Below are 111,146 nucleotides of genomic sequence, written 5' to 3'. Positions count from 1 at the left end.
ACTCTGAGGCAGCCATGAAGGCTGTCCTGCTCATCATCCGATTCCCCCGCATGGCGGGCCGATGATCGGTCACGCCGCGCCACAACCTTTTCCCATCCAGAACAACTGAATGAAAGGCGCTGAATGCCACAGTGCTACCAGCAACGTTCAAAGAACATGAAAATATGCTGAATGACTGTCAGACGTTCATTCCATATGGCGGCAGCTCCCCAGGCCGGCAGGCGCGCCGGTCTTCCTGTGCGGCCCGAGGAGGGCAGAGGACGCAGCAGAGCCATGGTGCGGCGCGGCGGCGGGGATATAACTATCTGTAAAAATTTGATTTTCTGGACAAGTTCGGTGTGGGGCAGCGGCCGTGATTCCTGCCGTTTCCGATCGGCCCGGAGATCAGCGCGCCTCGACCGCGATGATGTTGTCTCCGCCACACCGACCGGTATGCTCGCCATTCGCGACATAGATATAAAATTCTGCAATTTATAAGATTGAGAAATTGGAGATCGAGCTGCGGGAAAGAGGCGCAGCTTGCGTCTTTCTGACCTTTCCGGACGGGGTTTTCCCGGATGTGCCAACGGAGCATGCACATGGGCGCAATATCGTCCCTCTGGGCATGACGGCACGAAGCAGTTCGTAGCATGATGCAAGTCACCGGATTTCCCGGCATCGCTGAACCCCGGTCCCAGAGGGGGGAGGGGCCCTACCTGGAAACCCGGCCGGGAAAGGAGGAAACGATCCGTGGCGACGGGCTGGTTCTGTCGCCTTCTCAATCCCGGCCATCCGGTCGCGGTTCACCCGCTCCCGAGCTTGCGACACGTCACAAACCCGGCTTCAGGCCTTTCCGGACGGGCTCCGCGCGATCGCGGCCCAGCGGAAGCCAAGCGTGTGAACGACGGCCTGCTGACATAAAACCGTCGCAGCATCGGTGGTATCGGAGGCCCGACGCGGCAGATATGAGGCGTGGCGGGTGTCCAGGCACAAGGGTGAAGGCTCGGCCCATCGACGACAGGAGAGTCCGGGCGACACTGTCGAGGCGGCGGAGCATCGGGCCCTGCTGCGTCGGTTCTTCCAGCGACGGCTACGGGCCTCCGACGATATCGAAGACCATATCCAGGAGGTCTACTGTCGCGTCCTCGCTGCGGCGGCGCAGCAGAAAAAAATCCAAAGCTGGCGTGGGATTCTGCTGCGGACTGCGTCTACGGTATGGATTGACCAGTTCCGGCGTGACCGCGCCCGGCTGCGGGACCAGCATGTCGACCTGCCTTCCGAGAATGATACCCACGCCGATCCGTCCGCATCGCCCGAGGATTTGGCCGCGGCCCGCCGCACGCTTCGCGACGTGGAGGCAGCCCTGATGGAGTTGGAGCCCATCTGCCGGCAAGCCTTCATGCTCGCGCGTTATGAAGGCTTCGCCCACCGCGACATTGCAGAGCGGCTCGGCATCCCCACCGTATCCGTCGGCCGGCACGTCGAGCGCGCGCTGGCGCACCTGGCCCGCCGGTTGGCGGAGTGCGACGGGGAACCATGATGACCGAGTCACAGCCTGGCACTTCCTCCGACGAGACGGCGCTGCGTGACGCGGCCGCCTGGATGGTCCGCATCGCCGCACCGGGCTCCGGAGCGGCGGACCGCGAGGCACTGCGGCGCTGGCTGGCGGAGCATCCGCGCAACCTGGCGGCCATGGACCTCGTCGAGCGTAGCTGGCGGGTGGCGGGGGATCTGGAAAGGACGCCCGGCATCCAGGCCGAAAGGGCCCGGGCGCGTCGGCTGCGCCTGGCGACGGCTGCCGATGCCCCACGCCGCCAACGGCTCTGGCTCGCGCCGGCGGCCGGTGCGGGGGCGCTCGCGCTCGCCGCTGCGCTTGCCCTGGCACTGTTTCCGCCCGTGAACTACGGCCTGGGTGCGACCCACCGCACGGCCATGGGCCAGAGCCTGGAAACCAGCCTTCCCGACGGCAGCCGTGTGCGGCTCAACACGGATACGGAACTGCACATCGACTACGGCTGGCTCGGCCGCCACGTTGCGCTCACCCGCGGCGAGGCGGAGTTCGTCGTGGCTCACGGTGACCCGCGGGCCTTCACGGTGTCCGTCAACGGGATCGAGGTGCGTGCCACGGGCACGGTCTTCACCGTGCGCGACATGGGCGAGGGAACCCGGGTCTTCCTGCTGGAGGGGGGCGTCCGGATCCTCAATGACGGCGATGACATAACCCTCGCCGTGCTCAGGCCCGGGGAGCGGGCCGAGCTGGACCGGAGCGGCATCGTCGCCCTCGCTCCCGCGGACGCGGCGGCGGAACGGGCATGGCTCGCCGGGCAGCTCCTCTTCAGGGACACGCCGCTGCCCGATGCCCTGGCCGAGTTTGCCCGCTACACGCACGTCGATGTCCAGGTCGCGCCGCCGCTGCGCGGGCTGTCCGTCAGCGGGGTCTACCGCGCGACCGACCTCCAGGCCTTTCTTGACGCGGTTTCCCGCATTCACCCGGTCGGCTGGCGCCAGATCGGTCCGGGACGGGTCATGCTGGAGCCTGGCCCCGCAGACAAGGGTCCATGAATTTTTTACGTCATCCCGGAATCCGTCGATCCGCTGCGTCTGGAGCGGGTGCGGGCCAGCGTGGCCCGATCCGAATGAAGCCGGGGTCGATTATGCTCTCCAGTGCCTTGAAGTCCGTCCTGCTGGCAGGGACCATCCTCGCCACCCTTCCGGTTGCCGCCGCCCAGCCTGGACCGGCGCCTGCGGCAGCCGCCTACTCCATCCCCTCCCAGGACCTGTCCGCGGCCCTGCTGTCGCTGGCCAGCCAGTCCGGGCGCAACATCCTCTTCAACCCCGCCGCCGTGGCCGACAAGCGATCCGCTCCCGTGACCCGCGCGGATTCATTCGAGGCGGCTCTGGATGCCTTGCTGGTCGGCACGGGCCTCGTCGCCCAGGTGGCGCCCGATGGATCGGGCACGGTGACGCCCCTGCCGACGGGCTCCGCGCCATCCCGGCCGGCTCCGAAGGCACCGCCCCCCGCAGCCATGGGTCCGGCAGCCGTCGGCCTGAATGAACCGCTGGAAGAGATCGTCGTCACGGCGCAGAAGCGGGAGAGCCTGCTGGAGACTGTGCCGACCGCCATTGCCGTCCTTGACGGGGCCGAGGCCGCCAGGCGCGGAATCACCGACTTCGGGGGCCTGGTCGACGAGGTGCCCGGGGTTTCCATCAACTACGCCTTCGGCGGTCCCGGCTACGGGCTCTTGAGCATCCGCGGCGTCGGCGGTGCCGACGACTACAAGCCCAACGGCAACCCGTCGGTCGCCCTGCATGTCGATGGCATCTACCAGACCTCCAATGCCTATCTGGGGATCCCGCTCTTCGATCTTGAAAGGATCGAGATCCTGAAGGGACCGCAGGGGACGCTCTACGGCCGCAACACTACCGCCGGCGTTGTCAACGCCATCACCCGTGGGGTGACCGACGAGACCGAGGGCTATGTCGACGTCGAGTACGGGAGTTACGACTATGCATCCGTAGAGGCCGCTGTCGGCGGCAGGCTGTCCGACAGGGTCGGGGTCCGCCTCGCCGTGCTGACGGAGCAGGGGGGCGGCTTCATGACGGGTCGTGGCGCCGGGACCCTGGCGGGCTTTCAGCCCGTGATCGGCGGCGTCCGCCAGACACAGGTTCCGCCGATCACCGACCCCGGCCCGCGCGAGGGATTTGGCGACAAGGATATCTTCGCCGCACGCGGCACCATCGGCCTGGACCTGGACGACGACACCACTCTCACCCTCAAGCTGTTCGGCAGCCGGGATCGTGGTGACACCCGGCAGTATGACCGCCTTCCCCGCCGGCTGGACAACACCATCCTGAACCCGGGGGAGGACGAGGATCCCTACACGTTCTTCTCCAACCAGTACTTCCGGCAGCGGATCAACGTGGCGGGGCTGTCGGGCGAACTGGAGCACCGGTTGGCAGACGGGCTGAACCTCACCATCCTCGGCGGCTCGCAGTGGAGCGACCGCCGCGTCGGCGGCAACGGTGACGGCACGCCCTACCCGCAGTACGAGTTCCTGTTCGATGAGGACCTGAGTCAGGCCTCCATCGAGGCCCGGCTGGCCGACGATGTCGGCGGCGCGATCGACTGGATTGCGGGTGTCTTCTATGTGAGCGACGACATCGACTTCAACAGCACCTGGACCAGCTTCGCGGTCCGCTCGGTCTATGACTCGCCCTATGCGCAGAACCGTGACAGCGCTGCCGTCTTCGGGCAACTCGACTGGAACGTGACGGACAGCCTGCGCCTGGGCGCGGGCGCCCGGTACACACGGGACACGGCCGACTATCGGGGCAGCAACATCGACCGCAATCCCTGGGGCATCTCTACCTTCGAGACCACCTTCGCTACCCGGAGCCCCTTCACCTGGGACCGGTCCTTCGAGGACGACAACGCCTCGGGCCGGCTGACCGCGCAGTATTTCGTCAACGATGCGCTCAACATCTTCGTTTCCGGCGGGACCGGGTACCGGTCGGGCGGGTTCGATGGAACGTCCATCTTCACGGTCGAGGAAACCTATCCCTTCAAAAGCGAGACGGTCCGATCGTTGGAGGCCGGCCTCCGCTGGACGGGCGACCGCTTCCGGCTGTCGTTGGACGGTTTCATCAACAGATTCCGGAATCTCCAGGCGACGACCCGCCTGTCGAACGACACCAACGGCCGGACCAACGTCGGCCGTGCGGAGACGCAGGGGGTCGAGGCCTCGGCGTTCCTCCGGGTGCTTCAGACCGACCGGCAGACCCTGGACGCCTCGGCCTCCGTCGCCCTTCTGGACAGCGAGATCACGGAGTTCACCTCGAACCGGATCGCGGAGGTGCGGGCGACCGTGGGCGATCCGTTGCCGGGCGCCCCAGACGTCACGGCCTATGCGTCACTCACCCATTCCATCCTGTTCGCTGGTGGCTGGACGCTCACCTCGACGCTCAGCGTCAGCCATCACGGCGAGGAATCGAACCGGCTGAACGCGTTGCCGAACAACACGACGGAGGCCTACACCCTGGTCGACGCGCGCGTCGAGCTTGAGGCCTTGGCCGGCTGGTCGGTCTACGGCTACGGCCGGAACATCACCGACGAGGTCTATTTCCCTGAACTGAACGGGGCTTCACGCCTTGTCGGGGCGCCGGCGACCTACGGCGTCGGCTTCCGATACGCGTTCTGAGGCTGCCCGGACGGGCTGCGGGCGGGATCCTGACATCCCGCCCGCCCACACCGGCATCCTGAAAAGGAGGGGGATGCCCAACGGCGGCGTTCGGAAAGCCATACCAGGCAGCAGGTCACGCGACCGGCGGGACGACTGTCCGTGGGGAAAGGGGGAGGCAATCCCGCGCACAGGTCTCCGGGGACGGGGAACTCCGTTGCGCGAAGTACTGGGCGGGCGTGCTCCCCAGCGCCTTCTTGAACATTGTGATGAAGGCGTTGACCGATTCGTACCCCAGTCCGGCCGCAACATTCTGCACCGACCCGCCACTCGCCAGTTCCCGCAGGGCGACGATGAGATGGAGTTGCTGTCGCCAGCGGCCGAACGTCAGTCCCGTCTCACGGATCAACAGGCGCGCCAAAGACCGCTCGCTCATCGCCACCCGCTTCGCCCAGTCGCTCAAGGTGCTGCGGTCCGAAGGATCGGCCGTCAGGGCATCGGCGATCGCCCGGATCTTCGGATGACCGGAGATCGGCAGATTGAACCGCTCATGCGGCATTTCCGCGAGTTCGTCCAGCAACACACGGGCCATCCGGGCGGCATGGCTGTCGGCAGCGTAATCCGCACGCTCGCGCGCCAGGCGCTCGACCATTTCCCGGATCATTGATGAGATCGAAAGCGTGCAGCTGGTCTCAGGCAGGTCCGCCGCGTCCGGTTCCACGAACAGATAGGTCAGCCGCGCATTTGCGGTCGCGCGGGCGCTGTGGGGCATGCCGCCCGGAATCCACACCCCGCACTGGGGGGGCACGATCCAGACCTCGTTGCCCGCCGTGCAGGTGACGGCGCCGTGCAGAGCCAGGATCAACTGGCCCTTCCGATGCACATGCAAAGGCACCTCCGCCTCATGATCCGCGAAATCGAGCTTGTGGGCGACCGCGGGCAGAGGCGTGAGGTCGGGATCGAAAACGGAAATGGCGGAGGGCAACACGGGCATGCGATTGACCGTTTTCAGGGATTTCATGTCAGAATACTGAATTTCACTGATCATGAAAATCAATCACAATCGGCCGCATGAACACGCCGCCGCCCGTATGCCTCCGCCTGACCAGGACCTGCACAGCCGTGCGACAGGCGGGGCTGAATTTCCTGCGCACGCCCGCCATGAAGACCGATGCGGATGCGATTCTGTTTTCGGCAAAGAGCTTCGCCGCCGCGATGCTGGCCTACTATGTTTCGCTGCGGATAGGGCTGCCCAAGCCGTTCTGGGCCATCGTCACGGTCTATATCGTCTCGCAGACATCGGCCGGGGCGTCCCTCAGCCGTGGTGTGTATCGCTTCGCCGGGACGCTCATCGGTGCGATCGCGACGGTGGCGATCGTTCCGAATTTCGTGAACGACCCGATCCTGTGCAGCGTCATCCTCGCTGGCTGGATCGGCCTGTGCCTGTTCTTCTCGCTGCTTGACCGCACGCCACGCGCCTATGCCTTCGTTCTTGCAGGCTACACGGCAAGCCTGATCGGCTTTCCCAGCGTGCTTGATCCCGGTGCGGTCTTCGATACGGCGTCCCTGCGCGTCCAGGAGATCTGTATCGGGATTCTCTGTGCCGCCCTGATCCATCGCTACGTTCTGCCGAAGCCGATGACGGGCCAGTTCACCGGCAAGCTGTCGGCGACCCTGCGGGACGCACGCCGGCTTGCAGGCGACGCGCTGACGGAAACGCCGGAAGAGAACCGCAGAGATCGCCATCAGCTTTCCCTCGACCTTCTGACGCTACAGGGGCTTGCGACGCATCTGCCCTATGATCCCGCTGCGGTGACACCGCGGCGCAGGACGTTGCAGCTTATCCATGACCGGCTCGCCCGGCTTCTTCCCCTCACGGCTGAAATCGAAGACCGGGTGCATTTTCTCGGCATCGGCGACGGTGATGATGACCTGACGGCACTGGTCGGCGATGTCCGGGCCTGGATTGCCACGACGGACACGGATGAGGGGGAGACGGCAGCCCGGCTGATGGGGCGGGCACGATCGGTCCAGAAGCAGTCGGGCGCAGATGCGGCAGCGCCGGGCGATCGTGTCGGCGCCAATCTTGCGGGCCATCTGGCCGAGATGATCGGGCTGCTTCATGACTGCGACCGGCTCAGGCAGAGCCTGACCGCCCGTTGGCGCTCACGACAAGCAGCACCGCTGCACGGGCCGAAGCATGCGAGGGGGTACGTCTATCACCGTGATCCGTGGATGGCGGCCCGTGCCGCGCTGGGCTGCATCGTCGGTATCCTCAGCGGCTGTGCCTTCTGGATAGGATCGGCCTGGCCGGAGGGCGGAACGGCCGTCTCCATTCTCGGCGTCTGCTGCACCCTGTTCGGCAACTTCGACGCACCGGTGCCTTTTGTCGTCAAATATATCGTCGGCTCGATCTACGGGGTGCTGATCAGCCTCGTCTACAGCTTCGCCATCCTGCCCCAGGTCACCAGCTTCCCGGTTCTTGTGGCGGTCCTTGCCCCGGCCTTCCTGTTCGCCGGCTCGCTCCAGGCCCGACTGCCGACGACGTTCATGGCGATGGGCATCACCCTCACCATCCCGATCCTCTCGGGACTGGACGCCAGCTACACAGGTGACTTCGCGACCGCCCTCAACACCGTGATCGCGCTGTTCGCGGCGGTCGGGTTCGGGGCGGTCAGCATGTCCCTGTTCCAGACCGTTCCGGTGGATGTGGCGATCAATCGGCTGCTTGACGCCAGTCGTCGGGATGTCGGCCGCCGCGCCCTGGGCGGCGCGCCCAACGAAGCCCACTGGGCGAGCCTGATGATAGACCGGACGGCGTTGCTGCTGCCGCGGCTGCGGGCGTCCGGGAAAGCCGGTGCAGACGTCCTTGACGATACGCTGCGCCATCTTCGCATCGGGCATGCCGCCGGCCAGCTTCGCAAGACGATCCCCCGGACAAAGGGCGGGGCCGGCGCGGCGACCGGCGAGCTTCTTTCCGCGATCGCCGTATCCTTTCGCGTCAGGAAACCGATAACGCCGGCCGATCTCATCGACCTTGATCAGCGCATTGAGACCGTGATGGCGTTGATGGGGGACGGCGCAGACAGACGCCGGTCGCGTGCAGTCGATCTGCTCATCGACCTCCGCTTCGCCCTCGGGACCGGTGGAAAGTCAAAGGAAGGGGAACCCTCCTCATGATCGTTGATCTGAATATCGCAGGAGTCTTCATCCCCGGTCTGGTGGTCCTCGGGTTCATCGCGCTGATCACCACCCTGGCAACGATGCGCTTCTGCACCACCACCGGCCTCTCCCGACTGTTCGCGCATCGGACAGTCGTCGAAATCGCCACCTTTCTCCTCCTCTACGGTCTGCTCGTGCAGTCCCTGCCACTGATCGGACTACTGCCGTGAAACCTCTTCTGTTCCTGCTCGGCCGCTATGCCCTGACCCTTGGCGTGGTCGTTGTCTCCGCCGTTGTCGCCATGCAGGCGTGGAACCAGTACGAGCGAACGCCCTGGACCCGGGACGGGCGGGTCGGCGTGGATGTCATACAGATCGCGCCGGAAGTCTCCGGTACGGTCCGCTCCGTGGCTGTCGCCGATAATCAGTATGTTGAACGGGGCGACATTCTCTACGAGATCGATCCCGAGCGACTTCGGCTGGCCGTGGCGCTGGCCGAGGCCGACGTCGAAGCGAAGCGTCAGGACATGATCGTCCGTCAGGCGACGGCGCGGCGACACGGCCAGCTCAGGAATGTCGTTTCACAGGAAGCGGCCCAGCAATCCAGTGGGGCGGCAGCGGTGGCCAGTGCTGCCTATCAGGCAGCGGTTGCTGCCCTCGATCTGGCCAGACTCGATCTCGCCCGTTCAACCATCCGGTCGCCGGTCGCCGGTTATGTCACCAATCTGAAGCTTCGGCCCGGCGACTATGCGACGGCGGGCACGACCAAGGTCGCTATTCTCGACGCATCCAGCTTCTGGATCACCGGCTATTTCGAGGAGACGAAGATCCATAAGATCCGCGTCGGAAGCCCGGCGCGGATCATGCTGATGGGCTTTGACCGGCCGGTGACCGGTCATGTCGAAAGTATCGGCCGCGGGATCGAGAACAGCAACGACGCGCCGGGTCATCTCGGCCTGCCCAATGTGGCCGCGACATTCTCCTGGGTGCGTCTTGCGCAGCGCATTCCGGTGCGCATTGACATTGATGAGATGCCGTCCGGCATGGAACTGGCGGCAGGGATGACAGCGACGGTCGAGATCATCCCGGCAAATGCCGAAACGACCAGCATGACAGGCGGCTTTCAGGGGCTCGGGTCCGGCGCAGCCAGTGGGGGCGCATCCAGTGGGAACACCGGGCGCGCTGCTGGTGGCGTCGTCTCCAGCGTGACCAGTCGATAACGGCGGTGGGCTCGGGAAGCGACTGGATGATGAGCCGGTGATGGAGGGAGGCTGCGGCCCTGGTTCGATGGCCAGCCGTTCCTGCGCTCCGCCGGCGCCAGCAGAGCGACCAAGGACTGGCGCGTCCGCCGGCGCGCATCCAGCCGGTGGAACCGCGGCGCTATCCGTGCTGTAGTCTAATGCTTCACCACCTTCAGCCGGCGGGTCGGCGACGGCACGGCCTCCCGCAGCAGACGCTCGACCCGTCGCGCCTGGGCGGCGGCGACCTCGAAATCATGGGCCAGTCTGGCGCAGATCGCCGGCGCGTCCAGCCCGTCGCGGCGCTGTGCCGGCTCCCAGTTGGGATCGTGCAGGCGATGGCGCAGGGTCTGTGCCTTGCGCGCCGCCAGCGCCGCCAGCGGGCCGAACGGTGCGGGCAGCTTCTCCAGCCGCCGGACGTCGCCGCGGTAGCGGACCGGCATGTCGAAATCCAGCCGTGCCAGATCAAGCGGAGCGTCGGGCTGCGCCGCCGCTTCGTCGCCCAGGGTGCGGGCCGAGACGGCCGCCGCCTCCAGCGACAGGGCCAGGGCGCGGGTATCCGCCAGCAGCGCCGTGGCATCGGCGTCCGGCAGCTTGGCGGACTTGCCGCGCCCGAAGCGGAAACGGACGCCGATGAACAGCCGGGCCACCAGATAGACGGCGGCCAGACCCAGCACGACGTAGACGGTTGCGGGATCGCTGAAGAAGTCCAACATGGCGGCACCATGCCCCAGAGCGGTGGCGCCGGGCAACCGTCCCGACGGCCGCATTTCCGCGTCCGAAGGGGGAGACGGGGTCAGGCGTTGCGGAGATACCAGCCGTATTCCAGGGGTGTGACCTCCGCCGCGAACTTGCGCTGCTCCGCCCGCTTGGTGATCACGTAGGTGTCCACGAAGGCGTCGCCCAGCCCCCGGCGCAGCACCGCGGACCCGTCCAGCAGGTCCAGGGCCGCGTCCCAGCCGGTCGGCAGCCGCGGCGCATCGGCGCCGTAGGCGTTGCCCTCGGCCGGCGGGCCGGGGTCGATACGGCCGTCCAGCCCGTGCAGGAGGCCGGCCAGCAGGCCCGCGACCACCAGATAGGGATTCGCGTCGGCCCCGGCGATGCGGTACTCGACCCGGCGCGAGGCCGGCGGACCCGCAGGGATGCGCAGGGCGGCGGTGCGGTTGTTCACGCCCCAGGCGGCAACGGTGGGCGCGTAGCTGCCCGGTTGCAGGCGGCGCCAGGAGTTGGCGCCGGGAGCGGCCAGCGCCATCGCCGCCGGCAGGGTCTGCGCCAGCCCGCCGATGGCCCAGCGGAGCTGTTCGCTGCCGGCCGGGTCCTCGGCGGCGAAGATGTTGCGGCCGTCGCGGTCCAGCACGCTCATATGGACATGCATGCCGCTGGAGGCCTGGTCGCGGTAGGGCTTCGCCATGAAGGTGGCGTCGAAGCCGTGGCGCTGGGCCACGCCCTTCACCGCCCGCTTGAACAGCACGGCGTCGTCCGCCGCGCGCAGGGCGTCGGGCCGGTGCGCCAGGGTGATCTCGTACTGGCCGGGCCCGTATTCGGCGATGGCGGTGCCGGCGGGGATCTCCTGGGCGCGGCAGGCGGCGGTGATGTCGTCCAGCACCGCCTCGAAATCCTCAAGCTCGGCCAGTCCGTAGACCTGGGTGCGGTCCTGCGGCAGCCCGTTCTTGGGCGAGACGGGCGGGCTGGGCGGCTCGAAGGCGCCGCGCCCGCCGGCGATCAGGTAGAATTCCAGCTCGACCGCGATGACGGGTGTCAGCCCCCGCGCGGCGAGCGTGCCCACCAGCGTCTCGACCAGGGAACGGGGGGCGTAGGGGAACGGTTCGCCCTGCGGCCCGCGCATGGAGGTCAGCACCTGCCCCAGCGGGCGGGCTGCCCAGGGCACCGGGGCCAGCGTGCCGGCGACCGGCAGGCAGAGACGGTCGGGCACGCCCAGCGCCTGGCTCATGCCCGTCTCCTCGATCGTCTCGCCCGTGATGTCCACGGCGAAGGTGCAGCCGGGGATGGCGACGCCGTCGGTCCAGACCTTGCCCAGCTCGTCGATCGGCACCCGCTTGCCCCGGAACACGCCGCAGAGGTCCGGAAGCAGCACGTCCACCGCCTGAACGTCGGGGTGGCGACTGCGGAATTCCTGGATTTCGCTGGCGATGCGGTAGCTGGACATGGGGGCCGTCGGGCACGATGGGGAAGGGGGCGCAGGATGCTGCGGGCGCGCATGCTCGACCCCGCCGGCCCTGCGAGTCAAGGACGGCCCGAGCAGGAGACCCGTGGCCGGCAGGGGCGGCCGAGTCGAACCTTCGTCGTGGGACTGCGGCGGCCCCTTGCCGCACCCCCGGGGGCTTTGCCTATACTGTCCCCGGATGCAACAGCGCGGAGGGCTGCGGGACGCAGCGGCATCCTGCGGCGGTTTCATGAATCCATTGGAAGAATTCATCCGGTCCCGGCAGATCACCGAAGTGGAGTGCCTGGTCCCCGACATGTCCGGCATCGCCCGTGGCAAGATCCTGCCGGCCGAGAAGTTCCTGCGCATCCTGCGCGACCGGGGCCTGCGGCTGCCGGAGAGCATCTTCATCCAGACCGTCACGGGCGAGTATCCCGACGACGAGGACGTCACCAGTCCGGAGAATTTCGACGTCTACATGATCCCCGATGCCACCACCATCCGCACGGTGCCCTGGTATCAGGAACCGACGGCCCAGGTGGTCTGCGACTGTCTCTACGCCGACGGGTCGCCGGTGGACATCTCCCCGCGCTACGTGCTCAAGCGCGTGCTGGATCTCTACGACGCGCGCGGCTGGAAGCCGATCGTGGCGCCGGAGCTGGAGTTCTTCCTGGTCGCCATCAACAAGGACCCCGACTACCCGCTGGTTCCGCCCATCGGCCGCTCCGGCCGACAGGAGAGCGGCCGGCAGGCCTACGGCATCGACGCCGTCAACGAGTTCGATCCGATCTTCGAGGATGTCTACGATTTCTGCGAGAAGCAGGAGATCGACGTCGACACCATGTCCCATGAGGCCGGGGCGGCGCAGATCGAGATCAACTTCAACCATGGCGACCCGCTCGATCTTGCCGACCAGGTGCTGCTGTTCAAGCGTACCGTGCGCGAAGCGGCGATCCGGCACAACGTCTACGCCACCTTCATGGCGAAGCCGATGCAGAACGAGCCGGGCAGCGCCATGCACGTCCACCAGTCGGTGGTGGACAAGGTCACCGGGCAGAACCTGTTCGGGGCGGCGGACGGTGGCGACACCGATCTGTTCATGAGCCACATCGCCGGGCTCCAGAAGTACCTGCCCTATGCCATGCCGATGCTGGCGCCGAACGTGAACAGCTACCGGCGTCTGGTCCAGGGCTCCGACGCGCCGATCAATGTCCACTGGGGGCGCGACAACCGCACCACCGGCTTCCGTGTCCCGGTCAGCCCGCCGGAAGCCCGTCGGGTGGAGAACCGTGTCGCCGGCGCCGACGCCAACCCCTACCTCGCCATCGCCGCCAGCCTCGCCTGCGGCTACATCGGCATGGTGCAGGCGTTGGAGCCGACCGACCCGGTGAAGGGCTCGGCCCACCGGCTGGCCTTCACCCTGCCGCGGCACCAGACCGACGCGCTGGCGAAGTTCAACGCCTGCAAGCCGTTGAAGGAGACGCTGGGCGACCGCTTCGTGGCCGCCGTCAGCTATGTCAAGCAGGCGGAGTACGAGGCGTATCAGCGGGTCATCAGCTCCTGGGAGCGGGAGAACCTGCTGCTGAACGTGTGAGGTCCGGCAGGGCGGCGGCCTCGGCCATCCGCGGGTCCGCTGCCGCCGCCCCTGTCATCGCTCCGGCGGTCCCCTCTGCCGGGGCATCGCCGTGCCGGACCCGCATCGCCGTCAGCATGGCCGCCAGCCCGTCCATCAGGTCGCGCAGCCGGTCGAACTGGATCGGCTTGGGGATGACGGCCGTCATCCCTGCTTGCCGATAGGCGGCCTCGTCCTCCGGGAAGACATTGGCGGTCACGGCCACGACGGGCAGGGTGGCCAGCCGTTCGTCAGGCAGGCTGCGCAGGCGGCGCGTCGTCTCGGCCCCGTCGATGCCCTGGAGTCGGATGTCCATCAGGATCACGTCCACCGGCTCGTGCCGGATGATCTCCAGCGCCGCTTCGCCGCTGTCGGCGTAGAGCGAGCGGTGCCCCAGCCGGTCCAGCATCTGCTCCAGGATCAGCCGGTTCACCTCGACGTCCTCGACGATCAGGGCGCGCAGCGCAAGCGCGGGACCCGGCGCCGGGGGCGGCGGGGCGGGCGCTGTCTCGTGCGCCACCGTCACCGGCACCTGGACGCGGATGCAGGTGCCGCGGCCGGGCGTGCTTTCGATCTCCAGGTGTCCCTCCATGGCGGACAGGACGCCCCGGGTGATGGCAAGCCCCAGGCCGGCCCCGCCGCGCCGCGGGTCCGGCCGCACCGTGCCGCCTTCGATCTGGGCCAGCCGTTCCGGGGCAATGCCGATGCCGCTGTCCTCCACCCGGAGCAGCAGGGTCCCCTGGCCGGCCCCTGGGACGGCCTCGAACCCGACCGTCAGCGCGACGCGTCCGCGGTCGGTGAATTTGAGCGCATTGCCCATGAGGTTGAGCAGAACCTGCCGCAGCCGCGCCTCGTCGCCGACCAGCCGTCGGGGCAGGCCGGACGCCACGTCGCAGGTGATGCTGACGCCCTTCGCCGTTCCGCTGGGCAGCAGCATGTCGGCCACCGTCTCCGCCAGGACACGGGGGCAGAAGGGCCGGCGCTGGATGCGGAACCGTCCCCCCTCAATGTTGGACAGGTCCAGCAGGTCGTTGACGATCGCCAGCAGGCCGTGGCCGGCATCGTGCAGCACATCGACCAGATGCAGGTCGCGCTGCGGCAGGGTCCGCGTGCGCAGGAGCTGCACCACGCCCAGCATGCCGTTCAGCGGCGTGCGCAGCTCGTGGCTCATGTTGGCGAGGAACTCGGTCTTCGCCGCACTGGCCGCCTGGGCGGTGTCGCGGGCGGCCGCCAGCTCTGTGATCAGGGCGTCCTTCTCATGCCGGAGCCGGATCAGCTTCGTCATGTTCCTGTAGGTGGCGATGGCCGGAAAGAACAGGTACGTGACGAAGGCGATGCAGAGGGCCGAAAGCGTCAGTCCGAATCCGTTCGGGTCCAGCAGCGGTGCCGCCACGAAGGATGCCGCCACCGGCAGCGTGTCGATCAGGTAGAGGCGTCCGTCCGCCGTGCTCATGGCCGAGGTGGCCCCCATCGACCCCGCCAGCAGCAGCATGATGATGCCGTTGTTGAGCAGGTCGCCCGGAATCCAGCACCAGAACGGGATCGACGCCCACAGCAACGTCAGGACCGCGCGCAGGGCGGCGATCTCGCGGAAGCTCGTGGTGATCGCCTCGGTCCGGCAGCGGCTGGACAGGAAGCTCCGGAGCCGGAGCTGCGTCACGACCAGCATCGGCACATAGAGCGCGGTCCACAGGGCCGGCCGCTCCCACGGCACCCAGGTCGCCATGGCAACCGCGACCAGACCGACGATCACGCTTTCCAGATAGGCGTCGGACCGGTGCGTCTCGGCATAGAGCCGGAGCTGGTCCAGCCGGACCGAGGCGGTGACGATCGGCGCAGGGGACATGGTTACTCGGGCGTCTGACGTGCGGCCGTTATACCCGCCCGTCCGCTTGAAGTCATTCCAAGCCTCCGCCCCGTCCGGAGCCGGCGGCGAAGCGGGCCGCCCCGCGGACGGCCTCGCCGGTCCTGAGAGTGGCGAGGCCGTGGGCGAACTCGTTGGCCATGGCCCGGTCATGGGGCAGGTCCCATTGCTCGCAGGCGCTCATCCGGTCCGAACGGAGGCAGGCCTGCGGGAAGGACGCGATCTGCCGGGCCAGGGCCTCGGCTTCGGACCGGGCTGTGCCGGCGGGCACGACGCGGTCGGCCAGCCCGATCGCCAGCGCCTCGGGCGCCGCAACCGGCCGGCCGGTGAGGATCAGGTCCAGGGCCCGCCCGTGCCCGACCAGCCGGGGCAGACGGACCGTGCCACCGTCGATCAGCGGCACGCCCCAGCGCCGGCAGAACACGCCGAACACCGCATCCTCGGCCGCCACCCGCAGGTCGCACCAGCAGGCCAGTTCCAGCCCCCCGGCGACGGCGTGCCCCTCCACCGCGGCGATGACCGGCTTGGACAGGCGCATGCGGGTCGGCCCCATGGGAGCGTCGGTGCGCAGCGGGGCGTGGCCCTCGTCGGCGCGCGGTGCGACCAGCGGGTTGCTGTCGCCGGCCGCGAACGCCTTCAGGTCCGCCCCGGCGCAGAAGCTGCCCCCCGCGCCCCAGAGAACGGCGACGTCCGCGCTTCCCTCTTTCTCGAAGGCAAGGAAGGCTGCCGCCAGCGCTGCGGCGGTGGCGCCGTCCACGGCATTCCGCACCGCCGGCCGGTCCAGGATGACCGTCATGACCGGCCCGCAGCGTTCCACCCTGACCGTGTCGTCCATGGGAGTTCCCCCGTCTCTGGTCCGCCGCGGAGCATAGGGCCGGCACGGGCGTCGGAGAACCGGAGCGACCGCCTTTGCCCAGGGCCGGCCGCTCTGCGGTCGCCCCTGAACGCCGGGGGAGCGCGCGGGGGTGGAAGCGTCCGCGCTCCTGACGTAGAACGGGAATGACGTCCGCCGGTCCCGGCCGGCATGCGGAAAGAGAGGGGAGGTCCGGTGCGCTATCTGGCCCGCACCCGCAAGGAAGAGCTGCTGCGGCTCTGCGCCCGGATCGGGTTCAATCCGCCGGTGCGCCCGGCCGCCCGCGCCCCCGCGATGCCGCCTTCCGCCTTTCCCAGCGATGGACGACTGCCATGGACACCCACAGCCCGCTCGGGCCCGATGCCCTGAAGGCCCTCGACGGCCGCCACCACCTGCATCCCTTCACCGACACCAAGGCTCTGGCCGCCGAAGGCGGCGCGCGCCTGATCGTCCGGGGCGAGGGGGTGTGGCTCACCGATGCCGCGGGCGAGCGCATCCTCGACGGCATGGCCGGGCTCTGGTGCGTGAATGTCGGCTACGGCCGCGCCGAACTGGCCGAGGCCGCGCACCGGCAGCTCCTGGACCTCAGCTTCTATCACGGCTTCTTCAAGACGACGACGGAGCCGGTGGCACGGCTGGCCGGCAAGCTGGCGGAACTGGCGCCGCCGGGCCTCTCCCGTGCCTTCTTCGCCAATTCGGGGTCGGAGGCGAACGACACCATCGTCCGCATGGTGCGCCACTACTGGAACCTGAAGGGTCGGCCCGGCAAGAAGGCCTTCATCAGCCGGACGCACGGCTATCACGGCACCACCATGGCCTCAACCTCGCTGGGCGGCATCGGGGTGATGCACGGGCAGGGCGACCTGCCGCTGCCGGGCTTCCACCATGTCATGCCGCCCTATGCCTTCGAGCTTGCCCAGGGCATGGACCCGGAGGCGTTCGGCCGGCTGGCGGCGCGCGCCGTGGAAGAGAAGATCCTGGAGCTGGGGCCGGAGAACGTGGCCGCCTTCATCGGCGAGCCGATCCAGGGGGCGGGCGGCGTCATCATCCCGCCCGACAGCTACTGGCCGGAGATCAACCGCATCTGCCGCGAGCACGACGTGCTGCTGATCGCCGACGAGGTGATCTGCGGCTTCGGTCGGCTGGGTCACTGGTTCGGCAGCCAGCGCTACGGCATCGAGCCCGACTTCATGACCCTGGCGAAGGGAATCACCTCGGGTTACCTGCCGCTCTCCGCCGTCATGGTCGGTGACCGCGTGGCGGAGACGCTGATCGAGGAGGGCGGGGAGTTCTACCACGGCTTCACCTATTCGGGTCATCCGGTCCCCTGTGCCGTGGCGCTGGCGAACATCGACCTGATCGAGCGGGAGAACCTTGTCGAGCGGGTCCGGACCGACATCGGCCCCTATCTGCGCCGCCGCTTCGAGGAGGCGCTGGAGGGCCACCCGCTGGTCGGGGAGATCCGCAGCCAGGGGCTGATCGGCGCCATCGAGATCGTCAAGGACCGGCGCACCCGCGAGCGCTGGCCGGGTGACGGCAAGGTGGGGCTGATGGCGCGCGACCACTGCTTCCGCAACAACGTCATCATGCGCGGCATCCGCGACAGTCTGGTGTTCGCGCCGCCGCTGACGCTCAGCCATGCGGAGGCGGACGAGATGGTGGCCCGCGCCAGGCTCTCGCTCGACCAGACGGCGCGCGACCTCGGCGCGCTCTGAGAGGACCTGTGCGCTCAGCCGCGCCGGGCAGGTGATTCGGGACGGGGGACCCGTCCGGGGCGGTCCGTCGGCGCGGGGCGGGCGTCCGTCCCCGGCCATGCCCGCCCGGGGCGGCCCGGCTCCGGGCGGATGGCGGCGGGGGCGGGGCAGCCACCCCGTCCCGTCCGGCGGGACGGCCGTCTTTCGTTGACATCGGAGAGGCCAATGGGTGCAATGCGATACAATCCGGGCAGAACCCGGACATCGGCGCGCCACAAAGACCGCGTAGCGTCGGCCTTCTCCCATCCCACAGGGGGTCTTCGATGAAGCTGAACAGGATTCTTGGCACCATGGGCGCCACTGTGGCGCTCCTCCTGGCCGGGACGGCCGTGGCCCAGAACAAGACGGTCAACATCTACAACTGGGCCGACTACATCGGCGAGACGACGCTTGAGGACTTCCAGAAGGAAACCGGCGTTGCGCCGAAGTACGACGTCTTCACCGACCTGGAGACGCTGGAAGCCAAGCTGCTGACGGGCAATTCCGGCTACGACGTGATCGTGCCGACGGCCGAGCCCACCCTGTCCAAGCTGATCCAGGCCGGCGCCGTTCAGAAGCTCGACAAGTCCAAGATCCCCAATCTCCAGAACCTGGACCCTGCGCTGATGGCGCTGGTCCAGCGCACCGACCCCGGCAACGAGTACGGCGTCATCTACCAGTGGGGCACCATCGGGATCGGCTTCGACGCGAAGAAGATCAAGGAAGTGGCACCCGATGTCCCGACCGACAGCTGGGACATGATCTTCAAGCCGGAGAACGCGGCGAAGCTGGCGAAGTGCGGCATCGTCGTGCTGGACAGCGCCACCGACGTGCTGCCGACTGTGTTCCACTATCTCGGCCTCGACCCGAACTCGGACAATTCCGCCGACCTCAAGAAGGTCGAGGCGACGATGCTGGCCATCCGCCCGCACCTCAAGGCGTTCGTTCCGTCGGTGATCGACCCGCTGGCCTCGGGTGATGCCTGCGTCGCCTTCGGCTATTCCGGCGACGTGTTCCAGTCCGCGGCCCGCGCCGAGGAGGCCGGTGCCGGCGTGACGATCGACTATGTCATCCCGAAGGAAGGCGCGCAGGTCTGGTTCGACATGATGGCGATCCCGGCGAACGCACCGAATCTGGAGGCGGCCCACAGCTGGATCAACTTCGTGTTGCAGCCCAAGATCATGGCCGGCATCAGCGACTTCGTCGCCTATGCCAACGCCGTTCCGGCCTCCTGGCCGTTGATGGACGAGTCCGTGGCGAAGAACCCCAAGGTGTTCCCGCCGGCCGACCTGATGGCGAAGATGTTCACGGCGAAGCAGGTGGGGGCGCGGGCGGACCGCGAGCGCACCCGGACCTGGACACGGATCAAGACCGGCCGCTGACAGACCAGCGGCAGACAGGTTGAGGGAGCGCCCTGGCAAAGCTCTGCCGGGGCGTTTCCGTTTGGCGTAACCTCGGTCGGGCAGCGGGAAGGGCACACCCGATGGCGATAGTGCAGGCGCAGAGCCGGACGCAGACGCAGTTGCAGCAGGAACCTTGGCGTGATCCCAAGGAGAAGCCCTATGTCCGCGTCGAGAAGGTGACCAAGAAGTTCGGCGACTTCGTCGCCGTGGACGATGTCTCTCTGTCCATCTACCGGGGCGAGTTCTTCTCGCTGCTGGGCGGATCGGGATCGGGCAAGACGACGCTGCTGCGCATGCTCGCCGGCTTCGAAACCCCGACCGAGGGCAAGATCTTCATCGACGGTGTGGACATGACCGGGGTGCCGCCCTACGAGCGCCCCGTGAACATGATGTTCCAGTCCTACGCCCTGTTCCCCCACATGACGGTGGAAGGCAACATCGCCTTCGGCCTGCATCAGGACCGGCTGCCGAAACCGGAGATCCGCGAGCGCGTGGCGGAGGCGCTGAACCTCGTGCAGCTCGGGCCGTTCGCCAAGCGCAAGCCGCACCAGCTCTCGGGCGGCCAGCGCCAGCGCGTGGCCCTGGCCCGCGCCCTGGTGAAGCGGCCCAAGCTGCTGCTGCTGGACGAGCCGCTGGGCGCGCTCGACAAGAAGCTGCGCGAGCAGACCCAGTTCGAGCTGGTGAACATCCAGGAGAAGGTCGGCATCACCTTCGTGGTCGTCACCCACGACCAGGAGGAGGCGATGACCATGTCCACCCGCATCGCCGTGATGAACCGGGGCTACATCGCCCAGGTCGGCACCCCGACCGAGATCTACGAGTATCCGCACACCCGCTTCGTCGCCGGCTTCATCGGATCGGTGAACATGTTCGAGGGCCGGGTGGTGGAGAACGAGCCCGACCACTGCCTCGTCCGGTCCGAGCAGTCGGGCTGCGATCTCTACATCAACCACCCCGCCTCCATCGGCGCCGGGACGGCCTGCTGGGTGGCGATCCGTCCGGAGAAGGTGGCCATCGCCAAGGAGCCGCCGCCCGACATGCTGCCGGGCCGCAACCAGACCACCGGCGTGGTGCGTGAGATCGCCTATCTGGGTGACGTCTCCATCTACGACGTGGAGCTGGACACCGGCGTGCGCGTGCGGGTGACGGCGCCGAACCTGACCCGACGCACCGAGATGCCCATCACCTGGGGTGACCGGGTGTATCTGAGCTGGCGGCCCTTCGCCGGCAGCGTCCTGACCGAATAGGGGGGGCGGCGATGGCGGACATGGCCGGATATACCGGCGCCACCGGCGGAGCGGCGGTGGCGCCGCCGCGGCGCGTGCATGTGAGCGACCTGCTGCGGCGCGTCGGCATCACGGGGAAGGGGGTGGTGACCGCCATCCCCTTCTTCTGGTTGCTGCTGTTCTTCCTCGTCCCGTTCCTGATCGTCTTCAAGATCGCCCTGTCGCAGACGACGGTCGGCATCCCGCCCTACACCCCGATGTTCGAGACGCTGGCGGAGGAGGGGCGGACGACGATCACCCTGATCTGGGACAATTTCCGGTTCCTGGTGTCCGACGACCTCTACGTCATCTCCTACCTGAACTCGCTCCGGATCGCCTTCGTCTCCACCCTGTTCTGCCTGCTGATCGGCTATCCCGTGGCCTATGCCCTGGCGAAGTCCGAGCCGCGCTGGCGCACGCCGCTGCTGATGATGGTGATCCTGCCGTTCTGGACCAGCTTCCTGATCCGGGTCTATGCCTGGATCATGCTGCTGCGCGACGACGGGCTGGTGACGGCGAACCTGAACGCCGTGCTGATGGCGCTGGGCATCATCGACCAGCCCTTGCAGATCCTCTATACGCCGACGGCGGCCTATATCGGCATCGTCTATTCCTACCTGCCCTTCATGATCCTGCCGCTCTACGCGACGCTGGAGAAGCTGGACAACACCCTGCTGGAGGCGGCGGCCGACCTGGGCTGCCCGCCCTGGAAGGCGTTCCTCACCATCACCCTGCCGCTGTCGGTGCCGGGCATCCTGGCGGGGTCGCTGCTGGTCTTCATTCCGGCGACGGGCGAGTTCGTGATCCCGGCCCTGCTGGGCGGGCCCGACACGCTGATGATCGGCAAGGTCCTGTGGGACGAGTTCTTCAACAGCCGTGACTGGCCGGTCGCCTCCGCGGTGGCGATCGCGCTGCTGGTTTTCCTCGTGGTGCCGATCATGTGGTTCCAGAGCATCCAGGGGCGCCAGCAGGAGCAGGAGGGGGCCTGAGCCATGCCGAAATCCTGGTTTCTGCGCGGTGCGCTGGCGGTCGGCCTGATCTTCCTCTACGGGCCGATCCTGCTGCTGATCGCCTATTCCTTCAACGACAACCGCCTGGTCACGGTCTGGAGCGGCTTCTCCTTCCGCTGGTACGGGGAGCTGATGCAGAACGCCCAGCTCCTGGAGGCGGCATGGCTGTCGCTCCGGATCGCCTTCATCACCGCCTGCGGGGCGGTGGTGCTGGGCACCATGGCGGGGCTGCTGATGGCCCGCTTCGGTCCGTTCCGCGGCCGCGCCCTGTTCGGCGGCATGATCTCCGCGCCCCTGGTGATGCCGGAGGTGATCATGGGCCTGTCGCTGCTGTTGCTGTTCGTCAGCCTGGAACAGTTGATCGGCTGGCCCGCGGGGCGTGGCACGACAACCATCGTGATCGCCCACATCACCTTCACCATGTCCTTCGTGGCCGTGGTCATCCAGTCGCGTCTGGTCAGCCTGGACGCCAGCCTGGAGGAGGCGGCGATGGACCTGGGCGCGCGTCCGGCCAAGGTGTTCTTCGTCATCACCCTGCCGATCATCGCGCCCTCGGTCGTGGCGGGCTGGCTGCTGGCCTTCACCCTCTCGCTCGACGATCTGGTGATCGCCAGCTTCGCCTCCGGCCCCGGCTCGACGACCCTGCCGATGGTGGTGTTCTCCAGCGTGCGTCTGGGCGTCAGCCCGCAGATCAACGCGCTTGCGACCATCGTGGTGGCGGTCGTGGCGGTGGGCATCGTCATCGCCGGCGTGATGAACGCCCGGGCCGAGCGGACCCGGCGGCGCGACGAGCAGATGGCGCAACAGGGCTGACCTTTTTCCTAGAACTGTCACATTGGCCGCCATCCGGGCTGCGACGGACCGTCGGGGGACGATCCGTCGCAGCCCCCAGCCATCGCGTCAGCGCATGGCTCGAACAGCAGATGCAAGCCAATCCGCCGTGTTATGCGACATTTTCGGCTGTCGTCATGCGTCTCGCGCATGACGGGGGCGGGCGTCGCCGGCTGGCATAAAATCCGCTGGGCAATTATATTACTGGCATCGTCAACTGCCATGGAGCGGTGCCATGAGGTACTTCCTGATGCTTCCCCTCTTCCGTCTCGGCAATTTGCTGCCGTATGCGGACACGCCTGCTGTGAAGGCCCAGCGCCGGGATTAGGGCGACACGGGTCAGATTCGTTTCGCAGTCACCATAACGACCATTGGCCGGTTGCCATTTCCGCGGGCCGGCAGGTTGTCATCAGAGCGCCCCGGCGATTACCTTCGCCGGGGCGTTCCGTTTTCCGGGCGTCGTGCCTTTATGATATGCGGTGGGCGTCAGCGCCCCGTTCCTAAGCCAAGGACATGACCATGCCCGTTCCTGCTTCGCTGGGCTTCCGCATGCCGGCCGAATGGTCACCGCACTCCCGCTGCTGGATGGCCTGGCCCGTGCGGGCGGAGACCTTTCCGAACGGCCTTGCCGCCGCCCGTCTGGCCTATGCGGAGGTGGCCAAGGCGATCGCGCAGTTCGAACCCGTGACCATGCTCTGTCCCGAGAGCGAGGTGGCGGAGGTCAGCCTGTCCTGCGGCAAGGGGGTGGAGGTGATGCCCCTGACCCTCTCCGACAGCTGGCTGCGCGACAACGGCCCCACCTTCCTGGTGAACGATGCCGGGCAGCAGGCCGGTGTCCACTGGGGCTTCAACGCCTGGGGCCGGAACTACGAGGAGTTCCAGCCCGACACCGAGGTCGCGGCCCGCATCCTGGACCGGCTGGGTCTGCCGCGCTTCGTGGCACCGCTGGTCATGGAGGGCGGCTCCTTCCATGTGGACGGGGAAGGCACCCTGCTGACGACGGAGGAGTGCCTGCTGAACCCCAACCGCAATCCCGGCCTCTCCAAGGCCGAGATCGAGGGACACCTGCGCGACTTCCTGGGCGTGCGGGAGATCCTCTGGCTGGAGCGGGGTTACGAGCAGGACGAAACCGACGGCCATATCGACGAGATCGCCTGCTTCGTCCGCCCCGGCGTCGTGCTGGCGCTGACGACGGACGACACGGCCGATCCGAACTACCCGATCTTCCGGGAGAACATCGAGCGCCTGAAGGCGTCGAAGGACGCCGCCGGCCGCACGCTGGAGGTGGTGACGATCCGCACGCCCGCGCGGAAGGAGCAGAACGGCGTGCGCCTGACCCTCTCCTACATCAATTTCTACCTGGCCAACGGCGGGGTGGTGATGCCGGCCTTCGAGGACCCGGAGGATGTCGAGGCGTTCCGCCTGTTCCGCCGGTTGTTCCCGGACCGGGAGGTGGTGCAGGTCCCGGCGCTGGACATCGTCCGCGGTGGCGGCGGCATCCACTGCATCACCCAGCAGCAGCCGGCCTGACGGGCCGGCCGGACCGGACAGCGCCACACCGGACAGCGCCGGGCCGGACAGCGAAGGAAGCAGGACATGGAATTCCATACGGGTCGGCTGATCGACCATGTGCATATCAAGGCGGGCGATCTCGAAGCCTCGCGGCGCTTCTACCGCGCCGTGGCGGAGGCGCTGGGGCTGCCGGTGACGCTGGAAGGCGAGGGCTATATCGGCCTGGACGAACTCTATGTCTCCGGCACGGCCGATGGGCCGCTGACGCAGGGCCTGCATCTGGCCTTCCAGGCCAGCGACCGGGAGACGGTGGAGCGCTTCCATGCCGCAGCCATCGCCGCCGGCGGACGGGACAACGGCGGCCCCGGCGAGCGCTCCTACCATCCCGGCTATTACGCCGCCTTCGTGCTCGATCCCGATGGCAACAACATCGAGGCGGTGTATCACGGGCCGTCGAACCGCTCCGCCGACAGCGTGGTGATCACCCCGGCCTGAGCGGGTCCGCTGCCGCGGCGGCTCCCCGACGGGGCGTCGCCACGGCGCGGCGCAGCGCCGCCTTCCAGCGCTCCGCCAGTCCGGGCAGCGCCAGCGCCGCCGTGACGTCCGCTGCGTCGGGCGGTTTCGCCGCGATCAGCCGGTTCAGGCGGCGGACGGTCCAGCCCTCGGGGCCGCGGTCCAGCAGGTCCAGCCGGTCGCCGGCGGCGACATGGCCGGGCTCCAGCACCTCCAGGAACCAGCCGGTCAGTCCCTCCCGCGTGGCCCAGCGGGTCAGGCGCGGCTCGCCCGACAGCACCGCCGGCCAGCGGCAGCGCACTACCGGCTGGGTCACCCGCAGCAGGGCCGTGCCGGCGCGCAGCACGTCGCCGATGCGGGCCTCGTCCTCGCCGTAGCCCTCGATGGTCAGGTTCTCGCCGAAGCAGGGGACGGGCAGGGGCGCGCCCCGCAGCTCGGCGAAGCGGGCGTAGCTTTCCAGGCAGAAGGCATGGACGGCGGTGTCGCCCAGATCGCGTGGGCGGTAGGCGCTGGCATCCCCCTCCAGCCCGTGGCGGTGGACGGCGACGGGGCCGGCGACGGGTCCCTTGGCGATGCCGGTCCGGGAGGGCCGGCCACGGGCGGACAGCCGCGGCACGACGGGGCCGACATTGACGCCGAGGATCAGCATGGGGCCTGGCCGGGGGCCGGAGGCGTGGTCGCGCCCGGCCCCCCGGTCATGCTCAGTCGAACTCCGCCTGGGTGGCGACGATGTGCGTCACGAGGCCGTACTCCTTGGCCTCCTCGGCGCTCATCCAGTAGTTCCGGTCGGTGTCCTGCTCCACCCGCTCCAGCGGCTGGCCGGTTTCCCGCGCGATGATGGCGTTGATCCGACGGCGCATCTTGATGATCTCCTGCGCCTCGATGGCGATGTCGCTGGCGCGGCCGCCGGCACCGCCCATCGGCTGGTGGATCAGGAAGCGCGTGTTGGGCAGGCAGTAGCGGTTCTCCCGGTGGGCGCCCAGGAAGATGTGTGCGCCGGCCGAGGCGACCCAGCCGGTGCCCAGGATCTTCACCCGCGGTTTGATGAAGCGGATGGTGTCGTGGATGCTGTCGCCGCTCTCCACATGCCCGCCGGGGGAGTTGATGACGATGTTGATGGGATCGTCGCTGATGGAGGCGTAGGCCAGGAGCTGGGCGACCGTATCCTGGGCCACCTTCTGGTTGATCTCGCCGAAGATCAGGACGGTGCGGCTCTTGAACAGGGCCTGCTGGATCGCCTGGAACGGACCGGGCAGGGTTTCGGCCTTCTTGTCCTTGTCGTTCTCCGGCTTTTCAGGCTGTTCTTCGTCGTCGAGGCGGAACGGGTTGACGAGCACGGTTCGCTCCCTGGCGTTACGGTGTTCCATGCAGTGACCTAGCGGGAATCGGGGGCGGGTTCAACCCGCAGTCCCTCACAGCTCGATCCAGACGCTCTTCAGGTCGGTGTACTTCTCCAGCGCGTGCAGGCTCTTGTCGCGGCCGAAGCCGGACTGCTTGAAGCCGCCGAAGGGGGTGGTGATGTCACCGGCGTCGAAGCAGTTGATCCAGACGCTGCCCGCCCGGATCGCCTTGGCGGCGCGCATGGCGGTGGAAAGGTCCTTCGTCCACACCGCCGCGGCCAGCCCGTAGATGGTGTCGTTGGCGATGCGGATGGCCTCCTCCGCGTCCTTGAAGGTGAGGGTGGAGAGCACGGGCCCGAAGATCTCCTCCCGCGCGATGGTCATGGCGCTGGAGACGCCGTCGAACACGGTGGGCTCGATGTAGAATCCGCCCGTCTCCGTCCGCGCGGCCCCGCCGCCCGTCTTCAGCACGGCGCCTTCGGCCTTGCCCTTCTCGATGTAGCCCAGCACGCGGCCGTGCTGGCGCTGGTCCACCATGGCGCCGGTGCGGCTGTTCCAGTCCAGCGGGTCGCCCGGCGCCCAGTCGCGGGCGTAAGCGACGACCTTCTCCAGGAACGCGTCCTTGATGCTCTCCTGCACCAGCAGGCGGGAGCCGGCGTTGCAGACCTCGCCCTGGTTGAAGAAGATGCCGCCGGCGGCGTTCTGCGCGGCGAGGTCCAGGTCGGCGGCGTCGGCCATGACGATGTGCGGGGTCTTGCCGCCGCACTCCAGGCTGACGCGCTTCATGTTCGACTGGCCGGAGTAGGTGAGGAAGTACTTCCCCACCTCGGTGGAGCCGGTGAAGGTCACCATGTCCACGTCCATGTGCAGGCCCAGCGCCCGCCCGGCCGTCTCTCCCAAGCCCGGCACGACGTTCAGCACGCCCGGCGGCAGCCCGGCCTCGATCGCCAGTTCGGCCAGCCGCAGCGCACTCATCGGCGACTGCTCGGCCGGTTTCAGCACCACGGAGTTGCCGGTCGCCAGCGCCGGCGCCAGCTTCCACACCGCCATCATCAGGGGGAAGTTCCACGGCACCACCGCCGCGATCACGCCCAGCGGCTCGCGCAGGATCAGCGACATGGACTCCGGCCCGCTGGGGCCGACCTGGTCGTACAGCTTGTCGATCGCCTCGCCGTAATAGGCGGCGCAGCGCGCGGACAGCGGCACGTCGATGGTCCGGCTGTCCCGGATCGGCTTGCCCATGTCCAGGGTCTCCAGGAGCGCCAGCTCGTCGGCGTTCTCCAGGATCAGCTCGGCCAGCTTCAGCAGCACCTTCTTGCGCTCGCGCGGGTGCCGGTCGCGCCAGACGCCGCTCTCGAACGCCTTGCGCGCGCTGGCGACGGCGCGGTCCACATCCTCCGTGTCGCCGGCCGCGACCCGGGCCAGCACCCGCCCGTCGCGCGGGGACAGGCACTCGAAGGTCTGCCCCGAGGCGGCGGGCACGAAGCGACCGTCGATGAAGATCTGGGTGCGGAAGCTCAGCCGTGCGGCGCGGTCCTGCCAGTCGATGGGGGTTGCGGCGTCCAACGTGTCCTCCCTGGGGTTCCGTGGCGTCTTGTTCACCGGTGTCGCGTCCCGCGGCGAGAGTGCGACGACCCGTCGCCGGCGGCAACCCCCTACCGTGGGGCAGCCGGGAAGCTCCTACCCGGGAAAGCGCGTCGGCGGGAAATCACCGATGAAACTCAGATGGGTGCGCAGGCCGTGCGCGTCGTCCCACAGGTGCAGGGCGACCGCCGGAGGCTCCCGTGTCCAGCGGGCCGGAGACTCCGGCTCCAGGTCCAGGGCGACCAGATGCGCCGTGGCGGGGCCGCAGAAACAGGGGATGCCACGCCAGTGGGCGGCGATCGGCCGGTGGATGTGGCCGCAGAGAAGGCCGGCCACGGTGCGGCCGCGCAGCAGGCCGGCCAGCGCGTCGGCGCCGACGCAGTTCATGCGGTCCATGTGGCCGATGCCGCTCACGAAGGGCGGGTGGTGCATCAGCACCAGCAGCGGCCGTTCATGGGGGGCCTCGGCCAGCCGGTCCGCGATCCAGGCCAGCCGCGGTGCGTCCAGCATGCCTTCCGGCCGGCCGGGAACGACGGTGTCCAGCGCCAGGATGCGCAGCGGCCCGGTGTCCACCATCCGATGCAGGTACGGCCCTTCGGGCAGCCCCGGGTCCAGCGGGCGCAGGGCCGTGCGCAGGTCGTCGCGGTCGTCGTGGTTGCCGGGAATGATCAGGAGCGGCAGGCCCAGCCCGGCCAGCAGCTCCGCCGCCATCGCATACTCTCCCGGCTGCGGCCCGTTGACGACATCGCCGGTCACCACGACCAGATCCGGCCGGCGGGGCAGGGCGGCGACATGGGCCACGGCGCGGGCCAGGGCATCGTTCGTATCCACCTGCCCGAACGCCTGGGCGCCGCGGGCGGTGACGTGCAGGTCCGTCAACTGGGCGATCAGCATGGCCGCGGCCCTCCCTGTGCGACTATCCTCGTCCTGGGCAGAGAGATGGGGCCTGCGGAGAAGGATGGGGAGTGTGATGGTTCTGCGCACCCGCTTCTGGGACGAACTGACGACGGAGGAGTTCCGCGCCCTGCCGCCCGGTACGGTCGCCATCCTGCCCGTGGCGGCGACGGAGCAGCACGGGCCGCACCTGCCGCTCGCCACCGATGCCGTGATCAACCGCGGCATCCTGGAGCGGGCGCTCACCCTGCTGCCGCCGGCCCTGCCGGCCCTGGCCCTGCCGGCCCAGGCGGTCGGCCACTCGCCGGAGCATACGGGCTTCCCCGGCACCCTCACCCTGCGGGCGGAGACGGCGCGGACCGCCTGGACGGAGCTGGCGGAAGGCGTGCAGGCCGCCGGGGTGCGCCGGCTGGTGCTGTTCAACAGCCATGGCGGCAACCCGCCGCTGCTGGACCTGATGGCGGTGGACCTGCGGGTGCGGCTGGGGCTGCTGGTGGTGCCCGCCTCCTGGACGCGCTTCGGTTACCCACCCGGCCTGTTCCCGCCGGAGGAGCTGGAGTTCGGCATCCATGGCGGGGCGGTGGAGACGAGCCTGATGCTGCATCTCCGCCCGGACCTCGTGCGGCGCGACCGCATCGCCGACTTCCCCAGCGCGGCCCGCGCCGTGGCGGCGGGGAACCGCGTCCTGCGCAGCCATGGCCGCATCGGCACGGGCTGGATGACCGCCGACCTGAACCCCGCGGGTGCCGTCGGCGACGCCCGGCTGGCGACGGCGGAGGCCGGACGGGCCCTGCTGGAGCACGCGGCCGCCGCCCTGGCGACCCTGGTCGGGGAGGTCCACCGCCTGCCGCTGCCCTGGGACGGGGCGGGGCCAGGCGGCTGATCCGTCCCGGCCGGAATCCCTCAGTCGAACCCGACATCGCGGGTGCGCTGCTGGAAGCGCATCCCGGCGTCCACATAGACCGTCTGCCCGGTGACGGAGGGCGTGCGCAGCAGGAAGACCGCCGCCGCCGCGATCTCCGCCGGGTCGGGCCCGTGCCCCAGCGGCGTGCGGCCGTGCAGGCGCTCGAATTCCGCCTGGCTCTGCCCCGGTGCGGGCAGGGTGTAGCCCGGCGCCACGGCGTTGACCCGCAGCCGCGGCGCCTCCGACCGGGCCAGCGTCTCCGTCGCCCCCATCAGGGCGTACTTGCTCAGCGTGTAGGAGAAATGGTCGCCGTAGGGGGCCGCCAGCTTCTGGTCCAGCAGGTTGACCACGGCCCCCTGCACGCCCGCGGGCAACTGGCGCAGCAGGCCCTGGATCAGCAGGCAGGGCGCCAGCGCGTTCGGCAGCAGGTGGTGCAGGAAGCTCTCCGCCGTCAGGGTGCCGATCCCGTCCCACTCGAAGACGGAAGCGCTGTTGACGACCGCGGTCAGCGGCCGGCCGGCCGCCCTGGCCGCCGCCTCCACCAGCCCGGCCGCGGCGTCCGGGTCCGCCAGGTCGCCGGTCACGGTGGCGGCCTCCACGCCGCGGGTCCGCAGGTCGCCGGCGAGGTCTGTCGCCTCCCCGGCGGACGCGCGATGGTGGATCACCACGCCCCAGCCTTCCGCGGCGCAGGCCTCCACGATGGCGCGGCCCAACCGCTTCGCCCCGCCGGTGACAAGGACCAGGGGCTGCGGCGCGGGGGACAGGGACTCAGGCATGGTCGCGCTCCAGGCTCAGTTCGACGGTCGCGGCGGGGCCGCCGCCCTCCCGCCCGGAGAGGGCGACGCGCACGTTGCGGATGCGCTCGTCCTCGGCGAAGACGAAGCGGGCGACCGCCCGCGCCGCCGCCTCCGGGCTCGGGAACGGCCCCTGTTCGTCCAGTCGCTCCAGGATGAAGCGGACGATCCGGCTGTAGTCCACGGTGCGGTCGATGTCGGCCGTGTCGCCGGCGAACGGGCCGGGAATCGCCGCCTCCAGCCAGACGCTGACCAGGACGGGGACGGCGGTCTCCGCCGGGGCGAGGCGCAGGCGGGTGGCGACGCCGTTGACGAGGATGCGCAGGTGCGACATGGACGGAAACCTATGACGGCCGGGATCGGGACAGGGTGCCGCGCGGCAGCATAGCGGCGCCCGCGGCGGGCGGATATCCTCCACCCCGCTTGGCAACCGCCGTCGGCGCCCTATCCTTCCGGCCGGGTTCCAGGCGGGCCGGCGGGGCAGGCGGACGGGATGGCCGCACGACAGGCGGGGGAGGATGGCATGCGTTTCGGGCCGGGTCTGCGGCTGTTCCGACCGGGGCGGTTCCTTGCCTGCATCCTTGCTCTGGTCGCGCTCTGCGGGCCGGTGCGGGCGGCGGAGACGCTGACCTTCATGACCGACTGGGTGGCGCAGGCCGAACATGGCGGCTTCTACCAGGCGCTCGCCACCGGGATCTATGCCCGCCACGGGCTGGAGGTGAAGCTCCGCCCCGGCGGGCCGGGCATGGATTCGCAGCGGCTGCTGGCTGCCGGGGCGATCGACGCGGCCATGGGCTCCTCGGGCTTCTTCCCGCTGAACATGGTTCAGGCGGGGGCGCCGGTCGTCGCCGTGGCAGCCCTGTTCCAGAAGGACCCGACGATCCTGATGACGCATCCGCGCGACGACGTGCGGACGCTGGCGGACATGAAGGGCAAGCCGATCCATATCGGCGATCCCTCGGTCAACACGATCTGGCGCTGGCTGAAGTCCCGTTACGGGTTCGAGGACCGGCAGATCCGCAAATACACCTTCAACATCGCCCCCTTCCTGGTCGATCCGACGGCGATCCAGCAGGGCTACCTGACCAGCGAGCCGTTTACCGCCGCCAAGGCGGGGGTGACGCCCCGGGTCTTCCTGCTGGCGGACAACGGCTTCCTCAGCTACTCGGCCATGATCATGGTCCGCCGCGAGCTTCTGGAGCGGAAGCCGGAGGTGGTGCAGGCCTTCGTCGATGCCAGCATCGAGGGCTGGTACAGCTATCTCAACGGCGACCCGGCACCGGCCAACGCCCTGATCAAGAGGGACAATCCGGAGATGGACGACGACACCATCGCCTATGCCCGTGCCCGCATGCTGGACTACGGCATCGTGGACAGCGGCGACGCGGCGACCCTCGGCGTCGGCGCCATGACGGAGGCCCGGTGGGAGGCATTCACGGCGGAGATGAAGCGGCTGGGCCTCTATCCCGCGGACCTGGACTGGCGGCAGGGCGTGGACCTGCGCTTCGTGAACAAGGGGCACGGCCGGGGGGAACGGCCCTGAGCCCGGAACCGCTGCTCCGGATCGAGGGGCTGGGCCTCCGTTATGCCCCTGGCGGCAGCGCCGGGACGCAGGCCCTGGCCGGTGTCGGTCTCACCGTCGGACGGGGTGAGTTCGTCAGCCTGCTCGGCCCGTCCGGCTGCGGCAAGAGCACCCTGCTGCGCCTGATCGCCGGCCTGCTGACGCCCACCGCGGGAGGTGTCCACTGGTCCGCGACGCCGGGGCCCGGCGACATCGGCTTCGTCTTCCAGGAGCCGACGCTGATGCCCTGGGCGACGGTCGCCGACAATGTGCGCCTGCCGCTGGACCTTGCCGGCGTGGCGAAGGCGGAAGCGCGGGAGCGCGCGGCGGAACAGCTTGCCCGCGTCGGGCTCGCGGACGTCGCCGCGGCCTTCCCGCGGGAGCTGTCGGGCGGCATGCGGATGCGGGCGGCGCTGGCGCGGGCGCTGGTGACGGGGCCGCGCGTGCTGCTGCTGGACGAGCCCTTCGCGGCGCTCGACGAGATCACGCGCTTCCGCCTGAACGACGAGCTGCTGGCACTCTGGCAGGAAACCGGCGTCACCGCGCTGTTCGTGACGCACAGCGTCTTCGAGGCGGTCTACCTCTCCACCCGGATCGCCGTGATGTCGCCCCGGCCCGGCCGCATCGTGGCGGAGATGCCGGTGGCGCTTCCCCGGCCGCGCCGGCCGGCGCTGCGGACGGAGGCCGGATTCGGCACCCTGTGCCGGGAGGCGTCGGCCCTGCTGGCGGCAGCCATGGGCGAGGACGCCGGCGGGGGAGGGATGCCGTGACCGGACCCCTGCGCCGCCTGCTGCCGGCCCTGCTGGGGCTGGCCGTGCTCGCCGTCTGGGAAGGGGCGGTGCGCGCCGCCGCGGTGCCGGTCTTCGTGCTGCCGCCGCCGTCGCTGATCCTCCAGGCGCTGGTGGCCGATGCCGGTGTCCTGCTGCCGTCGCTCCGGGTGACCTTCCTGATCACCGTCCAGGCCTTCGCGCTGGCTGTCGTCAGCGGCGTGGCGCTGGCCGTGCTGTTCAGCCGGTCGCGGCTGCTGGCGGCGGCGCTCTATCCCTATGCCGTCATCCTCCAGGTCACGCCGGTCGTCGCCATCGCTCCGCTGGTGGTGATCTGGGTCGGCTATGAGCGGGTGGACCTCGCCCTGCTGATCCTGGCCTGGATCGTGGCCTTCTTCCCGATCCTCTCGAACGCCACGCTCGGCCTGTCGTCGGTGGACCCGAACCTGCGCGACCTGTTCCGCCTGCATGGGGCCAGCCGCTGGCAGGCGCTGTGGCGGCTCCAGTTCCCCTCGGCGCTGCCCTACATCCTGGCGGGGATGAAGGTGTCGGGCGGGCTGGCTCTGATCGGGGCCGTGGTGGCGGAATTCGTGGCCGGTTCCGGCACCGCCTCGGGGCTCGCCTGGCGGATCGTCGAGTCGGGCAACCGGCTCGCCATCCCGCGACTGTTCGCCGCGCTGCTGCTGCTGTCGCTGCTGGGGATCGCGATCTTCGCCGCGCTGTCGTGGCTCCAGCGCCGGTTGCTCCGGCGCTGGCACGAGAGCGAGCTGGGGCCGGCCCGGGACGGGTAGACCCCGGTCCGCCGGTCAGGATTCGTAGCTGACCAGGACCTCGGCCGGCACGTCCAGCCGGTCCCGGCCGTTCAGGAAAGCCAGTTCCAGGATGAAGGCCGCGGCCGTCACGTCGGCGCCGACGCTGCGCAGCAGGTGGATCGCCGCCGCCATGGTGCCGCCGGTCGCCAGCAGGTCGTCCAGCACGACGACGCGCTGGCCGGGGGTGATGGCATCGGCCTGAATCTCGACCGTGTCGGTGCCGTATTCCAGGTCGTAGGTGTAGCGGATCGTCTGGCCGGGCAGCTTGCCCTTCTTGCGCACCATGGCGAAGCCGCAGCCCAGCGCCAGCGCCAGCGGCGCCGCGACCAGGAAGCCGCGCGACTCGATGCCCACCAGCAGGTCCGGCTTGTGCGGGGCGACCGCCTCGGCCAGCGTCTCCACGGTCGCCTTCCAGGCCTCGGCATGGGCGAGCAGGGTCGAAATATCGTAGAAGAGGATACCGGGCTTGGGGAAGTCCGGCACGGTGCGGATGTGGGAACGGATGTCCATGGCTGACCCTTTCGCGGACCGGGGCCGCCGGCTGTTCCGGCCGTCCCGTCGGGTCCGGCCGCCCGGAACCCGTTGACCGGCCGGTGTTGACCGGCCGGGGCGGTTCCTGTCAAGTGGGCAGGCCGCCTCGGAAGGGCGCACCCCGGCGCGGAGTGAGGCATGCGGGCAGGAGCTGAAGCGACGACGGACCCCGGCTGGATCAGTACGGCCTGGGAGGAGGACCAGTGGGTCCTGGCGGCGGGTGGCCGCTGGGACCTGTCGGCCGTGCCGCGCCTGGACCAGCGGCTGCGCACGGCGGGACCGGACCGGCCCGCGTCCCCCGTCTGCATCGACCTGAGCGGTCTGGTCGCGCTGGACACCGCCGGCGCGCTGCTGATCGACCGGCTGGCGGAGCGGCTGCGCGCCGAGGGCCATACCGTCGCCATCGTCGGCGCCCGGCCCGATCTCTGCGCCCTGCTGCGCGAGGTGCGCCGCGCCTCCCGGACGGACGCGCCCGCGCTCCCGCGCCACCAGCCGATGCACGACCTGCTGGAGCGGGTCGGCCGGGCGACCGTGGAGGCGGGGCAGGATGCCGCGCAGCTCCTCGGCTTCCTGGGCATGGTCACCATCACGGCCCTGCGGCTGGTGCGCCAGCCGCGCCGGTTCCGGCTGACCCCCTTCGTCTTCCATCTGGAGCAGGTCGGCCTGAACGCCCTGCCCATCGTCGGCCTGCTGTCCTTCCTGATCGGCATCGTCCTGGCCTACCAGGGCGCCGACCAGCTCCGTCTGTTCGGGGCGGAGATCTTCGTCGTCAACCTGCTGGGCATCGGCGTCCTGCGCGAGATCGGCATCCTGATGACGTCGATCATCGTCGCCGGCCGCTCCGGGTCCGCCTTCACGGCGCAGATCGGCACCATGAAGGTGAACCAGGAGGTGGACGCCATGCGCACGCTGGGCCTGGACCCGGTGGAGCTGCTGGTCCTGCCACGGCTGCTGGCGCTGATGGTCGCACTGCCGCTGCTGGGCTTCTACGCCAACGTGGTGGCGCTGTTCGGCGGCGCCGTGATGGCCTACAGCTATCTCGACATCACCTTCGGGCAGTTCCTCAAGCAGCTCCAGCTCGCGGTCAACGAAACCACCCTGTTCGTCGGTCTGGTCAAGGCGCCGGTGTTCGCCATCGTCATCGCCCTGGTCGGCTGCTACGAGGGGCTGCGCGTGACCGGCAGCGCCCAGAGTGTGGGCCAGCTCACCACCCGCTCGGTCGTCGTCTCCATCTTCCTCGTGATCGTCCTCGATGCACTCTTCTCCATCCTCTTCTCCTACCTCGGCATCTGAGCCGGGCGGCGGCCGCGAGGCGGTGATCCGCGTGCGCGGCCTGCGCACGCAGTTCGGCGCCCAGGTGGTGCATGCCGGGGTGGATCTGGACGTCTACCGGGGTGAGGTGCTGGGGCTGGTCGGCGGTTCCGGCACGGGCAAGTCCGTGCTGCTGCGGGAGATCATCGGGCTGATCCGACCGAGCGGCGGTCGCATCGAGGTGTTCGGGCAGGACACCGCCGGCCTGGACGCGGACTCGGTGCGCCGGATGCAGTCCCGCTGGGGCGTGCTGTTCCAGGACGGGGCGCTGTTCAGCTCCCTGACGGTGCTGGAGAACATCATGGTCCCGCTGAAGGAGCATGCCGCCCTTCCGCCGGGTATGATGGAGCAGATCGCGCGGGTGAAGGTGTCCATGGTCGGGCTGCCGGCCGATGCCGGCGCCAAGTACCCCTCGCAGCTCTCCGGCGGCATGCGTAAGCGCGCGGGTCTCGCCCGCGCCCTGGCGCTAGACCCGGAGATCCTGTTCCTGGACGAGCCCACCGCGGGGCTGGACCCGATCGGTGCCGCCGCGTTCGACGAACTGATCGGCAACCTGAAGCGCAGCCTGGGGCTGACCGTCTTCATGGTGACCCACGACCTCGACAGCCTCTACGCGATCTGCGACCGTATCGCCGTCCTGATCGACAAGCGCCTGATTGTCGGCACCACAGAAACCCTGGTGCAGGAAGAGCATCCCTGGATCCGCGACTATTTCCATGGTCCGCGGGGCCGCGCTGCGCGTGCGGCGAAGGAGTGAGCGGATGGAGAACAAGGCCAGCTACACCATCGTCGGTGCCTTCGTGCTCGCGCTTGTCGCGGGGTTGTTCGTCTTCGTCGTCTGGCTGGCGAAGGTCCAGCTCGAAGGAGCGACGACGCCGTACCGCATCTACTTCACCGGCACGGTGACGGGACTGGTCGAAGGCAGCCCGGTCCGTTACCGCGGCGTCGCCGTCGGCACGGTGACGGACATCCGCATCGATCCCGACAACGTGGAGCGGGTGCAGGTGATGGTGGAGGTGCCGGAGGACACGCCGATCAAGACCGACGCCCTCGCCTCGCTGGAGCCGGTCGGCGTCACCGGCGGGGTCTATGTCGAGATCGCCGGCGGGTCCCGCGACGCACCGCTGCTGGAGTCGCCGGACGGGGACATCCCGGTCATCCCGTCGCGCCCCAGCTCCATCGCGGAGGTGCTGGCGCAGGCGCCGCAGCTCCTGGGCAACCTGATCGCCATTTCGGAGAAGGTCTCCACCCTGCTGAACGACGAGAACCAGAAGGCCTTCGCCGCCATCCTGGGCAATCTCGCGGCGGCAAGCGACGGCGCCAACACGACCATGCGGAACGCCGACCAGCTCGTCGGTGAGCTGCGCACCGAGGTGAAGGCCGTCAGCCGGCAGGCGAACCAGCTCCTGGGCAACGCCAACAAGGTGGTCGCCGGGGTCGGGGCGGACGTGCAGACGGTCGCGGCCGAGCTTGCCAAGACCTCCCGTGACCTGACCCGGCTGACCTCGTCGCTGGCGACGACGGCGGAGGAGATCCGGCATATGGTGCATGAGAACCGTGAGCCGATCCGCGATTTCACGAACTCGACGCTCTATGAGTTCGGCGCCCTGACGATCCAGCTCCAGGATCTGGCGGCGAACCTGTCTCGGGTGACCGGCCGGCTGGAGCGTGATCCGTCGCAACTGATCTTCGGGACCGGCCGCACAGGCGTGGAGGTGAAATGACGTTCGATCCCAACCGTCGGCGGCTGCTGGGACTGACCGCGACCCTGCCGCTGCTGGGGGGCTGCACCGTGGCGGACGTTCTGACGCCGCCGCCGCCGCCGCGGCTCTACGTGCTGTCCCCGGCGAAGGAGTTCACGGCCGGCCTGCCGCGGGTGGACTGGCAGCTCCTGGTGGAGACGCCGCTGGCGAACACCGGCATCGATACCGCCCGCATCGCGCTCGGCGAGACGCAGAGCCGTCTCACCTACTTCGCCGGTGCCAACTGGGTCGATCGGGCACCGTCGATGGCGCAGCTCCTGCTGATCGAATCCTTCGAGAACAGCAACCGGATCGTCGCCGTCGGCCGCGAGGCCACCGGCCTGCGTGCCGACTTCATCCTGAAGACGGATCTGCGCGACTTTCAGGCCGAATACAATGGCGGCACCCCTGGGGAGAGCCGTCCCGTCGGTCGTGTGCGCATGACGGCGAAGCTGGTGCGGATGCCGCGCCGGATCATCATCGCCAGCGAATCCTTCGCGGCCCAGGTGCCCGCCAAGGGCGCTGCCTTCACGGACATGATCGAGGCCATGGACGGGGCGCTGGAGGCTGTCATGCGCCGGATGGTCGAATGGACGATCCGCCAGGGCCACGCGAACGTCGAGGCCGATCCGATCCCGGCCGCCCTCGATCGCTGATTCCTCTCCGCAACGACCGGTTCATCCCGTGACGATCCCCCGACGCTCGCTGCTCGGCGCCGCGCTTGCGGTTCCCGCCCTCCTGGCCCCGTCGGTCGCTGCCGCCGCCCGGAACACGGCAGCACAGACCGCCGCCACCCAGCCGGCCATGGCGCCGCCGGCGGCCAAGCCAGCCCCCCGGGATCTGGTGCTGGGCACGGGAGCCGTCACCGGCCTCTACCTGCCGGTGGGGGCTGCGCTGTGCAGCCTCGCCAACCGCGACGGCCGGGTGCGCTGCCTCGTGGAGGCGACGGAGGGATCGGTCTTCAACCTCAACGCCCTGCGGGCGGGGGAGATCGACCTCGCCATCGCCCAGTCGGACTGGGTGCGGCAGGCCTTCACGGGGGAGGGGCGGTTCGCCGCCGCCGGTCCCTTCGCCGACCTGCGGACCGTGCTGACGCTGCATGCCGAGACGCTGGCGATCCTGGCCACGCCGGATTCGGGCATCGCCGGTTTCGCCGACCTCAAGGGGCGGACGGTCAATGCCGGCCCGGCCGGATCGGCCGTCCGCACCCTGTTCGAGACGGTGGCCCGGCGCTTCGGCTGGACCGACGCCGACCTCGCCGGCCTGTCCGATCTGCCGCCCGACCGGCAGGGAGAATCTCTGTGCGACGGCCGGGCCGAGGCTGTCGTCTTCGCCGCGGGCCATCCCAACGGTGCCGTCATGCAGGCGGTGACAGGATGCAGCGGCGTCTTCGTGCCCATCGAGGGCGCGCCCGTCGAGGCGCTCGTCGCCGAGCGCTCGGACCTCGTGAAGGCGGTGATCCCGGGCGGGCTCTATCCCGGTGCCGACGAGGACGTGCCCTCCGTCGGCGTGGCGGCGATGCTGGTGACCGCGGCCGCGGCGGACGAGGGGGTCATCCACGACCTGACCCGCAGCATTCTGGACCGGGCGGAGGATCTGGGGGGCCTGCATCCGGCGCTGCGCGCGGTCGGCCGCGACACCCTGGCCGGACCCGTGGCGGTGGCGCCGCGCCACCCCGGGGCGGAGCGTGCCCTGACGGAGGCCGGGCTGGCCTCGCCCTGATGCCCGCAAGCACCACACACCAGCCCCCCTGGGATGCGGCCATTGCGGCGCCCATCTGACCGATCGGTGCCCGAAGGGTGCTTCCCACGGGTCTTGACCACAACTAGAGTAGGGGTGGCGGCGTTTTGCTGCGGCCGTCCTGCGTGGCTGCCACGGGGGCGGTGACCTCTCCGCGAAGGGTGTCATGGGCGATCTGGACCTGCTGACCCAGGATGAGCTGGAGGCCCTGACCGAGGCCGCGCGGGAGGTCGCACTCTGCGCCCGTGTCCTGGCGAAGACGGGCGACAACGTCATCTCCGAGGTGCTGCGCGGGGCCGGTCCGTTCTACGAGTGGCGCCACTACCCGCCCAGCGACGTCTATGACAGCGAGTACCACGCCCAGTTCTACTATCACGCCCATCCCCCGGAGGAGCGGGTGGAGGGTGAGCACGGCCATTTCCACACCTTCCTGCGCCCGTTGGGCATGCCCGAGGGGATCAGGCCCGTCGTCCTGCCGGACCTGGAACCGGACGAGGACGGCAACGATGCCCTGGCCCATCTGGTCGGCATCTCCATGGACAGGTCGGGCCGGCCGATCCGCCTGTTCACGACGAACCGCTGGGTGACGGGGGAGACCTGGTACCGGGCAGAAGACGTGGTCCGCATGCTCGACGGCTTCGTCGTGGACCATGCCCGGCCGAGCTGGCCGCTGAACCGCTGGATCACGGCCCTGGTGCGTTTCTACCGGCCACGGATCGCCACGCTGCTGATACAGCGCGACGCGGCGGTCGCGCTCTGGCAGGCGGAGCACCCCGACAGCTATGTCTACGACGACCGGGGGCTGGAGGTCCCGTCGGAGACGGCGGTCGATCTCGACGCCGACATGGCGGCGGTGGAAGCGGCCATGCGCCGGATGCGGCGTGGCCTGCGTCAGGCGGGCGGCAGGCGCTGAGTCCCTGCTGTAAATTGCCTTCGCAAACCGGCCCGTCCTGCTTTAAAACTATCCGATGGTCCGCCTCCTTTGCGGGCAGGGCTTCCCCGTGTCACGGCAGGATGACAGCGCCCCCATGTCCGATACCCTGAGCCAACAGGACGTTCTGCGGCTGTTGCAGGACCCGTCCCCGCAGACCCGGGCGGACATGGCCGGGAAAGTCGCGGGCCAGTTCTCCGGCAAGCACCTCTCGGCCTCCGAGCGCGTGCTGGCGGAGGACATCGTCCGCATCATGGCCAAGGACGTGGCCGTGCGGGTCCGCTCCGCCCTGGCGGACAGCCTCAAGACCAGCACCTCGATCCCGCGCGACGTGGCCCTGAGCCTTGCCCGCGACGTGGAGGAGGTGGCGCTGCCCTTCATCGAGGTGTCGGCGCTGTTGAGCGAAGCCGACCTGATGGAGATCGTCCTTACCGGGTCGGAGCAGAAGCAGACGGCCGTCGCCAAGCGTCCCGACGTGACCGAGAAGGTCGCCGACGTTCTGGTGGACAAAGGCGCGGAACAGGCGGTCGCGGCGCTGATGGCGAACGAAGAGGCGGCGGTGACGCCGACCGCCATGGATCGCGTGCTCGACCGTTTCCCCGGCAGCGAGACCGTGCAGGGCCCGCTGATCAACCGCAGCAAACTGCCGGTGACCGTGGCCGAGCGGCTGGTCACCATGGTTTCCGAGCAGCTCCGCCAGCAGCTCGCTGCCCGCCATGACCTGCCGGCCGATTTCGCCGCCGACATCATCCTGCAAAGCCGCGAGCGTGCGACCTACGCCCTGGTGGGCGAGGCGGGGGAGGATGAGCTGGAGCGGCTGGTGGACCAGCTCGCCCGTGGCGGCCGGCTGACCCCGTCGCTGCTGCTGCGCGCCCTCTGCGTGGGCGATCTGCCGTTCTTCGAGGTCGCCATGGGCCGGCTGGCTGGAGTTCCGGCCGCCAACGCCCGGCTGCTGATCCACGATGCCGGCCGCCTGGGTCTCCGCTCGCTGTGCGAGAAGGCCTCCCTTCCGGGCAATCTCTATCCGGCCGTCCGCGTCGCCGTGGACGTGGCGCGGGAGACCGAGTTCGACGGCGGCGAGCAGGATCTGGAGCGGCACCGCCGCCGCATGCTGGAGCGCATCCTCACCCAGTTCGAGGAGATGGCCAGCGAGGACCTGAACTACCTGCTGCGCAAGCTGTCCGACCTCAACGTCGCCGCCTGACGCCGCGCAAGCGATCCGCATGGCCCCGGGGGGAACCTGGGGAAGGGTCTGATGTTCACCTTCGGCCAAGCCGAAGGGGGACAGCCGACGATGGCCGGTGCCGACCATACCCGGGACACGATGCGCGGCGGTGCCGCGCAGGATGACAGGAACAGCCGCGCGCACGCCAGCCGCGACCCGGCTGACATCGAACGCGAGATCGACGCCATCCGCGGCCGGATGGAGGAGACACTACGGGCGCTGGAGGGCAGGCTCAGCCCGGACCGACTCGTCGAGTCCGCGACCAGCGCCTTTCGGAACGCCGGTCAGGTCGGCCCGATCCTGGACGACCTTGTCGATGCCGTCCGGCGCAACCCGCTTCCGCTCCTGCTGATCGGCGCCGGCGTCGCCTGGATCGCCTACGACCTGCTGCGGCGCGACGGTTCCCGCCCGGCTGCGATGCCGCGCGCCCCCCTCCCGGAGGAGCACGCCGCGGCCGCGCTGGTCGCCGATCTGGTCGGGGTCGCCCGTCAGGCGACGCGGGCCCTGCGCCGCGCCGGGATGCATCTGCCGGAGGGACCGACCCGTCTCCTGCTGCGCGAGGCCGCGGAGGAGCGGGGCCTTACGGCGGCGCTCTTGCAGTCCGAACTGCACCGGCTGGTCGGCTGGACCGTGCATGGCGATGCGCCGGGGGGTGTGCAACTGGCCGGCTGGCGGCGGGTCGAGGCGCTGCTTGCCGACGGAACCGGGGCGGATCTGCCCGACGCCGTCGCCGCGGCCGAGGCGGAGACGGAGGAGTGCTTCCGGGCGGCGCTGGCGCATGACCTGCCGGGTGAGCTGCACCTGATCGTCGCCGCCCGTCTGATGGAGGTACGACGAACCCGGGAGCGGCTGGCACAGTGCCTGGCGCGCGGCGCCACGGGCTCCGAAGACGGGGCGGCGGAGAGGGCCGCATGACCGGGGGCGCCCGGCACACCGATCGGGAGGCGGACCCGGCGGCGGATCAGCAGGGCCGCCATGCCGACAGTCCCGGACAGATTCCGGCCCGCGGCTGGTGGTCGATCCTGAAACGCACGCTGGCGGAATCGTCCCGCGACAATGTCTGGGTCGTGGCCGCCGGTGTCGCCTTCCTGGCCCTGCTGGCGATCTTCCCGGCGCTGACGGCGACCTTCTCCCTCTACGGGCTGGTCGCCGACCCGCAGCATGTCGAAGAACAGGTGGCTGCCCTGGCCTCCGTCCTGCCGGCGCAGGGCCGGGAGGTTCTGGTGGGGCAGCTCCATGCCCTGGCGAGCCAGTCCGGCGGTGCTCTCGGCACCGGCCTGATCCTCAGCCTGGGGATCGCGCTCTGGTCGGCTTCCAGCGGCGTCAAGGCGCTCATGAGCGCGCTCAACATCGTCTACGAGGAGGCGGAGAAGCGCAGCTTCCTCCACTTCACCGGGACGGCGCTGGCCCTGACGCTGGGCTTCATCCTGCTGCTGATCTTCCTGATCGCCGTCGTCATCGCCACCCCGGTGGTGCTGGGCTTCCTCGGCCTCGGCGGAACGGCGGACATTCTCGTTCGTCTGCTGCGCTGGCCGCTGCTGGCCCTGGCGCTGGCCTTCGCCCTGGCGGTGCTGTACCGCTACGGTCCCAGTCGGGCCAGGGCGCGGTGGCGCTGGGTGAGCTGGGGGTCGGCCGCGGCGACCCTGCTCTGGATCGTCGGGTCCGTCATCTTCTCCGTCTACATCACCAACTTCGCGGACTACAACGCCACCTACGGCTCGCTGGGGGCCGGCATCATCCTGCTGCTCTGGCTCTATCTGGGCGCCTATGCGGTGCTTCTCGGGGCGGAGCTGGATGCGGAGATGGAGCACCAGACGGCGCGCGATACGACCACCGGACCGGAACGGCCGATGGGCAGCCGCAACGCCCGCATGGCCGACACCGTGGCGAAGTGACGGCCGGGGTCATTCCGGCGCCATGGTGGGTTCCGCTCAGGAGGAGGGCGGCCGGCGCTTCGCCCGTGCCGTCGGTTCCGCCTGCAAGGGATCGTCCGGCCAGTAGTGCCGGGGATAGCGGCCGGCGAGGTCCTTCTTCACCTCGCGGTAGGCGTTCGCCCAGAAGGAGGCGAGGTCGCGCGTCACCTGCACCGGGCGGTGCGCCGGCGAGAGCAGGTGCAGCAGCAGCGGCACCCGTCCGCCGGCGATGCGTGGCGTCTCCGCCTCGCCGAACAGCTCCTGGAGCCGCACCGCCAGCACCGGCTCCGCCGCCGCATAGTCGATCGGGATGCGGGAGCCGGTGGGCACGGTGACATGGGTCGGCGCCAGCCGGTTCAGCTCCTGCTTCGCCTGCCAGTCGAGCATCCCGGTCACGGCGCCGTGCAGGTCGATCCGGTCCAGATGACCGCGGCGGGTGACCCCGGACAGCCACGGGGCCAGCCAGTCCTCCAGCCCGTCCAGCAGGGCCGCGTCGCCCATGTCGGGCCATGGATCGCCCAGGGTCCGGCGCAGGAAGCCGACGCGCAGCCGCCACGCCTCAAGCTCCTTCGTCCAGGGCAGGCAGGACAGGCCCATCTCCCGGATGCCCTCCAGCAGGGCGGGCAGCACCCGGTCCGCGGGCGGCGGCACCAGGGGCTCGTCCTTCAGCACCAGCCCGAACAGCCGGCGGCGACGGCGGGCCAGCACGGCCTGCTCCCGGCTGTCCCAGGCCACCACCTCCTCGCGGCGCAGCTCGCCGGCGAAGTCCTCCTCCAGCTCGGCCTGGGTCAGCGGGGCGGCCAGGAAGATGCGGGCGTCGCGCCCCTGGCCGTCCAGGTCGGCGACCGCCAGGAAGTCGGCTGTCGCCAGCGGGTCCGTCGGGTCCAGCGCCGCGCCGCGCCCGCCGGACAGCCGGAACTGTCCCGGCGCGCCGGGCCGGCGTTGCGCGATCCGGTCGGGATAGGCCAGGGCCAGCAGGGCGCCGGCCGCATCGCTGCCGGTGTCCCCGGCCGGGCCGTCGATCTGGCGTTCGAGCTGCCGGGCCGATTCCCGGACCTGGTGCAGGCTGCCCCGGTCCACGCGCGGATCGCTCCGGCGCTCCTCCAGCAGGTCAAGGCGCAGCCGCAGGTCGGCATCGCGCCCCCCGCCGCCGCGCAGCAGGTCGCGCTCCCCCAGCAGCGCGGCGATGCGGCAGGCCAGCCGCTTGTGGCCCCGGTCGGCGCCGGCGATGACCATGTGGGCGAGGCGCGGGTGCAGCCCCAGCTCCGCCATCCGGCGGCCGTGCGGGGTGATGCGCAGCCCGTCGTCCAGGGCGCCGAGCTGGCGCAGCAGGTCGCGGGCATGCGCAAGGGCGGCCTCCGGCGGCCGGTCCAGCCAGGGCAGCTCCGTCGCGTCGGCGATGCCCCACTGCGCCAGTTCCAGGGCCAGCGGGGCCAGATCGGCGCGCAGGATCTCCGCCGGGGTGAAGGGGATCAGGGCGCGGTCGCCCGCTTCGCTCCACAGCCTATAGCAGACGCCGGGCTCCAGGCGGCCGGCGCGGCCGCGCCGCTGGTCGGCCGAGGCGCGGGAGACGCGCACCGTCTCCAGCCGTCCCATGCCGCTGCGCGGGTCGAACCGGCCGATGCGTGAGAGGCCGGCATCCACCACGACCCGGATGCCCTCGATGGTCAGGCTGGTCTCGGCGATGGAGGTCGCCAGAACCACCTTGCGCCGGCCGGCCGGGGCGGGACGGATGGCGGCGTCCTGGGCATCCAGCGAGAGGTCGCCGTAGAGCGGCGTCAGCAGGATGCCCTCGCGCAGGGGCGGATCGGACAGCAGCCGCTCCACCCGGCGGATCTCGCCGCCGCCGGGCAGGAAGACCAGCACGCTGCCGCTCTCCTCCGCCAGCGCCCGCCGGACGTCGCGGGCCGCGGCCTCCTCCGCCCGGTCGCCGGGGGCGGGCTCGATCCAGCGGGTTTCCACCGGATAGGCGCGGCCTTCGCTGGTCAGCACCGGCGCGCCGCCCAGCAGCTCCGCCACCGGTCCGCCGTCCAGGGTGGCGGACATCACCAGCAGGCGCAGGTCCGGCCGCAGCAGGGCCTGCGACTGGAGGCAGAAGGTCAGCGCCAGATCGGCGTCCAGGCTGCGTTCGTGGAACTCGTCGAACAGGACGGCGGCGACGCCCTCCAGTGCCGGATCGGCCTGGAGCCGGCGCAGGAACAGTCCCTCCGTCACCACCTCGATGCGGGTGCGGGCGGAAACGCGCGAGTCCAGGCGGACCCGGTAGCCGACCGTCTCGCCCACGGCCTCGCCCAGCATCTCCGCCATGCGGCGGGCGGCGGTGCGGGCGGCCAGCCGGCGCGGCTCCAGCATCACGATGCGGCCGTCCGCCGTCCAGGGCCGGTCCAGCAGGGCCAGCGGTACCCGCGTCGTCTTGCCGGCCCCCGGCGGGGCCTGGAGCACGGCGGCGGCCGTGCGGTCCAGGGTCGCAGTCAGGTCCGGCAGGATGCCGTCGATGGGAAGCGGGGGAAAGGAAGGCTGGGAAATCATGGCTCCGCCCGGCAGCAGACGGTGCCCCTCATAGCGCATCGGGGCGGGGCCAGGGAACAGTCGGGCAATGGCAAGGGGGGAGGCTGGTCAGGCGCCGACCCTGACGCGGGCGGCCTGTTCCAGCCGGGACAGCAGGTCCTCGCAGCGGTAGGGCTTGGTGAGGAACCCCAGCGGATACGCGGCCGCGGCCCGGTCGTGCAGGCTTGTCGCGTCGAGCGCGCTCATGAACAGGCTGCGGATGCGGTAGCTCGCCCAGATGGTGCAGGCCGCGTCCACACCGTCGCCGTCGCGCAGCATGATGTCCATCAGCACCAGGTCGGGGTGCATCCGGCCGGCCGCCTCCACCGCGTCCCGGGCGGTGGCGACGATGGCGCAGACCTCGTACCCCGCGCTGAGCAGGACCTGCTTCAGGCCCAGGGCGATGACGGCTTCGTCCTCGGCCACCAGAAGCCGGAGGGGGCGCGATACCGCGCGGGTCTGGACCAGGACGGGCATGGTGGGTTGCCTTGGTGAGGGAACCGCATGATGCCGCAGGAGGCAAGGAACGGTTAATCCCAACTTGCGTACGATTTCGAAATATGTCGATGGAGGTAGGGCGCAGCGGCGCCACGTCATCCCTGCATGACGGCGGAAGGGCTTAATTTCCGGCGCTCATGTCTTTAGGATGCGCTTTTCCTCAACCCGGGTGTTCCAACCGCATGTCCGCGCTCAAGACCGTCATCGTCCCGATCCACCGTGCCGGCTGGCCCTTCATCGCCGCCTTCGCGGTCGTCGCGGCGCTTCTCTTCTCCCTGTCCCCGGCCCTGGGCTGGATCGGCCTCGGCCTGACCGGCTGGTGCGCCTACTTCTTCCGCGACCCTGACCGGGTGACCCCGGTCGGCCACGGACTGGTGGTGAGCCCCGCCGACGGCGTCGTCTCCATGATCACCGAGGCCGCCCCGCCGCCGGAGCTGGGCATGGGGCCCGAGCCGCTGCCCCGCGTCAGCGTGTTCCTGAACGTCTTCGACGTGCATGTGAACCGCATGCCGGTGGACGGCGTGGTCCGCGCCGTGGAGTACCATCCGGGCGCCTTCCTGAACGCCTCGCTGGACAAGGCGAGCGAGCTGAACGAGCGCAACTCCGTCCGCGTCGTCCTGCCGGACGAGCGGGAGGTCGCGGTCGTGCAGATCGCAGGCCTGGTCGCCCGCCGCATCATCTGCCACATCGAGCCGGGCCAGACCGTCCGCTCGGGTGAGCGCTACGGGCTGATCCGCTTCGGCAGCCGCTGCGACGTCTACCTGCCCAAGGGCACGCCGCCGCTCGTCTGCGTCGGGCAGCGCATGGTGGCGGGTGAGACGATCCTGGCCGACCTCTACGGCGTCGAGCCGGCACGGCAGGGGGAGATCCGCTGATGGTCCGTCCGCCCCGGGTGTTCGGGCGGCGGGGCCGCCGGGTCCGACCGCCGCGCCTGCGCGGCCTGACGGTCAACAAGCTGCTGCCCAACGTCCTGACGCTCCTGGCCCTGGCCTCGGGCATGACGGCGATGCGCTTCGGCCTGGAAGGCCGGTTCGAGCCGGCGGTGATCGCCATCGTCGTCGCCGCCGTCTTCGATGCGCTGGACGGCCGCATCGCCCGGCTGCTGAACGCGCAGAGCAAGTTCGGCGAGGAACTGGACAGCCTCTCGGACGTGGTGAGCTTCGGCGTCGCCCCGGCCATGATCCTCTATGTCTGGGTGCTCAAGGATGCCGGGACCTTCGGCTGGATCGCGGCGGTCCTGCTGGGCATCTGCGCGGCGCTGCGGCTGGCCCGGTTCAACACGGCGCTGGGCATGGCGGTGGAGAAGCCGGCCTGGGCCTACAACTACTTCACCGGCGTGCCCGCCCCGGCCGGGGCCGGGCTCGCCATTCTGCCGCTGATCGCCACCCTGGAGCTGGGCACCGGCATCTTCGATCATTCCTGGCTGGTGGTGCCGTGGGTGGTGGTGATCGCGGCCCTGATGGTCAGCGCCCTGCCGACCTTCTCGCTCAAGGGGCTGCGCATCCCGCCCCGCTACGTCGTCTTCGTGCTGATCGGCGTGGCCGCCATCGCTGCGGGGCTGGTCAGTGCGCCCTGGGCCACGTTGACGGTCATCGGCATCGCCTATCTCGGCAGCCTGCCCCTCAGCGTGAAGCACTATGAGCGTCTGAAGGATGAGGCGGAGCGGCTGTCGGCCACGCAGGCGGATGCTGTCTCCGGCTCGGCCCCGGTCGGATCGCCCGCCGTGGCTGAGGCAGCAGCAGAGGACGGCGCGGCGCGGTCCTGACCGCCCGCGCATCCGGCCGGCGGGGGGGCCATGAGCCCCCCGCCGTCTTTGCCGTGTCGCTTACTCCGCCGCCTTGGCCAGCGGCGGTCGGCGGTCGCCGGGGCGGTCACCGTCGCCGGGGCGCTGCCTGCGCCCGAACGGCCAGAGCCGCCGCAGCGCGGCGATCATGTTCTCCCGCAGCATCAGGGCGCAGGGCGTCACCACCAGCGTCAGCACCGTGGCGAAGCTCAGCCCGAAGGCGATGGCGGTGGAGAAGCCGCCCCACCACTGGGTGGAGGGCGCGCCGACGGAGATCTCCCGGCTGACGAAGTCCAGGTTGACCTGGAACACCATCGGCATCAGCCCCAGCACCGTCGTCACCGTGGTCAGGAACACCGGTCGCAGGCGCTGCGCGCCCGTGCGCAGCAGGGCTTCCCGGGCGCTGGGCGTCGTCCTGTGCAGGCGGTCGTAGGTATCGATCAGGACGATGTTGTTGTTCACCACGATGCCGGCGAGCGAGATCACGCCGATGCCGGTCATGACGATGCCGAACGGCTGGCCGGTCAGCAGCAGCCCGATCAGCACCCCGACCGTGGACATGATGACGGCGGAGAGGATCAGGGCGGTGCTGTAGAAGCTGTTGAACTGCGCGATCAGGATGACCGCGATCAGGAACAGCGCCACGGCGAAGGCCTGCGTGAGGAAAGCCCCGCTCTCCCGCTGCTCCTCGTCCTCGCCCTTGAAGGTCAGGGTGACCGTCGGGTCCGGCGGGTTGGCTTCCAGCCAGGCCTGCAACTCCAGCAGCTTGTCGGAGGCGAGCACGCCGGGGGGAACGTCCGCCTTCACCTCCATCACCCGCTTGCTGTCGGTGCGGTTGATGACGCCGACCGTGGGGTGCGGTTCGCGGGTGACGAAGTTGCTGATGGGCACCAGTCCCTGCGCCGTCGGCAGCCGGATCAGGTCGAGCTGGTCGAGCGACCGGTAGTCAACCGGATAGCGGGCGACGATGTCGATCTCGTCCTCGCTGTCGTCGGGCCGGTAGGTCTCCAGGATCAGCCCGTTGGTGACGAGGCGCACGGCGTCGCCCACCGCCGAGACGTCCAGGCCGAACTTCGCGGCCTGCCCGCGGTCCACCGCGATCTGCCAGTCGATGCCGGGCAGGGGGCGGCTGTCCTCGATGCCGACGAAGCCGCCGACCTCCTCCAGCCCCCGGCGCAGATGCTCGACCGCGGCCGGGAGGCGTTCGGAGTAGATCGATGACAGCTCGACCTGGATGGGCTTGCCGACGGGCGGGCCGTCCTCCTGCTTGCGCGTCTCCACGATGATACCCGGCAGGTCCGCCGTCCGCGCCTGGATGTCGGCCAGGATCCGGTCGGCCGGGCGGCGCTCGTCCCAGTCCAGGAACTGGATGTCGACACGGCCGATCACGTCCTCGGCCTGGTCGCCCATGATGCCGCCCCCGCCGCCGGTGCTCTGCCCGATGGTGCGGGTGTAAACGCTCTTGAACTCGGCGCTGAACTCCAGGACCCGTTCCTCGACCTCGCGGACAAGCTGGTCCTTCTCATAGACCGACATGTTGCCACGGGCATGGACCATCACGGTCGCCACCTGCGGCTCGGATTCCGGGAAGAACTCCACGCCGTTGCCATGGGTGGCGTAGTAGACCCAGACGGCGACCAGCCCGGCGAATCCGGCGCCGACCACCTTGCCGGGATGGTCGAGGGCGCGGTCCAGCAGGCGGACATAGAAGCCGGTGAAGCCGCGCAGGGTGCGCAGATCGCCCGTTTCACTCGCCGCCAGCGCCTTCATCAGGGCCGGGTCCGTCTGCCCGGCATGGCCGAACACCGATCCCAGCGTCGGGATGAAGATCAGCGCCATCAGGATCGAGGCGGAGAGCGTTGCGATCAGGGTGATCGGCAGGAACTTCATGAACTCGCCGACCATGCCCGGCCAGAACAGCAGCGGGGCGAAGGCAGCCAGGGTCGTGGCCGTCGAGGTGATGATCGGCCAGGCCATGCGCTGCGCGGCAAGGCTGTAGGACTCGCGGGGGCTCAGCCCCTCCGTCATCTTCCGGTCAGCGTACTCGTTGGTGATGATGGCGCCATCGACCAGCATGCCGACGACCATGATCAGGCTGAACAGCACGATGTTGTTGATGGACAGTCCCATCACCATCAGCACCAGCAGCCCGGTCAGGAACGAGCCCGGAATGGCCACGCCCACCAGCAGCCCGGCCTGCACGCCCAGGGCGGCGATGCAGACGATCATCACCAGCAGGATGGCGCTGATGAGATTGTTGGTGAGATCGGACAGCATCATCCGGATCTCGTTCGACTGGTCCTGGGAGAAGCTGACCGCCACCGCGACGGGCCAGGTGCGCTGTGCCTCGGCCACGACGGTGCGGACCTTCTCGATCGTGTCGATCACGTTCTCGCCGGTGCGCTTCACCACCTCCAGCGCGATGGCGCGCTCGCCGTTCACACGGGCAAAGCTGGTCGGGTCGCGGAAGGTCCGACGCACCTCCGCCACGTCGCGGAAGCGCACGGCGCTGTCGCCGCTGACCTTGATCGGCATGTCCAGGACATCGTCCACCGTCTCGAACAGGCCGGGCACCTTGACCGCGAAGCGGCCGGCGCCGGTATCCAGATTGCCCGCCGCGACCAGCCGGTTGGAGCGCCCGAACAGGGTGATGATGTCGTTGGGGTTCAGCCCGTAGCTCTCCAGCAGCATCGGGTCGATGACGACCTCGACCAGCTCCTCGCGGTCGCCGCTGACATCGACGGACAGCACCTCGCTCAATCCTTCGATCCGGTCCTCCAGATCGCGGGCGAGCCGCAGCAGCGTGCGCTCCGGCACGTCGCCCGACAGGGTGACGACGATCACCGGAAAGAGGGAGAAGTTGACCTCGCTGACCCGCGGCTCGTCCACCCCGTCGGGCAGCTCCGGCCGGGCCAGATCGACCTTCTGGCGCACATCGTCCAGCGCCCTGTCGGCGTCGAATCCCGCCTCGAACTCCAGCACCACGTTGGCCCCGCCCTGATAGGCGCTGGCGGTCATCTCCTTGACGCCTTCGATGGTGCGCACCTCCTGCTCGATCGGGCGGACCAGCAGGCGTTCGGCGTCCTCGGGCGAGATGCCCTCGTAGGTGACGGAGACGTAGATGATCGGGATGTTGATGTCCGGTGCGGCCTCCTTCGGCATGGTCGCATAGGCGCCGACGCCGCCGACCAGCAGCAGCACGAACAGCGCGATGACCATGCGGGAGCGGCCGATGGCCCAGCCGATCAGCGCGCTCACGAGACGCCCCCTGGCTGGCTGACGGGCTTCACCTTCTGGCCGTCCACCACGAACTCCTGCCCGACGATCACCACGGTCGCCGTGTCGGGCAGGCCACCCACCCAGATCCCGGCCGGATCGCTGGACAGGATCCTGACAGGAACGAAGCGCACGATGTCGTCGGCATCGACGGTCTTCACCCCGATGGTGCCGGCATCGTCCAGTGTCAGCACGGCCGGGCTCAGCCGGTGTGCCGTCCGTTGGGCGACCGGCAGGCGCAGCGAGGAGGTCAGCCCGTCCACGATGGCGCGTCCGGGGTTCGGCGCCTCGACCTCCACGCGGAAGGTGCGGGCGTCGGGATCGGCCGCAGCGGCGATGAAGGTGATGCGGCCCTCCACCTCGTCGCCGGACAGGGTACGGGCATGGGCCATGCCGCCCAGGGAGAGGTCGCGGACATGACGCTCGCCGACATAGGCGACGAACTTGATCGGGTCCAGATCCACGATGGTGGCGATCGGGTCGCCGACATCGACGAAATCACCCAGTTCAACCGGGCGGCTGTCCACGATCCCCTCGAACGGGGCCTTGATCTCCGTCTTCTCAAGGGCGAGTTCCGCCGCCTTGACGGCGGCGAGGGCTGCCTCGTAGGCGGCCTTCGTTTCGGCCCGGCGGATTTCGGAACTGAAGCCCTGGTCGGCCAGCCGGCGGGCGGCATCCCACTCGGTCTTGCGCAGGGCCACTCTGGCGCGGGCCTCCTCCAGGTCGGCGCGGCGGGCATCCACCGCGATCCGGACCAGGGGAGCCGCGGCCGCGACGGCGGCGCCGCGCTCGGCCAGGATCGCTTCCACCCGGCCGCGGACCTCGGCCTTGATGCTGACGCTGCGGAAGGCCTGGCTGCGGCCGTTGACCACGACCTCGCTGGTCAACGGCTCCGCCCCCAGCACGGCGACACGCACGGAGACAAGCTCGCGCACCTGCTGCGGAGCCTCGGTGGGCGCCGCATCCTGGGCGACTACCCCGCCGAACTGGCCGGAAGCCATCCAGACCACGGCGACAAGCGTGATCGTCAGGGCAACGACATAGGACCGCTTCATTCCCTCCCGCCCCGCGGCGGGTGGACTCCGCCGTCTTCTCAGTCAGGTCCTGGCGCGTTCATTCGGCAACCTTCGTCTGGACACGGATGCCTTCCAGCAACTGGTGCCGGTGCTCCTCCAGGTAGGCCGCCGCAGCGCGATGCATCGCCAAACCTAGGCCATGTACGAACTTCTCGCCAGGAGGGCTGTGCGCTGCATCACAACTTTCCCGCCGCTCCATGTCTTCGATCAGCCGCTCATAATCTTCGATGCGGTCCGTCAGAATCCGTTCCAGATGGCGCGCCGGCATCAGATGGCTGAACAGGATCATGAACATGAAGTCCGAGCGAAGCCGGTCCGGAGCCGGATGCCGGAGCACGGCCTGGCACAGCACCTGGCGGCCGGCCGCGGTGATCCGGTAGACCTTCTTGTCAGGTCTTGCGTCGGTTCCATGCTGAGCGATGGAAATCATTCCATCTTCGAGCAGTTTTCGTAATGCTGGGTAGATCGAACCAAAGCCAGCATCGCTGAAATTGCTGAAAGGTCCTTCCTCGAACTCCTTCCGGATTTCGTAACCGGAGGCGTCGCCGCGGCTCAGCACGCCCAGGCAAAGTGTCTTAACATCGATCATTTCTGCACGACCAGCGTCGGGATTTGACCTGACCATACAAAGCATACTGATATGGTCAAGTTGCCTATCGACATGGCACAAGCTGCCTATTGGCATGGCATATGACGGGGCGGGGGCGGGTCTGCAAGGGCCACTCCCGCCCCGATCCGGCTGGACAGCTTTGCCCTGAGGGGCGGCTGCGCTTCCGTCGTTCAGGCCTTCCGGCCGATGCAGAGGCGGGCGTGCAGGCGCACCGGGACCATGCCGTCGGGACCGGCAAGGTCGCGGAAACGCTGGTCCGCCGTCTCTCTGACGGCTGCCAGGCGCTCCGCCGGCTCCCCCGTCAGCCGGGGGGCGAACCCCATGTCCAGCGTCGGCGCCCAGAAGGGACGGCCGGCGGGTACGCTGTGGTCCAGCCGCAGCGGCTGCTCGTCCGTCACCTCCAGCCCGCCCTCCGCCAGGGCGGCCGCGAGGCTGCCCTCGGCCGCGAAGCGGAACAGGATCGGCATGCCCGCCTCCGGGTCCGGTCCCAGGACGCTATCCACGGCGGCAGCCAGTTCCCGGAACAGGGTGTTCTCCTCCGCCGGTCCCCAGACGACGAACCCGGCGACGCCGCCGGGCCGCAGCACCCGCGCGACCTCCGCGGCAGCCCGCACGGCATCGGGGGCGAACATCAGCCCGAAGCGGCAGGTGACCCGGTCGAAGCTCGCGGCGGCGAAGGGCAGATGCTCCATGTCCGCCAGGGAGAAGTGCAGGGCGTCCGTGCGGCGCTGCGCCGCCCGGCGGCGGGTGCCCTCCAGCATGGACGCGACCAGATCGGTGGCGACCACCAGCCCGTCAGCGCCGACGAGGGCCGCCGCCGACAGGGCCGGCTCTCCGGTCCCGGAGGCGAGGTCGAGCAGGCGATGCCCCGGCGCGAGTCCGACGGCACGCAGCAGCGGCTGGTTCATGCGGTCGGCGGGCTCGGCCATCCGGTCGGCCCAGCGGTCCCAGGCGTCAGCGCTCCGGGTCCAGCGGGTGCGTTCGGTCTGCCTGTCGGGACGGGCGGGGGAGTGCGGCATGGGCGTCAGTGCAGGGTGCGGTCGCGTGCGGAAGGCGCCGGCGGTCCGCCGACATCGCCCACGCGCTCGCCGAGTGTCCTGATCTGTTCGGCAAGATGCCGGTTGGCCTGGGTCAGGGCCTGGATCTGGAGACGCGCCTCCTGAAGCTGGCGCTGCTGCTGCGCCTGCGCCTCGGAAAGCTGCCGGATGGACTGGATCTGGCGCGAGGAAACCTCTTCCAGGCTCCGGCGCACCGTTGCGCTCATGCCCAGGCAGAAGACGGCGAGCAGGGCTCCGAAGCCCAGTCCGCCGACCAGTGTTGCGACAGCGACGACCGCTACCCAGTCCATGAGCCCTCCCGCGGGGCACGCTGATGCGGCACCGACGGGCGCCGCCTGGAGCAGAGGTGGGAGGGGGAGGGGCGGATCGGAAGACCGGCCGCGGCAATTTTATGCATTCCGCCGCCGTGCGGACCGTCCGGAAGGCGCAGGCGGGAACGCCGGTCAGGGGCGCCGGAGGCTCAGCGGGCAGGTTCCAGGTTGCGGGTGCGGGCGGTCGGCTCCAGCTTCGCCAGATGTTCGCCGAAGGCGTTCAGCACCGGCAGGAACTGGTCGAGCTGTTCCCGCACGACATGGGCGTCCGTCTTCAGGATGATGGACGGGGACGAGGCCATCAGCCGTTCGGCCCGGAACGGCCCGATGCGGTCGTCCAGGTACATCGTCAGGCCCATCAGCATGCCCAGATTGACGTCGTCGGGCTTGCCGGAGTCGGCCAGGACCTCGTGCAACTGCTCCAGCAGGGCGTACATGACGACGGCGGTACGTTCCAGCGTGTCGTCGTAGGCGTTGTCGTTCGGGGGAGCAGACTTCGTGGCCATCGTCCGATTCCGTCAGCGCCAGTCCGGCAGATGTCGAAATCTAGCCGGCGGGCGGTAAGCAAACCGTTAAGAAGCGGAGGGTTCCCGGATGCCGATCGCGGCCATGATCTTTCGGTCGGGGCAGCCCGTGGCCATCCGGGACTGATGCCGGCGCGTGGAACGACCGTCTGTACGGCACGGTGCGGCGGTGCATGCCCGCCCCGCAGGAGCGGCTGCGCCCAAACCTCCGGTGGTCGCGCCACTCCGGTCGGGCTAGTATCATCCTCCGATCCCGCGTACCTCCGACGACGCCCATGACCCCGAAGCGGACCAGTGGCAAGTACTACAGGTTCGACGACCTTTCGATCCTGGTTGCCGACGACAACCGCTTCGTCCGCTCCATCCTTGTCACCATCCTGAAGGCGCTCGGGGTGGGCAAGGTGATCCAGGCCGACAACGGGGAGGAGGCGATGGCAGTCCTTGAAGTGTCGGCCCAGATGCAGCTCGACGTGAAGGAGGTGGACGTCGTCTTCGCCGACCATCTGATGGCGCCGGGCGACGGGCTGGAACTGTTGCGCTGGATCAGGACCCACGAAAGCGACAAGGTGAAATTCCTGCCCTTCATCATGATGAGCGGCGAGGCCGATTACCGCTCGGTGACCGCGGCGCGCGATGTCGGGGTGACGGAGTACCTGGCCAAGCCGATGTCGGTTCTGAACGTCGCCTCGCGGCTGCTGGCGGTCATCGACCGGCCGCGGCCCTTCGTCCGTGCCCCTGGCTATTTCGGCCCGGACCGGCGGCGTCAGACCCTGCCCTTCGACGGGGCGGACCGGCGCGTCATGACGGAGGAGGGTGTCCGGCTCGTGGACGAGGGCGAGCATGTCGTCGTGGAACCCCAGGCGGAGAGAGAACCGGGCGATGCCCCGCAACAGGAGACCGAGGCATGAGCACCGACAAGAAGCCGCATGTCGAGATCATCCGGCGGCCGAACAGGCTGCGCGAGAAGGTCGGGGGATCGGCTGACGGCAAGCCCGGCCGGATCGACCCGGCGGCGCTGGAACGCGCCCATATCCATGTCTCCCGGATGGCCGATGCCCACAAGGCGCAGACGCGCATCGACCTGACGGATCTGCACGATGCCTTCAACACGGCGATGGCGGACGCGGAGAACCGGCCGGCCCATCTGCGCCGTGTCTTCAAGATTTCCGAAGGCATTCTGGCCCTGGGCAAGACCTTCGGCTACGACCTGCTGTCGGAGTTCGCCCACAATCTCAACAGCTTCCTGGTCGAGCTTGAGCATCCGTCGCAGGCCCAGCTCACGGTGATCGCGCTGCACATCGACGCGATGCACGCGATCGTGCGCGACGATATCCGCGGCGACGGCGGCGAACTCGGGCGGGCCCTGTCGCAGTCGCTGGCCATCGCCCGCGCCAAGCTGGTCGCCCGGAAAGGCTGACTCTCCGTCCGAAAGGGCTTGAGGCAGGCCGGGGGGCGTGATCCAAGCTGGACGGGTGCCGGCGATCCATCCCCGACCGGGAGCCTCCGGATCGTCGCCGGCTGCTGTCAGGCCCCTGCGGAGACCGTCATGCCCCCCGATATCCTGCCCCCTGCCGATGCGACACGGCGGGGTCCCCGCCGCTTCTGCGCCCTGCTTCTTCTGGCGCTGTCGCTGTCCGCCTGCGCCGCCACGCCGTCCGGGCAGCAGGCCCCCGCCGCCCCGGTGGAGCGGCCGGCCTGGACCCTTGTCGTGCATGGCGGGGCCGGCACCATGGACCGTGAGCGGATGGGGCCGGAGACGGAGGCAGCGTACCGCGCGGCGCTCTCGGCCGCGCTGGAGCGGGGCGGGGCGGTGCTGGAGGCGGGCGGGTCCGCGCTGGATGCGGTGGAGGCCGTCATCCGCGGGCTGGAGGACGACCCGCAGTTCAATGCCGGCCGCGGTGCCGTCTTCACGGCGGACGGCCGGATCGAGCTGGACGCCGCCGTGATGGACGGGGCGACGCTGAAGGCGGGGGCCGTGGCCGGCGTCACCGGCGTCCGGCATCCGGTCACCCTGGCCCGCGCCGTGATGGAGCGCTCGCCACACGTCATGCTGATCGGCGCCGGGGCGGAGCAGTTCGGCCGCGAGGCCGGGGTGGAGCAGGCCCCGCCTGCCTGGTTCTTCACCGAATGGCGCTGGCAGTCGCTGCTGCGCACCCTGCGCCAGCGGGGTCTGCCGCTGCCGCCGCGCCCGGCGGATGCGCCGCCGGAACCGGCCGCCGACGCCGCCGCGGCCTACCGGCCGGAGGACCGCAAGTTCGGCACCGTCGGCGCCGTCGCCCTGGACAGGCAGGGGCATGTGGCGGCCGCCACCTCCACCGGTGGCACCACCGCCAAGATCTGGGGCCGGGTCGGGGACGTGCCGGTCATCGGCGCCGGCACCTACGCCTCCGACCGCTCCTGCGCCGTCTCCGCCACCGGAACGGGGGAGTACTTCATCCGCCTGGGCGTCGCCCGCTCGATCTGCACCCTGGTGGAGCTGCGCGGCATGGGACTCCAGGCTGCGGCCGACGAGGTGATCGGCCGCAACCTGACGGAGCTGGGCGGCGACGGTGGTGTCATCGCCGTGACGCCCGACGGGCAGGTCGCCTGGAGCTTCAACACCTCGGGCATGTACCGGGCGCGTCAGGTCGCGGGCGGTGCGCCCGTCGTCGCCATCTTCCGCGGCGAACCCTGACCGGAAAACGGCGCCTCGCGGGCCGGACCCGGTCGGACCTCTCCGACCGGGTTTCCCTCCGGGGCCGGGCTAACTCAGCCCTTCTTCGCGCGGGCCATCGCTTCGGCCAGGGCGGCGCCGAGCGCGCCGACCTGCGGCTGTGCCGCCGGGGCCTTGGCGGGAGCCTTGGCCGGACGCTCCTCCCGTGCCGGGGCGGGGCGGGGGCGGTTGTCCCCGGACCGCGGCGCGTCCGGACGGCGTGGACCGCCCGGCTGCCGCTCTGCCCGCGGCGCCTGCGGTTCGGCCCGGCGCGGCGCGGGCTGCTCGTCCAGCTTCATGGTGAGGGCGACGCGGCGCCGCTTCAGGTCCACCTCCAGCACCTTCACCTTCACGATGTCGCCCGCCTTCACCACGGCGCGCGGGTCCTTCACGAAGGTGTGGGAAAGCTGCGAGATGTGGACCAGCCCGTCCTGGTGGACGCCGACATCGACGAAGGCGCCGAAGTTGGTGACGTTCGTCACCACGCCTTCCAGCACCATGCCGGGTTGCAGGTCCTTCAGCTCCTCGACACCCTCCTTGAAGGCGGCTGTCTTGAACTCCGGCCGCGGATCGCGGCCCGGCTTCTCCAGCTCACGCAGGATGTCCGTGACGGTGGGAACGCCGAACCGCTCGTCCGTGAAGTCGGCCGGGTCGAGCGAGCGCAGGAAGGCCACGTCGCCGATGATCTGCTTCAGGTCGCGGCCGGTGCGGGCCAGGATGCGCTCCACCACCGGATAGGCTTCCGGGTGGACCGCACTGCCGTCCAGCGGGTTGTCGCCGTCGCGGATGCGCAGGAAGCCGGCGGCCTGCTCGAACGCCTTGGGGCCGAGGCGGGAAACCTCCAGAAGCTGCCGGCGCAGGCGGAAGGCGCCGTTGCTGTTGCGGAACTCCACGACGTTCTTCGCCACGCTCTCCGACAGGCCGGAGACGCGGGTCAGCAGCGGCACCGAGGCGGTGTTGAGATCGACGCCGACGCCGTTCACGCAGTCCTCGACCACGGCATCCAGGGTGCGGGCCAGCTTGGCCGGGCTGACATCGTGCTGGTACTGGCCGACGCCGATCGACTTCGGGTCGATCTTCACCAGCTCGGCCAGCGGGTCCTGGAGCCGGCGGGCGATGGACACCGCCCCGCGCAGGCTGACGTCCAGGCCGGGGAACTCCAGCGCCGCCGTCTCCGAGGCGGAGTAGACCGAGGCGCCGGCCTCCGACACCATCACCTTGGTGACCTTCAGGTCGGGGTGCCGCTTCATCAGGTCGCCGGCCAGCCTGTCCGTCTCGCGGCTGGCCGTGCCGTTGCCGATGGCGATCAGCTCGACCCCGTGGCGCAGGCAGAGCGCGGCCAGCACGGCAATGGAGCCGTCCCAGTCGCGGCGCGGCTCGTGCGGGTAGATGGTCGTCGTCTCCACCAGCTTGCCGGTGGCGTCCACCACGGCGACCTTCACGCCGGTGCGGATGCCGGGGTCCAGGCCCAGCGTGGCGCGCTGGCCGGCCGGCGGGGCCAGCAGCAGATCCTTCAGGTTCAGGCCGAAGACGCTGATCGCCTCGTCCTCCGCGCGGTCGCGGATGACGCCCATCAGGTCCAGTTCCAGGTGCAGGGCGATCTTGGTGCGCCAGGCCCAGCGACAGGTGTCCAGCAGCCAGCGGTCGGCGGCGCGGCCCCGGTCGGCGATGCCGAAGCGGGCGGCGATCATCGCCTCGCAGGTGTGCGGCGTGCCCGGCGGCGGCTCCTCGCCGACTTCCATCTTGAGGTCCAGCACGCCGGCGGCGCGGCCGCGGAACAGCGCCAGCGCCCGGTGCGAGGGAACCTGCTTCAGCGCCTCGCCGAAGTCGAAATAGTCGCTGAACTTGGCGCCTTCCTCGCGCTTCTCCTCCACCACCTTGGAGACGACGCGGCCGTGTTCGTAGCAGTAGGTGCGCAGGCTGCCGACCAGTTCGGCAGTCTCGCCCATGCGTTCCACCAGGATGGCGCGGGCGCCGTCCAGCGCGGCCTTCACGTCGGCGACGCCTTTCTCGGCGTCCACGAAGGCGGCGGCCTCGGCCTCCGGCTGGCGCGACGGGTCGCCCAGCAGCAGGTCGGCCAGCGGCTCCAGCCCGGCCTCGCGGGCGATCATGGCCTTGGTCCGCCGCTTCGGCCGGTAGGGCAGGTAGAGGTCCTCGAGTCGGGTCTTGGTGTCCGCCTCGGTGATCTCCTTCTCCAGTTCGGGGGTCAGCTTTCCCTGCTCGGTGATGGACTGAAGGATCGCCGTGCGGCGCTCCTCCAGTTCGCGCAGGTAGCGCAGCCGCTCCTCAAGGGTGCGGAGCTGGGTGTCGTCCAGGCCGCCGGTGGCCTCCTTGCGGTAGCGGGCGACGAAGGGGACCGTGGAGCCTTCGTCCAGGAGGGCGACCGCCGCTTCCACCTGCTGCGGGCGGACGGCGAGTTCCTGGGCGATGCGCTGGGCGATGCTGAGCATGGATCATTAGCCGGAAATCGGAACCGGGGGGCTGCATAGCGCAAGCCGGCCTCCGCTGCCAGAGGCGATGCGCCGCCCGGGGGTTCCACGATTAAGTAGTATCAAGGATTGTTAAGGTCGCTTCATGATCGCCATTAACGGGCGCTTAACGGGATCGGGCTATCAAGGTCCGGCAACTGTGGTTGCGTTTCCTCCCTAGTTGAAACTCCGAGCCCCGGCACCGCATGGTTCCGGGGCTTTCTTTTTCCGACCGTGCGCTGTCGCTCCCTCACCGGGACGGGGGCCGTGCAGTTCGGGCTTGCGCAGGACGGGGGGGCGATCCCTAAACTAGGGGCATCCTCGTCGAGGGTGCCCGCCTTGCAGTTCGTTCTCCCATCCCTGCTCCTCCTGCTGACGCTGGGGGGCATCGGCGCCGTCCGTCCCCGGTCGCCGCGCACGGCCCTGCTCGTCTACGGCGGCACCGCGGCCTGCTGCGCGGTGCTGGTTCTGGCCGCCCTCGTGCATCTGCTGGGGTCCGGCGGCGTCTGGCGGATGCCGGTGCCCGTGGGCCTGCCGTGGCTGCGCTCCGAGCTGGTGCTGGACGCGCTCTCGGCCGTCTTCCTGCTGATGGTGAACCTTGCCGGAGTCACGGCCAGCCTGTTCGGCTGGGGCTATGGCCGGGCCCAGGCCGGCAGCGGCCACGGGCTGGAGCCGGGCCGCGTGCTGCCGGCCTTCCCGCTGTTCCTGGCGGGGATGAACCTTGTGCTTCTGGCCAGCGACGCCTTCCTGTTCCTGGTCGGCTGGGAGTTCATGTCGCTGACCTCCTGGCTGCTGGTGCTGGCGAACCACCGGGAGGCCGGCAACCGCGAGGCGGGGCGCATCTACCTGATCATGGCGAGCTTCGGCACCATGGTGCTGCTGCTCTGCTTCGGGGTGCTGGCCGGCAGTGCCGGCGGCTACGGCTTCGACGACATCCGTGCGGCACCGCATGGTCCGCTCGCCGCCGGGCTGGCGGTGGTGCTGGTGGTGCTCGGGGCCGGGTCCAAGGCGGGTCTGGCGCCGCTGCATGTCTGGCTGCCGCTGGCGCATCCGGCGGCGCCGAGCCACGTCTCCGCCCTGATGAGCGGGGTGATGACCAAGGTCGCGGTCTATGCCCTGGTGCGGGTGCTGTTCGATCTGGCGGGCACGCCGGACTGGTGGTGGGGCGGGGTGCTGCTGGCGCTGGGGTCGGTGACGGCGGTGCTGGGCATCCTCTACGCCCTGATGCAGGACGAGATGAAGCGCCTGCTGGCCTATTCCACGGTGGAGAACATCGGCGTCATCTCCGTCGGGCTGGGGCTGGCGCTGGTGTTCAAGGCGGACGGGCAGCAGGGCGTGGCGGCGATCGCCTTCTCCGCGGCGCTGCTGCACGCGCTCAATCACAGCCTCTACAAGACGCTGCTGTTCTATGGCGCCGGCGCCGTGCTGACGGCGACGGGGCAGGGCGGGCTGAACCGCCTGGGCGGGCTGATCCACCGGCTGCCGCGGACGGCGCCCCTGGTGCTGGTCGGGGCCGCCGCCATCTCCGCGCTGCCGCCGCTGAACGGCTTCGCGTCGGAATGGCTGCTGTTCCAGGCGGTGCTCAGCGGACCGCAGCTCGGGCTGTGGGAGATGAAGGTGGCGACCATGGTCGTCGGCGTCGCCCTGGCCCTGGCCGCGGCGCTCACCGCCGCCTGCTTCCTGCGCTTCTACGGCATCGTCTTCCTGGGCCGCCCGCGCTCGCCCGCCGCGGCCCAGGCGCGCGAGGTCGGACCCGCCATGCTGCTGGCGATGCTGCTGCCGGCCGCGCTCTGCCTGCTGGTGGGGGTGCTGCCGGGCAGCGTCCTTGCCCTGTTCGGCGATGCTGCCGCCGGCATGGTCGGCGCCCCGATGGACAGCCGTGCCGGGACGCTGGCCTGGATGTGGCTGGCCCCTGCCGCCCCGGGCGACGGTTTCGGCGGCAATTCCTACAGCGGCCTGTTCGTCCTGGGCCTGACCGCGGCGCTCACGGTGCTGCTGCGGCTTCTGATCGTCCGCACCTCCGACGCCGCGGTGCGCCGGGGCGAGCCCTGGGGCTGCGGCCATCCCGATGTCGGTCCCGTGGCCCAGTACAGCGGCGACAGCTTCTCCCAGCCGCTGCGCCGGGTCTTCGCCGCCGGCGTCTTCGCCGCGCGTGAGCGGGTGGACATGCCGGAGCCGGGGGAGATGCGGCCGGCCCGGCTGGAGGTCCGCAGCTCCGACCCGGCCTGGACCTGGCTGATCGACCCGCTCTGCCGTGCCGTCGGCTGGCTGGCGGACAGGGCCAACGGGATGCAGTTCCTGACCATCCGGCATTACCTGACCCTGATGTTCGGGGCGCTGGTCTTCCTGCTGACCGTCGTGGCGGTGGTGAAATGAGCGGGCAGGTTTCGGAGGCCGCACTCGCCGTCCTGTTCCAGTGCGTGCAGATGCTGGTGGTGCTGGCGCTGGCGCCGCTGCTGACCGGCGTGGTGCGGGGCATCAAGGCGCGGTTGCAGGGACGGCGCGGGCCGCCGGTGCTGCAACCCTACCGCGCCCTGCTGCGCCTGACCCGCAAGGAGGCCGTGGTGGCGGAGAACGCCTCCTGGCTGTTCCGCGCCACGCCCTACATCGTCTTCACCATGCTCTGGCTGGCGGCCGGACTGGTGCCGACCTTCACGACGGCGCTGGCGCTGGCGCCGGTGGCGGACCTGATCGCGCTGGTGGCGCTGCTGACGACGGCGCGCTTCTTCACCGGGCTGGCCGCCATGGACATCGGCACCGCCTTCGGCGGGCTCGGCGCCTCGCGGGAGGCGATGATCTCCGCCCTGGCGGAGCCGGCCATGCTGGCCGTGATCTTCACCCTGGCGATCCTGCTCCAGACCACCTCGCTGGCCGCCATCGTGGACGGCACGCTGGGGCAGGGGGTGGGGCTGCGCGTCTCCCTGGCGCTGGGGCTGATCAGCCTGATCATGGTCGCCATCGCGGAGGCCGGGCGCATCCCGGTGGACAATCCCGCCACGCATCTGGAGCTGACCATGGTCCACGAGGCCATGGTGCTGGAATATTCCGGCCGCCATCTGGCGCTGATGGAGGCGGCGGGGATGCTGCGCCTGCTGTTGTTCATGGCGCTGATCCTCTGCGTCTTCGTGCCCTGGGGCATCGCCCAGCCGGGCGACGGTCCGGCTGCCTGGGCCATCGGCCTGGGCTCCTTCCTGGGCAAGCTGCTGGCAGCGGCCGCGGCGCTGGCCCTGTTCGAGACGACGGTGGCGAAGATGCGGGTCTTCCGCGTCGGCGAGTTTCTGGGCGGCGCGCTGCTGCTGGGGCTGCTGGCGGCGATCTTCCTGTTCGTCTCCACGGCGCTGTAGAGGGTCCGATGGGTGAGATCGGCTACGACATGGCGCATCTGCTCGGGGCTTCGGTCCTGCTGATGAGCTTTGCGCTGCTCTACCAGCGCCGGTTGACGGCGCTCATCAGCGCCTTCGCCACCCAGTCCGTCTTCCTGGCGGCGGCGGCGGCGTGGCAGGGCTTCTTCCAGGACAACCCGCACCTCTACGTCACCGCCGTCATCGCCCTGGTGTTCAAGGCGCTGATCATCCCGCTGGCGCTGCTGCGCATCATCGAGCGCCTGGGCATCCACCGCACGGTGCAGCAGGCCATGGGCGTGGGGCCGACCATGGTGATCGGCGTCTCCCTCGTGACGCTGGCCCTCCTTCTCGTCCTGCCGTTGACGGCAGAGGCGTCCGCGCTGACACGCGAGGGTCTGGCGCTGGCGCTGTCGGTCGTGCTGCTGGGCCTGCTGATGATGATCACCCGGCGCAATGCCATCGGTCAGGTGATCGGCTTCATGAGCCTGGAGAACGGCCTGATCCTGGCCGCGGTCGGCGTCAAGGGGATGCCGCTGGTGGTGGAGATGCTGGTCGCGTTCGCCGTGATGGTCGCCTTCATCATCTTCGGCATCTTCTTCTTCCAGATCCGCGAGCGGTTCGACACCTTGGACATCCATTACCTGGAGAGCTTCCGGGGCGAGGGGCGGAGGGAGTGATGCAGGCCCCGACCCTGGCGCCCGACATGCTGATGGCCGACATGCTGACGCCGGGCATCCTGGCCCCTCTCGTGCTGGCCCTGCCGGCCCTGTTTGCGGCCGTGCTGCTGGCTGTTCCCGGCTACAGGGCGGCGGCGCGGATCAACGTGCTGGCCTCGGGCCTGACGCTGGCGGCCGCCGTCGCCCTCGTCCTCTACCGGCCGGAGACGACGCCGCTGCTGCTGGTGGACGATTTCAACGTCTATCTGGTGCTGCTGACGGCCTTCGTCGGCTTCACCACCAGCCTGTTCAGTGCCGGCTACATCCGGCACGAGCTGGAGGACGGGCGTCTGCCGCCACTGCATCTGCGCTTCTACCACGCCATGTACCAGGCGTTCATGTTCACCATGCTGCTGGCGCTGCTGGCGAACAATCTGGGCGTCCTCTGGGTGGCGGTGGAGGGGGCGACCCTGACCACCGTGCTGATGGTCAGCCTCTACCGCACCCATGCCGCCATCGAGGCGGCCTGGAAGTACTTCATCCTCTGCGGCGTCGGCATCGCCCTGGCCCTGTTCGGCACCATCCTCCTGTTCATGGCGGCGCAGCCGGTGCTGGGTGAGGGCGACGCCGCCATGTCCTGGTCGGCCCTGATGCCGGCGGCAGCGCGGATCGACCCGGATCTGCTGGACCTCGCCTTCGTCTTCCTGCTGATCGGCTACGGCACCAAGGTGGGGCTGGTGCCGCTGCACGCCTGGCTGCCCGACGCGCATGCGGAGGGGCCGACGCCGATCTCCGCCGTGCTGTCCGGGCTGCTGCTGAACGTGGCGCTCTATGCCGTGCTGCGCTTCAAGATGCTGCTGGCCGCGAACGGGGAGGCGCTGGCACCCGGACAGCTCATGATCGTGATGGGGCTGGGCACGCTGCTGCTGGCGGCGCTGATGCTGTACCGGCGGCGCGACATCAAGCGTTTCTTCGCCTACAGCTCGATCGAGCACATGGGCATCATCACCTTCGCCTTCGGCATGGGGGGCCCGATCGCCAATTTCGCCGGGCTGCTGCACATGACCCTGCACAGCCTGACCAAGTCGGCGATCTTCTTCGCCGTCGGGCATGTCACGCAGGCGACGGGGACGCAGAAGCTGGCCGACATCCGGGGCCTGACCGCCAGCCACCCGGCGCTGGGCTGGGGCCTGCTGCTGGGCGTGGTGGCGATCGCCGGGCTGCCGCCCTTCGGCGTGTTCATGAGCGAGTTCCTGATCGCCACCACCAGCTTCGCCCGGGCGCCGTGGCTGGCGGTCATCTTCGTGGTGGGTCTGCTGCTGGGATTCGGCGCCCTGATGCTGCGGCTGCACGAGCTTTGCTTCGGGGAGCCGACGGCGCCGCCGGGGCGGGCCGGCGCTGCCCTCGTGCCGCTCTACCTGCATCTGGCCCTGGTGCTGGTCGCCGGGCTCTGGCTGCCAGCGCCGCTGGTGGCATGGTTCCAGACCGTCGCGGCGCTGCTGGGGTGATGGCCATGGGCGACAACGGGCTTATCGGGTTCCTGGACGGCGTCGGCCGCCGCGTCGAGCGGCACCGGCCCTGGCCCCGGTTCGAGACGGACCGGGAGGGCTGGACCGCCCTGATCGACCGGCTGCCCTATGGCGGCTGGAGCCTGCTGGGCCTCTGGGCGGAAGCCGCCTGCGTCCACGCCGCCCTGCGCGACGAGGCGGAGGGGGACATCGCCGTCCTCTCCCTGGCCTGTCCGGAGGGGCGGTTCCCCTCGCTCTCCGCCGTCCGTCCGTCGGCGAAGCGGCTGGAGCGGGCGATCCGGGACCTGACCGGGCTGGTCCCGGAGGGGCTGGACGACACCCGGCCCTGGCTGGACCATGACCGCTGGCGCCAGCGCCAGCCGCTGGGGAAGACGCCCGCCGGCCCGGCGCCCGCGGTGCGCGCCTACGACTTCCTGCCGGCCGAAGGTCCCGGCCTGCACCAGATCCCGGTCGGGCCGGTGCATGCCGGCATCATCGAGCCCGGGCATTTCCGCTTCTCCTGCCAGGGCGAGACGGTGGTGCGGCTGGAGGAGCGGCTGGGCTATGTCCACAAGGGGACGGAGCGGCTGATGCGCGGCCGGGCGCCGGAGGAGGCGGCCCGGCTGGCCGGTCGCATCTCCGGCGACAGCACGGTCGCCTATGCCTTGGCCTTCGCCCTGGCGGTGGAGGCGGCGCTGAGGCTGGAGGTGCCACCGCGCGCCCGGCTGCTGCGCGCCCTGATGGCGGAGCTGGAGCGGCTGGCGAACCACCTGAACGACATCGGCGCCATCTGCAACGACGCCGCCTTCGCCCTGATGCTGGCGGAAGGGGCCACCCTGCGCGAGCGGGTGATGCGGACGGCGGACATCTGCTTCGGCCACCGCTTCATGATGGACCGGATCGTGCCCGGCGGCGTCGCCGTGGACCTGAAGGAGGAGGGCCGGGCCGCCGTCTACGACATGCTGGACGAGGTGCCGCGCGTGGTGCGGCAACTCGCGGCGCTCTACGACGGCACCTCCTCGCTGCTGGACCGGACAGTCGGGACGGGGATCGTGTCGCCCGCGCTGGCGCACCGCTTCGGTGCCGGCGGGCCTGTCGGCCGGGCCTCCTCCCGCGCCGTCGATGCCCGCCGCAGCCCCGGCTACGTGCCCTATCCGGACCTGGAATTCGACGTGCCGACGCTGCCGCACGGCGACGTCAACGCCCGCATCCTGATCCGCTTTGCGGAGGTGGAGCAGACCATCCGCCTGATCCGCCAGATTCTGAAGCGGCTGGAGCCCGGCCCGGCCCGGGCCCTGCTGCCGGTGCCGGAGCAGCCGGCGGAGGGGATGGCGCTGGTGGAGAGCTTCCGCGGCGACGTGCTGTGCTGGCTGCGGCTGGGGGCGGGCGGGCGGATCGAGCGGGCGCATCTGCGCGACCCGTCCTGGTTCCAGTGGCCGCTGCTGGAGGCCGCGATCGAGGGCAACATCGTCGCGGACTTCCCGATCTGCAACAAGTCGTTCAACTGCTCCTATTCGGGCCACGATCTATGAGAGGCCGGGCATGTTCGGAGTGATCGCCCGCATCCTGCTGAAGGGGCCCCGCACCATCGCCGGGCCGGCCCCCGCCGACGCCACCGTCGAAGCGCTCGCCCGCCGGCTGGACACGGCCTCGCGCCGGCGGCTGGGGCGCAGCCTTGCCATCCGGCAGGTCGATGCCGGCTCCTGCAATGCCTGCGAGATGGAGATCCACGCGCTGAACAACCCGGTCTACGACCTGGAGCGCTTCGGGTTCAGTTTCGTCGCCTCGCCCCGGCATGCCGACGTGCTGCTGGTCACCGGCCCGGTCACGACGAACATGCGCGAGGCGCTGCTGAAGACCTGGGAGGCCACGCCCGACCCGAAATGGGTGGTGGCGCTGGGTCAGTGCGCCATCGACGGCGGACCGTTCGCGGACAGCTATGCCGTGGTCGGCGGGGTGGAGAAGGTGGTGCCGGTCGATCTCATGATCCCCGGCTGCCCGCCGCGGCCGGTGGACATTCTGGCGGCCCTGGTCGCCCTGATCGAGGCGGAAGCGCGCCCCCCGTCCCGACCGGCCACTTCCGCCGCGCCCGCCGGCAGCCCGCGGGAACGGCGGGCCCCGACCCTGGACTGACGGTCGCGGTTCAGCGCAGCCGGGGCGGCGGCGGTTCGTCCGGGTCCGGACGGCTCTCGGCCGGGGCGGGCCGGGTGGACGCGGCCGGCGCCTCTGCCGCCGCGGCGACGGGGCGACCGCCGGCCCGGCGGGCGCCGAGCGAGTCCAGAAGCTGTGTCAGCGTCCGGTTCGCCGGGTCCACCCGCAGGGCGCGCTGGTAGTAGATGCGGGCCAGGTCCCAGTCGCCGCGCTGTTCGGACAGGCGCGCCCACTGCCGGTAGGTGGCGATGATCCGCTGCCGCATCTCCGCCACCGCGGGATGTCCGGGTGCCACCTCCATGATCGCGCGCAGCGTGTCCAGGGCGTTGTCGTTGCGGGGCGTGGTGAGCTGGCGGGCCGCGATCTGCTCCTGCGCCCGCTCCAGCAGGGGACCGACCAGGGACGTGTCGGGCCGGTCGGCCGCGTCCGCCGTCTCCGCCGATGGCGCAGGCGGTGCTGTCGCCGTCCCGACGGGAAGGTCGATGGCCGCGGCCTCAGGGGGGCGCGGCTCCAGCGGCGCCGCTGTCTCTGCATCCGTGACCGGGCGCGACTCCGCGGCCGGAGGCTCCGCGGCCGGCTCCGGCGTGTCCGTCGCGGGCACCGGGGCCGTTCCGGCGGGGCGGGCGTCATCGTCCGCTCCGTCGGAGCGGGGGGCGCCGACCGGCATTTCCGGCGCTGCCGGGGCCTCCGCCCTCTGGATGGACGGCGGGGCCGGGCGAGCGGGTGCGGTCCACAGGCTCCCGTCCGCGCCGCCCAGCCACCAGGCTCCGGCGGCACCGGTCGCGGCCAGCAGGGCGAGCAGGAACCAGCCCGCGGAGCCTGCCGACCGGGACGCCGGCTCCACCACCGGCCGGCGCGACGGTCGCAGGGCGGCCGGCGGTACGCCCGGCCCGTCTTCGCTGCGGCCCGCCGGCCGGGTCGGCGGCATGCGATAGAGGCTCCCGACCGCCCGCAGGACCGGCATCAGGTCCGCCTGATGCAGCCGTCCCTCCAGCTCCGGACCGCCGGACAGCAGGATCTGAAGGAAGTTGCCCTCTGCGCTCAGCGATCCCGACAGCTCGACCAGATCCCGCAGCGTGTCCGGGGGAAGCCGCTCGGCCTCCTCCACCATCAGGACGCCGGTGCCGGCCCGGTCCAGCCGGTCCTCCAGCAGTTCGACCAGGGCGTCGAACTGGCTCTCGTCGGTGGCGCGCCCCTCCAGCAGGGCGCGGCCGGCGACCTCGATCAGATCCTCGACCGTGACGCCGGGTCCGGCACTGACCGTCAGCACCAGCGACCCGTCGGTCTCGACATGCCGGGCCAGCCGCGCCAGCAGGGCGATCCGCTCGCCGGGCGTGTCGCCGACCAGGATCAGCAGGCGGCGGCGGCCGATCAGGGCGAGCAGCAGGCCGTTGAAGATGGCGTCAGCATCGAGCTCCGGTCCGGTCTCATCGGGCTCGGCGGCAGCCAGTGATCCGCTTCTCATCGTCGCGACCGGTCCTTCCGCGGACATGCGTGTTCACAAGGTCGGCAACGGTCCCCAAGGGGGAAAGGTTGCGCTGCACCCGCGGACGATAGCGGATCGCGGCCGGGTCGCGGCTTACGCCTTCGGACGGCATACCGACCCGGAAGGGGGTGCCCCTGCCGCCGAGGGACGGTATCAGAGGGGCGGATCGGCCATCCCGGCGACCCAGGTCCGGCGGACCTCCAGGGACCCGTCCAGATGGACGAGATCGGCTCGAAGCCCGGGCCGCAGGCGGCCGAGCCGGTGACCCAGGCCAAGCGCATCCGCGGGAGCCGCGGCGGCCAGGGCCAGGGCCTCGGAAAGCGGCACCCCGACATGGCGGACCATGTTGCGCACCGCCGCCGCCATGTCCAGCGCGGAGCCGGCGAGCCGCCCCTCCGCCGTGACGCAGCGGCCGCCCTCGACCCGGATGCACTCCCCGCCGAGGACGTAGCCCTCGGGCGTCGCCGCTCCCACCGGGGGCATGGCGTCGGTCACCAGCACCAGCCGGCGGCGCTTGACCCGCCAGGCCAGCCGGACCGACGCCCAGTGGACATGGTGCCCGTCCGCGATCAGGCCGCACCAGACGTCATCGTGGCCCAGGGCGGCGCCGACCAGCCCGGGTTCCCGGCTGCCGAGCTGGCTCATGGCGTTGAACAGGTGCGTCACCCCTGCGGCCCCCGCCGCGAAGGCGGTGCCGGCATCGGCATGGGAGGCGTCGCTGTGGCCGAGCGCGACGACGGCGCCGGCCGCCCGGAACCGCCGGATGCCGTCGGGTCCCACGACCTCCGGCGCCACCGTCACGAGCACCGGGCCCGACCGCGCGGCCCGCTCCACCAGCGCGAAATCCGCCTCCGTCGGCGGCGCCAGCGCCCCGGCCGGATGCACGCCACGCCGGCCGGGGAAGAGATGCGGTCCTTCCAGGTGCAGGCCCAGGATCGACGGAAGCCCCTTGGCCCGCACCGCCTCCAGCGCCGCGACCGCAGCCGTGCGGACGGGCAGGCGGTCGCTGATGAGGGTGGGCAGCAGGGCGGTGGTGCCGGAGCGGCGGTGCGCCGCGGCCACACGGGCGAACGCTTCCGGCGACGGGTCGTCGTTCAGCAGCACGCCGCCGCCGCCATTCACCTGAAGGTCGATGAAGCCGGGTGCCAGGATGCCGCCGCCCAGGTCGATCCGGCGCAGCGTGGCCGGCAGCTCCCGTTCCGGCAGCAGGGCACCGATACGGTCACCCTCCACCACGAGGGCGTGGCCGGCCAGGGGGCCGTCGGGGCTTTCCAGGGTGGCGTTGACCAGGGCGTACATGGCGCCGTCTCCCGTCCGGGCGGCAGTCGAGTGGGGGAGGCGATCAAAGCCCCCCGGGCGCGCGGATGCAAGCGGCAGCCGGAACTATCCACAGCACGGCCGTATCAGCCCGAGTCGCGCCGGCCGGTACCCTGATCCCGGCATTCGCCGCGCTTTCCGGAGGCATGCTGCCATGGCGCCAGGGCGGCAGGACGCACGAGGGGGGCTGCGGGCGGCCCCAGGATGCGCGTGAGCTGTCCCCAGACTTGTCCACAGGGGCGGTCTAGGACTTTTGTTGCGCAACCCACCCGGATGGGGGGTTGTCGCCGCTGCGACGTTCTGGCAAAAAAAGGGCCGCTCACAGAGCGGCCTGAGTCTAGGGAGGAAACGCCCAACTAAGGGCAATGCAGCACGAATGCTGCGATGCACAACATCGCGCCGACCGACGCGGTTGGCAAGAGCGGAAGCGGCCCCTTTCCCGGGGCCGCTGTCGTTTCAGCGGCATTCCGGTCCAGGTGTTGCGCGGCTGCATCAGCAATGGCCGCCCTTGGCCGTGACGGCGACACCCCTGGGGTCATGTCCCCCCTGCCGCCCGGCTCCAGGCCCGCACTGGACCTCCCGTGGACGAAGTCGAGGTGTTCCATGCAGCAATCCGCGTTTCCGCGCCCGGCCCCGCAGAAGGGGGGACCCGCGACGGGAAAACCCGCCGGGCCGCTGGACGATGCCGGCATCGCCGCCCTGGCCGACCGTCTGGCCGGGTCGACTCCCGCCCTGTTCCTGGACTTCGACGGAACCCTGACGGCGATCATGCAGCGCCCAGACCTCGCCGAACTGGGGGAGGAGATGCGGGAGCGCCTGCGCCGGCTGGCGCGGCTGGTCCCGGTCGCCATCGTCAGCGGGCGCGACCTCGACGACGTGCGGGCCAAGGTCGGCCTGGAAGAGCTGATCTACGCCGGCAGCCACGGATTCGACATCGCCGCCCCCTCCGGCCGTCACCGCATGGGTGAGGACTACCGGCCGGCCCTGGAGCGTGCCGGCATGGCGCTGGAGCAGGCCCTGGCCGGCATCGCGGGCGCCCTGGTGGAACGCAAGCGCTACGCGGTGGCGGTGCATACCCGGCAGGTGGAGGAAGCCCGCAAGGCCGAGGTCGCGGACGCCGTGCGCAGCGTCGCCGCCACCGAGCCGCAGCTCCGCCGCACCGGCGGCAAGGAACTGTTCGAGCTGCGCCCCGACCTGCCCTGGGACAAGGGCCGCGCCGTGCTGCACCTGATCGGCACGGAAGGGCTGGAAGCGTCCTTCCCCGTCTATGTCGGCGACGACCTGACGGACGAGGATGCCTTCGCCGCCTTGCGTGACCGGGGCATGGGAATCCTGGTGGGCGACCACGGTCACCCCACCGCCGCGACCGCCGTGTTGCCGGACATCCCGGCCGTGGGACGCCTGCTGGACGCCCTGTCCGCGCGGCTCGGCGGGTAGGGAGCGTTTCCTTCTCGCACGGCTTGCGGGGAGCCTCGCGCCGCGGCCCGCGCAGGCCGGCGTACCGTCAGGGTGCCCGGTCCCTCAGGGTGCCCGGCGGGGCGGGTAGGCCGGGGTCGCGTGCTCCGGATTGACTTTCTCGTCCGTCTCCGGCTCAGGCACGCCGCCGGGCGAGTAGGGGGGCATGGCATCGTCGCCCGGATGCCGGGGCGAGGGATGCGTGGGCACCGTCCGGCGATCGCCGGAGGGGGGTGTCCGGCTATCGCGGGATGACCGGTCGGGCATGGAAACCTCCTCGGACTAGATCGGACGGCAACCGGCAAGGGCCTTCCGGAGTTCCCCCATCGCCGGGACGGGACGCGGGAACGGGCGGGTGGAGCCCGCGTTCCTCAGTCCGTCGGCTTACGACGGAAACCCGCATGGCTGCCGTGTCTCCGTTTTTTCGGAACCGGATGCCCCGGGTCCAGACTGTGGGCACCCCATCGAAGACCTGCGTGAGGCGTACATGACGATCCGAACTGCCCTCCGGGGCGGCATCCTGATGGTCGCCGTGCTGGCGGCTGCCGCCCTTTCCGCCTGCCAGTCGGCCACGGCGCCGCCGCTGGAGCCGACCGTCGCTCTTGCGGATGCGGGCGAATACCGGCTCGGGCCGGGGGATGCCGTGCGCGTGATCGTGTTCGGCCAGGAGCAGCTTTCCGGCGAGTTCTCCGTCGACGGTACGGGCCAGATCGCGCTGCCGCTGATCGGCGGCGTGGCGGCGAAGGGGCTGAGTTCGCGTCAGGTGGAGGAACGCATCGCCCAGCGCCTCGCCGAAGGCTATGTGCGCGACCCCAAGGTCAGCGTCGAGGTGCTGACCTTCCGCCCCTTCTACATCATCGGCGAGATCAACAAGCCCGGTCAGTATCCCTATGCCAGCGGCATGTCCGCCGTCACGGCGGTGGCGATGGCCGGCGGCTACACCTACCGGGCGCGCGAGGACTATGTCCTGATCACCCGCACCATCGACGGCGAGAAGCAGGAGCGGCGGGCCCCGCCGAATACTCCCGTGCTCCCGGATGATGTCATCCGCGTGCCCGAAAGGTTCTTCTGAGACTCGTAAAAGACACGATCCGTCAAGACCCGGCCGGTGTTTGTCCGGCCATGGACGACAACGCGGCGAACACGACCATGCGCGACTTCTTCCGCAAGCGCCGACACGGCGATACCTTCACGGGCGATGGCCTGACGGGCGATGCAAGCGGGATCGACCTGCGCTCCCGGCGTCCCGGACCGGCCGCGGTCGAGGTGCCGTTCGAGCCGGTCCGTCCCGAACCGGGAGCCGACCGGCCGCTGCGTCCGGGTCCGCCGCCGCTCCGCGAGGTGCGCGGCGGTGTCCTGACGGCCGCCCCGGCGCCGGAGGAGGAACTGCCGCGCTTCACCCTGCCGGTTGCCAACGGGATCCGCACGGCCGCGTCGGCGCAGGCCGTCTCCGGCATCCCGCCGGAAGTCAGCCAGGCCCTGCGCGAGGCCTTCACCCCGACCCGGCCGAAGCAGGAGGTGAACGGTCTGTTCGTCGGCCGGCTGAACACCCTTCGCCGGATCATCGCCGCCATCGAGGAGGAGCGGGCCCATGTCGTCCTGCATGGCGACCGGGGCCGCGGCAAGACCTCGTTGGCGAACGCGGTCGAGCGTATCGCGGGGCAGGCGGGCTATCTCACCGTCAAGATGACCTGCTCGGCAGAGCTGGGGTTCGAGGACATGTTCCGCAGCCTGCTGCGGCGCGTTCCGGCGAACTTCCAGCGCGGCGCCGCGAACAGCCCCTTCGCCGCCGGCCGCAGCAGCGGCGGCTTCGACGCCCGGCTGCCGTCCGGTCCGTTCAGTGTCACCCAGCTTGCCGACGTGCTGGACGGGATCGCCGGCACCCATGTGATGTTCGTGCTGGACGAGTACGACCGCGTGCTCAGCGAGGATGTGAAGAACAAGCTGGCGGAGCTGATCAAGAACCTCACGGACAACGGCAGTCCGGTGACCCTCTTCGTCATCGGGGTGGCCGAGACCGTGGATCAGCTTCTGGGCAAGCACCCCTCCATCCAGCGCTCGCTGGTGGCGGTCCACCTGCCGCCGATGACCGACCGCGAGATCGAGCGCATCGTCCTGGTGGGGGCGGAGGCCGCGGGCCTGACCTTCGCGCCGGAGGTGCGGCAGAAGATCGTCGCCTTCTCCAAGGGGCTTCCCTACTACGCCCAGCTTCTCAGCCTGCATGCCGCCCGCGGTGCCGTGGCGCGGGGCGCGCGCAACGTGGAACGGGAGGATCTGGCGGACGCGCTGCGCCGCTGCGCCGCCGAGGCGGAGCGGAGCCTGGTCGAAGCCTATCACCGGGTCATCGGCCCGGAGGAGAACGGCACCGTGGCGGATGTCCTGTATCTGGCGGCTCAGGCCCCCTTCGACGAGTTCGGCAGCTTCCGTGCGGCGGACGTTCCCGCCGTCCCCCTCCGCCCGGGCGGGAACGGGCGCAGGCTGCCGGAGGCGAACGTGCTGTCTGTCCTGACCGAACTGGCGCAGGCCGAGGGCGCTGTGCTCCAGCAGGTCATCGTTCCCGGCGGACACCGGCTGCGCTTCCGGAACCAGATGATGCGCCAGTTCATCCTGCTGGCTCAGGCGCAGCAGCGCGGGCTGGTCTGAACCCTGGCGTCCGACGCCGCCCGGTTCCGCTGCGCGCGATCGAAAGGTCAGGCTTAACCTGTTGGCAAGTGTGGTCCGGCTAGCGTTGCGTCATACTGATCGCCTCGCTTCGGGAGCTGGCCTGTGTCTGTGGTCAAGGTTGACATCGAACGGTGCACGCCGGAGGCCAGGATGCCGGATGCGGAGTCCCGCCATCCGGACCCTGAGCTGGACCTGCTGCCGCGCCACCATCGGCTTGCCATCTGGATCGCCGCCGCCCTGCTGCCCTGGATCGCCATCGCCCTGCTGGTGGTCGGGGTCATGTCGCTGATGGACTGAGGGGGCCGGCCGGCCATCAGAAGGCGTCTTCCGTCCCGCTGACCCTGCTTCCTGGAGTCCACCGTGCTGCCGGTTGGGACGCTGCCGTACACCCGGGGGCTAGGCTTGCTGGGGTGCGGGACGCCTCTCCCTGCCACTGCCCGAGTATTTCCCCCTGCCGCCTGCTTGGCCGCTCCGGCGGACGCCACCGGGCGATCGTCTGGTCGTGGGCAGGCAGAATGGAATAGGCAGGGGGGCTACGCCCTGTATAGGCCGTCCGGACGTACCTTATGTGGATGCGGAGCATCATCGCATCCACCATTTATTGTACAGCCTCCGCATTTCCTGCATCGCATGCGCAACCCGGGCGGCCAAAGCGTCCCGCAGGACCGTGCCGATCAGGGCTTTTCAGACGCCGCCAAGGCGAACTCTGGCAAGAATAATGCCTTTTTGCTGGTGACGTATGCTCTGATGCTAATAAAAAAGGGTCTATTATCCCGCCAAGTTCATGAGAAATCGATCGGGGTACTGGAAGGGATCAGGTGATGTCCTTCATCGAAAGACGTCATAGGTCTAAAGCCTCCGGGATTTAAGGCCTTCGAGAGATATCAAACCAGTCGATACGGGCGTAACTTCCGCCCGAAAGAGTGGATCGGAAGCGCGACAAGAACAGAGGGGCAGGGGGTACGCCCTGACGGGGCGCCCGAGGGGGCGCTGGTCGATAAACGCCATATCCAAACTAGCGCGGGAGCGAAACATGGAAAACGTGACGGCCTTCCTCATCGATGCGAACAAGCTTTTCCGCGAGGGCCTGAAGCGGCTTCTCGACGAGTCTCCCTTCAAGATCGTCGCGGAGGCGAGCAATGTGCGTGAGGGGGTTACGGTTGCCGACCAGGGGCTGAAGCCCGACCTCATCCTGCTCGATCTGGTCAACGGCGGCGAAGAGGAAGCCGAAGCGATGCGCCGTCTGCGCCAGGCGCTGCCGAACTCCCGCATGGTCGTGCTGACCACGGATCTCTGCACCCGGCGCCTCTCCAATGCGCTGGAGGCCGGGGCCGACGGCTATCTGATGAAGGATCTGTCCTCGGACGCCCTGACCCAGTCCCTGCGGCTGGTGATGATGGGGGAGAAGGTGTTCCCCACCCATCTCGCGGCCCTGCTCATCAGCGGTCGGGTGAACGGCAACGGGCTGGAGATGCCGGTCTCGCGCAAGGGGCTCTCGCAGCGGGAGATCCAGATTCTGCGCTGCCTGCTGAACGGCGACAGCAACAAGATGATCGCCAACCACCTGAACATCACCGAGGCGACCGTGAAGGTCCACCTCAAGAGCCTGTTGCGCAAGATCAACGCCTCGAACCGCACCCAGGCGGCGATATGGGCGCTGAACAACGGCATCGGCGGCGAGTTCACGGGCGCGACCGCCCCCGCCGCCGCGGCCGGCTGATCCACCGGGCGCCTCTGCCCGTCCTTTCCGGGCGGGCGGAGGCTCCGAAGTCGCCGGAAGGGCAACACCGAAGAGGGCTGCTGTGCGGCCGGACCCGTTCGGCAACAGACCTCTCTCCGGGAAGCATCCGGGAATCCGGATGACGGCGCAGTGCCCCAGGGCCTGCGCCGTTCCCTCTTCCCCTGCCGTTTCCGTCCGCCCCGGCGACGCTCCTGTCCTGCCCGCTCAGGCCGAGCGGGCTTCGTCGGTGCCGGTGCGGATGTCGGGCTGCCGCGCGGAATGCAGGGCATGCTGCTGCCGGGCGGCGAAGACGCCGGCCTCTGTCCGGTTGCGGAAATGCAACTTCGCCAGCACGCTACGCACCATCGACTTGATGACGGCCTCCGAAAGGTTCAGCCCTTCCGCGATGGTGCGGTTGTTCAGCCCCTGGCCGAGAAGCTGGAGGCAGCGGAATTCCACATCGGTCAGCCGGGGCAGCAGTGTCAGCCGGATCTCGTCCACGCCCATGCGTGACAGGAACTGTCTGGGCAGGATGCAGTGCCCCTCCACCCCCAGGTCGATCAGCTCGTTCACGCGGTTCAGGTTGATGTCCTCGAACACCCAGGCGTCCGCGAAGGCCAGGATATGGGCCGCGTCCAGCAGCTCCCGGCTGCTCAGGATGACGATGATCCGGCTGCGGCGCGACAGCCGCAGATAGACCATCGGCTCGTTCTCCCGGAGCGCGGCAAACTGCTGCACGTCGATCAGGATCACGTCCGGCGTGGCCGTTGCCTGACTCAGTTCCGTGATGTCGCGGCAGACCGTGACGCGATGCCGACCCTCCTTGTCCAGGGACGCCAGGAGCTGGCTCGCCACGACCTCGTTCCCCGGCACAAGACACACCTGCATGGTGCTGACCTTTCCTCGTCGTGCCTTGCTGGCGGGGTCCGCTGACCGATCGTTCTGGGCATCCATGTCATCGCTCTTCTGAAAGTATGCGCGCCTGCCGTGAACATTCCGCCGGGGCCTTTTGTCATTATCTCGGGAGAAATCCATCTCCCAGTGTAATACTTCTGAATAGCAATCCGCTCGAAACGATATGGTTTCAAAGTTGATCTTTCTGAAAGATACTGCGCACCCGATGTCACGGCACTGACCATAACGCCGAACAGGGGGCGCTCAAGCCAAGCAAACGGTGATCGTGCCATATCTGGTGATAATCCGTCGGTTGCCGACAGCGATTGACGGACGGATGTCCTGCGGCAACGATGCCCCGGGACTGTTCGGTCGGGGTAGGGGACTACCGCTGCGTTGCATGCCGGAGCGGCCGGGACAGCCATGATCTGCCGGAATCCTGTGGGAATCCGCGGCATGGCAGTCAGCAGATATATGCATGCATAAACTTGTATGAAAATCCCGCACGGGTTATAAGAGCCTCTGCATTACCAGAAACGCTTGGTCTCCCGTGAGCGCCGGTCACCTTTACGCCATGCACCTGCTGATTGCCGACCCCGATCCCACCGTCAGACTCCGCCTGAAGCGCGCCGCCGGCGAGCGTGGCGGCACGTTCACCTTCGCCGAGGCAGCCGCCTGGATCGAACTGCATCCGCTCTGTACCGCGCAGATGCCCGATATCGCCATCGTTGCCGAGGCCCTGCCGGGCTTCGCACCGGGGGAGATCGCCACGCTCCGCCGTCAGTTCTCCGCGCTGTCGATTCTTGTCGTCGGTGGTGAGGAGCCGGAGCGTCTGCGCAGTGTCCTCAAGGAAGGGGCAGCGGGCTATCTCTGGCGGGGCGACGCGCCGGACATGCTGGCCCAGGCACTGGAGACGGTCCGCGGCGGCGGCATCTACATCCCCCCCTTGCTCGGCCTGCGCGCCGGACGCGAACGGCTGATGACCTCGGCCGGACCCGTCCCTGCCGGTTTCTTCCGCGAGGATGCTGTCGATCATCTCACGCCCCGCCAGCGCGTCGTCCTGGCGATGATCCGTGACCGCTGGAGCAACAACGACATCGCGGATTCCCTGGGCATCAGCATCGGTACGGTGAAGATCCACATCACCGCCGTCTTCAAGGCGCTCGGAGTCCGCAACCGAACCCAGGCCATGGTCGCGGCCGAACGGATGGAACTGCCGGACCCCGGCCCCCGGCCCGCGTCCTGAGACGGGGAACCGGGCCGGTCCGACAGGACCGGACACGGAAAACGTCCCCGCCGCATTTCAGCCTTGCTGACATTGCTGTATAGAGCACGGCGGGATGGAACGCCCATGACGGGGAGGACGCAATGGCCGCAGAGACGCCGATCTGCAACTTCGGCTGGAAGGCCGTGGATTTCCGGCTGCCGGGGATCGACGGCCGCGACTACACCCTGGCGGATGTGGCCGGGCCGAACGGGCTGCTGGTCATGTTCATCTGCAATCACTGCCCCTACGTGCAGTCCATCGTTGACCGCCTGGTGCGCGACGTCACGGCTCTGAAGCCGCACGGCATCGGCGCCATCGCCGTCATGTCCAACGATACCGGGCGCTATCCCGAGGACAGCTTCGAGAACATGAAGCGCTTCGCCGAGGCGCACGGCTTCACCTTCCCCTACGTGATCGACGCGACCCAGGAGGTCGCCCGCGCCTATGACGCCGTCTGCACGCCCGACTTCTTCGGTTTCAACGCGGCGCTGGAACTCCAGTACCGCGGGCGGCTGGACGCCTCTCGCAAGCAGGCCGTGGCGGACGCGGAGCCGGAACTGCTGAACGCCATGATCCAGGTCGCCCGCACCGGGCGCGGTCCGGAGCACCAGATTCCCAGCATGGGCTGCTCGATCAAGTGGCGGGAGGAGGCGTAAGCGAATCCCGACTCGCGCCCCGCCGGGGGCACGATGGCTTGACCGGGGGGCGCGGCGTCTGCTATCGCCCGGCACGACCGAAGGAGTCCGGCGTCCAGCCGGGTATATCGAATGGCTGATATCTTCCGCGAAGTTGACGAGGACCTCCGCCGTGAGCGTGCCGCCAGGATCTGGCGCCGCTTCGGTCCGGCCCTCATCACGGCTGCCGTGCTCACGGTGGCGGCGACGGCCGGCTACGTCGCCTGGCAGCGCTGGCAGACCGCCCGCAACCAGGAGCAGACGGCCGAGCTGGGCCGCGCCCTGGCTCAGGCGCTTCCGGCCGGGGCGTCCGCGCCGGCGACGAATGCCGCCGAGCTGTTGGCCGGGGCCGCCTCCAGGACGGACGGCGCCCATGCCTCGCTGGCGCGCTTCTACGAGGCCGGCCTCCGGGTCCGCCAGGGCGACCGCGAGGGCGCCGTGGCGATCTATGACCAGCTTGCCGGGACGGAGTCCGATCCGGTCTTCCGCGACCTCGCCCAGTTGCTGGCCGTGCTGCATCAGGTGGACAGCGGCGACCCGCAGCAGTTGCTGTCGCGGTTGACGCCGCTCATGGGGTCCGACAATCCTTGGAACTGGTCGGCACGCGAACTCGCCGGACTGCTCTCGGCACGCAGCGGCGACACCGCCCGGGCCCGAGAGCTGTTCAGCCAGCTTGCCGACGACCCGCAGACCCCTGCCGGGATCCGCGCCCGGGCCACCGAACTCGCCGACTTCTACGCACCGCCGAAATGACCCTGTCCTCCCCCGCTGCCGCGCCCCGTCGCGGCTATCCCCTGGCCGCCAGAGTGTCGGCCGCGCTCCTGGGCACGCTTCTGCTGTCCGGCTGCGGCATCTCTGACTGGTTCAGCGGCGAGGACGACGGTCCGAGCCTGCCCGGGAACCGGATCTCGGTGCTCCAGCTCCAGCAGGCACTGGAGCCTGACCCGTCGGTCGCGCAGCAGGCCGTGACGCTGCCGGAACCGGTGGTCAACACCGACTGGGCCCAGCCCGGCGGCATCCCCACCCACACCATGGGGAACGTCGCCCTGCCCGCGACGCTCAAGGAGGCGTGGCGGACCAGCATTTCCGGTTCGGAGTCCGACAATCGCCTGCTCAGCGGGCCCGTCGTGGCTCAGGGCCGCGTCTATGTCCTGGATACCGATTTCGATCTGCATGCCATCGACGAGGCGACGGGCCGGAAGATCTGGACCGCCAACATGCTGCGCGAAGACCAGTCGGGCGATGCGCTGGGCGGTGGCGTGACCTTCCATGACGGCCGGCTCTATGTCACCACCGGTTTCGGCGAGGTGGTCTGTGTCGAGGCGGCCGACGGCAAGGTGATCTGGCGCCAGCGCATCGCCGGTCCGATCCGCTCGGCGCCCACGGTGGCGGACGGGCGCGTCTTCGTTGTCACCATCGACAACCAGTTCGTCGTGCTGAACGCCGAGAACCGGGTGCTCCAGTGGGTCCATACCGGCATCCTGGAGACGGCGGCTCTGCTGGGTGGTGCCAGCGCCGCCGTGGATGGCGACCAGGTCTATGTGCCCTATTCGTCGGGCGAGCTGTTCGCCCTGCGCGTGGAGAACGGTCGTCTGACCTGGCAGGACGTGCTTGCCACCACGCGGCGCGGGGAGAATCTGGCCGGGCTGTCGGACATCCGCGGGCTGCTCGTGGCCGATCGCGGTCTGGTCTTCGCCATCAGCCACAGCGGCCGGATGGTCGCCATCGACCAGCGCAGCGGCCAGCGGGTCTGGGAGCAGGACATCGGCGGCATCAACACCCCCTGGGTGGCCGGCGACTGGATCTTCGTCATCAGCAACGAGGCTCAGCTCATCGCGCTGACCCGTGACGGTGGCCGGGTCCGCTGGATCTCCCAGCTTGAGCAGTACGAGGACCCCGACGATCGGGAAGACCCGATCCAGTGGACCGGTCCGATCCTCGCCGGCGGACGCCTGATCCTGGCGAACAATCTGGGCGAACTGGTCGAGGTTCAGCCCGACAGCGGGCAGGTCATCCGCAGGACGGACCTGCCCGACGCGGTCCTGGTGCCGCCGGTCGTGGCCAACAACACGCTGTTCGTGTTGACGGACGACGGCGACCTGATCGCCTACCGTTGACGGAGGCCCGCATGGTCGAGGCCAAGCGCCGACTGACGGTTGCGATCGTCGGTCGGCCCAACGTGGGCAAGTCCACCCTGTTCAACAGGCTGGTGGGCAAGCGTCTGGCGTTGGTTGATGATACCCCCGGCGTCACCCGCGACTGGCGCGCCGGGGAGGCGCGCCTGGGCGGCATCGAGCTGACCGTGGTCGATACCGCGGGGCTGGAAGAGGTCTTCGACGACAGTCTGGAGGCGCGCATGCGCCGCCAGACCGAGCGCGCCATCGAGCGCGCCGACGTCGCCCTGTTCCTGATCGACGCCCGCGCCGGGGTCACCCCGCTGGACCACCACTTCGCCGGCTGGCTGCGCAAGGGGCGCACGCCGGTGATCCTGGTCGCCAACAAAGCGGAAGGGGCGGCGGGCCGGCCGGGCCTGCTGGAAGCGTTCGAACTCGGGCTGGGGGAGCCTGTGCCGCTCTCCGCCGAACATGGCGAGGGGCTGGCCGACCTCGTGGAGGCGCTGCTGCCCTACGAGCCGAAGCCGGAGGACGCGGAGCCGGACGAGGAGGCCTGGGACGAGGCGCTGCCCGATCCGGCAGAGGAGGGCGCCGAAGCCGAGGCGGAGGAGCCTGCGCCCGAGGAACCCAAGGCGCTCCAGCTCGCCATCGTCGGCCGCCCGAACGTGGGCAAATCCACCCTGCTGAACGCCCTGGTCGGGGAGGAACGGGTGCTGACCGGCCCGGAGGCCGGCATGACCCGCGACGCCATCGCCGTGGAATGGAACTGGCGCGGCCAGCCCGTCCGGCTGGTGGATACGGCTGGCCTGCGCCGCCGTGCCCGCGTCGATGGCAAGCTGGAGAAGCTGGCCGTTGCCGACACGCTGCGCGTGATCCGGATGGCGCATGTCGTCGTGCTGGTGCTGGATGCCCACGCCATCCTGGACAAGCAGGACCTGACCATCGCCCGCATGGTGGTCGAGGAGGGCCGCGCCCTCGTCATCGCCATCAACAAATGGGATTCGGTCGAGGACAAGGGGGCGGCGCTGAAGCAGCTCCGCGACCGCCTGGAGACCTCGCTGCCGCAGGTGCGCGGCATTCCCACGGTCACCATCTCGGCCCTGCGTGGCCAGCGGCTGGACGAGCTGCTGGACGTGACGCAGAAGGCCTATGCCCTGTGGAACAAGCGCATCCCCACGGCCCAGCTCAACCGCTGGGTCCGCGGCATGGTCGAGACGCATCCGCCGCCGCTGGTGGAGGGGCGCCGCATCAAGATCCGCTACATGACGCAGGTGAAGGCCCGCCCGCCGACCTTCGCCGTGTTCGTGAACAAGCCGGTCGACCTGCCCGAGCACTATGTGCGCTATCTGGTGAACGGGCTGCGCGAGGCGTTCGAGATGCCCGGCGTCACCATCCGGCTGCTGCTGCGCAAGGGGTCGAGCAATCCCTACGCGGAGGATTAACCGGCCGGTAAGGCTTCGGTCCTTCTCCTGATGCCCTGAAGGCGCGATACTGCCGAGGGCCTCGGGAGGGACCGGTGCTGGACTGGGTCAGGAACCGCATCCTGAGTTTCGAAGTGCTGGGCCAGCGCGACGGGCGCTGGATGCTGGACCGCGTCTGTCCGACCGAGGGGGCGGCCGTGGCGCGTGCCCGCGAGATGCTGGGTGATACCCGGTGGACGGCCGCGAAGGTGGTGCAGTCGCGCAGCATGCTGAACGGCTTCACCACCCAGCGCGTGGTCTTCGAGGAAACCGCTCCGCCGGCAGCGGAGCGGCCCCCCGCCGTCCGGTCGCCCCGGGGGGAGGTCGCGGTCTGCGCCTCTCTCGACGAGTTCTTCGGCCCCGACAGCCGCCGGCTGATCGCCCTCACCCTTATGGAATATCTGACCCGGCAGCAGGTGACGCCGACGGAACTGCTGCATGCCTGGAGCCATGTCCGCCGTCTCCAGGATTCCAGCGCGCTGCTCATGGCCGCGATCCACCGCGTCGGCACCGCCCAGGCGAAGACGACGGGGGAGGCGACCCGCGACCGGGTCAACGTGCTCAACCGGCTGGTGGACGAGGCCGTGTCCCGGGCCCGGGACTTCACGCTGGAGCGCAAGCGGCTGCCGGCCTTCCATGGCCACGACCTGGATGCCTTTGTCGCGCGGCTCGGTGGTCTCGTCGATCCTGCCCGGTTCGACTATGTGCTCCGCGCCCAGGTCAGCGCCTGGCTCGCCGACCAGCGCTCCCTGGCCGGTCGGCTGGAAGTGGTGCTGGACCTGACCGGGTCCGGCGCCGCCCCCGACTCGCTCCGCCTGATTGACGGGCTGGTGGCCGATCTTCTCTCGTTCGGAGAGGTGGTGCAGGACCTGTTCGGGGCACTGCCCAATCTCGGGCATTTCCTGGCCGATCTCGCCGACCTGCTGAACGGCCGGCCCGACGGGGCGGCGCGGGCACGCGACCCGCGGCTGGGCCGGATCGCGGCCCTGCTCGATGCCGGCAGGCTGCCGGAAACGCGGGAGGTGCTGCTGGCCCGGCTGCTCAAGGAGATGGCGGCCGACCGGCCGCTGGACAAGCTGAACGCGGCGGACGAACCGGCCCTGCTGGCGCTGGTGGTGCGCCGGCTGCAACGGGACGACGGTACGATCCTGGGGGGCGAGGCGGCGGAGAAGGCGGTCGCCGCGCGGGAAGTCCGCTACCGCCAGGGGCTGCTGCGCGCGGCCGGTCTGCACGGCATCGCGGAGAACCTGAAGCCGTAGGTCAGGAGGACGGTCGCCGGGTCAGAGCCGCTCGCTGCGGCGGTATTCCTGCAACCGGGTGGTACGCAGACCGCGCATGCCGTGCCGCTCGATCAGCCGCTGCCAGGAGAGGAACTCCTCGACCGTCAGGTTGTAGCGCCGGCAGGCCTCCTCCAGGGAGATCTGGCCGTTGCGCACACCGTCCACGATCTGGGCCTTGCGCCGCATCACCCACCGCTTGGTATCGGGGGGAGGCAGGCCGTCGCCATCGGTGTCCCCGGTGTCGGGTGCCGCCGCGGCCCCGATCCGGTATTCCACCACAGCGCCCGCCGCTTCGGACGTCATCTCCTACGCGCTCCCGTTTCATCGCAGGGGGTAACCCTTACGATAGGAACGCGCCCTTAACATTCCATGAACCGGGTCACAGGCGCCGGATTCCGGCCGGTCCAGGGGGCCGGTTCTTACGAGGCGTCGTAGATCGCACGCACGTTGGACATGGGGACGGGCAGGCTGCCGATCAGGACGTTGGTCTCGCCCGATGACATGTCCACACCGGAGATGCGGTTCATCACGCTGGTGCGGATCGTGCCCGGATCGGCCTCGCTCGATTCCACGTTGATGTCGTAATAGCCGCTGGCCACGGCCTTGCCCTTCTTGTCCTTGCCGTCCCAGGTCACCCTCTGCGCCCCGGACGCGCCGGAGACGGCCTGCTCGTACACCGTCTCGCCCTCCATGTTCCGCACCACCATCTTGGCGTTGGTCAGAGTCTTGCCGGTGTCGTAGACGACCGACACGGCCTCACCGCTGTAGGGCACGTAGCGGCTGGTCAGGACAACCTGCGAATCGTTGCCGCCGCTGAACTTGATGCTGGCCGTGTAGAAGCCTGGGGTCATGGCCTTGCCGGTGGCGTCGTTGCCGTCCCAGAAGGCGGTGTTGCGGCCCGGCCGGACCTGCACCGACTGGGTGTTCACGATGTTGCCGTCCTTGTCGGAGATCACCAGCGTGGCCGAGCGGACCTCGCCGTCGATGTCGTAGGACACGGTGGTGCCGCCGGGCAGCAGGGGGATGCCGCTGGGCTCAAGCTCGACCGTCTTGCCGATGTACTGCAATGCCACGGTCGCCTGGCCCTGCTGCACGACGCCGGTGAGGTTGTCGAGCTTCGAGTTCGTCGAGATCTGCTGCTCGACCTGGGAGAACTGCACGAGCTGGTTCGTGAATTCCGACGTCTCCTGCGGTTGCAGGGGGTCCTGGTTCTTGAGCTGCGCCGTCAGAAGCTGGAGGAAGGTTTCGTAGTTCTGCGACAGGGTCGCCAGCGGGCTGGTACCGCCCGTGCTTCCGGTGGTGGTGTTGCTGCTGTTGACGCCGGAGATAGACATGGCGCGGCCTCTCTCGCTCAGATACGGACATCGACCCGGCCGGGCGCGAGAACGCGCACGGGCGGGGTGGTCTGGGGCGTGTCGGAGGCGGCTCCGCCCTCGACCGCGAAGGCCACGGCCTTGCCGCTGCCCCTGTCTGACTGCTGCTGCTGGGCCTGCCGGCCCTCGTCGCGCAGGCTGAAGCTCAGGCTGCCGGAATCGGCGCGCAGCCCGGCATCCTGGAGGGCCTTCTCAAGGCCGCGGGAATCGCGCTGGAGCAGGTCCAGGGTATAGGGGTTGTCGGCGGTCACGCGGGCGCGGATGCGGCCACCGGAGTCGAACTCCAGCCGCACGTCGATCCGGCCCAGCTCATCCGGGCGGAGCTGCACGGTGAGCTGGTTGCGCCCCTCCTGCGCACCGCGCTGGATCGTCACGGCGACCTGCTGCAAGGCCGGCAGGGTCTGCGGCGCGGCGCGGCTGCCGCGGGTCGTCGCGAGGTGGGAGGCGAAGTCGGCGCCGTCGGTGCGCGTGGCGTCGCCGGACAGCGTCCGGGCCGCCGTGTCCGTGGCGATGTCGCTCTCGCTCCCGGAGGAGCGGCCGAGGGAACTGTCCAGTCCGGAGTCGCCCTTGCCGCCGCTGGCGGCCACCGCCCGCTCCACCAGGGAGCCTGACGCTGTGGCGGCGGTTCCGACGGGCTGGGTCGGACGGGGCGCCTGCGGTGCGGCCGGGGCTGCTGCGACCGGCTCGGCGTCCGGAGCGTCGGGCCTGGCAGGCGGGCGGCGGACGCTGCGGTCCGGTGCTTCCTCCGAGCCGCGGGCGCTGTCCGGAACCGCGCGGTCGCCGTCAGCGCCGGCCGCGGCAGCGGTCGCTTCCGTTCCCTTGCCGGCCCCGCCAGCGGACGGCGACGGGGCGGCCGCCCGGGGCGGCTTGCCGACCGTCGCCGGAGCGGCATCGGACCCTGGCCTCGGCGGAGCGCCGGTCGCCGCCGCATCGTCTGCCCTGTCGGCCCCGTCGCCCAGGGCGTCGGGAGCCGCGGCGGCGTCGATGCCGGCGTCTGCCGTGGTCTCAGCCTGTGTCATGGTGGACCCGGCCGCGGCGGCCGTTGCCGCGGTGACGAGCTGGGCGTCCGCCGTGGGCGTCGCGTTGGCCGTACGGTCGCGGGCGGCCGCCAGGGCGTCATCTTCCGATGGCGACCCGTTCTGACCGTTCCCGTCAGCCACGGAGACGCCGGCTTCCTCGCCGGTGGCGACGCGGGACGGCGGAGCCTCGGTCCCCGCGGCCATCCCGGATGTCGGCGACGGAACGGCGTCTCCCAGGGTGGCCTGCGGAGCATCGGCCTGCCGGGATTTCGCAGCCTTCTGGGGCGCGGCCGGACCCGATGGCGCTGCCACGGCGGAATCGGACGCACCGGCTACGGTCTGCGGCAACGGTGCGCCAGCCTGGACCACCTGTTCCTGGGGCGCCGAGTTCTGGCCCTCCAGACCCCGGGCAGCCACGACGGACAGGCCGGGCGCGGGAATCTGCAACGGTACCGTCACTGTACCGGTTTCCGCCAGGAGCGCCGGATCGACCGCCCCACCCTCAGTCCCTTCGGCCGCCGTCGCATCTTCCCCCGGCGCTCCGGCTGCAAGGGCGCCGGCTGCCAGCGTGGCGAAGACGGTGACGGCGGGCAGGGACGTCTCGGCCGCCGTCGCGTCCGCCGCTGCGGCTGTCATGGGGGCAGGCGCCAGGGCCTCCGCTGTCCCGTCCTGGGGGATGCCCGCGACCGCGGGCATCGTGCCGGGTGACGGCCGGGGGCGCTGGACGGTCGTGCCGTCCGTCGCTGCCTCCCCGCCCGCGACCCCGAGCATGCCGCCGAGGATCTGCTGGAACAGGTCCAGCGTCTGCTGCGTCCCCGCCTGCTGTCCGCCCGTCTGTTGGGGCGCAGCGCCGGTCAGCGCGAGGGCCAGGGCCGGAGCGGTCGCGGCGGTCTTCTGGGGAGCGGCGGAGAGGATGTCCATGGCGGTGGCGTCCTGGTCTGGTTCCCCCGGTTATATGCAAAGGCCTTGCCAACTCTTTCAACGCCAGGGAGGCCGGGGTTTCCCGGGGAAGCGGGAGGGAGGGCCGGGCGCTCGGGAAACTCCTGCCGATGCGTCGGCAGTTTCTGCCGGGCCGTCTCCGGACGGAGCGGGCTTGCATGGCCGTGGGTGGCGGGTGGTGCGGGCGCGCGACGGACGGGGAGCCGGGAACCGCTCTCCCGTCCCGGGCTCCTGGGAATCAGAGCTGCTGGTCCAGGGTGGCGGGCCGGCCGCCCTTGTGGCCGAAGCCGGCAGGCAGGGCCATGCCGCCGCGCAGGGTGTACCCCTGGTCGGCCGCCTGTTCGCGGTTCAGGGTCGTGACCAGGGTATCGACGACGGACTGGCTGGCCTGGGCAGCCGCCCGGAGGGAGGCGGCATTGGCCTCCGCCGCTGCGCGGAATTCGTCAGCCAGTGCGCGCAGCCGCTGGCGGTCGGGCTCGTCCAGCGCGGCAAGCGCGGCGCGGTCCACCCGCAACGCCCGGCCGGCCTCGTCGAAGGCACGGACCAGCAACAGCTTGCCGTCCACCAGCCGGTCCAGCCCGGCCGTCCGACGCTCCCGGATCATCGCCGTCTCCTGGCGCAGGGTTTCCGAAAGCCGTGCCATGGCGTCCATCAGGGCATGTGCGCGCGACGGTGCAGAAACGGGCGGCGTCGGCGGTGGCGGCGCGGTCTGCGCGCCGGTCGACGGGGCCTCGGGGGCGACGGAGGCGATGCTCATTGCGGCAGTTCCTGTCCGGACTCCTGGAGCTGCATCTCCTGGATCAGCAGGAGCTGGCGGCGCACATGGTCGGCGATGCCCAGGCCGCCCGCCTTGGCGATGGCCTTGCCCTGTTCCTCGATCATCAGGCCGCGGAAGGTCTCCTCCGCGGGGCCGCCGCCGAAGACGGGATCGACCTCCACGCTGGACCACATGTGCGACAGCATCTGGCTGATGAAGACGCCCTCGAACTCCTGCGCGGACTTGTCGATCTGCGCCGGGGTGGCGGCGCGCCCCAGGTTCAGCCGCGGGGCGCTGCGGGCGAGGGTGGCCTGGTCCAGGCCCGGCGGCGACAGGGTCATGCCGTCCATCACATCACCTCGATCTCGGCCTGGAGCGCGCCGGCCGCCTTGATGGACTGGAGGATGGAGATCATGTCGCGCGGGCCGACGCCCAGCGCGTTCAGGCTCTGCACCAGTTCCTGCAACGACACCCCGGCGCGCAGCACGGCCAGCTTGCGGTCGGACTGCTCGTCCACCTGGATGTCGGTGCGTGGCACCACGGCGGTCTGGCCGCCCTGGCTCAGCGGACCGGGCTGCGACACCTGCGGCGTCTCCGTGATGCGGATGGTCAGGTTGCCCTGGGCGATGGCGACGGTGCTGATGCGGACATTCTCGCCCATCACGATGACACCGGACGCCTCGTCGATGACGACGCGGGCCGGCTGGTCCGGCGTGACGCGGAGCTGCTCCATGTCGCGGATGAAGCCCACGATGTCCGCCTTGCGCTGCGGCGGCACGTCCACCAGCACCGAGGCGGGGTCGGCGGCATGGGCGACGGGCGACCCGAACGAGGCATTGATCGATTCGGAAATGCGCTTCGCCGTCGTGAAATCCGGATTGCGCAACGACAGCCGCACATAGGGAAGGTCGGTCAGGTCGAACGCGATCTCCCGCTCAACGATGGCACCGCCGGCGATCCGGCCGGCGGTCGGCACGCCGCGGGTGACGCTGGCCGCCGCCCCCTGGGCGCTGAAGCCGGAGACGGCGACGGCCCCTTGCGCCACGGCATAGACCTCCCCGTCGGCGCCGAGCAGCGGCGTCACCAGCAAGGTGCCGCCCTGGAGGTTCTTGGCGTCGCCCAGCGTACCGACATTGACGTCGATCCGCGTGCCCTGGGCGGAGAAGGGCGGCAGCGTCGCTGTCACCATGACGGCGGCGACGTTGCGGGTCCGCACAGTCTCCCCGCGGATGTTGACGCCCAGCCGTTCCAGCATGCCGATCAGGCTCTGCTCGGTGAAGGGCGAGTTGTTGATGCTGTCGCCGGTCCCGTTCAGGCCGACGACGAGGCCGTAGCCGACCAGCATGTTGTCGCGCACGCCCTCCACGTCGGCCACGTCCTTGATCCGCGACTGTGCCTGGGCGGGAGCCGCGGGCAGGACCGGGGAGAGGGCGAGCAGCACCGCCAGCGCCAGACTGCCGCCGCGGCGCAGCGTGGTTCGGAGCAGGGGACGGATCGGGTCGCGGGTCATCTCGGTTCGACTCCAGGCGGGCCGCGTCGACTGCGGCCATCGGGTTCGGTGCCGTCCATGCGAAAGCCATGCCAGCCCGCTTGCCCCTGTGCCGACAGGGATTTCCGGGCTTCTTGCGCTGCCGGGCCGTCCGGGCGGTAAGCCCTGCCGGGCCGGTGCGGGTAAAAATTGCCCTAGGCGCAGCGCCGAACCGGGTGTTACCAATAGGAGGTGGTCGCCCCCGGTATCGCGGGGGCCGAGCCCGCAGCATCCCGCAAAGACGTAGTCGCAGCGACCATGAAGATCGAGGGTCCCGGTTCTCTCCGACCCGGTCAGGTCGGCAAGGCACGGCGCACCGGCAGCGGCGGGTCCGACTTCCTGCGCGAGTTGCAGGAGGGGGAGGGTTCGGCCGCCCCCGTCGGCGGCGCCCAGACGGCCGCGGCCGTCAATCCCCTGTTCGCCTTGCAGGAAGTGGATGACGCCACCACCGGCCGTCGCAAGGCGAAGCAGCGGGCGGAGACGATCCTCGACAAGCTCGACGAACTGCGCCTGGGCCTGCTGTCGGGAACCTACCCGCGCGAGCGCCTGTTGCAGTTGATTCAGGCCGTGCAGGAGCAGCGCGCGCAGGTGGACGATCCCCGCCTCCAGCAGATTCTGGACGAGATCGACCTTCGCGCACAGGTCGAGATTGCCAAGCTCTCCGCAGGTGGCTGAGGCCTTCCGCGCCATTTCTTTTGTTTACAACGGGTTACGTCGATACGTTCGGCTCGCGGTCGATATTGCGGGAGGCAGGGCCTGTCCCTATACTCGCGCGCGTTTCGACCGGCGAAGGATCGGACCGTGAGAATGTCGTCGTCGTCTCCTCTGTTGCCCCCGGACTACAGGCCGTCCGAGGACGAGCCGTTCATGAACCCGGTGATGAAGGAGTATTTCCGCCAGAAGCTCCTCCGTTGGCGGGCGGAACTGCTCAAGGAATCGACGGAAACCCTCCAGAGCCTCCAGGATGGCGGGTTGCAGGAACCGGACATCGCTGACCGCGCCTCGGCCGAGACGGATCGGGCGCTGGAACTGCGCACCCGCGACCGTGAACGCAAGCTGATCTCCAAGATCGACGCGGCGCTGGAGCGGATCGAGAATGACGAGTACGGCTACTGCGAAGAAACCGGTGAGCCGATCGGTGTCCGGCGCCTTGAGGCCCGGCCGATCGCAACCATGAGCCTTGAAGCCCAGGAGCGGCACGAGCGCCTGGAGCGCACCCACCGCGACGACTGACCGTCGTCGTCTGGGGGTCCGATGCCTGAGCATGAGCGAAACGGGGCCGGCGATCTGCCGGCCCCGTTTCCGTTCGGGACGATCGATTCCGCCGGAGTGGGCGAGGGCGGATGAGGAAGGACGTCGAGGCGAAGGGGCTTCGGGTGGCGTCCGGGCGAGGGACGCCGGCGAGGAGGGAAGCCCTGGTCGGTCGAGGAAACAGGAGGCGGGAAGAACACGGGACCGAGGAAACGGGACGCGGACGGGGCGAGGATGTCCGGTCTGAGGGGGCCCCGGAGCCTCGGGGCGAGCGAGGCGGCTTCCGGGGCCGGGCGGCGGGCTGGGTTGATCCTCCCTGATGGTGTGCGAGGGGCGTCGAGGGATAGCTCCGGGGTCGGATCAGAAGGGGGCGACGATGTCGAAGACCTGCTGGCCCCAGCGCGGCTGCTGCACGTCGCTGATGTGGCCGCGGCCACCGTAGGAGATGCGGGCTTCGGCGATCTTCTCGTAGCTGATGGTGTTCTGCGAGGTGATGTCCTCCGGCCGGATGATGCCGTTGATGGTCAGCTCGCGGACCTCGTAATTGACCCGGACCTCCTGCTTGCCCTGCACGACCAGATTGCCGTTGGGCAGCACCTGGGTGATGAGTGCCGCCACCTGCATGTTGATCTGCTCGCTGCGGCCGATGCTGCCGGTCCCGACCGAGCTGCTGTCGGCGGTCGTCTTCACCAGACTCTCCAGCGTGTCGTTGTCCGGCGTCGGCAGCACGCGGGCGATGTTGCGCTGCAATCCGAACAGGCCGGGGATCCCCATGTTCTCCTTGCCGTTGCGGGTGCGCTGCGACTGGTTCTGGATCTGCGCCTTGTCGTTGATCTGAATGGTGATGGTCAGGATGTCGCCGACCCGGTTGGCGCGCTGGTCGCGGAAGAAGGCCCGCGCGCCGGCGCGCCAGAGCGAGTTGGCTTCGCGCTCGCCCTGGGCCGGGGCCGGCATCGGCAGGCTGACCGGCTGGTAGCCGGGGGCGGTGGCCGGGTTCTGGATCGGGGTCAGCGGCGGCGTCTGGCCGATGCTGGACAGGCGGTCCATGGAGCTGCATGCGGACAGCAGCGACACGGCGGCGGCGAGCACCAGGACCTTACCGGGGCGGCGGGGGCCGAAGGTGGTGGCAGTGCGGATCATGGTGCTCTCCCTCAGTTCGAGGCGGATTGGATGCGACGGGCGGCGGTGACCGCCGGGGGCAGGACGGTGACCAGGTCGGGGCCGGCGACGGTGGCGTCCACGATCCGGTTGCTGGTGGTGTTCACGATACGGACGGTCTCGCCCAGGCCGCCGTCGGCCAGGGCCTTGCCCTGGGCGGTCAGGGTCATGTCGGGCGTCTGCAACAGCAGGGTGACCAGGGCACCGCGGGCGACGACCACAGGGGTGCGGACGTCGCGGCCACGGACCGGCTGGTTGGCCGCGAGGGTCCGGCGGGCGGCGAGGCCGACCAGGTTTTCCAGATCGGTCACCACGTCGGTCCCGACCCGATCCCGCGGGACCTTGATCCAGGTGATGTCCTGGTCGCCGATCACCTCGCCCGACCCCAGGCGTCGGTTCAGGATCGGGATCTCGACCATGTCCTGGGCGCGGGCGCCGATGGTCTGGCGCACCAGCTCCGGGCCCTCGGCCGGGGCGACCAGATCGGCCGTCACCCGGTTGCGCATCTCGTCGTAGCGGACATTGCGGAAGGCCACGGTCGGCTCCACGCCTTCCGGCAGGAACAGGGCGAAGGAGCGGTTCTCCAGCGTCAGCTCAAGCCCCGCCGGCGCACCGATCTCCAGCATCGCCCGCTTCAGGGACGCGACGATCTCCTCCCGCGGGACCTCGATGCTGGCCCGTACCACGACGGTGCGGTCGGCGCCGCCGGCGGGCTTCCAGTCGATGCCGTGGGCGGCGGCGAGGCTGGCCAGGGTCGGGCTGTCGAACCAGGACCGCTTGCCCGGCTCCGGGGCGTTGGCGACCACCCGGTCGGCCTGATCGGCGGGCAGCCCGTCGAACAGGTCGCCCAGGCGGACCTGGTCGCCGGAGACGGTGGCCTCGCGCCGCGGCTCGGCCGCGTCGGCAGTGCGGGCGAACGTGCCGGTGAGCAGCGTGCCGGCGAGGAGGAGGGCGATGAAGGAGCGGCTGGTCATGGCGGTCGTCCGGTATCGGCGGGGCCTGGGCGTCAGCGCATCTGCGAGATGGACTGCATCATCTGGTCGGAGGTGCTGATGACGCGGCTGTTCATCTCGTAGGCGCGCTGGGCGGTGATCAGGTTCGTGATCTCCGAGACGATGTTGACGTTCGAGGTCTCCAGCGCCTGCTGGATCACACGGCCGAAGCCGGGGGCGCCCGGATTGCCGGCGATGACGTTGCCCGACGCCGGGCTCTCCAGCAGCAGGTTGTCACCGATCGCTTCCAGGCCCGCCGGGTTCGGGAAGGTGGCGAGCTGGATCTGACCGATGTTCGCAGGCTGGGTCTGGCCGTCCAGCTTCACCAGCACCTCGCCGTTCGGGTTCACGGTGATGTCCACCGCGTTCTCCGGAACCACGAGGCCGGGCTGGAGCTGGTAGCCGTCGGCGGTGACGATGGTGCCCTCGGCGTTGAGCTGGAACGAGCCGGCGCGGGTGTAGGCGGTCTGGCCGTCCGGCAACTCGACCTGGAAGTAGCCCTGGCCGTTGATCGCCAGATCCAGCGCATTGCCGGTGACGGAGATGTTGCCCTGCTCGTTGATCCGGTAGACGGCGGCGGTCTTCACGCCGGCGCCGATCTGGACGCCCGAGGGAACGACGGTGCCGGCGTCCGAGGAGGTGGAGCCGACGCGCCGCATGTTCTGGTACAGCAGGTCCTGGAACTCGGCCCGCTGGCGCTTGAAGCCCGTCGTCGTCATGTTCGCGATGTTGTTCGAAATGACTTCGACATTGAGCTGCTGGGCCAGCATGCCCGTGGCGCCGATGCTCAAGCTGCGCATGGTCGTCTCTCCTTACTGCACGCGGCCGAGCTGGCGGATCGCGGTCCGCAGGCGCTCGTGTTCGCTGTCGATCATCCGCTGGGTGTTCTGGTAGGCCCGCAGCACGTCGATCATCTGGGTGGTCTCGACGATCGGCTGCACGTTGGAGCCTTCGAGGGCGCCCTGCGTGATCTCGGGCTTCTCGACGGGGCGTTCCTCCTGCTCGGTGGAGTAGAGGCCGCCGCCCAGTTCCTGCATCTTCTGCTCGTCGTCGAAGCTGACGACCTTCAGGCGGGCGAGCGGACCCTGCTCGGTCTCGATGCTGCCGTCGCCCTGGATGCGGATCTGGTTGGCGCCGTCGGGGATGACGATGCGGGCGCCGGCGTCGGACAGGACCGGCAGGCCGTTGCGGTCCACCAGTTCGCGGTCGGTGTTGAGCTGGAAGCCGCCGGCGCGGGTGTAGCGGGGGCCGGCCAGCGTCTCGACGGTGAAGTAGCCGTCGCTGCGCAACGCCACGTCCAACGGATTGTCTGTGACGGTGACGGGGCCGGCCTGGAGGTTGCGCATCAGGCCGTAGTCCTGGACGAAGGACATCCGCTCCTGCCGGCGGTCCGGGCGCTCCAGATACTCCAGGAACAGCGGGCGCTGCGACTTGAAGCCGGTGGTGTTCATGTTGGCGATGTTGTTCGCCACCACGTCCATCTGCCGACGCATCGCCTCCTGTCGGGAGAGCGCGATATAGAGCACGTTTTCCATCGTCGCCTCGAACTCTCGGCCGGTGCCTCGCCGCAGCGGCCTGCTTCCTCGCCAATCCTATAAGCAGGCGGCGTGCCAAGTCGGAGACGCATGGAAAATCAAGGGGTTGAGCGGGGATGAGCGGGTTGTGCGGAGGGCAGTCCGGTCCTGTCGGCAGGGCTTGCAGGGTTGATCCCGGCAAATTGTGCCGCACCCCGGAAACGGAAACCGCCGCGCCCCGGGGTGGGGCGCGGCGGTTGTCGTCGGTGCTGCGGCGGATGGATCAGGCGGCGTCGGCCGCGACCTGCATCTTCACGATCCGGTCCGGCTCCTTCACCGTGCCGTTGCGGTTGGAGTCGCCCTTCTTGATGGCGTCCACATGCTCCATCCCCTCGGTCACCTGGCCCCAGATGGTGTACTGGCCGTCCAGGAAGGGGGCGGGGGCGAAGCAGATGAAGAACTGGCTGTCGGCGCTGTTCGGGTTCGCGGCGCGGGCCATGGAGGCGGTGCCGCGGACGTGCTTCTCGCGCGAGAACTCGGCGGGGATGTTCTTGCCCGACCCGCCGGTGCCGGTGCCCGTCGGGTCGCCGCCCTGGGCCATGAAGCCGTCGATCACGCGGTGGAACGGCGTGCCGTCGTAGAAGCCCTTGCGCGCCAGTTCCTTGATCTGGGCCACATGCTTCGGCGCAAGGTCCGGCCGCATCTCGATCACCACGCGCCCGCCGGGCAGATCCATGTAGAGGGTGTTCTCAAGGTCCATAGGGCGTCTCCTTTTCGGTGTCTGTCTCGTGCGGCGGCGGTTTGCGCCCCGCTGGGACCTTACCCGGCATGGCCGGGATTGCAACCGGTCAGCGCACCGTGCCCGTCCGGCCCGTCTCCACGTCGGCGGCGACGCGCAGGCGGACGATCCGGTCGGGAGCCTCGACCCTGCCGTCGGTGGCCGGTTCGCCCTTCTTCAGGGCGTCCACATGCTCCATCCCCTCCACCACGCGGCCCCAGACGGTGTAGAGCCGGTCCAGTCCGGGGCGGCGGGCGTACATGATGAAGAACTGGCTGTCGGCGCTGTTGGGCGAGCGGCCGCGGGCCATGGAGACGACGCCGCGCTCATGCTTCGCCTCCGAGGCTTCCAGCGGCAGCGTCCGCCCGCTGCCGCCCTCGCCGGTGCCGGTCGGGTCGCCGGTCTGGGCCATGAAGCCTTCGATCACCCGATGGAAGGGGACGCCGTCGTAGAAGCCCTGGCGGGCCAGCTCCTTGATCCGGGCGACGTGCCTGGGCGCCAGATCAGGGCGCATCTCGATCACCACCCGCCCGTCCGGAAGGTCGAGATAGAGCGTGTTCTCCAGGTCGCGGGCCGCGGCCGGCGCCGACAGCACGAGGCCGGCGAGCAGCAGGACCAGGGCGATCAGGCGGGGCATCGGGCGTCTCCCGGTCGGTTTTGGGGAGGGGCACCATACCGTCCCGTCGTCATCGTCGCCACCCGGGCGCCACAGGCGCGACACGGGGGCGTCATCCCGCCGTCGTGGCATCGTCATGGCGGACGCGGCATCATGGGCTCGATCGCTTCCGCAACCCCCCTCCTGCCATGTCGGTTCCCGGACCCCGCCCGCAGAACGGACGCCGCAAAGGGCGGCGTGCTGCCCTTGCCGCCCTCCTGGCCGGCACGGCGGCGCTCGGCCTGCTGGCCGTGACCCTGCCGGGTCTGGCCGAATCGCAGGTCCAGGCCGCCCTGCGCGCCGCCGGCTGGGAGCAGGCGGAGGTCGCGCTCGACCGTCTGGGCCTGACGGGGGCGGAGGCCGCCGTGCGGCTCTCCGGCGACCAGGGGGTGGACCGGGTGAGCGTGGCGTACTCGCCCGGCGGGCTGCTGGCCGGCCGGATCGACCGGGTCACCCTGGTCGGCGCGCGGCTGCGTCTGGCCGCGGACGCCGGCGGCATCCGGCTGGAGGGGCGGACGGTGGAGACGGGTTCCGCCGAGGACCCGTCCGGCGGCATTCCCGCCCTACCGGTGGACCGCATCGTGATCGAGCGGGGCAGCCTGACCGTCGCCACCCCGGCCGGGGAGACGGTGCTCTCCCTCAGCGCCACACTCGACCAGCCGGACCCCGGCGGCTACGTGGTCGATGCGCTGCTGGGGCTGGACATCGCCGGCGCCGCCGGACTCGGCACGCTCTCCGCCCGGCTCGCGCCCGACGGGGCGCTGGCGGGCGAACTGGACATCCAGCCGGCGCCGGGGGACGGTGCGGGCAGCATGAGCGGCTCGGCCGAGCTGTCCTGGCGCCCCGGCGGGCTGCCGGAGGGACGGGCCCGGGTGCAGGTCCGGGGGGCGGAGATGCGGCTGCCCGAACGCCTCTCCCTCGATCTCGACTGGCGCGGCGCCGGTTCCCGGCAGGAGCTGGCGGCCGTGCTGCGGGCGCCGGGCGGTACGGCCGTCCAGGTCACCGGCAACGCCGCGCCGGGACCGGACGGCGCCCCGGCCTTCAGCGCCCTGGCGGACCTCACGTTTCCCGACCTTGCGGGGGCGCTGGCCCTGGCCGGACTCGACCTGCCGGTGCGGGGGCGGGCGCTGCTGAGCCTACGCGCCGCGGGTCCCCTGGACGGCAGCGTGCCGCCGCTGGAACTGGTGCTGCGCGGCGACCGGCTGGGCTGGCCCGGCGTGACCGATGCCGCGACGGTGGAGGCGGCAGGCCGGTTGCGGCGCGACGGCGGGGCGCTGCTGTTCGAGGCGACGGCCGATGCGACGGCGGAACTGGCGCCGACCCCCGACCTCGCCACCCGGCTGCCGGAGGCGCTGCGGGGGGACGGTCCCTGGTTCCTCGCCCTGCGGCCGGGGACGGACCCGGCGGCGGAGCCGCTGCGCCTGCGTTTCGAGGCAGGCGGGGAGGGCGCGACCCTCGCCCTTACCGGCGGGCTGGGGGCAGAGATCGGACAGGCCGTGCTCGGTGGCGGCATTGACCGGCTGGAGCTGCGGCTGCGCGACGGCGGCCTTGCCGGGGCGACGCTCGCCCTGGCCGGCGGGCGGGTCGAACTGCCGCCCTACGGCGGGGTCGCCGCGGGGGTGACACTGACCGCCGACTACCGCCCCGGGGACGGGACGCCGCCGCTCCGCGTCGAGGCCGCGGCCTCCAGCCTGCGGGTCGGACCCGGGACCGGCTGGGTGGCGCCGCTGTCGGCCACGGCCACGCTGGGCGGCGATCCCCTGGGGCGGCTGGACTTCACGGCAGAGGGGCAGGGGGCGGAGGGCTTCCTGGTGATCGACGCCACGGGCGCGCACGACGTGGCGTCGGGAACGGGCTCGGCGAAGCTGGTGCTGCATCCCCTGCGCTTCCGCGAGGGCGGTCGCACGCCGGCCGAGCTGTTCCCGGTCCTGTCGGGCACGGTGGAGGAGGCGCGCGGCCGGATCGGCCTGCGTGCCGGCATCGGCTGGGGGCCGAAGGCCTCGAAAGGCTCCGCGGAACTCCTGCTGGACGATCTCACGCTGGCCGGACCGTCCTTCCGGGCGCAGGGGGTGAACGGCGTGCTGACCGCCAGCAGCCTGCGCCCGCTGGCGACGCCCGGCGAACAGCTCCTGTCCGCAGCACTTCTGGATGTGGGCCTGCCCCTGACCGACGGGCTGATCCGGTTCGGGCTGGCCGGCGGGAAGACGCTGACCCTGGCGCAGGCGTCCTTCGCCTGGGCCGGCGGCACGGTCAGCGCCGCCCCCGTGACCGCCTCCCTGTCCGCCCCGCGGCACGAGCTGGCGTTGGAGGCCAGGGGCCTGCGCCTGGGCGAAGTCCTGGGCACGGCGGGGGTGGAGGGGCTGGCCGGTTCCGGCATCCTGAACGGCCGCATCCCCGTCATCGTTTCGGGCAGCCGCATCCGCTTCGAGGGCGGCCGGCTGGAGGCGGAGGCGCCGGGCACCCTGCGCTACGATCCCGCCGTGCCGCCCGACTTCCTCGACGCCTCGAAGAACGAGAACACGGCCCTGGTCATGCAGGTGCTGGAGGATTTCCACTACCAGCAGCTTGGCATCGGCATCGACGGCACCGTCGGCGGCGAGATGCGGGTGACGCTGAACATCCGGGGCGCCAACCCCGAGTTCTATGGTGGCTATCCCGTGGCCCTGAACCTTAATCTCAGCGGTGCGCTCGACACGATCCTGCGCAGCGGCCTGGGGGCCTACCGCATCCCGGACGCCGTGAAGGCCCGCATCGAGCAGTACGGAAAGGCACAATGACGACCGACAGACCCTTGCGAGCGGCCACCGTGTTGCTCCTCCTGGCCGGCGCCTGCACCCCCACGGTGAAGGTGCAGGCGCCCGACAAACCCATCGAGATCAACCTGAACATCCGGGTCGAACAGGAGGTCCGCGTCAGGATCGACCGCGAACTCGATCAGGTGTTCCGCGAGAACCCCGACCTGTTCGGGCTGCCCGGGGAGGGCACGAAGAAATGAAGAGCGTCATCCGCATCGCCGCCCGCCTTCTTGCCGTCCTGGCTCTGGCGGGCCCGCTTCTCGCCGGAGTGCCCGCCATGGCGCAGGAGAGCCTTGTCGCCGCCAAGCAGGCCGGTCTGGTCGGGGAGAAGCCCGACGGTCTGGTCGGCTTCGTCAAGGACGAGGTGCCGGCCGATGTCCGCAGCATGGTGGACCGGGTCAATGCCGAACGGCGCAAGCAGTACGCCCAGGTCGCGCAGAGCACCGGCCAGTCGCTGGCGCAGGTCCAGGCCGTCGCCGGCGACCGGCTGGTCGGCGCCACGCCGTCGGGCCAGTACGTGATGAACGCGGCCGGACGCTGGACCCGGAAGTGACGCGGCGGCGGAACGGGCCGGCCGCTCAGCGGCGGCCGGCGCCGTCCAGGTCCCCGTCCAGGGCGCGGGCATAGAGGGAGCGCGCCGCTTCCACCGTCACCGGCACCGGGTTGCCGCGGGCGAACGGGTCGTTCGCAGCCTCCTCCACCAGATCGGCGACGCGCTCCTCCGTCACGCCCAGATCGCGCAGGGTGTGCGGGATGCCCAGTTCCTCGCGCAGGGTCAGCAGGCAGGTGAGGAAGGCGTCGAAGCCCGGCCGCTCCAGCCCCAGATAGGCGGCCAGCCGGGTGATCCGCTCCTCCACCGCCGGGCGGTTGTGGACCAGCACGTAGGGCGTGATGACCGCCATCACCAGCCCCTGGTGCGCCTCCGTCACGGCGATGAGGGGGGAGGTCAGGGCCTGCACCGCCCCCAGCCCCTTGCGGGTCGCCGCGCCGCCCAGCGAGGCGGCGGCCAGCACCATGCCGCGGGCCAGCAGGTTGTTGCCGTCGCGCACCGCCTCGGCCAGATGCCGGCGCAGCAGCCGCACGCCCTCCGCCGCCATGCCGTCCGCCGCCGGGTCGAAGCCCAGGGCGCAGTAGGCCTCCAGATTGTGGACCAGGGCGTTCATGCCGGTGGCGGCCGTGAGTGCCGGCGGCAACCCGATGGTCAGCACCGGGTCGGCGATCACGCAGGTGGGCAGCATGCCCGGATGCAGCAGGACGCGCCGTCGTCGCCGGTTCCCGTCCGGATCGGTGATCAGGGCATAGGCGCGCGCCTCCGCCCCGCTGCCGCCCGTGGTCGGCACGGCGACGATGGGCGGCAGGAGTCCGAAGCCGGGGACGCGCGGGTTCTCGCCCGGTGCCGCGGCGAAGGTCTGGGGCGGGGCGGTTTCCCCGCAGAGCAGGGCCGCGACCTTGGCCACCTCCAGCGCGGTGCCGCCGCCGAAGCCGACGATGCCGTCATGGCCGCCGTCGCGGAAGGCCTGCGCCGCCGCCTGGGCATGGTCCAGGGTCGGATTCGGTCGCAGATGGGAGAACAGACCAGGCAGCAGCCCATTGGCCTCGCAGCTCTGGACCGCCCTGCGCAGGATGGCGAGGTCGGCCAGCCCCGGGTCGGTCACCACCAGCGGCCGGGTGATGCCCAACCCACGGCAGACCCCCGGCAGTTCCGAGATACGGCCGGCGCCGAACCGGAACCGGGTCGGCTCGGACCAGTCCGCCCGCAGGGCATTGACGTCGGGTTCCATCGCGTGTGCTCCTGGCTGCTCCTGCGAAACAACCCGGACCAGCAACACGATCCCCCCGCCGGCGCGCTTTCCCCTCCTGCGCGGCTGCGGCTGAAGCGCCCCTCAGGGGAACGGGCAGACGTCGCCGCTGACCTCGACGAAGGATCGGGCGCCCGGGGTGATGGTGAAGCGGTATTCCTTGTCCTCGACCACCACGGAGTGCTGAAGCGGCAGCAGCCCCGCTGCCTCCGTCGTATGGCCGCCGGTCTCCGCGAAGCGGAGCTTCACGGGCTTGGTCGGGTCGAACCAGCTCTCCGGCTGTCCGGAATCGCTGCGGGCCGATACGCCTTCGCCGGTGACGGTGACGGCCCCGTTGGAGAAGGCGACGGACGTGTTCGCCCCCTTGTAGATCGGCGTCGGCAGAACGAATCGACGGCGCTCGGGCGGGCTGCACGAGCGCGGATTTCCGGTCTGGTCGATGACGAAGGCCAGCCTGCCGATATCGACGCCCTCCGCCAGCTTCTTCGCCACCAGATCGCTCAGCTTCGCCAGATCGCCGGTCGGCACGTCGCGCTGGTAGCGGACCTCCAGCTCGTTCGCCCGGATCTCCGCCGTCTGCGCGATCTGCTGGAGCTGGGCGGCGCGGCGTTCGGCCGTCTCCTTCGCCTCCCTCAGTTCGCGGATCTCCTCCCGCAGCGACACCTGGCGGCTTTTAAGCTGCTCGACGCCGAGCTGGTAGGCGAAGGCCGCCGGCACCAGCAGCGCGGCCAGCCACAGCACCACCTTGAGCAACCGTGTCCAGAAGCGGCGACGGTAGCGCCGGTCGTAGCTGTAAAGGCCGTACTGCATGGCGGCGAACGATCCGGTCCCGATGGGCTTCCCGACCGGGTGCGGTCGGGTCGGCCCTGACGGTAACCAGCCCGGACGGCAAACTCAAGGTATCGAGGTGCCCCGGTCGGCGAAGGGCGGATCAGCGCGGCAGCGCGTCCTCGATCGCCGTGCGCAGTTCGGCGGACTCGGGCCGGACGTCGGAACCGAAACCGGCCAGCAGGGCCCCGTCCGGACCGATCAGGTACTTGTGGAAATTCCAGCGCGGCGCGCCCTTGGCCGCTGCTGCCCAGCGATAGAAGGGGTGGGCATCGCCGCCCTTCACCACGACCTTGTCCGTCATCGGAAAGTCGATCCCGAAGGTCGTCTCGCAGAAGGTCTTGATCTCCGCCGCGCTGCCGGGCTCCTGCCCGCCGAAATCGTTCGACGGCACGCCCAGCACCACCAGACCGCGGTCGCGGTACTGCTGCCAGAGGGCCTCCAGGCCTTCGTACTGCGGGGTGAAGCCACACTGGGACGCGGTGTTGACCACCAGCACGGCGCGGCCGGCGAAGTCCGACAGCGGCAGCGGCCGGCCGTCGATGGAGACGAAGGAGAAGGCGTGCGCGCCCGTGGTGGCGGCTGTTGCCGCGGGGCCGGTCGAAAGGGCGGCGACCAGGAGGGAGAACATCAGGGCGAGACGGCGCATCGGGTCACTCCGGAGGACGGGATGCGCTCAAAGATAGGCTGGCACCGCATCACGTCCAGCCAGGGCCACGTCCAGCCGGGACCACGTCCGGCCGGGTCAGCTTCCCTGACCCTGGCCGAACACGTCCCCGGACAGCGCCGGGCTCAGGAACTCGCCCAGATTCTTGAACACGAGCCGGAAATAGATCTTGTCCCCGGTGTCGAGGCCCGACCGGCGGGTGAAGTCGCGCTCGCCGATCAGCTGGAAGGTCAGGCACTCGTCCTGATAGGTCAGCATCATGCCGCTGCTGACCGCGCCACCGCCCGTTGCCAGATCGCGGCGGTGGCTGACCCCCACCGACCAGTTCTCCGAGAAGGCGGAGTTCACGCCAAGCGTCAGCTCCTCCCGGTTGCGGGTCGCCGTGCCGTCCTCCAGCGTCAGCTTGTCCAGGTAGATATAGCTGCCGCTGACCCGGAATTCCGGCGGGCCGGCGACGCCGAACACATCGTGCCGGCGCTGGTCCAGGGTCTCGGAATCGAGGCGGAAACCATAGGAGAAATCGAGCCAGGGACTCGGCGTCACCTCGATGCGACCGACGATGTCCGACTGCCGCCCCTCCAGGCCGGAGCCGGCGGGGAAGTCGTTGTCGCGCTGAAGCCGGTAGGACTGGCCCAGGAACAGGGTGCTGCTGCCCCCACCGAAACCGTAGAAACCGGCGCGCAGGCCGTAGGTGACGCGCTGGCCGCCCTCCAGCCGGTCCACGCCGGGGAAGCGAGACGTCAGGAACAGGTTCGTGTGATCGAACTCGATGTCCTGGCTGTCCTCGTTGGGGACGTCGTCGCTGTCCAATTTGGGGGCGGCGGTGAAGGCGACGATCGGCTCGATCAACTGCTGCACCGTGCCGGCCTGACGGACCAGCGGCAGGCTCATCGTCACCTGGGTCTGCGGGAACAGCCGCAGCTCGGTGCTGTCCGATCCGGCGTCGGCGGCATTGGCACCGTTCGTCCGCAGGTCCCCGATCCAGTAGGCATCGCCGCGCAGGCTGCCCATCACGCTGGTGACGAGACCGATCGGCGCCACGAAGTCGCGGCGCCAGCCCACCTCGCTGGAGGCGCGCCGGGTGTCCGTGCCGTCGTTGCGCCAGAGGGCGAGCAGGTTTCCGTCCAGGGACCAGGTGCCGCCGAGGAACGCCCCCGGCTCGCCCAGCGCGCCGAAGGTGGCCAGCGGCATCACCAGCGGCTCCTCCTCCTCGTTGCCGGGGCGCAGATCCTGGAAGGAGTAGGCGTTCACCGAGAAGTAGTCGCGGGCCCGGAACCACTCCAGGAAGCCGCGGCTGGTCAGCAGGTCCTCGTCCGAATAGTCGTAGCGGCGCAGGTGGCTGCTGTCGGTCACGCGCTGGACGTCGAAGCCCCAGCGCCATTCGTTGTCGATGTTGAAGCGCCCGCTGCCGAACAGATGGCCGCGGAACTTCTTCTCCCTGCGCTGCTCCTCGCCGAACCCCTCGGTCAGATCGGCATAGGTCGCGCTGCCGGACAGGCGGAGGCTGCCGTTGGTGAAGCGCTGCCGGTATTCGCCGCCCAGCAGCAGCCCGTCCTCCGTGCTGGGCGTCATCTCCAGCGTGAAGTCCTGGCTCGGGGTGATGTCGAAGAAATAGTAGAGGCGCGCAAAGGTGCCGAGGTCGGAGCCGAAGCCGCCACCCGGCGCCAGGAAACCGGACCGGCGCTCCACGGTCGGATCGGGATGCGCGAAGAACGGCGTATAGGCGACCGGGATGCCGGCGATCTCCAGCACCGCGTCGCGGTAATAGACGTCGCGGCTTTCCTGGTCGTGGGTCACCCGCGCGGCCCGGATCTGCCAGATCGGGGGCTGCGTCGGGTCCTCCTTGCACAGCTCGCACGGCGAATAGACGCCCCGCTCGATGCGGGTGAAGCGGCCGTCGACCCGCTCGCCCTGGGCGCCGGCAAGGCGGGAATTGTCCGTCATCAGCAGCCGGACCTTGTCGACGAAGCCCTGGCGCATGTCGTCGGTCAGCTCGACATAGTCGGCGAACACGACCTCGCCCGACGGCTCCAGCAACGACACATTGCCCGAGGCGGTGACGACGTTGGTCTTCTCGCTGTAGCTGACCGTGTCGGCCAGCAGGATGCGGCTGCCCTGGGCCAGCTCGACATGGCCGCGGGCCGTGACGATCCCGAGGTCTTCGTTGTAGTCCAGGCTGTCCGCGCTCAACAGCACCGGCTGCCCGTCCTGGGCCGTCTGCGCGATGGCAGGGTCCGCCAGCAGCCCGAGAAGGGCGGCCGCACCGAGGATGCGCCGAGGTGACGTCACTCCGTCAGGCTCCGGGTCTGCGGGAGAGGGAAAGAACAGGTTCCACATTTCCCAAGCGGACGGCGCAAGTCAACCGCGGCCGGAGCCGCAGCGGAACCGCATCGGTACGGGTGCCCCGGTCCGCGTCAGGAGAAGGCTTTGAAAGCGATGATCGTGAAGGTTTCCTTGACCCCGGCAAGGGTCTGCAAGTTGCCGGTGACGAAGTGGCCGATGTCGGCACCGTCATCCAGGTAGCACTTCATCATCAGGTCGTACTGGCCCGAGACGGAGTGGACCTCCGACACCTGCTCGATCTCCTGCACCGCGCGGTCGGCAACCTCATAGGCCTTACCCAGGTCGCACTTCACGAGGACGAAGATCGTCTGCATGGGGTCACCCCTCGGCATCGCTGTCGGGCAGGGCGGCAGGGCGCACGGGACGCGCCGCGCGCAGGATGAAGGCCGGAACGTCGTCACCGAAGCCGATCACCGGCGTGCGGTCGTCGTCCTCGTCGCGGCGGCGGCGGCGATCCTCGCCGCGATCGGGGAAGCGACTCCGCCGGTCCTCGCGCACAGGACGCTCGGGGCGATCCTGGACCGGCCGTTCGGTCCGTTCCGGACGGGCGCGCACGGGCCGTTCCGAGCGTTCAGGCCGCTCCGTCCGCTCGGGGCGTGCGGCACGCTCCTCCGGCATCGTGCCGGCGGTCGCCGATTCGCGGACCTCGGTCCGGTCGGCCGTGCGGGAGCGGGAGGGACGGGCGGAGCGAGGCTCCGCCTTGCGACCCTCATCCTTCCGGCCCTCGTCCTTGCGCCGCGGACGGCGGCGGCCACGACCGCTCTCCTCGAATTCCAGCTCGGGGGTTTCCAGCCCGTCGATCGGCACGCGGGGAATCTCCCGTCCGATCAGCTTCTCGATGGCCTGCACCAGGCGGCCGTCTTCGGGTGCGGCGATGGTGAAGGCCCGACCGGTCAGACCGGCGCGGCCGGTGCGGCCGATGCGGTGGACATAGTCCTCCGCGTTGAACGGGACGTCGAAGTTGAAGACGTGGCTGACGCCCTTGATGTCGATGCCGCGGGCCGCGACGTCGGAGCAGACCAGCAGGTCGATGCTGCCCTGCTTGAACGCCTCCAGCGTCTCCGTCCGCTTCGACTGCACCATGTCGCCGTGCAGGGCGCCGGCGTTGAAGCCGTGCTTGGAGAGCGACTGGTGCAGGATGCCGACATCCTTCTTGCGGTTGCAGAAGATGAAGGCGTTCTTCACATCCTCCGTCCGCAGCAGGTGCCGCAGCGCCCGGCGCTTGTCCTCGTCATAGGCGACGGCCAGGGCCTGTGTCACCGTGGCGGCGGGGGAGGCGGGCGGGGCGACCGTGATCTCCCGCGGGTTCATCAGGAACTGGTCGGCGAGGCGCCGGATCTCCGGCGGCATCGTGGCCGAGAAGAACAGGGTCTGGCGCAGCTTGGGCAGCAGCCCGACGATCCGCTCGATGTCCGGGATGAAGCCCATGTCGAGCATCCGGTCCGCTTCGTCGATCACCAGGATCTTGATGTCGGACAGCAGGATGTTGCCGCGCTCGAACAGGTCGATCATGCGGCCCGGGGTGGCGATCAGCACGTCCACGCCGCGTTCGAGCTTCTTGACCTGATCGCCGAAGCTCTCCCCGCCGATCAGGAGCGCCATGTTCAGCTTGTGGTACTTGCCGTAGATCTCGAAGTTGTCGGCCACCTGGGCCGCCAGCTCCCGCGTCGGCTCCAGGATCAGCGACCGCGGCATCCGTGCCCGGGCGCGGCCCTGGGCCAGGATTTCGATCATCGGCAGGGTGAACGAGGCCGTCTTGCCCGTCCCGGTCTGGGCGCAGCCCAGCACGTCGCGTCCCTGGAGCACCCAGGGGATGGCCTTCTCCTGAATCGGTGTCGGCGTGGTGTAGCCCACCTCGGAGATGGCTTGCAGGACTTCGGGCCCGAGCCCAAGTTCGGAGAACTGCATAAAACCTGTTCGCGACCAGTCGTTGGAGCGGTGCCCGGCGGGGCGCGGATGAATTCTACGCCCGCATCGCAGTACAGACGCATAGATGGACCAAGCGTCGCGCCGATCAACCGAAAACATCCGGAAGACCATGCGTGACTGCCATGCCCGACTTGGCGCCTTGCGGAGGTTCCGCTAGGGTCGGGCGCATCGATAGCAACGAATGCCCTGACAAGCAAGGATTTCAACCGGATGATGAAGGGAGAAACCGGCCGGCCCCCGGAAACCGGGGCGCTGCCGCTGGTCCTGCTGCCGGGACTGCTCTGCGACGCGGCCCTCTGGGCGCACCAGACCCGCCACCTCGCCGATGTCGCGCCGGCCATCCAGGTCGCCGACCTGACGGGGGCCGAGTCGGTGGCTGACCTGGCCCGCGGGGTGCTGGCGGTGGCTCCGGAGCGTTTTGCCCTCGCCGGCCTGTCCATGGGGGGCTATGTCGCCTTCGAGATGCTGCGCCAGGCGCCGGAACGGGTGGCGAAGCTCTGCCTCGTGGACACTACCGCCCGGCCGGACACGGACGAGCAGAAGGAACGCCGCCAGGCCCTCATCAAGCTGGCCAGGACCGGCCGCTTCAAAGGGGTGACGCCGCGGCTGCTGCCCATGCTGGTGCATCCCGACCGGCTGGCCGATGCGGACATGACGGGGCCGATCATGGCGATGGCCGAACGGACCGGACGCGACGCCTTCTGCCGTCAGCAGACGGCCATCCTGACCCGGCCGGATTCACGGCCTGATCTGCCGGGCATCCGCTGCCCGACCCTGGTCATCGTCGGCCGTGAGGATGCGCTGACCGGGCCGGAGAAGGCGCAGGAGATGGCGGACGGCATCCCGGGCGGCCGGCTGGCGATCGTGGAACGCTGCGGCCATCTGGCGCCGGTGGAACAGCCGGAAGCGACGACGGCGCTGATGCGCCTCTGGCTGACCCGGTTCTGACGGACAGGAAGAGGGGGTGGCGCCTTGCCGGCCCCGCGGCCGGCGGCTATGGTCGCCGCAGGCATTGCAGACGGAGCGGTCCCATGGGGTTCCTCGGCATCGGCGTGTTCCTGGTGTTCACCGGCGTGGTCGCGCTCTGCATTCAGGCGCTGGGCGGCAACGGTCAGCCCGCCTCCCACGGCGGGCACCACCATTGACCGGAAGCGGCATTGACCGGAAGCGGTCTGGCCGCCGGCCTCAGGCCGCGTCCGGCCCCAGGGCCTTGATCAGCGGCAGCACGGCGCGGAATTCGGGCCGGTCGTAGCGTCCCAGCCACTCGAACAGCACCATCTCCGCCGTGACGATGTCCACACCGTGGACACGCAGGCGGTTCAGTGCCGCTTCGCGGTCGGCGGCATCGCGCGAACCGACGGCGTCCGCCACCACGGCCACGGGGCGGCCGCGCCGGCGCAGATCCAGCGCCGTCTGCAACACACAGACATGCGCCTCCGTCCCGCACAGCACCACGGTCCCGCCGGCCTCGGCCCAGGCGGCGAAGGCCGGATCGCCGCCGGCGCTGAAGGTCGTCTTCGGGAAGACGGTGCCGATCAGGGCGGCCAGCTCCGGCACGGTTCCGCCGATGCCAGCGGGGTTCTGTTCCGTGGCGCAGACCGGCACGCCCAGCAGGGAGGCCCCTTTCGCCAGGATGGCGCAGCGGGCGGCCACGCGCTCGCCGCCCTGCACGGCGGCCAGCAGGCGCGACTGCACGTCGATGACGACAAGGCGGGAGGCGGAGGCGTCGAGCAGCACGGGGCCTCTCCGGTCTCTGTCCTGTGGCGGGGCTAGACGTCCAGGTCCTGGGCGAACCGGGCGTTCTCGGTGATGAACTTGAAGCGCAGCTCGGGCTTGCGGCCCATCAGGCTCTCGACCAGGGAGCGGGTCTCCTCCGCGTCCACCTTCTGCTCGGGGTCGCGCAGGTCGGGGACGACGACGCGGAGCAGGGTCCGCTTCGCCGGGTCCATGGTCGTTTCCTTGAGCTGGGACGGCGGCATCTCGCCCAGGCCCTTGAACCGGCTGATCTCGACCTTGCCGCGGACGGTGCGGAAGACGGTCTTCATCAGCTCGTCCTTGTGCGCGTCGTCGCGGGCATAGCGCACCGTGTTGCCGCCGGACAGGCGGTAGAGCGGCGGCAGCGCCAGGTACAGGTGCCCGGCCTGGATCAGGCCGGGCATCTCCCGGTAGAAGAAGGTCATCAGCAGAGACGCGATGTGGGCGCCGTCCACGTCCGCGTCGGTCATGATGATGACCCGCTCGTAGCGCAGCTTGTCGAGCGAGAACTCCTTGCCGGTGCCGCAGCCCAGCGCCTGCGCCAGATCGGCCAGCTCCTGGTTGCCGCGCAGCTTGTCCACGCTGGCCGAGGCGACGTTCAGGATCTTGCCGCGCAGGGGCAGGATGGCCTGGATCTCGCGGTTGCGCGCCTGCTTGGCGGAGCCACCGGCGCTGTCGCCCTCGACGATGAAGATCTCCGTGTTCTCCGCACTCTGGCGGGAGCAGTCGGCCAGCTTGCCGGGCAGGCGCAGGCGCCGGGTCGGAGACTTGCGCGCCATCTCCTTTTGGGCGCGCCTGCGGGCCCGCTCCTCCGCCTTCTCGATCAGCCGCTCCAGCAGGGCCTTGGCGGCATCGGGGGCGGCGGAGAGCCAGTGGTCGAAATGGTCCTTTATGGCGGCGTCGGTCAGGCGCTGCGCCTCGGGGCTGACCAGCCGCTCCTTCGTCTGGCCCTGGAACTGCGGGTCGCGCACGAAGACGGAGAGCAGCACCATGGCGCCGTCCATCACGTCGTCCGCCGTGACGCTGCCGGCCCGCTTGTTGCCGACCATCTCACCGTAGCCCTTCAGCGCGCGGGTCAGGGCCGCGCGCAGGCCCTGCTCATGCGTGCCACCCAACGGGGTCGGGATGGTGTTGCAGTAGGTGTGGCTGAAGCCCTCGTCATCCTCGGGCCAGGCGATGGCCCATTCGACCCGGCCTGCCTCGTTCGGGAACTCGGCCTGCCCGGCGAAGGCCTGCGGCGTCACCGTCGCGCGCTGGCGCAGCGTGCCGGTCAGGTAGTCCAGCAGGCCGTCGGGGAAGTGCTGGGTCTCCGCCGCCGGTACGGAACCGTCGACCGGCAGCAGGGCGGGATCGCAGCTCCAGCGGATCTCCACGCCGCGGTAGAGATAGGCCTTGGAGCGGCACATCCGGTACAGCCGCTCCGGCTTGAAGGCGGCGCCTTCGCCGAAGATCAGCGGGTCGGGGTGGAAGCTCACCACCGTGCCGCGGCGGTTGTGGACGGGACCGACATTGGCCAGCGGTCCCAGCGGCACGCCGCGGCTGTAGTCCTGGGTCCAGAGCTGGCGGTCGCGCGCCACTTCCACCCGCAGCTTGTCGGACAGCGCGTTCACCACCGCCGAGCCGACGCCGTGCAGGCCGCCGGAGGTGGCGTAGACCTTGCCCGAGAACTTGCCGCCGGAGTGCAGCGTCGTGAGGATCACCTCCAGCGCCGACTTGCCCGGATAACGCGGATGCTCGTCCACGGGGATGCCGCGGCCGTTGTCGCGCACCGTGAGGGTGCCGTCCGCCGTCAGTTCCATGTCGATGCGGGTGGCATGGCCCGCCACCGCCTCGTCCATGGCGTTGTCCAGTACCTCGGCCGCGAGATGGTGCAGCGCCCGCTCGTCGGTGCCGCCGATATACATGCCGGGCCGCCGCCGCACGGGCTCCAGTCCTTCCAGGACCTCGATGTCCTGGGCGGAATAGGTGTCCTGCTTGCGGGCGGTGTTCTGGAAAAGGTCGGTCATGGCCCATTATAGGGACCCGCGCCGCGCGCTTTCAAGGTGAAGCGGTCCCCATGCAGGGGCGCTACCAGATTTTGTAATGTTGTCGAGAGGAGTCTACCCGACCATGGATGAGACGATGCCGGATTTCGACCGCGACGCCCCGGCGCTCCGCACCTTCGCCATGCCACGCGATCTGAACGGCAACGGCGATGTGTTCGGCGGCTGGGTGCTGTCGCAGATGGATGTGGCGGGCGGTGTCATCGCGGCCCGGCGGGCCCAGGGCCGGGTCGCCACCATCGGGATCGAGGCGATGAAGTTCCACCGGCCGGTCAGCCTGGGGGACGAAGTGAACTGCTACTGTGCGGTGGAGCGGGTCGGCACGACCTCGATCCGGGTCAAGATCGACGTCTGGGTCCGGCGGGGGGCCGCCAGTCAGGCCTACAAGGTGACGGAGGGCGTCTTCACCTATGTCGCCATCGGCGAGGACCGGCGGCCGAGGCCGGTCCCGCCTGCGTGATGATGGCGTGATGCCGGGTGGTGCTCAGCCGCCGCCCGGCTGGCCGCTGGTCGAACCGGTGCTGCCGGTTCCCGGGCTGGTGTCGTTGGTGCCGGTCGTCGTGCCCGGCGTGGTCGTCCCGGGGGTCGCCGGCCCCGGGGTCGTGGTGCCCGGCATGGTCGGGCTGCCGGTCGTGCCCGAAGGCTCCGGCGGGGTCGAGGTGGCGGGGGCGGGGGAAGTCCCCGTGGTGTTGCCGCCGCCTGCGGTATCGTCGCCACAGGCCGCGAGGCCGAACAGCAACACGGTCGGAACCAGCCAGAGTCTGGCGCGCATCTCGGGTCTCCTTCTGTCGGAAGCGGGGGCCGTCGCCGCCCCCGTCACCCGGATGAACACGAAGGAGCGCCGGCCATTCCCGGAAGCCGGGCGCGGCGCGCGTGACAAAACTGGGTTCGGCCGGACAGGGGTTCAGCCGGCCGACGGTACCGCCGGCGCACCGCCGGCGCTGCCCAGCCGGCGCAGCGCCAGTTCCAGCGCGGCCTTGAGCTGCGGCGCGGAATAGGGCTTCTGCACGAAGCCCAGCGGATAGGTCTGGGCGACACGGGTCATGGTGTTTTCGTCCGTGTACGCCGACAGATAGATCGAGCGGATATTGTATTCGCTGCGCAGGCGGCGAGCCGTGTCGATCCCGTCCACCACGCCGCGCAGGCGGATATCCATCAGGGCCAGCGATGGCCGGGCCGCTGCGGCAAGATCGATGGCTTCCGGCTCCGACGCCGCAATTCCGACGACATCATAGCCCAGGTCCTGCAACGTCATGCGGATGCCGAGCGCGACGAGGGCATCGTCTTCGACAATCATGATCCGGGCAGACGGCAAGTGGCTGGGTAGTTCTCTGGATCGGTTCATCGTCGCGGCGGCACTCTCGCGTCACATCCTGCAAAAGAGTATTCAGTATAGATCATTCCAGCCGTTGGTCACGACCGGAATGATTTCACCCTGCCCGGCGGGTGTGGCGGTGCCTATCGTATGCAGGCGCCGACGGCAACTCGGCCGGTCGGTTATGGCTTTCGTTAGGCCGCGAAGGATATTGGTGTGACAAGTCGGTCAATGCGCGGCATTGCGGGCCGCACCGGCGCGGGATCGTCGTCCGGTCCGGACACCGGTCCTGGTGCCGGCGCCCTGCCGCGTCAATAGAGCGCAGGCCGCTCTTACCGATCAGGGGGCCCGCGGCCGCAGCGTTCCCAGATAGGCGACCAGATCGGCGATCTCCTGCCGGGTCAGGCTGATCGGCGGCATGGCGCCATGCGGCCGGGCCAGGAACGCCGCCAGCTCGCCGTCGCTGCGGGCAACGGCCACCGCCGGCAGGGGCGGTGCCTGATCGGTCCCGC

Annotated in this window: 103 protein-coding genes (1 of these 103 only partly in view); 56 read left to right on the top strand and 47 right to left on the bottom strand. The window is 70.0% G+C overall.

Going from position 1 to position 111,146, the window contains the following annotated elements:
* Positions 1-958: 958 nt before the first annotated feature.
* The 3 genes from ACFQPS_RS04010 (at position 959) to ACFQPS_RS04000 (ending at position 5,177) form a co-directional block, all read left to right on the top strand.
* Positions 959-1,519 carry an RNA polymerase sigma factor gene (locus tag ACFQPS_RS04010; protein ID WP_377356617.1) on the top strand — a complete coding sequence of 187 codons (561 nt, stop codon included), beginning with the start codon at positions 959-961 and terminating at the stop codon, positions 1,517-1,519.
* The gene (locus ACFQPS_RS04005) at positions 1,519-2,541 is read left to right on the top strand and encodes a FecR family protein (RefSeq protein ID WP_377356616.1); all 1,023 of its coding nucleotides are present in this window, start codon (positions 1,519-1,521) and stop codon (positions 2,539-2,541) included. The genes ACFQPS_RS04010 and ACFQPS_RS04005 overlap by 1 nt, the downstream gene beginning before the upstream one ends.
* A 92-nt stretch (positions 2,542-2,633) precedes the next feature.
* Positions 2,634-5,177, top strand: a complete 2,544-nt coding sequence (locus ACFQPS_RS04000) for a TonB-dependent receptor (RefSeq protein WP_377356615.1) — start codon at positions 2,634-2,636, stop codon at positions 5,175-5,177.
* Positions 5,178-5,292: 115 nt separating this feature from the next.
* Here the strand turns inward: ACFQPS_RS04000 and ACFQPS_RS03995 are convergent, their stop codons facing one another.
* Positions 5,293-6,204 carry an AraC family transcriptional regulator gene (locus ACFQPS_RS03995; protein ID WP_417715162.1) on the bottom strand — a complete coding sequence of 304 codons (912 nt, stop codon included), beginning with the start codon at positions 6,202-6,204 and terminating at the stop codon, positions 5,293-5,295.
* A 23-nt stretch (positions 6,205-6,227) separates the two neighbouring features.
* Between ACFQPS_RS03995 and ACFQPS_RS03990 the strand changes: the two genes are divergently transcribed.
* From ACFQPS_RS03990 to ACFQPS_RS03980, 3 genes are read left to right on the top strand one after another with little or no spacing between them, the layout of a single operon-like run.
* Positions 6,228-8,336 carry an FUSC family protein gene (locus tag ACFQPS_RS03990; RefSeq protein WP_377356614.1) on the top strand — a complete coding sequence of 703 codons (2,109 nt, stop codon included), beginning with the start codon at positions 6,228-6,230 and terminating at the stop codon, positions 8,334-8,336.
* Entirely contained in the window at positions 8,333-8,548 is a 216-nt protein-coding gene (locus ACFQPS_RS03985; protein ID WP_377356613.1) for a DUF1656 domain-containing protein, read from the top strand. Before ACFQPS_RS03990 ends, ACFQPS_RS03985 begins: the two co-directional genes overlap by 4 nt.
* Positions 8,545-9,537 carry an efflux RND transporter periplasmic adaptor subunit gene (locus tag ACFQPS_RS03980; RefSeq protein ID WP_377356611.1) on the top strand — a complete coding sequence of 331 codons (993 nt, stop codon included), beginning with the start codon at positions 8,545-8,547 and terminating at the stop codon, positions 9,535-9,537. The genes ACFQPS_RS03985 and ACFQPS_RS03980 overlap by 4 nt, the downstream gene beginning before the upstream one ends.
* Before the next feature lie 176 nt (positions 9,538-9,713).
* Here the strand turns inward: ACFQPS_RS03980 and ACFQPS_RS03975 are convergent, their stop codons facing one another.
* Together ACFQPS_RS03975 and ACFQPS_RS03970 are read right to left on the bottom strand one after the other, a co-directional pair.
* Complete coding sequence (locus ACFQPS_RS03975; protein WP_377356609.1) at positions 9,714-10,271, bottom strand: hypothetical protein; 558 nt, start codon at positions 10,269-10,271, stop codon at positions 9,714-9,716.
* Between the two features lie 80 nt (positions 10,272-10,351).
* Positions 10,352-11,722 carry a glutamine synthetase family protein gene (locus ACFQPS_RS03970; RefSeq protein ID WP_377356608.1) on the bottom strand — a complete coding sequence of 457 codons (1,371 nt, stop codon included), beginning with the start codon at positions 11,720-11,722 and terminating at the stop codon, positions 10,352-10,354.
* 247 nt (positions 11,723-11,969) lie between these two features.
* On the opposite strand from ACFQPS_RS03970, the gene ACFQPS_RS03965 reads away from it, so the two are divergent.
* Positions 11,970-13,313, top strand: a complete 1,344-nt coding sequence (locus tag ACFQPS_RS03965; protein ID WP_377356607.1) for a glutamine synthetase family protein — start codon at positions 11,970-11,972, stop codon at positions 13,311-13,313.
* On the opposite strand, the gene ACFQPS_RS03960 is transcribed toward ACFQPS_RS03965, so the two are convergent.
* Positions 13,273-15,177, bottom strand: coding sequence for an ATP-binding protein (locus tag ACFQPS_RS03960; protein WP_377356606.1), 1,905 nt, complete (start codon positions 15,175-15,177; stop codon positions 13,273-13,275). The genes ACFQPS_RS03965 and ACFQPS_RS03960 overlap by 41 nt on opposite strands.
* Before the next feature lie 52 nt (positions 15,178-15,229).
* Positions 15,230-16,030, bottom strand: a complete 801-nt coding sequence (locus tag ACFQPS_RS03955; RefSeq protein WP_377356604.1) for a crotonase/enoyl-CoA hydratase family protein — start codon at positions 16,028-16,030, stop codon at positions 15,230-15,232.
* A gap of 350 nt (positions 16,031-16,380) precedes the next feature.
* Here ACFQPS_RS03955 and ACFQPS_RS03950 point away from each other — a divergent pair, with 350 nt between their 5' ends.
* From ACFQPS_RS03950 to ACFQPS_RS03920, 7 genes are all read left to right on the top strand, one after another.
* On the top strand, positions 16,381-17,763 hold the full coding sequence (locus ACFQPS_RS03950; RefSeq protein WP_377356602.1) for an aspartate aminotransferase family protein: 1,383 nt from the start codon (positions 16,381-16,383) through the stop codon (positions 17,761-17,763).
* Between the two features lie 302 nt (positions 17,764-18,065).
* Positions 18,066-19,163 carry a polyamine ABC transporter substrate-binding protein gene (locus ACFQPS_RS03945; protein WP_377356601.1) on the top strand — a complete coding sequence of 366 codons (1,098 nt, stop codon included), beginning with the start codon at positions 18,066-18,068 and terminating at the stop codon, positions 19,161-19,163.
* Between the two features lie 101 nt (positions 19,164-19,264).
* Entirely contained in the window at positions 19,265-20,431 is a 1,167-nt protein-coding gene (locus ACFQPS_RS03940) for an ABC transporter ATP-binding protein (RefSeq protein ID WP_377356600.1), read from the top strand.
* An 11-nt stretch (positions 20,432-20,442) separates the two neighbouring features.
* Complete coding sequence (locus tag ACFQPS_RS03935; RefSeq protein WP_377356597.1) at positions 20,443-21,438, top strand: ABC transporter permease subunit; 996 nt, start codon at positions 20,443-20,445, stop codon at positions 21,436-21,438.
* Between the two features lie 3 nt (positions 21,439-21,441).
* Positions 21,442-22,272, top strand: a complete 831-nt coding sequence (locus ACFQPS_RS03930) for an ABC transporter permease subunit (protein WP_377356595.1) — start codon at positions 21,442-21,444, stop codon at positions 22,270-22,272.
* A gap of 537 nt (positions 22,273-22,809) precedes the next feature.
* Positions 22,810-23,820, top strand: a complete 1,011-nt coding sequence (locus ACFQPS_RS03925) for an agmatine deiminase family protein (protein WP_377356593.1) — start codon at positions 22,810-22,812, stop codon at positions 23,818-23,820.
* A 66-nt stretch (positions 23,821-23,886) separates the two neighbouring features.
* On the top strand, positions 23,887-24,297 hold the full coding sequence (locus tag ACFQPS_RS03920; RefSeq protein ID WP_377356592.1) for a VOC family protein: 411 nt from the start codon (positions 23,887-23,889) through the stop codon (positions 24,295-24,297).
* Here ACFQPS_RS03920 and ACFQPS_RS03915 read toward each other — a convergent pair.
* From ACFQPS_RS03915 to ACFQPS_RS03900, 4 genes are all read right to left on the bottom strand, one after another.
* On the bottom strand, positions 24,284-24,964 hold the full coding sequence (locus ACFQPS_RS03915; protein ID WP_377356591.1) for an MOSC domain-containing protein: 681 nt from the start codon (positions 24,962-24,964) through the stop codon (positions 24,284-24,286). The two genes, ACFQPS_RS03920 and ACFQPS_RS03915, sit on opposite strands and share 14 nt — an antisense overlap.
* Before the next feature lie 52 nt (positions 24,965-25,016).
* On the bottom strand, positions 25,017-25,652 hold the full coding sequence (locus tag ACFQPS_RS03910; RefSeq protein ID WP_417715161.1) for an ATP-dependent Clp protease proteolytic subunit: 636 nt from the start codon (positions 25,650-25,652) through the stop codon (positions 25,017-25,019).
* 75 nt (positions 25,653-25,727) lie between these two features.
* Positions 25,728-27,221 (bottom strand): aldehyde dehydrogenase, encoded by a 1,494-nt coding sequence (locus tag ACFQPS_RS03905; protein WP_377356589.1) that lies wholly within the window; start codon positions 27,219-27,221, stop codon positions 25,728-25,730.
* 114 nt (positions 27,222-27,335) lie between these two features.
* Entirely contained in the window at positions 27,336-28,133 is a 798-nt protein-coding gene (locus tag ACFQPS_RS03900; protein ID WP_377356588.1) for a phosphodiesterase, read from the bottom strand.
* Between the two features lie 76 nt (positions 28,134-28,209).
* On the opposite strand from ACFQPS_RS03900, the gene ACFQPS_RS03895 reads away from it, so the two are divergent.
* Entirely contained in the window at positions 28,210-29,016 is an 807-nt protein-coding gene (locus ACFQPS_RS03895) for a creatininase family protein (protein ID WP_377356586.1), read from the top strand.
* 20 nt (positions 29,017-29,036) lie between these two features.
* Here ACFQPS_RS03895 and ACFQPS_RS03890 read toward each other — a convergent pair whose 3' ends face one another.
* A complete protein-coding gene (locus tag ACFQPS_RS03890) occupies positions 29,037-29,813 on the bottom strand; it encodes an SDR family oxidoreductase (protein ID WP_377356584.1) in 777 nt (258 codons plus the stop codon).
* Positions 29,806-30,165, bottom strand: coding sequence for a dihydroneopterin aldolase (locus ACFQPS_RS03885; protein ID WP_377356583.1), 360 nt, complete (start codon positions 30,163-30,165; stop codon positions 29,806-29,808). The genes ACFQPS_RS03890 and ACFQPS_RS03885 overlap by 8 nt, the downstream gene beginning before the upstream one ends.
* A 189-nt stretch (positions 30,166-30,354) precedes the next feature.
* Here ACFQPS_RS03885 and ACFQPS_RS03880 point away from each other — a divergent pair, with 189 nt between their 5' ends.
* Genes ACFQPS_RS03880 through ACFQPS_RS03870 form a run of 3 tightly spaced genes read left to right on the top strand, consistent with a single transcriptional unit; the run spans position 30,355 to position 32,950 of the window.
* Complete coding sequence (locus tag ACFQPS_RS03880; protein ID WP_377356581.1) at positions 30,355-31,374, top strand: ABC transporter substrate-binding protein; 1,020 nt, start codon at positions 30,355-30,357, stop codon at positions 31,372-31,374.
* Positions 31,263-32,162, top strand: a complete 900-nt coding sequence (locus ACFQPS_RS03875; RefSeq protein ID WP_377356638.1) for an ABC transporter ATP-binding protein — start codon at positions 31,263-31,265, stop codon at positions 32,160-32,162. The genes ACFQPS_RS03880 and ACFQPS_RS03875 overlap by 112 nt, the downstream gene beginning before the upstream one ends.
* Entirely contained in the window at positions 32,159-32,950 is a 792-nt protein-coding gene (locus ACFQPS_RS03870) for an ABC transporter permease (protein WP_377356580.1), read from the top strand. Before ACFQPS_RS03875 ends, ACFQPS_RS03870 begins: the two co-directional genes overlap by 4 nt.
* Positions 32,951-32,965: 15 nt before the next feature.
* Here ACFQPS_RS03870 and ACFQPS_RS03865 read toward each other — a convergent pair whose 3' ends face one another.
* Complete coding sequence (locus ACFQPS_RS03865) at positions 32,966-33,481, bottom strand: adenine phosphoribosyltransferase (RefSeq protein ID WP_377356578.1); 516 nt, start codon at positions 33,479-33,481, stop codon at positions 32,966-32,968.
* A 159-nt stretch (positions 33,482-33,640) separates the two neighbouring features.
* Between ACFQPS_RS03865 and ACFQPS_RS03860 the strand changes: the two genes are divergently transcribed.
* The 9 genes from ACFQPS_RS03860 to ACFQPS_RS03820 all read left to right on the top strand — a co-directional run bounded on the left by ACFQPS_RS03860 (position 33,641) and on the right by ACFQPS_RS03820 (position 42,346).
* Positions 33,641-34,795 (top strand): MlaE family lipid ABC transporter permease subunit, encoded by a 1,155-nt coding sequence (locus tag ACFQPS_RS03860; RefSeq protein ID WP_377356577.1) that lies wholly within the window; start codon positions 33,641-33,643, stop codon positions 34,793-34,795.
* Positions 34,755-35,570 carry an ABC transporter ATP-binding protein gene (locus tag ACFQPS_RS03855; protein ID WP_377356575.1) on the top strand — a complete coding sequence of 272 codons (816 nt, stop codon included), beginning with the start codon at positions 34,755-34,757 and terminating at the stop codon, positions 35,568-35,570. The genes ACFQPS_RS03860 and ACFQPS_RS03855 overlap by 41 nt, the downstream gene beginning before the upstream one ends.
* Before the next feature lie 4 nt (positions 35,571-35,574).
* Positions 35,575-36,537: an MlaD family protein gene (locus ACFQPS_RS03850; RefSeq protein WP_377356574.1), complete on the top strand. Its 963-nt coding sequence runs from the start codon at positions 35,575-35,577 to the stop codon at positions 36,535-36,537.
* Entirely contained in the window at positions 36,534-37,211 is a 678-nt protein-coding gene (locus tag ACFQPS_RS03845) for an ABC-type transport auxiliary lipoprotein family protein (protein WP_377356572.1), read from the top strand. The genes ACFQPS_RS03850 and ACFQPS_RS03845 overlap by 4 nt, the downstream gene beginning before the upstream one ends.
* 28 nt (positions 37,212-37,239) lie before the next feature.
* Positions 37,240-38,277 carry a TAXI family TRAP transporter solute-binding subunit gene (locus ACFQPS_RS03840; RefSeq protein ID WP_377356571.1) on the top strand — a complete coding sequence of 346 codons (1,038 nt, stop codon included), beginning with the start codon at positions 37,240-37,242 and terminating at the stop codon, positions 38,275-38,277.
* 184 nt (positions 38,278-38,461) lie between these two features.
* Positions 38,462-39,208 (top strand): DUF6969 family protein, encoded by a 747-nt coding sequence (locus ACFQPS_RS03835; RefSeq protein WP_377356570.1) that lies wholly within the window; start codon positions 38,462-38,464, stop codon positions 39,206-39,208.
* Between the two features lie 115 nt (positions 39,209-39,323).
* Positions 39,324-40,430, top strand: coding sequence for a SpbR family protein (spbR, locus tag ACFQPS_RS03830; RefSeq protein WP_377356568.1), 1,107 nt, complete (start codon positions 39,324-39,326; stop codon positions 40,428-40,430).
* A 51-nt stretch (positions 40,431-40,481) separates the two neighbouring features.
* Entirely contained in the window at positions 40,482-41,366 is an 885-nt protein-coding gene (locus ACFQPS_RS03825) for a DUF3618 domain-containing protein (protein WP_377356566.1), read from the top strand.
* A complete protein-coding gene (locus ACFQPS_RS03820; RefSeq protein ID WP_377356564.1) occupies positions 41,363-42,346 on the top strand; it encodes a YihY/virulence factor BrkB family protein in 984 nt (327 codons plus the stop codon). Before ACFQPS_RS03825 ends, ACFQPS_RS03820 begins: the two co-directional genes overlap by 4 nt.
* Before the next feature lie 36 nt (positions 42,347-42,382).
* Here ACFQPS_RS03820 and hrpB read toward each other — a convergent pair whose 3' ends face one another.
* Both hrpB and ACFQPS_RS03810 read right to left on the bottom strand, forming a co-directional pair.
* A complete protein-coding gene (hrpB, locus tag ACFQPS_RS03815; protein ID WP_377356562.1) occupies positions 42,383-44,893 on the bottom strand; it encodes an ATP-dependent helicase HrpB in 2,511 nt (836 codons plus the stop codon).
* Positions 44,894-44,980: 87 nt separating this feature from the next.
* On the bottom strand, positions 44,981-45,388 hold the full coding sequence (locus ACFQPS_RS03810; RefSeq protein WP_377356560.1) for a response regulator: 408 nt from the start codon (positions 45,386-45,388) through the stop codon (positions 44,981-44,983).
* 203 nt (positions 45,389-45,591) lie between these two features.
* Between ACFQPS_RS03810 and ACFQPS_RS03805 the strand changes: the two genes are divergently transcribed.
* Positions 45,592-46,284: a phosphatidylserine decarboxylase gene (locus ACFQPS_RS03805; RefSeq protein WP_012566623.1), complete on the top strand. Its 693-nt coding sequence runs from the start codon at positions 45,592-45,594 to the stop codon at positions 46,282-46,284.
* The gene (gene pssA / locus ACFQPS_RS03800) at positions 46,284-47,174 is read left to right on the top strand and encodes a CDP-diacylglycerol--serine O-phosphatidyltransferase (RefSeq protein WP_377356557.1); all 891 of its coding nucleotides are present in this window, start codon (positions 46,284-46,286) and stop codon (positions 47,172-47,174) included. The genes ACFQPS_RS03805 and pssA overlap by 1 nt, the downstream gene beginning before the upstream one ends.
* A 60-nt stretch (positions 47,175-47,234) precedes the next feature.
* Here the strand turns inward: pssA and ACFQPS_RS03795 are convergent, their stop codons facing one another.
* The 6 genes from ACFQPS_RS03795 to ACFQPS_RS03770 form a co-directional block, all read right to left on the bottom strand.
* Entirely contained in the window at positions 47,235-50,450 is a 3,216-nt protein-coding gene (locus ACFQPS_RS03795; protein WP_377356555.1) for an efflux RND transporter permease subunit, read from the bottom strand.
* Positions 50,447-51,523 carry an efflux RND transporter periplasmic adaptor subunit gene (locus ACFQPS_RS03790; RefSeq protein ID WP_377356554.1) on the bottom strand — a complete coding sequence of 359 codons (1,077 nt, stop codon included), beginning with the start codon at positions 51,521-51,523 and terminating at the stop codon, positions 50,447-50,449. The genes ACFQPS_RS03795 and ACFQPS_RS03790 overlap by 4 nt, the downstream gene beginning before the upstream one ends.
* Positions 51,524-51,581: 58 nt before the next feature.
* The gene (locus ACFQPS_RS03785; RefSeq protein WP_377356553.1) at positions 51,582-52,133 is read right to left on the bottom strand and encodes a PadR family transcriptional regulator; all 552 of its coding nucleotides are present in this window, start codon (positions 52,131-52,133) and stop codon (positions 51,582-51,584) included.
* A gap of 191 nt (positions 52,134-52,324) precedes the next feature.
* Entirely contained in the window at positions 52,325-53,173 is an 849-nt protein-coding gene (locus ACFQPS_RS03780) for a class I SAM-dependent methyltransferase (RefSeq protein ID WP_377356552.1), read from the bottom strand.
* 5 nt (positions 53,174-53,178) lie between these two features.
* Positions 53,179-53,502 (bottom strand): hypothetical protein, encoded by a 324-nt coding sequence (locus tag ACFQPS_RS03775; protein WP_377356551.1) that lies wholly within the window; start codon positions 53,500-53,502, stop codon positions 53,179-53,181.
* A gap of 170 nt (positions 53,503-53,672) precedes the next feature.
* The gene (locus ACFQPS_RS03770) at positions 53,673-54,029 is read right to left on the bottom strand and encodes a hypothetical protein (RefSeq protein ID WP_377356550.1); all 357 of its coding nucleotides are present in this window, start codon (positions 54,027-54,029) and stop codon (positions 53,673-53,675) included.
* Between the two features lie 293 nt (positions 54,030-54,322).
* Between ACFQPS_RS03770 and ACFQPS_RS03765 the strand changes: the two genes are divergently transcribed.
* The 3 genes from ACFQPS_RS03765 (at position 54,323) to ACFQPS_RS03755 (ending at position 56,721) form a co-directional block, all read left to right on the top strand.
* Positions 54,323-54,955, top strand: a complete 633-nt coding sequence (locus tag ACFQPS_RS03765; RefSeq protein ID WP_377356548.1) for a response regulator — start codon at positions 54,323-54,325, stop codon at positions 54,953-54,955.
* Positions 54,952-55,464 (top strand): hypothetical protein, encoded by a 513-nt coding sequence (locus tag ACFQPS_RS03760; RefSeq protein ID WP_377356547.1) that lies wholly within the window; start codon positions 54,952-54,954, stop codon positions 55,462-55,464. Before ACFQPS_RS03765 ends, ACFQPS_RS03760 begins: the two co-directional genes overlap by 4 nt.
* 129 nt (positions 55,465-55,593) lie before the next feature.
* Positions 55,594-56,721, top strand: coding sequence for an isoaspartyl peptidase/L-asparaginase family protein (locus ACFQPS_RS03755; protein WP_377356546.1), 1,128 nt, complete (start codon positions 55,594-55,596; stop codon positions 56,719-56,721).
* 74 nt (positions 56,722-56,795) lie between these two features.
* Here the strand turns inward: ACFQPS_RS03755 and ACFQPS_RS03750 are convergent, their stop codons facing one another.
* The gene (locus ACFQPS_RS03750) at positions 56,796-59,189 is read right to left on the bottom strand and encodes a Tex family protein (protein WP_377356545.1); all 2,394 of its coding nucleotides are present in this window, start codon (positions 59,187-59,189) and stop codon (positions 56,796-56,798) included.
* A 348-nt stretch (positions 59,190-59,537) separates the two neighbouring features.
* On the opposite strand from ACFQPS_RS03750, the gene hyfB reads away from it, so the two are divergent.
* The 6 genes from hyfB to ACFQPS_RS03720 are packed head-to-tail and all read left to right on the top strand — an operon-like array spanning position 59,538 to position 66,848.
* Positions 59,538-61,583 (top strand): hydrogenase 4 subunit B, encoded by a 2,046-nt coding sequence (gene hyfB / locus ACFQPS_RS03745; protein ID WP_377356636.1) that lies wholly within the window; start codon positions 59,538-59,540, stop codon positions 61,581-61,583.
* A complete protein-coding gene (locus ACFQPS_RS03740) occupies positions 61,580-62,551 on the top strand; it encodes a respiratory chain complex I subunit 1 family protein (RefSeq protein WP_377356543.1) in 972 nt (323 codons plus the stop codon). The genes hyfB and ACFQPS_RS03740 overlap by 4 nt, the downstream gene beginning before the upstream one ends.
* 8 nt (positions 62,552-62,559) lie before the next feature.
* Positions 62,560-63,228, top strand: coding sequence for a hydrogenase-4 component E (locus ACFQPS_RS03735; protein WP_377356542.1), 669 nt, complete (start codon positions 62,560-62,562; stop codon positions 63,226-63,228).
* Positions 63,228-64,715 (top strand): hydrogenase 4 subunit F, encoded by a 1,488-nt coding sequence (locus tag ACFQPS_RS03730; RefSeq protein WP_377356541.1) that lies wholly within the window; start codon positions 63,228-63,230, stop codon positions 64,713-64,715. Before ACFQPS_RS03735 ends, ACFQPS_RS03730 begins: the two co-directional genes overlap by 1 nt.
* Positions 64,716-64,720: 5 nt before the next feature.
* A complete protein-coding gene (locus tag ACFQPS_RS03725; RefSeq protein WP_417715160.1) occupies positions 64,721-66,247 on the top strand; it encodes a hydrogenase large subunit in 1,527 nt (508 codons plus the stop codon).
* A gap of 10 nt (positions 66,248-66,257) precedes the next feature.
* Positions 66,258-66,848 carry an NADH-quinone oxidoreductase subunit B family protein gene (locus tag ACFQPS_RS03720; RefSeq protein ID WP_377356539.1) on the top strand — a complete coding sequence of 197 codons (591 nt, stop codon included), beginning with the start codon at positions 66,258-66,260 and terminating at the stop codon, positions 66,846-66,848.
* 10 nt (positions 66,849-66,858) lie between these two features.
* On the opposite strand, the gene ACFQPS_RS03715 is transcribed toward ACFQPS_RS03720, so the two are convergent.
* Together ACFQPS_RS03715 and nagA are read right to left on the bottom strand one after the other, a co-directional pair.
* Positions 66,859-68,331, bottom strand: coding sequence for an AAA family ATPase (locus tag ACFQPS_RS03715; RefSeq protein WP_377356538.1), 1,473 nt, complete (start codon positions 68,329-68,331; stop codon positions 66,859-66,861).
* A 174-nt stretch (positions 68,332-68,505) separates the two neighbouring features.
* Positions 68,506-69,651, bottom strand: coding sequence for an N-acetylglucosamine-6-phosphate deacetylase (gene nagA / locus ACFQPS_RS03710; protein ID WP_377356536.1), 1,146 nt, complete (start codon positions 69,649-69,651; stop codon positions 68,506-68,508).
* A gap of 621 nt (positions 69,652-70,272) precedes the next feature.
* Here nagA and otsB point away from each other — a divergent pair.
* The 5 genes from otsB (at position 70,273) to ACFQPS_RS03685 (ending at position 75,508) form a co-directional block, all read left to right on the top strand.
* The gene (gene otsB, locus ACFQPS_RS03705; protein ID WP_377356535.1) at positions 70,273-71,106 is read left to right on the top strand and encodes a trehalose-phosphatase; all 834 of its coding nucleotides are present in this window, start codon (positions 70,273-70,275) and stop codon (positions 71,104-71,106) included.
* 505 nt (positions 71,107-71,611) lie between these two features.
* Entirely contained in the window at positions 71,612-72,196 is a 585-nt protein-coding gene (locus tag ACFQPS_RS03700; RefSeq protein WP_377356533.1) for a polysaccharide biosynthesis/export family protein, read from the top strand.
* 50 nt (positions 72,197-72,246) lie between these two features.
* Positions 72,247-73,767: an ATP-binding protein gene (locus ACFQPS_RS03695; RefSeq protein ID WP_377356531.1), complete on the top strand. Its 1,521-nt coding sequence runs from the start codon at positions 72,247-72,249 to the stop codon at positions 73,765-73,767.
* A 171-nt stretch (positions 73,768-73,938) separates the two neighbouring features.
* Entirely contained in the window at positions 73,939-74,085 is a 147-nt protein-coding gene (locus ACFQPS_RS03690; protein ID WP_377356530.1) for a hypothetical protein, read from the top strand.
* Between the two features lie 736 nt (positions 74,086-74,821).
* On the top strand, positions 74,822-75,508 hold the full coding sequence (locus tag ACFQPS_RS03685; protein ID WP_377356528.1) for a LuxR C-terminal-related transcriptional regulator: 687 nt from the start codon (positions 74,822-74,824) through the stop codon (positions 75,506-75,508).
* Positions 75,509-75,733: 225 nt separating this feature from the next.
* Here ACFQPS_RS03685 and ACFQPS_RS03680 read toward each other — a convergent pair whose 3' ends face one another.
* Positions 75,734-76,396: a response regulator transcription factor gene (locus ACFQPS_RS03680; RefSeq protein ID WP_377356527.1), complete on the bottom strand. Its 663-nt coding sequence runs from the start codon at positions 76,394-76,396 to the stop codon at positions 75,734-75,736.
* 556 nt (positions 76,397-76,952) lie between these two features.
* Here ACFQPS_RS03680 and ACFQPS_RS03675 point away from each other — a divergent pair.
* The 6 genes from ACFQPS_RS03675 to ACFQPS_RS03650 all read left to right on the top strand — a co-directional run bounded on the left by ACFQPS_RS03675 (position 76,953) and on the right by ACFQPS_RS03650 (position 83,176).
* A complete protein-coding gene (locus ACFQPS_RS03675) occupies positions 76,953-77,648 on the top strand; it encodes a LuxR C-terminal-related transcriptional regulator (RefSeq protein ID WP_377356526.1) in 696 nt (231 codons plus the stop codon).
* Between the two features lie 122 nt (positions 77,649-77,770).
* Positions 77,771-78,325, top strand: a complete 555-nt coding sequence (locus tag ACFQPS_RS03670) for a thioredoxin family protein (protein ID WP_377356524.1) — start codon at positions 77,771-77,773, stop codon at positions 78,323-78,325.
* 111 nt (positions 78,326-78,436) lie between these two features.
* The gene (locus ACFQPS_RS03665; protein ID WP_377356523.1) at positions 78,437-79,096 is read left to right on the top strand and encodes a tetratricopeptide repeat protein; all 660 of its coding nucleotides are present in this window, start codon (positions 78,437-78,439) and stop codon (positions 79,094-79,096) included.
* Positions 79,093-80,460 (top strand): PQQ-like beta-propeller repeat protein, encoded by a 1,368-nt coding sequence (locus tag ACFQPS_RS03660; protein ID WP_377356521.1) that lies wholly within the window; start codon positions 79,093-79,095, stop codon positions 80,458-80,460. Before ACFQPS_RS03665 ends, ACFQPS_RS03660 begins: the two co-directional genes overlap by 4 nt.
* Positions 80,461-80,471: 11 nt before the next feature.
* Positions 80,472-81,899 (top strand): ribosome biogenesis GTPase Der, encoded by a 1,428-nt coding sequence (gene der / locus ACFQPS_RS03655; protein WP_377356520.1) that lies wholly within the window; start codon positions 80,472-80,474, stop codon positions 81,897-81,899.
* 74 nt (positions 81,900-81,973) lie between these two features.
* Entirely contained in the window at positions 81,974-83,176 is a 1,203-nt protein-coding gene (locus ACFQPS_RS03650) for a hypothetical protein (protein ID WP_377356519.1), read from the top strand.
* A 21-nt stretch (positions 83,177-83,197) separates the two neighbouring features.
* Here the strand turns inward: ACFQPS_RS03650 and sciP are convergent, their stop codons facing one another.
* The 6 genes from sciP to ACFQPS_RS03620 all read right to left on the bottom strand — a co-directional run bounded on the left by sciP (position 83,198) and on the right by ACFQPS_RS03620 (position 88,795).
* Positions 83,198-83,500, bottom strand: coding sequence for a CtrA inhibitor SciP (gene sciP, locus ACFQPS_RS03645; RefSeq protein WP_377356517.1), 303 nt, complete (start codon positions 83,498-83,500; stop codon positions 83,198-83,200).
* A gap of 116 nt (positions 83,501-83,616) precedes the next feature.
* Positions 83,617-84,531, bottom strand: a complete 915-nt coding sequence (locus ACFQPS_RS03640; RefSeq protein WP_377356515.1) for a FlgD immunoglobulin-like domain containing protein — start codon at positions 84,529-84,531, stop codon at positions 83,617-83,619.
* 17 nt (positions 84,532-84,548) lie between these two features.
* Positions 84,549-86,510 (bottom strand): flagellar hook-length control protein FliK, encoded by a 1,962-nt coding sequence (locus ACFQPS_RS03635; RefSeq protein ID WP_377356514.1) that lies wholly within the window; start codon positions 86,508-86,510, stop codon positions 84,549-84,551.
* A 256-nt stretch (positions 86,511-86,766) separates the two neighbouring features.
* Positions 86,767-87,285 carry a hypothetical protein gene (locus ACFQPS_RS03630; RefSeq protein WP_377356513.1) on the bottom strand — a complete coding sequence of 173 codons (519 nt, stop codon included), beginning with the start codon at positions 87,283-87,285 and terminating at the stop codon, positions 86,767-86,769.
* Positions 87,282-87,635, bottom strand: a complete 354-nt coding sequence (locus ACFQPS_RS03625; RefSeq protein ID WP_377356511.1) for a rod-binding protein — start codon at positions 87,633-87,635, stop codon at positions 87,282-87,284. Before ACFQPS_RS03625 ends, ACFQPS_RS03630 begins: the two co-directional genes overlap by 4 nt.
* On the bottom strand, positions 87,635-88,795 hold the full coding sequence (locus ACFQPS_RS03620) for a flagellar basal body P-ring protein FlgI (protein WP_377356510.1): 1,161 nt from the start codon (positions 88,793-88,795) through the stop codon (positions 87,635-87,637). The genes ACFQPS_RS03625 and ACFQPS_RS03620 overlap by 1 nt, the downstream gene beginning before the upstream one ends.
* A 276-nt stretch (positions 88,796-89,071) precedes the next feature.
* Between ACFQPS_RS03620 and ACFQPS_RS03615 the strand changes: the two genes are divergently transcribed.
* The gene (locus tag ACFQPS_RS03615; protein ID WP_377356509.1) at positions 89,072-89,488 is read left to right on the top strand and encodes a flagellar assembly protein FliX; all 417 of its coding nucleotides are present in this window, start codon (positions 89,072-89,074) and stop codon (positions 89,486-89,488) included.
* Between the two features lie 132 nt (positions 89,489-89,620).
* Entirely contained in the window at positions 89,621-90,046 is a 426-nt protein-coding gene (dksA, locus tag ACFQPS_RS03610) for an RNA polymerase-binding protein DksA (RefSeq protein WP_377356634.1), read from the top strand.
* A gap of 378 nt (positions 90,047-90,424) precedes the next feature.
* Here dksA and flgH read toward each other — a convergent pair whose 3' ends face one another.
* From flgH to ACFQPS_RS03580, 6 genes are all read right to left on the bottom strand, one after another.
* A complete protein-coding gene (gene flgH / locus ACFQPS_RS03605; RefSeq protein ID WP_377356507.1) occupies positions 90,425-91,204 on the bottom strand; it encodes a flagellar basal body L-ring protein FlgH in 780 nt (259 codons plus the stop codon).
* An 11-nt stretch (positions 91,205-91,215) separates the two neighbouring features.
* Positions 91,216-92,196 (bottom strand): flagellar basal body P-ring formation chaperone FlgA, encoded by a 981-nt coding sequence (flgA, locus tag ACFQPS_RS03600; protein WP_377356505.1) that lies wholly within the window; start codon positions 92,194-92,196, stop codon positions 91,216-91,218.
* Positions 92,197-92,228: 32 nt separating this feature from the next.
* Positions 92,229-93,014: a flagellar basal-body rod protein FlgG gene (flgG, locus tag ACFQPS_RS03595; RefSeq protein ID WP_377356503.1), complete on the bottom strand. Its 786-nt coding sequence runs from the start codon at positions 93,012-93,014 to the stop codon at positions 92,229-92,231.
* A 12-nt stretch (positions 93,015-93,026) separates the two neighbouring features.
* On the bottom strand, positions 93,027-93,749 hold the full coding sequence (gene flgF, locus ACFQPS_RS03590) for a flagellar basal-body rod protein FlgF (protein WP_377356502.1): 723 nt from the start codon (positions 93,747-93,749) through the stop codon (positions 93,027-93,029).
* 262 nt (positions 93,750-94,011) lie between these two features.
* Positions 94,012-94,488 (bottom strand): peptidylprolyl isomerase, encoded by a 477-nt coding sequence (locus ACFQPS_RS03585; protein ID WP_377356500.1) that lies wholly within the window; start codon positions 94,486-94,488, stop codon positions 94,012-94,014.
* A gap of 88 nt (positions 94,489-94,576) precedes the next feature.
* Complete coding sequence (locus tag ACFQPS_RS03580; RefSeq protein ID WP_377356497.1) at positions 94,577-95,143, bottom strand: peptidylprolyl isomerase; 567 nt, start codon at positions 95,141-95,143, stop codon at positions 94,577-94,579.
* Between the two features lie 167 nt (positions 95,144-95,310).
* On the opposite strand from ACFQPS_RS03580, the gene ACFQPS_RS03575 reads away from it, so the two are divergent.
* The 3 genes from ACFQPS_RS03575 to ACFQPS_RS03565 are packed head-to-tail and all read left to right on the top strand — an operon-like array spanning position 95,311 to position 98,509.
* Entirely contained in the window at positions 95,311-97,938 is a 2,628-nt protein-coding gene (locus ACFQPS_RS03575; protein ID WP_377356495.1) for an intermembrane phospholipid transport YdbH family protein, read from the top strand.
* Positions 97,935-98,156 (top strand): YnbE family lipoprotein, encoded by a 222-nt coding sequence (locus tag ACFQPS_RS03570; protein WP_012566574.1) that lies wholly within the window; start codon positions 97,935-97,937, stop codon positions 98,154-98,156. The genes ACFQPS_RS03575 and ACFQPS_RS03570 overlap by 4 nt, the downstream gene beginning before the upstream one ends.
* Positions 98,153-98,509 (top strand): YdbL family probable chaperone protein, encoded by a 357-nt coding sequence (locus ACFQPS_RS03565; protein ID WP_377356493.1) that lies wholly within the window; start codon positions 98,153-98,155, stop codon positions 98,507-98,509. Before ACFQPS_RS03570 ends, ACFQPS_RS03565 begins: the two co-directional genes overlap by 4 nt.
* 25 nt (positions 98,510-98,534) lie before the next feature.
* Here ACFQPS_RS03565 and ACFQPS_RS03560 read toward each other — a convergent pair whose 3' ends face one another.
* The 6 genes from ACFQPS_RS03560 to ACFQPS_RS03535 all read right to left on the bottom strand — a co-directional run bounded on the left by ACFQPS_RS03560 (position 98,535) and on the right by ACFQPS_RS03535 (position 105,501).
* Positions 98,535-99,737 carry an iron-containing alcohol dehydrogenase gene (locus tag ACFQPS_RS03560; RefSeq protein WP_377356492.1) on the bottom strand — a complete coding sequence of 401 codons (1,203 nt, stop codon included), beginning with the start codon at positions 99,735-99,737 and terminating at the stop codon, positions 98,535-98,537.
* Positions 99,738-99,839: 102 nt separating this feature from the next.
* The gene (locus ACFQPS_RS03555; RefSeq protein ID WP_377356490.1) at positions 99,840-100,565 is read right to left on the bottom strand and encodes a hypothetical protein; all 726 of its coding nucleotides are present in this window, start codon (positions 100,563-100,565) and stop codon (positions 99,840-99,842) included.
* 121 nt (positions 100,566-100,686) lie between these two features.
* On the bottom strand, positions 100,687-101,232 hold the full coding sequence (locus ACFQPS_RS03550) for a glutathione peroxidase (protein ID WP_377356488.1): 546 nt from the start codon (positions 101,230-101,232) through the stop codon (positions 100,687-100,689).
* A gap of 96 nt (positions 101,233-101,328) precedes the next feature.
* Positions 101,329-103,539: an LPS-assembly protein LptD gene (locus ACFQPS_RS03545; protein WP_377356486.1), complete on the bottom strand. Its 2,211-nt coding sequence runs from the start codon at positions 103,537-103,539 to the stop codon at positions 101,329-101,331.
* Positions 103,540-103,664: 125 nt separating this feature from the next.
* Positions 103,665-103,907: an Lrp/AsnC ligand binding domain-containing protein gene (locus ACFQPS_RS03540; RefSeq protein WP_377356484.1), complete on the bottom strand. Its 243-nt coding sequence runs from the start codon at positions 103,905-103,907 to the stop codon at positions 103,665-103,667.
* Between the two features lie 4 nt (positions 103,908-103,911).
* A complete protein-coding gene (locus tag ACFQPS_RS03535; protein WP_377356482.1) occupies positions 103,912-105,501 on the bottom strand; it encodes a DEAD/DEAH box helicase in 1,590 nt (529 codons plus the stop codon).
* Positions 105,502-105,732: 231 nt separating this feature from the next.
* On the opposite strand from ACFQPS_RS03535, the gene ACFQPS_RS03530 reads away from it, so the two are divergent.
* Positions 105,733-106,470: an alpha/beta fold hydrolase gene (locus ACFQPS_RS03530; protein ID WP_377356480.1), complete on the top strand. Its 738-nt coding sequence runs from the start codon at positions 105,733-105,735 to the stop codon at positions 106,468-106,470.
* A gap of 237 nt (positions 106,471-106,707) precedes the next feature.
* Here ACFQPS_RS03530 and ACFQPS_RS03525 read toward each other — a convergent pair whose 3' ends face one another.
* Both ACFQPS_RS03525 and parE read right to left on the bottom strand, forming a co-directional pair.
* Positions 106,708-107,259 (bottom strand): isochorismatase family protein, encoded by a 552-nt coding sequence (locus ACFQPS_RS03525; RefSeq protein WP_377356478.1) that lies wholly within the window; start codon positions 107,257-107,259, stop codon positions 106,708-106,710.
* A 32-nt stretch (positions 107,260-107,291) separates the two neighbouring features.
* Positions 107,292-109,283, bottom strand: coding sequence for a DNA topoisomerase IV subunit B (gene parE / locus ACFQPS_RS03520; protein WP_377356476.1), 1,992 nt, complete (start codon positions 109,281-109,283; stop codon positions 107,292-107,294).
* A 103-nt stretch (positions 109,284-109,386) separates the two neighbouring features.
* Between parE and ACFQPS_RS03515 the strand changes: the two genes are divergently transcribed.
* Positions 109,387-109,779, top strand: coding sequence for an acyl-CoA thioesterase (locus tag ACFQPS_RS03515; protein ID WP_012566561.1), 393 nt, complete (start codon positions 109,387-109,389; stop codon positions 109,777-109,779).
* A gap of 24 nt (positions 109,780-109,803) precedes the next feature.
* On the opposite strand, the gene ACFQPS_RS03510 is transcribed toward ACFQPS_RS03515, so the two are convergent.
* From ACFQPS_RS03510 to ACFQPS_RS03500, 3 genes are all read right to left on the bottom strand, one after another.
* Positions 109,804-110,091: a hypothetical protein gene (locus tag ACFQPS_RS03510; RefSeq protein ID WP_377356474.1), complete on the bottom strand. Its 288-nt coding sequence runs from the start codon at positions 110,089-110,091 to the stop codon at positions 109,804-109,806.
* 132 nt (positions 110,092-110,223) lie between these two features.
* Positions 110,224-110,616 (bottom strand): response regulator, encoded by a 393-nt coding sequence (locus tag ACFQPS_RS03505; protein ID WP_377356473.1) that lies wholly within the window; start codon positions 110,614-110,616, stop codon positions 110,224-110,226.
* A gap of 357 nt (positions 110,617-110,973) precedes the next feature.
* On the bottom strand, positions 110,974-111,146 hold the 3' end of the coding sequence (locus ACFQPS_RS03500; protein ID WP_377356471.1) for a c-type cytochrome. It continues 178 nt past the right edge of the window; only the last 173 of its 351 coding nucleotides appear in the window; its start codon lies beyond the right edge, outside the window — the gene reads right to left on this strand; it ends in the stop codon at positions 110,974-110,976.

Origin of the sequence: Rhodocista pekingensis, from assembly GCF_042665545.1 — a bacterium.
In the GTDB taxonomy this organism is placed as follows: domain Bacteria; phylum Pseudomonadota; class Alphaproteobacteria; order Azospirillales; family Azospirillaceae; genus Rhodocista; species Rhodocista pekingensis.
Note: the sequence above shows the minus strand (reverse complement) of the source record. Positions and strands in the feature narration are given on the sequence as shown.

What these genes read in the sequence shown, in the direction of transcription:
- ACFQPS_RS04005 (WP_377356616.1), top strand. Translation starts at nt 1,519, where the DNA reads ATGACCGAGTCACAGCCTGGCACTTCCTCCGACGAGACGGCGCTGCGT.
- ACFQPS_RS04000 (WP_377356615.1), top strand. Translation starts at nt 2,634, where the DNA reads ATGCTCTCCAGTGCCTTGAAGTCCGTCCTGCTGGCAGGGACCATCCTC.
- ACFQPS_RS03995 (WP_417715162.1), bottom strand. Translation starts at nt 6,204, where the DNA reads ATGATCAGTGAAATTCAGTATTCTGACATGAAATCCCTGAAAACGGTC.
- ACFQPS_RS03990 (WP_377356614.1), top strand. Translation starts at nt 6,228, where the DNA reads ATGAACACGCCGCCGCCCGTATGCCTCCGCCTGACCAGGACCTGCACA.
- ACFQPS_RS03985 (WP_377356613.1), top strand. Translation starts at nt 8,333, where the DNA reads ATGATCGTTGATCTGAATATCGCAGGAGTCTTCATCCCCGGTCTGGTG.
- ACFQPS_RS03975 (WP_377356609.1), bottom strand. Translation starts at nt 10,271, where the DNA reads ATGTTGGACTTCTTCAGCGATCCCGCAACCGTCTACGTCGTGCTGGGT.
- ACFQPS_RS03970 (WP_377356608.1), bottom strand. Translation starts at nt 11,722, where the DNA reads ATGTCCAGCTACCGCATCGCCAGCGAAATCCAGGAATTCCGCAGTCGC.
- ACFQPS_RS03965 (WP_377356607.1), top strand. Translation starts at nt 11,970, where the DNA reads ATGAATCCATTGGAAGAATTCATCCGGTCCCGGCAGATCACCGAAGTG.
- ACFQPS_RS03960 (WP_377356606.1), bottom strand. Translation starts at nt 15,177, where the DNA reads ATGTCCCCTGCGCCGATCGTCACCGCCTCGGTCCGGCTGGACCAGCTC.
- ACFQPS_RS03955 (WP_377356604.1), bottom strand. Translation starts at nt 16,030, where the DNA reads ATGGACGACACGGTCAGGGTGGAACGCTGCGGGCCGGTCATGACGGTC.
- ACFQPS_RS03950 (WP_377356602.1), top strand. Translation starts at nt 16,381, where the DNA reads ATGGACACCCACAGCCCGCTCGGGCCCGATGCCCTGAAGGCCCTCGAC.
- ACFQPS_RS03945 (WP_377356601.1), top strand. Translation starts at nt 18,066, where the DNA reads ATGAAGCTGAACAGGATTCTTGGCACCATGGGCGCCACTGTGGCGCTC.
- ACFQPS_RS03940 (WP_377356600.1), top strand. Translation starts at nt 19,265, where the DNA reads ATGGCGATAGTGCAGGCGCAGAGCCGGACGCAGACGCAGTTGCAGCAG.
- ACFQPS_RS03935 (WP_377356597.1), top strand. Translation starts at nt 20,443, where the DNA reads ATGGCGGACATGGCCGGATATACCGGCGCCACCGGCGGAGCGGCGGTG.
- ACFQPS_RS03930 (WP_377356595.1), top strand. Translation starts at nt 21,442, where the DNA reads ATGCCGAAATCCTGGTTTCTGCGCGGTGCGCTGGCGGTCGGCCTGATC.
- ACFQPS_RS03925 (WP_377356593.1), top strand. Translation starts at nt 22,810, where the DNA reads ATGCCCGTTCCTGCTTCGCTGGGCTTCCGCATGCCGGCCGAATGGTCA.
- ACFQPS_RS03920 (WP_377356592.1), top strand. Translation starts at nt 23,887, where the DNA reads ATGGAATTCCATACGGGTCGGCTGATCGACCATGTGCATATCAAGGCG.
- ACFQPS_RS03915 (WP_377356591.1), bottom strand. Translation starts at nt 24,964, where the DNA reads ATGCTGATCCTCGGCGTCAATGTCGGCCCCGTCGTGCCGCGGCTGTCC.
- ACFQPS_RS03900 (WP_377356588.1), bottom strand. Translation starts at nt 28,133, where the DNA reads ATGCTGATCGCCCAGTTGACGGACCTGCACGTCACCGCCCGCGGCGCC.
- ACFQPS_RS03895 (WP_377356586.1), top strand. Translation starts at nt 28,210, where the DNA reads ATGGTTCTGCGCACCCGCTTCTGGGACGAACTGACGACGGAGGAGTTC.
- ACFQPS_RS03890 (WP_377356584.1), bottom strand. Translation starts at nt 29,813, where the DNA reads ATGCCTGAGTCCCTGTCCCCCGCGCCGCAGCCCCTGGTCCTTGTCACC.
- ACFQPS_RS03885 (WP_377356583.1), bottom strand. Translation starts at nt 30,165, where the DNA reads ATGTCGCACCTGCGCATCCTCGTCAACGGCGTCGCCACCCGCCTGCGC.
- ACFQPS_RS03880 (WP_377356581.1), top strand. Translation starts at nt 30,355, where the DNA reads ATGCGTTTCGGGCCGGGTCTGCGGCTGTTCCGACCGGGGCGGTTCCTT.
- ACFQPS_RS03865 (WP_377356578.1), bottom strand. Translation starts at nt 33,481, where the DNA reads ATGGACATCCGTTCCCACATCCGCACCGTGCCGGACTTCCCCAAGCCC.
- ACFQPS_RS03860 (WP_377356577.1), top strand. Translation starts at nt 33,641, where the DNA reads ATGCGGGCAGGAGCTGAAGCGACGACGGACCCCGGCTGGATCAGTACG.
- ACFQPS_RS03855 (WP_377356575.1), top strand. Translation starts at nt 34,755, where the DNA reads ATGCACTCTTCTCCATCCTCTTCTCCTACCTCGGCATCTGAGCCGGGC.
- ACFQPS_RS03850 (WP_377356574.1), top strand. Translation starts at nt 35,575, where the DNA reads ATGGAGAACAAGGCCAGCTACACCATCGTCGGTGCCTTCGTGCTCGCG.
- ACFQPS_RS03845 (WP_377356572.1), top strand. Translation starts at nt 36,534, where the DNA reads ATGACGTTCGATCCCAACCGTCGGCGGCTGCTGGGACTGACCGCGACC.
- ACFQPS_RS03835 (WP_377356570.1), top strand. Translation starts at nt 38,462, where the DNA reads ATGGGCGATCTGGACCTGCTGACCCAGGATGAGCTGGAGGCCCTGACC.
- spbR (WP_377356568.1), top strand. Translation starts at nt 39,324, where the DNA reads ATGTCCGATACCCTGAGCCAACAGGACGTTCTGCGGCTGTTGCAGGAC.
- ACFQPS_RS03825 (WP_377356566.1), top strand. Translation starts at nt 40,482, where the DNA reads ATGTTCACCTTCGGCCAAGCCGAAGGGGGACAGCCGACGATGGCCGGT.
- ACFQPS_RS03820 (WP_377356564.1), top strand. Translation starts at nt 41,363, where the DNA reads ATGACCGGGGGCGCCCGGCACACCGATCGGGAGGCGGACCCGGCGGCG.
- hrpB (WP_377356562.1), bottom strand. Translation starts at nt 44,893, where the DNA reads ATGATTTCCCAGCCTTCCTTTCCCCCGCTTCCCATCGACGGCATCCTG.
- ACFQPS_RS03810 (WP_377356560.1), bottom strand. Translation starts at nt 45,388, where the DNA reads ATGCCCGTCCTGGTCCAGACCCGCGCGGTATCGCGCCCCCTCCGGCTT.
- ACFQPS_RS03805 (WP_012566623.1), top strand. Translation starts at nt 45,592, where the DNA reads ATGTCCGCGCTCAAGACCGTCATCGTCCCGATCCACCGTGCCGGCTGG.
- pssA (WP_377356557.1), top strand. Translation starts at nt 46,284, where the DNA reads ATGGTCCGTCCGCCCCGGGTGTTCGGGCGGCGGGGCCGCCGGGTCCGA.
- ACFQPS_RS03790 (WP_377356554.1), bottom strand. Translation starts at nt 51,523, where the DNA reads ATGAAGCGGTCCTATGTCGTTGCCCTGACGATCACGCTTGTCGCCGTG.
- ACFQPS_RS03785 (WP_377356553.1), bottom strand. Translation starts at nt 52,133, where the DNA reads ATGATCGATGTTAAGACACTTTGCCTGGGCGTGCTGAGCCGCGGCGAC.
- ACFQPS_RS03780 (WP_377356552.1), bottom strand. Translation starts at nt 53,173, where the DNA reads ATGCCGCACTCCCCCGCCCGTCCCGACAGGCAGACCGAACGCACCCGC.
- ACFQPS_RS03775 (WP_377356551.1), bottom strand. Translation starts at nt 53,502, where the DNA reads ATGGACTGGGTAGCGGTCGTCGCTGTCGCAACACTGGTCGGCGGACTG.
- ACFQPS_RS03770 (WP_377356550.1), bottom strand. Translation starts at nt 54,029, where the DNA reads ATGGCCACGAAGTCTGCTCCCCCGAACGACAACGCCTACGACGACACG.
- ACFQPS_RS03765 (WP_377356548.1), top strand. Translation starts at nt 54,323, where the DNA reads ATGACCCCGAAGCGGACCAGTGGCAAGTACTACAGGTTCGACGACCTT.
- ACFQPS_RS03760 (WP_377356547.1), top strand. Translation starts at nt 54,952, where the DNA reads ATGAGCACCGACAAGAAGCCGCATGTCGAGATCATCCGGCGGCCGAAC.
- ACFQPS_RS03755 (WP_377356546.1), top strand. Translation starts at nt 55,594, where the DNA reads ATGCCCCCCGATATCCTGCCCCCTGCCGATGCGACACGGCGGGGTCCC.
- ACFQPS_RS03750 (WP_377356545.1), bottom strand. Translation starts at nt 59,189, where the DNA reads ATGCTCAGCATCGCCCAGCGCATCGCCCAGGAACTCGCCGTCCGCCCG.
- ACFQPS_RS03740 (WP_377356543.1), top strand. Translation starts at nt 61,580, where the DNA reads ATGAGCGGGCAGGTTTCGGAGGCCGCACTCGCCGTCCTGTTCCAGTGC.
- ACFQPS_RS03735 (WP_377356542.1), top strand. Translation starts at nt 62,560, where the DNA reads ATGGGTGAGATCGGCTACGACATGGCGCATCTGCTCGGGGCTTCGGTC.
- ACFQPS_RS03730 (WP_377356541.1), top strand. Translation starts at nt 63,228, where the DNA reads ATGCAGGCCCCGACCCTGGCGCCCGACATGCTGATGGCCGACATGCTG.
- ACFQPS_RS03725 (WP_417715160.1), top strand. Translation starts at nt 64,721, where the DNA reads ATGGGCGACAACGGGCTTATCGGGTTCCTGGACGGCGTCGGCCGCCGC.
- ACFQPS_RS03720 (WP_377356539.1), top strand. Translation starts at nt 66,258, where the DNA reads ATGTTCGGAGTGATCGCCCGCATCCTGCTGAAGGGGCCCCGCACCATC.
- ACFQPS_RS03715 (WP_377356538.1), bottom strand. Translation starts at nt 68,331, where the DNA reads ATGAGAAGCGGATCACTGGCTGCCGCCGAGCCCGATGAGACCGGACCG.
- nagA (WP_377356536.1), bottom strand. Translation starts at nt 69,651, where the DNA reads ATGTACGCCCTGGTCAACGCCACCCTGGAAAGCCCCGACGGCCCCCTG.
- otsB (WP_377356535.1), top strand. Translation starts at nt 70,273, where the DNA reads ATGCAGCAATCCGCGTTTCCGCGCCCGGCCCCGCAGAAGGGGGGACCC.
- ACFQPS_RS03700 (WP_377356533.1), top strand. Translation starts at nt 71,612, where the DNA reads ATGACGATCCGAACTGCCCTCCGGGGCGGCATCCTGATGGTCGCCGTG.
- ACFQPS_RS03695 (WP_377356531.1), top strand. Translation starts at nt 72,247, where the DNA reads ATGGACGACAACGCGGCGAACACGACCATGCGCGACTTCTTCCGCAAG.
- ACFQPS_RS03690 (WP_377356530.1), top strand. Translation starts at nt 73,939, where the DNA reads ATGCCGGATGCGGAGTCCCGCCATCCGGACCCTGAGCTGGACCTGCTG.
- ACFQPS_RS03685 (WP_377356528.1), top strand. Translation starts at nt 74,822, where the DNA reads ATGGAAAACGTGACGGCCTTCCTCATCGATGCGAACAAGCTTTTCCGC.
- ACFQPS_RS03680 (WP_377356527.1), bottom strand. Translation starts at nt 76,396, where the DNA reads ATGCAGGTGTGTCTTGTGCCGGGGAACGAGGTCGTGGCGAGCCAGCTC.
- ACFQPS_RS03670 (WP_377356524.1), top strand. Translation starts at nt 77,771, where the DNA reads ATGGCCGCAGAGACGCCGATCTGCAACTTCGGCTGGAAGGCCGTGGAT.
- ACFQPS_RS03665 (WP_377356523.1), top strand. Translation starts at nt 78,437, where the DNA reads ATGGCTGATATCTTCCGCGAAGTTGACGAGGACCTCCGCCGTGAGCGT.
- ACFQPS_RS03660 (WP_377356521.1), top strand. Translation starts at nt 79,093, where the DNA reads ATGACCCTGTCCTCCCCCGCTGCCGCGCCCCGTCGCGGCTATCCCCTG.
- der (WP_377356520.1), top strand. Translation starts at nt 80,472, where the DNA reads ATGGTCGAGGCCAAGCGCCGACTGACGGTTGCGATCGTCGGTCGGCCC.
- sciP (WP_377356517.1), bottom strand. Translation starts at nt 83,500, where the DNA reads ATGACGTCCGAAGCGGCGGGCGCTGTGGTGGAATACCGGATCGGGGCC.
- ACFQPS_RS03640 (WP_377356515.1), bottom strand. Translation starts at nt 84,531, where the DNA reads ATGTCTATCTCCGGCGTCAACAGCAGCAACACCACCACCGGAAGCACG.
- ACFQPS_RS03635 (WP_377356514.1), bottom strand. Translation starts at nt 86,510, where the DNA reads ATGGACATCCTCTCCGCCGCTCCCCAGAAGACCGCCGCGACCGCTCCG.
- ACFQPS_RS03630 (WP_377356513.1), bottom strand. Translation starts at nt 87,285, where the DNA reads ATGAGCATCGCCTCCGTCGCCCCCGAGGCCCCGTCGACCGGCGCGCAG.
- ACFQPS_RS03625 (WP_377356511.1), bottom strand. Translation starts at nt 87,635, where the DNA reads ATGGACGGCATGACCCTGTCGCCGCCGGGCCTGGACCAGGCCACCCTC.
- ACFQPS_RS03620 (WP_377356510.1), bottom strand. Translation starts at nt 88,795, where the DNA reads ATGACCCGCGACCCGATCCGTCCCCTGCTCCGAACCACGCTGCGCCGC.
- ACFQPS_RS03615 (WP_377356509.1), top strand. Translation starts at nt 89,072, where the DNA reads ATGAAGATCGAGGGTCCCGGTTCTCTCCGACCCGGTCAGGTCGGCAAG.
- dksA (WP_377356634.1), top strand. Translation starts at nt 89,621, where the DNA reads ATGTCGTCGTCGTCTCCTCTGTTGCCCCCGGACTACAGGCCGTCCGAG.
- flgH (WP_377356507.1), bottom strand. Translation starts at nt 91,204, where the DNA reads ATGATCCGCACTGCCACCACCTTCGGCCCCCGCCGCCCCGGTAAGGTC.
- flgA (WP_377356505.1), bottom strand. Translation starts at nt 92,196, where the DNA reads ATGACCAGCCGCTCCTTCATCGCCCTCCTCCTCGCCGGCACGCTGCTC.
- flgG (WP_377356503.1), bottom strand. Translation starts at nt 93,014, where the DNA reads ATGCGCAGCTTGAGCATCGGCGCCACGGGCATGCTGGCCCAGCAGCTC.
- flgF (WP_377356502.1), bottom strand. Translation starts at nt 93,749, where the DNA reads ATGGAAAACGTGCTCTATATCGCGCTCTCCCGACAGGAGGCGATGCGT.
- ACFQPS_RS03585 (WP_377356500.1), bottom strand. Translation starts at nt 94,488, where the DNA reads ATGGACCTTGAGAACACCCTCTACATGGATCTGCCCGGCGGGCGCGTG.
- ACFQPS_RS03580 (WP_377356497.1), bottom strand. Translation starts at nt 95,143, where the DNA reads ATGCCCCGCCTGATCGCCCTGGTCCTGCTGCTCGCCGGCCTCGTGCTG.
- ACFQPS_RS03575 (WP_377356495.1), top strand. Translation starts at nt 95,311, where the DNA reads ATGTCGGTTCCCGGACCCCGCCCGCAGAACGGACGCCGCAAAGGGCGG.
- ACFQPS_RS03570 (WP_012566574.1), top strand. Translation starts at nt 97,935, where the DNA reads ATGACGACCGACAGACCCTTGCGAGCGGCCACCGTGTTGCTCCTCCTG.
- ACFQPS_RS03565 (WP_377356493.1), top strand. Translation starts at nt 98,153, where the DNA reads ATGAAGAGCGTCATCCGCATCGCCGCCCGCCTTCTTGCCGTCCTGGCT.
- ACFQPS_RS03560 (WP_377356492.1), bottom strand. Translation starts at nt 99,737, where the DNA reads ATGGAACCCGACGTCAATGCCCTGCGGGCGGACTGGTCCGAGCCGACC.
- ACFQPS_RS03555 (WP_377356490.1), bottom strand. Translation starts at nt 100,565, where the DNA reads ATGCAGTACGGCCTTTACAGCTACGACCGGCGCTACCGTCGCCGCTTC.
- ACFQPS_RS03550 (WP_377356488.1), bottom strand. Translation starts at nt 101,232, where the DNA reads ATGCGCCGTCTCGCCCTGATGTTCTCCCTCCTGGTCGCCGCCCTTTCG.
- ACFQPS_RS03540 (WP_377356484.1), bottom strand. Translation starts at nt 103,907, where the DNA reads ATGCAGACGATCTTCGTCCTCGTGAAGTGCGACCTGGGTAAGGCCTAT.
- ACFQPS_RS03535 (WP_377356482.1), bottom strand. Translation starts at nt 105,501, where the DNA reads ATGCAGTTCTCCGAACTTGGGCTCGGGCCCGAAGTCCTGCAAGCCATC.
- ACFQPS_RS03530 (WP_377356480.1), top strand. Translation starts at nt 105,733, where the DNA reads ATGATGAAGGGAGAAACCGGCCGGCCCCCGGAAACCGGGGCGCTGCCG.
- parE (WP_377356476.1), bottom strand. Translation starts at nt 109,283, where the DNA reads ATGACCGACCTTTTCCAGAACACCGCCCGCAAGCAGGACACCTATTCC.
- ACFQPS_RS03515 (WP_012566561.1), top strand. Translation starts at nt 109,387, where the DNA reads ATGGATGAGACGATGCCGGATTTCGACCGCGACGCCCCGGCGCTCCGC.
- ACFQPS_RS03510 (WP_377356474.1), bottom strand. Translation starts at nt 110,091, where the DNA reads ATGCGCGCCAGACTCTGGCTGGTTCCGACCGTGTTGCTGTTCGGCCTC.
- ACFQPS_RS03505 (WP_377356473.1), bottom strand. Translation starts at nt 110,616, where the DNA reads ATGATTGTCGAAGACGATGCCCTCGTCGCGCTCGGCATCCGCATGACG.